The organism is Adlercreutzia caecimuris B7 (assembly GCF_000403355.2).
Classification (GTDB): domain Bacteria; phylum Actinomycetota; class Coriobacteriia; order Coriobacteriales; family Eggerthellaceae; genus Adlercreutzia; species Adlercreutzia caecimuris.
Map to the genome: position 1 here is coordinate 2,255,158 of NZ_KE159646.1, position 115,343 is coordinate 2,370,500.

Sequence of the window (115,343 nt, forward strand, 5' to 3'; positions counted from 1 at the left end):
GGTATTCTGGGAAATAGTCAGCTTGTCCTTAATGCCGATTGCGGTGTATCCGAGTGCGAGGTACTCGAGTATTTCCTGTTCGCGTGGCGTAAGGGAATGTTTTTCCGCACAAAGCTGGCATCGGCGTTCGATATCCAGACTCGCGTCTCGCGCCATAGCCGGGCTGAGACCGGGTAGTCTTAGGATGGAGCGGGAAAGATCGGAGCGCTTTGCAACGACAACGATGTAGCTCGCAAAAAGAAGAATGATTGCGGAAACGACGAGGAATGCAAGGGAGTCGTCAGGCCCCTCCTGCAAGAGCGAGAACAGGGAATGCCTCAGAGAGGCCCCGATGGCCGTGCCGATATCGACGAGGCAGTAGTATGCGAGCCCGGCTCGCAACGAATCCAGCGGATTCTTGGAGCCTATGGCTGCGATGAAGACGAAGGCTGTCAGGACGAACAGGTCGTAGCCGGCTGCGAAGAAAATATCCGACAGGTTCGCGACAATGCCAGTTGAACTTGCGAGCGAAGAGGGGAAGAAGAACGCGAAGCCTCCGAGGATGAGCAATGCCGAGATCAAATAGAGCGTATCGACCTTCCTGTCTCTTCTCATGAGGACGACACCGAGTACCGCAGCAGCTAAAGGGACAACAGCCAGAAGATTCTCCTGAGGTGCACCCCCTCCGTTGCGGGCCGCGGCACCGAACCCGAAGGCGATACCGGAAACGAGGAACGCGAGCAACGCCGGGTGGATGGCGGAGAAGAAAGCTGAAGGTTTCTCGGCGTTCACGGAGGTGAAGTGGTAGGACGTGCGCGGGGGAAGTTGCCCAAACGCTCTGCGATACGAAAGAAGAACAGCTCCTGCGGAAGCGAGGAATATAAACCCGAGAGCAATTGCGTTCCCGATGGGAAGAGCGGCGCTGAAGAACTGGACGATCGATCGGATGAGGATTGCCACGAAAACGCAAGCGACAACCTCACCTTCTCGCCGGCCGCTCAGCGCGAGGGCCGGCAGGGCGAAGGTCCAGAAGTCGGCGGTTCCGTACAGGGCGCAGCCGAGCACGGTCAGGAGGTAGTTATGTTCCTGCATGCCTCCGTAGAGGACCAATGTGGCGCAGGCGAGGGGAAAAAGAGAGCAGAGAAGGACTGCTGCCGGCCGTAAGACAGTTCGAGAAAACCAGAGAAGGGCGAGGATTGCCAGGCAGCATGCTGCCGAGGTAGTAACAAGGGCAACAGGTCCAGCCGTGAATTCGCTTGCAAATTGTGCGAAGACCCAGGTATTGAGGATCCAATAGGAAAGCTGGTGAAGCGAAATGGCGACGCATGTGAATACGAAGCCGCGATCAATGTTCACGGACGTTCCCATAAGCTCCTCTCTCCATCACCTATAAATATAGCATTCGAACAGCTCCCTCTTCTACAAAAACGGCAGTCTCACCCTCGGAGGGTGGGGCAAATACCCCTCGGTATGGCATGGACGGCGGTCTGCGAGATCGGAAGAATAAAGCTGCCGGCGCCGCTCGAGCACCTCCTGAAGACAGGGTTCTCGTCTGTTTCGGCGCGGCATCCGCTTCTCGCAAAAGAGCGGATAGTTCCTACGAGAAAAGGGGATGGAATGGAGACTCAACAGCAAAGGCCTCTCATGATGGGCCGCCGCCGCTTCGTTGCGCTCGCCGGTGGAGCGATTTCGCTGCTTGCTTTCGGAGGGGTGGGATGTGCGCCCTCCTCGCCCAAGACAGCCGACATGGGTTTGGCGCCGTCGTATACGGCGGGAACCTACCGCGCCACAGCTCTGGGGAAGAAGGGCGACGTGGTGGTGGAAGCCGACTTTTCCGATAGCCGTATCGAGGCGGTTCGCGTAACGCCCGAGCTTGAGACCAAGCGTATTGCCGATGCGGCTATCAACCAGCTGACTGCGCAGATTGTGGATTGCCAAACGCTGCAGCTCGATACCGTCTCGGGCGCGACGCTCACGAGTATGGCTATTCTCGGCGCCATGGAAGATTGCGTGGCTCAGGCCGGCGGGGATGTCAAAGCGCTGAAAGACGCTCCCGGACCAGAGGCTTCGGCGGCAACCGAGAAGCTGGAGGCCGACTTGGTAGTGGTAGGCGCCGGCGCATCGGGTATGGCAGCCGCAGTCCGCGCCGCCCAGCTGGGGGCGAATGTCGTCGTCTTCGAAAAGAACGGCAACTTCGGTGGCAATATGCTCGTGTCGGGCGGTGTGCTCACCTATATCAACGCGCCTGAAGAGTTGCGGCAGCAGAACAACGACGGCTACCAGAACTACCTTGAGACAACGCTGGCTACGGTCTCGGACAACTACGATGTGTCCCCGGAGACGGTCGATCTCATTCGCAAGCAGGCGAAGGAGTGGTACGACGCCGGGCACACCACCACGTTCAACTCGCTGGAGTGGAACACCATCAGCAACATGATCGGCCAGGGCGGCGGGACGTGGGAGGGCACCCTTGCCTATTCCGCCGGAAGCATTCCCCTGGTCGAGTGGCTTACAGAGCTAGGCATTCAGTGGAGCCCCCTCTTTCCCATCGGCGGGTATCCGTGGCCCGAGTATGCAGCCCCCACTTCGGCTTCAAACGGCGAAGGCTACTGCATCGCGTTTGATGAAGAAATGGAGCGTGTTCCTGGAACTATCGACATCCTCTTCCAGACGCCTGCGGGCGAGATAATCATGGAGAACGGCAAAGTGATGGGCATCAAGGGCTCGTGCGTCGATGGCACGACCTACGAGGTGCTCGGCAGCCATGGTGTCGTCTTTGCCACAGGCGGCTATTCCGGTGGTCCGGAACTTCTGATTGAAAGAGATCAGGAGTGGGGATTCAAAGACATGCCTCGCATCCCCACAACGAATGCGAGCGGGCATGAGGGCGACGGTCACCGACTTATCATGGGCATCGGGGGCACTATGTTCGATTTCACCCCGAATTGCATGCTCTGCATTATGAACGCTCAGGATAGTTCTATCGAGGGGCTTATCGGGGGCAATGGCCCGCTGGTAAACCTGCAGGGCCAGCGCGTGGTGAATGAGACGGGCTCGCGCAATGACATCTGCCGCGCCATTATGGATGCGGATGGCGCTGTGCTCTACCGCATTTCCGACAAGAACGGGTCGGGCTATGCTAGAGAGGATTATATGGGAGAACCGGAAGAATCGATGGTGAAGTACCAGCGAGTTTATCGAGGGAATACCTTAGAGGAACTCGCGGAGGCTATCGGGGCCGACAAGGCGGCGCTGGTGGCCACTATCGAGGACTTCAACCGCCACGCCGAGTCTTCCGAAACCGACGATCTGGGACGAAGCCTCTATTCCGCCTCAGATGTCATCAAAGAGCCGCCTTTCTATGCGTGCCCTAATACGTGGGGTACTCATATCTCGCTTGACGGTATCAGCACCAATCCTGAGACCTATGCGGTCATCAGCACGACTGGCGAAGAGATTCCGGGGCTGTATGCTATCGGTGAGCTGGCGGGACTGAATGGCGTGAATTGCATGTACTACGGTCTGGATCTCGCCAATCAGATGTTCGAGGCTTAATCTCTGACGCCTTTAAGGGCGCATCCATCTACCCTCCCTGTTGAGCGGGGGCGCCGGTTATCCGACGCCCCCGCTCGATGTTTGTTCGGCTGTTGGAGATGTTCTAGCTCAGCGTGTAGAAGGCGTATTCGGCTTCGCCTTGGGGGAAGGTGGCTTTCACCTCGTAGAGGTAGTTCGGCTCGATGGACAGGGCGATGGCGCCGTCCTCGCCGAGGGTACAGGGCACGTTCGCATCCTCGGCGGCCGGATCGATCTTCGGCTGGGAGCCCTTGGCCAGCGGCGTGCGCTCGATTTCAACGGAGGTGGGGTTCACCGAGAAGGCGATGAAGGCGTCGGTGGCTCCTCCCACGCGGGCGTCGGCGACGTTTTCGGCGAACTCGCCCATGCCGTCGGCGGCAAAGCCGTCCACTTCGCTCGTGGAAGTTTGGCCGTCCTCAGTCTTCCAGTGCCACTCGAACTCGTAGGGGTTCAGCACGACGGATACCTGGGCATCGGAGGTTTTATAGTCCAAAGATCCGGAAGGCACCTGGCTCTGGTCGGGTGCGGCGAAGACGGTGTCCACGATGTCGGCGTACTGCTCGGCATCGGCGGGGCTGCCCTGCTCGATTACTTCGACCTGATAGATGCCGGGGTATTGCCCCGGATAGCTCTCGGCCATGACTCCGTTGCCCGTCACTTTCACGATGTTTCCGGCAACCAGGTCGTCCTCGTCGATCTCCTGGCCGTTATAGATGATCTTCGCATCGTCGATGTTGGTGGGAATATAAGGCGTTTGGGTCTCTTGGTCGACGAAGAGCACCTGGTCGCCGTTCACGTAGGCCACCATCGCGGTGTTTTCCACGGCATCGGCGGGCAGGTTGCCGCCCTTGTTCGCGTTGTCGTTTTGCTGAGGGCCGCCCGTCTTATCGTTCTGCTGAGGGGATTCGGGCGCCTGATCACCCGACTGGGCGGAGGGGCTGGGGGAGTTGGCGCCCTGGTCGTTCGTGCCGCCCTTAATCGAGCAGCCTGCGAGAGCGATCAGGCCGGTGGCCAGTACGCCGACGAGGGCGATGCGAGTGAGATGAGAAAGCTTCATGGCACTGCCTTTCCGCGGGGAGTAAAGTAGCGCCATCATACCGCACCCTTGTCGCTTCCGAGCCACATCGTGGGAGAACCGTAGCCGCAAAGCGCACAAGTTGAACAAACTCTCGTGATAAAAGAGCGCTTTCCTACAGCGCCTTCGCCTTGGCGACGCAGGCTCCCACGGCCTCCATGGCCGCCGCCCGGAAGCCCCGCTGCTCCAGAGCTTTCACGCCTTCAATGGTGGTACCACCTGGCGAGCACACCATATCCTTCAGATCGCCGGGATGCCGCCCCGTCTCCAGCACGAGCTGCGCCGATCCCGCTACAGCCGCCGCCGCGAACTCGTAGGCCTGGGCCCGAGGCATGCCGGCTTCCACGGCCCCATCGGCCAGGGCCTCGATGAACATGAACACGAAGGCCGGCGAGCTGCCCGCCACCGCGCTCGCGGCATCCATCAGGCGCTCGGGGATAACGATGGCGTGTCCGAAGCTTTCCATGAGCGCGAGGCAGAGGGCCTCGTCGTCCTCGGTGGCTCCGGTGCCGGGGCACACGGCGGTGCAGCCGGCATTCACGAGGGCCGGGGTGTTCGGCATGCAGCGGATGAGACGCATGGTGTTCTCGTCGCGGCCGAACAGCGCGGCGATGCGTTCAAGTGTGAGCCCTGCCGCAATGGAGATAACGAGCGTGTTCTCGTTCACCGCACCGCGGATCTCGGTGGTTACCTCGGGAAAGAACTGCGGCTTTACGGCCAACACGAGCACATCGGCCACTGCGGCCACCTCGCGGTTGTCGGCGGTCACGGCAATGCCGAACTGCGTTGCCTTCGCTTGGCGTGTGGCCTCGGTCTTGGCCGAGCCGATAAGATCGGCAGCCGTTACCGCTGTCCCGTCGGCGAGTACCGTGCCCTCGCGCAGCAGGCCGCCGATGATGGCTGTGGCCATATTCCCCAGCCCTATAAATCCAATCTTCACAGAGAGCCTCCCTTTTCGCGTTGAACGGCGCCAAACCTCGCTCAAACGCAAATTTTCGCATCAGCGATGTTAAGGCTCTGAACAGGGAAAACAAAGCAAATAGCCTGGTCAAGCCAAGGAGAAGAAAAGTGCGTTTGCGCGACATGCGCCCAGTGCACAGTATACAAGAAGAGCCCCCGACGCAGGCCGGGGGCTCTGGGACGCAGGGGGGAAGTAAGCGGTTGCGCGCTTACACGTCCAGGTTCTTAAAGGCGTCGGGCACTTCCTTGAAGCCCTTCGACTTCACTGCGCAAATGATGAAGCCAATGATGAACCAGGTCACGCCGAGAGCGTAGGTCATCACGTCGAAGCCGGTGAACACGTAGCCCAGAATGAGGATACCGAGCCAGGGGCAGATGAGGTACTTCACGATGTTGCCGAAGGAGTAGCGCTTCTTCTCCTTAATGAAGAAGTACCAGAACACGGCGAAGTTCAGCATGATGAAGGAGGCCAGGGCACCGAAGTTCACCAGGGTGGCCAGGTCGGCCATGGTGAGGACAAGCGACAGCACGAGCGCCACCGCGCCGATGAACAGCGCGCCCACCCAGGGGGTCTGGTACTTGGGGTGCACCTTGCCGAAGATGCTGGGAATAACCTTGTCGCGACCCATGGAGTACAGCAGGCGCGAGGCGGCCAGCTGCGCGTTCATGATGTTGGCGATGCCGATGGCCACGATGTTGATGATGAGCATGATGTTGCGGAACAGCTCGCCGCCGATCATCTCGCAGCCGTAGAACCAGGCGTTCTCGGCGTGCTCGGGGCTCCAGCTCTGCCAATCGGGCTGCACCAGCGAGGCGATGTAGGTCTGCGCCACGAAGCACACGATGATGAGGCCGAGCGCGATGAGGATGCCGCGGCCGATGTTCTTCTGGGGCTCGTTGGTCTCCTCGGCGAGGGTGGAGATGCCGTCGAAGCCGAGGAAGTTCAGGGCTGCAATGGAAATGCCAGCGGCCAGGAAGTGCGCATCAACCTTGCCGGGCTGCCACAGCGGATCGGCGTTGAACTCGCCGGCTCCGCCGCCGCCCATGATGAAGTTGCAGCCGAGGGCGATGAACGCGATGACGGCCAGAATCTCAACGGCGAAGATGACGAAGTCGATGCCGCGGGTCATGGAGATGCCGCGGATGTTCACGAAGGTGTTGAAGGCCACGAACACGATGACCCACAGATACCACGGGCTGTTCGGCACGAGCATGGTGCCCCAGTTGGCCACCATGACGTACAGCAGGGCCGGCGTGATGCAGTAGTCCAGCAGGATGAGCCAGCCGGAAATGAAGCCCACGTGGGGGTTGATGCCGCGCTGCACATAAGAGTACACCGAACCGGCAATGGGGAACTTGTTGCTCATGCGCACGTAGCTCAGCGCCGTGAAGAAGATGGCGATAAAGCCCACGATGTACACGAGGGTGGACATGCCCAGGGCGTCCTGCTGGACGAGGCCCCAGATGGAATGCGGGGCGATGATGACCATGAACAGCACGCCGTACAGCACGACGTCCCACAGGCCCATGCCGCGGCGCAGCTCCTGCTTGTAGCCGAACTGCTCGAGGGATGCGTTATCCCCGGCGCCCGACGTTTGGATGGGTTTCGACATAGAGTCTCCTTCCTTTCCCTTCCAGATCCTTCTCTTCTATCCTCAAAACTCGCATAAGGCGCATGACGTTCCCCGACGTCGTGCTGCCCTTGGCGAGGGTTGAGCAGCGCGGGCCAGCATCCTCTGCGCGCAGCTGGCCGACAGAGGGGCGCTCCTCTGTCCCGCGGAGCGCCCCGGTCGTGTTTTAGCCCACCAGCGGCGGGAACTGCGGCAGCTTCGGTGTGCCGATGCGCAGGGACAGCTGCACCTCGCAGGGCTTGCAACCCTGGCTGATCTCCACGTCGGATTGCACCGACATGTACATATAGGTGTTGATGGCGTCCCAGCCGGTAATGGCCATGAGCAGCCGTTGCATTTCCTTGGAGGCGCACACGAGGGCCTCGTTGTACTCCTGGGCGCTCGCGTTCACGTACCAGCGGCCGGCCGGCCCGAAGGTCTCCAGCACGGGCCAGTGAAGCTCGAAGTTCTTCAGCACGGACACGCGCACGGTGATTTCGGCGGCAATCTCGATGCCGGTGCCGCACAGCTCGGCGTCGCCCATGGTGGCGTGCACGTCGCCCATCTGCAGCAGGGCGCCCGGCACGCGCACGGGGAAGTACAGGCGGGTGCCCTTGGTGATGAGCTTGTTGTCCATGTTGCCGCCGTAGTTGCCCACGAAGCCGTCGGCTGGCGCCCCCTCGGCCGGAGCGGTGCCGATCACGCCGATCATGGGGTTGATGGGGAAGCGCACGCCGTTGAAATCGGCCATGCCGTCTTCGATCTTGATTTTCTTCGTGCGGTACTCGGTGCCTTCGAACAGCGGGCCGCAGTGGTCGTCGGTGGCAATGGTGCCCTCGTCGGCCACCTGGATGTCGTAAATATCCACCACGAGCACGTCGCCCACCTCGGCACCTTCCACGTACACGGGGCCGGCAGCGGGGTTGGTGATGTTGTAGGAGAAGTCCATGTCGCGCATGGTGACAGTCTCGTCGGTGAGGCGGCCCGAGAAGCAGTCGAGGCTCTTAAACACCATGACTTCGCCGGGACGCGCGGTATAGCACGGTGGGTTGTCCTTGGAAAATGCATACACCTTGTCTTCGATAATCTGCATAGCAACCCCCTTGAGATAGAGCGCGAACATGCCCTCGCGCATAAAAAACTGATGAAAACCATGATACTCGCTCTCAGCTTTTAGCGGTATCAGGAAGGGGAGTTTTTTGCTCTAATGCAAAAAAGCAGGGGGAAAGGGCGGAGCGCATAGGTGGCGTTGCGAATTATAACCGGGAAACTTTCCTTTATTCACCTGGTGAAATGAATATGTACGGGCCGTGGGTTTTGGGCATGGGAAGAGTGCTTTTGCCAGGTACCGTCATGGGCAATGGAGAGATTTGGTACAACGTGTTACCTCATTTTTCTAGTTAGTAACTAGACATAGTTTGTTCGAGTGGGCACGTGGCGCCGAGGTACGGGCGGTGGGCGCTCGCCGAAGAAGGGGAGTAATCTGTGAAACATGCATCTGCCAACTACCGAAACCGTTCCGGCGCATGGAAAGGAAAGGCCCTGGCAACCCTGCTGGCCGTGAGCCTGGCCGCCACTCCCATGGCAGCCTTTGCCACTGATGGCGAGAACGCCGCCGCGCCCGCCATCGCTGAGACGGAGGCCGCGGCCCCGAGCGCACCCGAGAAGCAGCCTGAGACTGCCGGCGAGGACATCTCCGAGGCGGAGGCCGCGGCCCCGAGCGCGCCCGAGAAGCAGCCTGAGGCCGCCGTCGCTGAGACGGAGGTCGTGGCCCCGAGCGCGCCCGAGAAGCGGCCTGAGGCCGCCGGCGAGAATGAGACCTTGACGACCTCGGTGACGGTGTACTACTGCGAGATGGTGTACTACGACGACCCCTCGTTCAACGATCCTACTGGGTTTCGACTGCTGGGTTCCCATACCTTCGACGGTGTGAAGGTGGGAGAGGAGATCAATCTGTGGGAGTACGCGAAGGACATTCCCGATTTTGTGCATTTCGATGGCTGGGCAGTGAATCCCATCGCCAGTGCGAACCCCGAGGAGAATCTCGTGCAGATGAACTATTTCCGCACGAAGAGCCCCAGCTCGGTGAACTACTATCTGGTGACTGACGGTGCCGAGACGCCGGAAGACGCCCCCATCGATCCGTCGATGGGCGAAGTGGATGGCGAGTCGGTGGCGTTTTGGAAGATGGGATCCTACGAGGTGGATAGCCTTCGCCTGGGTACGGAGATCAGCAGCGACGCCTGCGCCGTACCGCTCGAGGGGCTTACGTACCTGGATGCCGACAAGGCCGCTATTGCGGTTGACGCCGTGCCCTCGCACAACGAGATCAACTTATTCTATGCGGCCGATCCGGCTGATCAGCCCGACAACGCGCCCGCGCCTGCGCCCGACGCGGAGCCCTCTCCGCAGCCCGATGGCGACAAGCCGGGCGAGGACACCGACGGCGCCACACCGACTCCGGGGGATGTCTCGGGGAATACTTCCGGAAACGAGCGCCCGTCTGTTCCCGAGGTCGATGGGCCAGCCGCATCCGACTCCGGCAACGAGGATGCTGCCGATGTTGAAGCGACCGAGGATGAGACCGGATCCGAACAGGATGAGGCCACGGTGGTGACCGACGAGAATGCCTCCGATGCAAGTGATTCCGGTGAGAGCGACTCCGATGCCGCGCTCCAGGAGGCCGCCGAGCGGGGCGTGCTGACGCTTCCCCAAACAAGCGACGGCACCGTGGCCTTTGCGGGCATCGCCTCGGTGGTTGCGGTGGCCGCCGCGGTCACTCTGGCTGCATCCCGTCGCCGCCGGAACGAGTAGCCTGCGACTTTATAAAATCTTGCAAAGAAGCGGGGCGTCCGAGGACGCTCCGCTTGTCGTTTCGGCCCATGGGGTATTATGGGAGAGAATGGCAATTCGGGGCGAAGGAAGGCGGCCAGTGAGAGAGCGTGAGAGCGAGCAGGCCCGTATGCGGGATTCCTATGCCGCCCGCTACGAGCGCTGGACGGCCCCCTTGCGTGCCCGTCCCGGCGCCGTGCAATGGTTGCGCCGTGCCAACGAGACGTTGAAGTGGCTGTTCTACGGAGCTTATGGGTTGCTGCTGGTGTTTGCTGCTTGGCAGAGCCCGGGGAAGGCTGCGGCGCTCCTGATCGTGACGGCTCTGGGATTTGCGGCGGCGAGCATTGCCCGAGCTCGACTGGATGCCCCCCGTCCGCGCACGGCATGCGGTCTTGATCCGCTTGTCGAGCGGGAGGGTGCGGGGCGTTCGTTTCCCTCGCGGCATGTCTTCTCGGCATTTGCCATCGCCAGCAGCTGGCTTTCCGTGAGCGGAGCGGTGGCGGCAGTCCTTGCGGTGTGCGCGGGGGTTCTCGGCTGGTGCCGCGTTCTTGGCGGGGTGCACTTTCCCCGCGATGTGATTGCCGGCGCCCTCGCGGGGATTGCCACGGGGCTTGTCGCCTGCGGCCTTGCGCTCGGGGTGTAAAAAAGCTCGGCGCCTCGCAGTGCGGGCGCCGAGCTTCTCGTCTCTTTTGCGCGAAGCTCCTTAGTGGCGGGGATTAGAACACGGCCACCACGGCTCCGCCGTAGTTGTCAGCAATAAACTGGGCCACCGTGGGGGAGAGCAGGGCACCTTCACGGCCTGGGTCTTCGGAGTGTTCTCGTTGCCGGCCTTCACGGCGAGCGTGCGGCCGTTAGCGGCCGGCCCAGGCGAAGGGGGCGGCCCCGGCGCCGATTTCGAAATGACACTGGGCGATGCCGAGATCCATCTGCGTGAAGGCGCCGCGCTTGGTGCTCGCTCACGAGTGGCGTGCCCTCGTCATCGGTGCCGCTCAGGGAGAAGGAGAACGGCTGCCGGTTCAAGGCCGTGGGCGCAAGCAGGGCCGCGTCCACCCCGCGCTGGAACCAGACCGGCGCGTCGTTGTAGCTGGGGCACACCTGATCGGGCGCCTTCGACTTGTGCGGCACTCCGGCGGTCGTGCCATAGCCCAGGGCGATAACGGCGGTGAGCTTCTGGCCCAAATCCACGTTGTAGGAGCGGTTTACCGTCTTGTAGGTGCCGCCGACCCAGCAGGAATTCAAGCCGAGCGACTGAGCCAGCAGCACGAGCTTCTCGCCGTAGTAGCCCACAATGCCGTCGAGCTCCTTGCATTCAGGTCCTACGAGCGCCAGGTAGTTGCGCGCGCCGGTGAAGTTCACGAGGCGCGCCTTGAAGCCGGAGAAGGCCCGCGGCTCGTCGAGCACCAGCTGGATGCTCAGGTTCGTCTCGTCGTTCACGATGGCGATGGCCCGACGCAGGGCGGCCTCGGCCTCGTCCGCAATCGGCTCGTCGGTATAGCTGCGCACCGCATGGCGCCCCTCGATGGCCTCCATCGGCGTGAGGTTGCCTTCCCAGAACCCGAGGAACCGGTCGATGGCAGCTGCGTTGTCGGCGGCGGAAGATACGGCCATGGGAATATCCTTCTGACGAGAAATCATGTCACTGCAGGATAGCACAGAGCATTGCCAGGGGAAGGAAGTACTCGTAGCGGAGGTTGCCCAGCTCGGCGCGGATGGCGTCCACCGTGCCCGAGGCTGTCATCTCCTCGGCGAAGCGCCGGGCGCTCCCGTCGGTGCCGCGGTAGTAGATGTTCACGGTGATGGACACGGGGGATCTCCCTTCCTTCGATCTCTCGCGGCCGGCCGAAAACACGAGCGCCGCCCACAGGGGACGGCGCTCGACTTGCTTCTCTGGAGCGGGCGACGGGACTCGAACCCGCGAATACAAGCTTGGGAATCTCTCCCCCGGCTCTTTCCGTGCGACACCAGCGTTCTTGGGTGAAACAATAGTACCAGGTGAAACGGGTATTCGCGCGAAACAGACGAAACGGGAACACTCCCGGACGGGACGGAGAAACGCCGGTTTTTCCCGTCTCCGTCCCGTGCCCATCCCGTCTTCTGGGCGTTCACGAAACCCGCGCCATCTCTTGAAACAGACGCTCTGACCTCCCGATGCGGGAAACCGCAGAACGGAGGCACCTATCATGCCATGCAGAACCATTGCCGTAGCCAACCAGAAAGGCGGTACCGGCAAGACCGCCACCACTCTGAACCTTGGGACGGCGCTCGCTCGCATGGGCAAGCGCGTCCTGCTCGTAGACGCCGACCCGCAGGGCGACCTCACCAAGTCGCTCGGTTGGAAGGACCCCGATGCCCTAGAGTCACCGACGCTCGCCGACCATCTGAACGCGATGATTGAGGGCACCGCCCTCGATCCCCGTGAGGGCACCCTCTCGCATGATGAGGGCATCGACCTCATGCCCGCCAACATCGAGCTCGCCGGAATGGAGATGCCCATCCTGATGGCTATGTCGCGCGAGCAGCTTGTGAACATGTGGATGTCCCCGCTCAAGGCGCACTACGACTTCATCATCTTCGACTGCGCACCTACGCTCGGCATCATTCCCGTGAACGCATTCGTGGCATCCGACAGCGTGCTCGTGCCTGTGTCGGCCGAATATCTTCCCGCCTCCGCAATGACAGGGCTTTTGAAGACCGTCGGGCGCGTGCGCCGCCAGATCAACCCTTCTCTCGAAGTGGAGGGCATCCTCGTGACGCTCTCAGACAGCCGCAACAACCTCTCACACGATATCGAGCAGACCATACGTGAGAGGTACGGGAGCACCTACAGGGTGTTCGATACGGTCATCCCCCGCGCGGTCTCGGCGGCGGAAGCACCTGCAGCCGGCATGAGCGTCTTCTCCTACGACGGGGATGGGAAGGTGGCTCACGCCTTCGAGAGGTTTGCAGAGGAGGTACTTGACCGTGGCTAGGAAGAGAGCACCCATAGAGCTACCCACAGTAGACGAGCTGTTCACGTCCCAAAGTGAGCGCGACAACGCGACCCTTGAGGGCGTTACGGAGATTCAGCTCGCGCTCATAGACCCCTTTCCCGGACATCCCTTCCATGTGAAAGACGACGAGGAGATGGAACGGCTGGCGGAGAGCATCGCCGAGAACGGCGTGCTCGTGCCGCTGACGGTGCGCGCGTCGGGCACTGAGCGCTACGAGCTGGTGAGCGGGCACCGCAGGAAGAGGGCTGCCGAGCTAGCGGGGATTGCGAGCGCTCCCTGCATCGTGAGGTCGATGGATGACGACGAGGCCGTCATCGCCATGGTGGACAGCAACCTCCAAAGGGAGGCCATCCTGCCGAGCGAGCGGGCGTTCGCTTATTCGATGCGGCTTGAGGCGATGAAGCACCAGGGGCTGCGCACCGATCTCACTTCTGCGCAAGTTGCGCAGAAGTCGAGCGGCAGGTGGTCACGCGACATTCTTGCCGAAGAGCTGGGAGTGAGCAAGGACAAGGTGCAGCGCTTCATACGCTTGACCCACCTCATCCCCGAACTGCTCGCACTCGTGGACGAGGGGCGCATGAAGATGCTCCCGGCCGTCGAGGTGAGCTACCTCTCGCAGGAGGAGCAGACGTGGCTCTTCGATGCCATGGGAGCGCAGGCCTGCACGCCCTCCCACGCCCAGGCCGTCAAGATGAAGCGCTACTCCAAGGAGGGCTCGCTCACATCCGCCCTCGTGCGCTCCATCATGGAGGAGGAAAAGCCCAACCAGGTCGAGCAGTTCAAGATTCCGAGGAAGAGCATCGCTCGGTTCTTCAGGCCGAGCGCCACGAGAGACGAGATAGAGAGCCGCATCGTGCGCGCCCTGGAGCTGCTTGAGCAGGCCGAGGCGAGGCGCGGCAGGCAGGGCGGTGCATGATGGGCAACGTGATGCATCGCGGCAAGGGGTCCTTCACCTTCGTGGAGAACACGATCTTCTTCGACCACGGTCTCTCGGCGAAGGCCAAGGGGATCTACTGCCAGATACGCTCGCTTGAGAACAACCCGGAGTGGGTGTTCACCATCAAGGGCTTCGCCTCGCTCGTGCGCGACGGGGTGGATGCAGTGACGGCGGGCATCAGGGAGCTTGAGGCCTCCGGCTACATCATCCGCGCCCGCAAGCGGAGCGTGAACGGGCGCTTCCTCAAGGCCGAGGAGGCCACCTGGATAACGCTCGACGACCCCGCCATGCACGGCGAGGTGTCCGCGGAGCTCAAGGCCGACGGCTTCGCCATCCTCTCCGAGTTCACCCGCGAACCCGCCGCCAACGTGGAGGTGGAGCTCGCATCTCCGAGCATCGGCGAAACAGGCGAAACCGACGAGAGTTCCCAGGTCGAGACCAGAACGGGAAAACCCGTATCTGGGAAAGCCACATCTGGGGAATCGGCCCCTATAAATCACTCATCCGATAAAGGGCTTGATTCCGATAAACGACCCCTCTCTTGTCCCCCCGACGACTCGGGCGGGAACGAGAAGGGCCGAGATGATTTCGTGGCGTATCGGAAGGGCGAGTTCCCGGAGGCCTTCGAGCGGCTGTGCGCCATGTCCATCAAGCCGGTCGCGTCGCTGCGCTTCAAGCGCGACTGCCTGGCGGCTTGGGAGCGAAGGGTGGCGCAGGGCTTCGTACCGGAGCACATCATCGAGGCCTATGCCGCCTACGCCAAGAGCTATTGGCTGCGGAACGGCGACGACGTGACGCTCGCCAAGAACCTCGCGCGGTGGCTCGAAGGGGAGGGAGGGCTCTCGGCCTACGCCGACGAGCCGATACCGCCCGACCTGCTCGATGCGGACGGTGAGCCATTGGATATGCCTGGGCTTGCGCAGGCCGACCCCGACTTCGCGAAGCTCTGGCGGCGCGTGGAGACGCAGCGCTGCGTGATTCGCTCGACCATGGCCATGGGAGGCGATCTGCCGCCGGAGGAGGATGTGCTCGCCGCCTGCGAGGCCGACGAGCGCTACCAGCGCTACCTCTCCGTCTGCAAGGAGCGGCACGGGCGCTATCTCAAGGTGATCGAGCTGTTCGGGAGCCCCAGCGCCAGCCTTGTGCGGGCGAGGGAGGAGGCTGTGGCTCTCGGCGCCATGCCGTTCGGAGGGAGGCTTTCATGAGGACGTTGTGGAAGTTCGCGAAGTGGCTCTTCCGCGCTGTGTTCCGCTTCATGTGAGGCCGCAGATGCGGCACCGTGACCACTTGCGATCGAAGGCGTTCTGCTCAAAGGATGCAGTTTGCGGAAGAGGTCTGCGGGCAGTTTATAATGGATTGCGTCACCCTAATCGAATAAGTACGTCAATTACCAGGCCGAGGGGCATCTGCCGTTTGGGTAATTGACGTACATTTCCCAACAGGGTGACAACTGAGGTGGATGCCTCTCATCTGAAACTCGTGGGGCTACCATCTTCCTTATCCCGAATACGGAAAGGTGGCCCCATGGCAGCAAGCGCAGAATACGCCCCGCCGAAAGAGCTCGTCAATGTTATGGTGCAATCCTCCGAGAAACTGGAGGGCGCAGCCTCGCTTCTGACGATGCTCGAAGACAAGGCCGACAACCGGAGGATAACCGCCTCCGAGCTGGCAGCGGTGCGCTGCATCGTGGAAACCTGCGCGGCGAACCTCGGCGGAATCCTGGAACATGCCTAGATAAAACTAGAGCCAGTCCCAGCAGGACCGGCCCTTACAAAACCTTGCGGTTTTTGAATCTGCAATTATGATGGCATCCTCAGGCTGTCTTGTCAATGAGGTCGGCGAGAAACCGCAGATACGATACGAATCCGTTTTGATTCCCGTATCTTTCACAGGTATCAAGGAGCGCAACCCGGAGCTCTGACAGCGCATCTGCCGTTGAGGTAGATAGAGCCGCACCGTCCAAACGACCGAACATGACGAGGGTTTCGAGCAGCTGCTGGATGCGCCTGTTCTTGAGCTTGGCACGTCTCGTTTTACTGTTGGGAACACCGTTGTCGTTTAGCCAGGCGTAGACGAGGCTGGACAGCGTGTAATCAGACTCGTAGCTCTTTTCCATCCCGTTCAGTATGCAGCTCCCATGCGAGCAGCAGTTGCGCACGGATTTGACGCCCTTGAGGATGTAATGCTCCTCCCGCATTGCGGCATCTTCCCATCGTTCCGAACAGAATAGGTAGAAGGCGAGCAACGTTCCGAACGTGACCACCTCCAAAAACGCCCATACAGGCATTGCACCACTATAGTGCGCGATGATCCTTCCGGAGTAGACGTCGCCCTCGATCTCTGCACCCATTCGCAAAGACAGGTCTCGCTTGATATAGCCCTGATAGCGGCCCTGCTGCGATTCCATGAAGTCGGCCACTATACCGTAGCCATCCTCTCTGGGGTCTTCCGATATGCGAGTTATGATAGCCGTCTTTGCGAGCCGTTCCACGTCTTGGGCCGCGAGCAGGAACGTGCAGCGAATCTCGTCATCGAGTTCGTTCAGGGCGGACAGATCGGCGAAGTCCAGTGCCACATATCTGCCCTTGTCTTGGCCCTCTGCGTGCTTCTGGAACAGTCGGCGACATGAGGCAAGGTGCATGAACGTACCGCATCTCGACAGCGCCTCGATGGCCTGCTTCTCGCTGCAGCGCTCGAACGTGACGCCCTTTGTCTTCAGCAACTCGACCTGCTCTTCCGGCGTCAGCATGGGCTTGAGGTTTCGCGCCTCGTGCACGCCCTCGCCTATTCCCCACGCGGTGTATGTCTTCTCCTTTTCTTTCATGCCTCTATTCTAGGCGAGCCGTCCTCGCCCAGAAACCATGCGTTCCCGAAAGCGGAACATCGACGCAACGGGGCGGCTTCCCTCAGTCGCCACCCGACCCCCGCAGCCAGGGCCCCGAGCCCCCGGCGGCCTTGATGCCCGGATGCTCGGCCGGGAACCGGGCGGCGCGCAAGGGCCGCGAAAACTTTTCCGCGCGGGACGCTTCCTTCCAGGTCCTCCGGAAAACTCAAGCCCTTGCGGGTTTCGCATTCCCCCCTTGCGCGTCTCCCGAACCCCGTCCGGTGCACGGGCCACAAGGCCCGCCCAGAGGGGGCGGGCCGAACCGACAAGGAGGTCGAAATCATGGAAACGACAAGAATCCCGCTCTCCCAGTGCGTCGAGAGCAGCTACCAGAACCGAAAGGAGCTGGGAGACGTTTCCGGGCTCGCTCGCAGCATCGAGGTGAACGGGCAGATCACGCCGCTCATCGTGGTGGCTGACGGCGAGGCCTACCAGCTCGTCGCGGGACACCGGCGCACCGCCGCCATGAGGACGCTCGGACTCGAAGAGGCCGACGCCTACGTGATGGACGGCTGGGACGACGCCAGGATCGCGCAGATCCTCAACGCCGAGAACAACCACCGCAAGGAGCTCACCGAGGCGGAGCGCGGGCGCGGCATCCAGACGATGCTCTCGCTGGGAGTGCCGGTCACGGACGCGGCGGTGAGCGCTGACATCCCCGAGGACAAGGCCGAGTCCTACGTGCGGGGCACGAAGGTCGTGCCCGTGGACGCCGTGAACTTGGACTTCGAAGCCGTGGCCCTCATGGGCGACTACGACGACGTGCTCACCGAGGACGACGTGGTGGCTGTGCTCTCCAAGAAGAGCTTCTGGGACCGCCAGGCGATCTGCCGCAAGGCACGGGCCCGCGCGGCCGCCGAGGAGGAGACGGCACGGCTGGAATCGCTCGGCGTCAAGGTGGTCGACAAGGACTCCCTCGGCGAGGGCTACCACGGATGCAACGGCGAGTGCGGGCATCCCGGCCTCGTGGCCGTCGTGAAGCCCCAGGCCTGGGGTGAGGGCGCCGATACCACCTTCTACTGCGACGACGAGGCCCACGACTGCCAGCCCACTCCCGAAGAGATTGCGGAGACGGAGGCCTACCTCGGGCGCAAGGCGACGCTTGAGGCCATGGACGGGCGAATCGCGGAGTTCGCCAAGTCCGCCTACCCGAAGTTCCCGGCCAAGGGCCAGTCGAAGCTGCGCCAGTGGGCGCACGAGGCGTTCGAGGCCTACTACAAGTGCGAGCCCAGCGACGCCTGGGAGGGCTTCAAAGAGTCGCGGGCCAAGGCGCTCGACCAGTTCATCCTGATGCGTACCGTCCCCGCCTGCGTGCCCAGTCTTCCCGACCGCACCCTAAAGTGCGACTACGAGCCCTGGTCCTACGACGTGGACGACCTGCTCGGGTTCGTCTCCTTCGTGGACGACGTGCTCATGCCCGCAGGATATGAGCTCTCCGAGGAAGAGCGCGACCTGATGGACCACCTCCACGGAATCTTCGCCGCCGAGGACGAGGACGAGATCTTCGGCGAAGGCGACGCCGAAGCCGATGCGCCCGATGCCGACGACGAGCCTCCCTTCGACGTTGACGAGCAGCCCCTTGATGGGCCGCCGTTCGACGTGGAAGAGGAAGGCGATGCCGTCCTGGCGATGGCGGCCTGACGCTCCTTCCAGCCGCCCGGCCAGACAACGGGTCGGGCGGCCCCTTCTCTTCTCATCCTCACCGACAAGGAGGTACCGACATGAAACGCACGCTCGATGTGATGGTCGTGCCCGTGGGCCGCGAACCCGAGCTCAAGACCCTCGAATCCGACGAGAACGGCAGCTTCCTCAAGGCGCTCCAGGGCTGCGTTGGCGGCTTGATCGAGCCGCTTCCCTGGCTCTTCGGCGACGCGCCCGCGGGCTACTGCAACGAGGAGGGGGCGCTCGGCGCGACCTTCCTCGACGCCAACCGTGCCGTCTATGCAGACAAGGCCATGGAGGACGCCGGGTTCCTGAGCCAGCTTGACTTCAGGACCCCCGTGCGCGAGGGCGACCTCTACGCCATCGTGTTCGGCGACATGGTGTTTACCGGGTTCGACCCCGATACGGGAGGAAGCCGCGACATCTCACCCGAGGAGTGCGAGCGCGTCCGCGAGCGCTTCGGGGGCGCGGAGTCCATCGACTCTGGCGCGAGCGAGCTTCTGTTCCTCGCCCGGTCCGGCAGGCCCCGCCGATGAAGCGCTCCGAATGGATGACGCCTTTCCCGAGGCCTCCTCCCGGCATCTGCCCCTCCCCACGTGGCGTCCACCTTGGGCGCAGGCTGCCCGGGACGGCGCCCGGGCGCAAGGGCCGCGAAAAACCTTCCGCTGAAAGAACACGCTCGTGACCGGAAGCTCAGGCCTGCGGTTTTCGCTTCCCCCCTTGCACCCGAACGCCCTCCCGAGCGGTCGCCGACCCAAGGAGGCGCCCCGAAAGGAGGGGCGCCGCGAACATCAGGAGGTCATCATGGGAAATCGAGCCGTCATCACCACGCCCGAGCGCAAGGTCGGCATCTACCTGCACTGGAACGGAGGGCGCGACACCATCGAGCCGCTGCTCAAGTACTGCGAACTGCAGGGCTATAGGCCGCCGAGCTCGGACGAGTACGGCCTCGCCCGCATCTGCCAGGTGATGGGCAACTTCTTCGGAGGCTCCCTCTCGCTCGGCGTCGGCGCCTACACCACCGATCGGCAGATGGATCCCGGCGACAACGGCATCTACATCGTTGAGGGGTGGCGCATCGCAGAGCACCTGCGGACGGAGTACGATGCGGATTGGAACCCCATCGGGATGCGCTCGTTCGGGCCATCCGAGGAGGAGGACTGGCACCAGTTCGACGACATGCTCCGCAGCTTCGACGCTTCCATGCCCGAAGAGCTTCGCCTCGGCGAGTTCCTGGACTCGGTGGAGGTTCCGGCAAGCGAGCTTCAGGTCGGCGACGAGGTGTGGATGTTCGACAGCGTGTACGGCAGGTGGGAATCCTTCCCGGTCATCGGCTTCGGGCAGCCCGAGTTCAACCGCATCGCGGTGGAGGTCGAGGCTGCGAATGGCAGGAAAAAGATCACCTACCCCGACCTGCCATACGTGGCCATGTGCGACCACGACGGTGACTTCTCGTGGAACTGCAACAACTACGTCCACGGCGGCATGGCCCGCATCCGCCCGAGAAATGAGCAAGTCGCAGCCTAAGCGCTCGCAACTCCATCGAAGCCCGTCGGCCATCCGGTCGGCGGGCTTTCCCTTTGCCTCTCTTGCTCTAGCTTGCGTGAAGCCTCTCTCCTTCACTGCCCTTCATCTCGTATGGCCAACAACCTCCGCATCCGGTCGGCCCCTCCCGCCTCTGATCCCGCATGCTCGCCGAGAACCGCGCGCCCGCGCAAGGGCCGCGAAAACTTTTCCGCAGGGAGCGCTCCTTCCAAGGCCTCCGGAAAACTCAAGCCCTTCGGGGTTTCGCTCCCTCCCTTGCGCGGCTGCCCGAACCTCGGACGGCAGACGGGCCACGAGGCGGGGCAGAGGGCCCGGCCGGCAAGACTTAGGAGGTCTACCATGAGCAATCTGAACGACAAGGCGACGAAAGCAGCGAGCCGCTACCTGGAGCACCGTGGGTACACCGTGCTGGAAACTGCCTGGAAGTGTCCGGCCGGGACGTGTGACGTGATCGCCGAGGACGGAGACGCCATCGTGTTCGTGGACGTGAGCGCGCGCCGCGACGCCGACAAAGGGTTCCCGACCGAGCGATGCAGCGCAGGTGTGCGGGAGCGCCGCGAGATGGTCGCGCTTGCATGGTTCGCCGAGCACGAGGACGCCGTGGACATGGCGGTGCGCTTCGACAACATTGCGATGCTCGTCATGGGCGATAGCCGAGCGATGATACGCCACCACCTGAACGCCCTAGGCGGAGCCATCGAGCAGCTGCAGCCGCGCGCGGCAGCGGGCATCCCGACCGGCACCGACCTTCAGACCCTCCCGGAGGCCGCTTAGACCTCCTGGCCTCCATCGCGAGGGGCGAGCCCTCCGATCTTCGGGTCGGAGGGCTTTTCTATGTTCCTTCGATGGGGACGTTGCGCCGCTTTGCCAGCACGTTCAGCGCGTCCACTATCCTTTCGGCCTCGTCGATTCCCACGGGAACGAAGGCGCTGACGCACTTGTCTTCGATGGGCTCCTCGGCGGAGTTATCGCATTTGCGAGAAGGCTTGGCGACCTCTTCGAGAGACACCACGCCGTCATGGATTATCCTCTCGACGTACCACCCCGTATCGTCGTGCCAGATGAACCGCTCGCGTCCTCCCATCATTACGGTGTAGCGCAGTCCGTGCCCGCCCACTTTCATGCTGGCAGCGTAGCGCTGCTCCACCACGCGGTCGATGCCGAACACACGCCCGTCCTCCCAGACGACTGCCAAAGGCTCCACGCGTCCGTCAACGTCGTGGTCGGCTATGACCTCGACGTAGCACTTCTCCCTGCGCTCTATCCCTCTCACGATGATCTTTCGCCTACCTGTGGAAGAAGCTCACCGGGTGAACCGTGTTGTCGCGTTTCGCATCCATGGCGAGTGTGTCGGGGCACCATGCCTTCGGTCCCCACACCACGGCGTTGTTGCCGAAGCGGCGCCGCAGGTCGTCCACGGCGGCGTCAAGTGCCTCCATTTCGGTGCGGCGCGGAAGCGGGTCGAACAACGAGAGCTGGATGTCCTCGTTTGTCGGTACGAGGTTGGAGGCTCGCACGTGCAGCCCCCGCACCGGCGCATCGGGCGAGAAGGTGCGTACCTGCTCCATGAGATTCCATGCCATGCCTGCCACCTCGGAGGTTATGTTCGTGGGCGTGCGCAGTGTCGACTGGCGTCCTGACGACGCGAGGGTCCCAGCGTCACGCACGGCCACGGCGATCGTCCTCGCTCTAGCCCCGCCCTCTCGCATCCTCTGGGCCACAGCTTCCGAGAGCATCCACGTAACCGCCTTCGCGGTGGAGACGTCCACTATGTCCCTCGGGAAGGTGATGCCGTTGCCATAGCTCTTCACCTCGCGGCACACGTCGTTGCGGCCGGGGTCGAGCCTCTTCACCTCGCTTGAGTCCTCGCCTCTCGCGAACATTTTGAGCACGAGCCCCATCTTCCCGAGCCTGCGCTTGAGGAGCGTATCGGAGGCGCAGGCGAGGTCGCCGATGGTGAGGATGCCGGAGGATCGCAGCTTGCGCTCGGTGGCCTCTCCCACGTAAAGGAGCTCTCGCACGGGGGCGGTCAGAAGGTGTTCCCTCGCGAACTCCTCGTCAACCAGCGTCACCGCGTCGGGCTTCTTCCAGTCGCTTCCGAACTTCGCGTATATCTTGTTGTCGGAGACGCCCACGCTGATAGTGAGGCCCAGCTCCGCCTTCATCCTCTCGGAGATTTCCTCGGCCATCTGCAGCGGCGTGAGTCCGAGGCAGCCGCAGGAGCCGCCCACGTCGAGCCAAGCCTCGTCTGGCCCAAAGGGTTCCACGCGGTCGCTGTAGTCGTAATAGATGGCCCGGGCGAGCCCCGACGCCCTCATGTACATTCGGTAGTCCGGCCGCACGACAACGAGCCCGGGGCACTTGCGCCGCGCTTCCACCAATGTGTCCGCCGTCTTGATCCCGGCTGCCTTGGCGAGGAGGTTCCGCGCCAGGACGATGCCGTGGCGGGCCTCCTCGTCGCCGCCCACAACCAGGGGTACCCCTCGCAGCTCCGGATGCGCCTGGCATTCGATCTGGGCGTAGCAGCAGTTGATGTCGCAGTGCAGGATGGCACGGCCAGTCATAGCGACCTTCTTTCGCCATTGGTTTCCTATGCGCTGCGAGACTGTCATTATATGCGAACATAAGTTCGATTGATAGCGAACGAATTATGGATTTTCGGCACACGCGATTCGGAATTGCGCTTCTTCATGTCGGCGAGTGTTCAAGATTCTCGCAGCAAAGCAAGAGGCCTATTCCGTGTACACAGTCCACGGAATAGCTCTTGGCCGCCGAGCGCCATCGTTCGCAAACGATGACCTTTGGCATCGTCTCGGGCGGTCTCGCCATGAGGACGAACCTTCCCGAAACGATACGGCGGCATCGCTCGCCTCGCCGCGCTCGGCTACGCTCTTCGCGGGGGATTCCCCGCGCCCCTCCTAGAAGCGTCGGCACGAGCCTCCTTGGAAACCCAACTCGGAAGGAGGCCCGAGCCGACGCGATGGAGCGCCATCCCAAGCAGATCCACGTGCGCATGTCGGAAGCCGAGGTCGAGCGGGCCAAGCGCCTCGCGGGAGACACCGGCATGACGCTCTCCGACCTCATCCGCGTCCTCCTGCAGATGCCCGCATCCTCCGTCGGCGAGGGCGGCCGCCTTATCGTCATCGACAGGACAACCGCCGCGAAGCTCGCCCGCGAGATGCGGAGGTGGGGCCATCACTACAACCAGGCCGTGCACGCCCTCAACGCGATCGCCTACTACCTCCGCGCGAACGACATGGACGCCCCCGACGTGTTGGAAGAACTTGATCGCGCCTCGGGCAAGCTCGCGGCCATGCAGCCGGGCGTCGAGGCTCTGCGCCGAAACGTCGAGGACGTGGCGGGAAGCGTCGTCGCGTCACTTGGAAGGTGACACCATGCCGATGCTCAAGACCATCGCGGGGCACACCTCGGCGAGAGGCATCTGCCGATATCTCACGCGCAAGAACCGCGCGCTCGCCAGCGACTACATCAACATCGACGTTCCCGAGGGCATCCGCGAGTTCGACTGGGCGAAGGCGATGGACGCCACGCGCCGCTCCTTCGGAAACGACCTTCCCTGGCGAGGGAAGCGGGTGCGCACCTACAAGCACTACGTCGTATCGCCCGACCCCAAGGACGGCATCGCGCTCGAAGCCCTGCGCGATCTCGCGACCTCGTGGGCACAGGAGCACTTCTCCGAATACGAGGTGGCCATCGTCTACCACGACGACAACGAGCACGGCATCCCCCATGCGCACGTGGTCGTGAACAACACGAATATAGAGACAGGGCGGCGGCTCCAAGACCCCGACCCCAAGGCCCTGGCCGCCTCGCTCCAAGAGCTCGCCGAGGCGCGAGGACTCACCGCCTTGAGGCCGCCGCAGGCGACGGGCGTGGCGGCGCGTGCCCAGAGGCGCACTCCGAAGAGGACGCCCGAGACCTTTCGGAGCGAGTACGTGCGCCGAGCGGAGCAGGAGCTCACCGAGCGCGGCGAGTACTCCTGGACGGCGGACATCCGTGCCCGCGTCCGCATAGCCCGCACGGTGTCGAGGAGCGAGGCGGAGTTCCGCAGCATCCTCGGCACCATGGGCGTGACCGTGGCCGACAACTCATCCAAAGCAGAGCGGCGGGACTGGATATACGCGCTCGCGAGCCATCCTTCGAGAAGGATCTCCGGGGAGCGCATGGGGCTCGCCTACGGGCGCGAGCGACTTGAGCCGCTGCTGCGCTCAGGAGGTGCGAGGAGGTTCGAAGACGCCGGGGAGCGCGCCATAGCTGCCATAGCGAAGCGGGCCGTCATGGTCGGTGACCTCGCGGAGCTGCGAAACCTTTCCGGGGCGGTCGCGCTCATTGAGGCCTCTCATGCCAGATGTCTTGACGACTTGGATGCGCTTCTGGAGAAGGGCGGGGGCGAGGCGACGCCGCAGCTCGTCGGCTACGTCAAGGATAAGAGGCTTCTGCCCAAGGAACGGCCCGCGCCCGTCACCAGGAAGCCCACGGCAAGGGCAGGCATCCGTCCCGCCGTAAGTCGGCCGAAGAACGATGCGGCGCAACCCACCCATCAGAGTATGCAGGACAAGCGAAGAGAGAGGTCCGAGAGGTGATAATCAAAGCCTACTACTCCGGTGGGCGCATCGACGTGTTCGACACGGACCGCATGACCGACGGTGTGCCGCAGCCGGGAAACCTGCTCACCAACTACACCCTCGACCTCTCCGACGTGAACGGCGAGAGCCTGTGGCTCTGCTCCTACTACTACGAGGCAGCCCCGGCGTATAAGGATGAGAAGGGGCCGAAGGACCTTCCCGTGGCCCGCAGGCGCGACGGCTGGAGCTTCCTTCTCGCCGATGCCGAGGACATGCAGAGGCTCAATCGCGTCACGTTGGACGGGGAGACCGTGCTCGCGCAGATGGCCGGCGAGCTCGTGGACGTGTCGGCGCTGTCGTGGGCGTCCGAGGTGGCCGACGTGCTCGCTCCGCAGGTCGCGCAATTCCATCATCTTTTGGAGTCAACTGGGGCAGAGCGAGTCGAAGACCTTGGCATACCCGCAACCATCTTGCAGGGAATCGCATCGTCTTGCGAACGGGAAGAAAGTAGAGAGCCGCGTTTTTAACGACCGCGATACCAGCCAAAGAGGACGGCAGCGGTATAATGTAATTGCAATAGTCACGGAAGCAAGGAGGTCTTCCGGATACGTCAGGTGACGCGGAATCGGCGTTGCGGGCGTAACTGGAAAGGGCAGATAAGTCATAACTCAATGAACGTCACCGCTGTCGAGCGGTTCGTTTGTTGGTTGACTCTGCCCTAAGTCCTTTTCCTGTTCCGAGAAGCATTTGGCCGCAGAGTCTCCCCTGCGGCTTTGTTGTTTCAGGAAGGGAAAGGATTGACCCATGTTTGACCGGCTGCTTGAAGAGGCGCTTCGCAAGCCAGCTCCATATGAGCGCACCGACGATCTATTCTGGAGCGATCCCCACATCTCGACTCAACTCCTGAAAGCGCACCTTGACGAGCGCAACCCCTTGGCCAGTCGAAGCCCCGAGTTCATCGAGCAGTCTGTGGCATGGATCGAGAGCTGTGCGCCTCAAGTCACGCACCCCCGTATTCTCGATCTGGGATGCGGGCCCGGACTTTATGCCGCTCGCCTCGCGCGACGCGGCTATTCCGTTACGGGCATAGACGTTTCCCCCGCCTCTCTGGCGTATGCGAAATCGTGTTCGGAGGCCGAGGGCTTGGATGTCGAATACATCGAAGGCGACTACCTCGACGCGGAGCTTGGAGGCCCCTACGACGTGGCCCTCATGGCGTATTGCGATTACGGCGCGCTGTCGCCAGACGAAAGGCTCGGCCTTCTCGACACGCTGCACAGGGCCTTGAGGCCAGAAGGCGTATTGATCCTCGACGTATTCGCCGATGCGCATTACGAAAACGCCTTCAATCGCTCTAGGTGGGAAGCATCATCGAATGGCGCGTTTTGGCGGCCCGATGCCTACATCTGCTTAGAGCAGCAAACCCTCTACCCGCCGAACGTCATTCTCGACAGGTATCTCGTTCTTTCAACGGCGGGGACCAAGAGCTACAACGTGTGGACGACTTGCTTCGACACCGCATCGCTTCAAGACGAAGCTGTCGCCGCCGGCTTCGACGCAGTGAGTTTTGCGGCCGACCTGACTGGCGCTCCGCCAGCCGAAGCGAGCAAGACTTTAGCAGCCGTTCTGCGAAAACAAGAGACGCGATAGCGACCCGCGCTTTGCCTTTTGCGAGAAGGTGGCCAATCGAGAAAAAGATCACTTTTGCCCAGACGGGGCGCATTCTATCCTTGTGATATCGAGGCTAAATCGCGTGCGCCTCGAACATGGCATGAGCGTTTCGGAGCTTGCCCGTCGGACGGACATCGACAAGAAACGGCTCTGGTACATCCTCGATGGGCAGCGCGAGATGCGCGTCGAGGAGTTTCTAAGGCTATGTGTCGTCTTGAAGATGGATCCTCGCAGCTTTGTGACCCGCGAAATGATCGAGGAAGTGGCCGAGGCGACGAGGCAGAGTATCGGTCGCAGCGATAATCCGAACACATAGAGCGAAGAGCGCCCCGCGGGGCGCTCTTCTGCGATTATCCATCCCTTTCCGCCAGCGCAGGCTATTCTTCCTGCGGCTCTTCCTCTTCTTCCGATCCCCCTCTCCCGGAGGGGTTCCCTGGCAAGAAAAGCCTTCCGGAAATCGCCTAGCTCACCCTTGCCATTGATTTCGTACAATGATATCTTCTCTTTGTGAACATATTTACACGAATGTTCGTAAACAATATTCTAAAAGGAGATGAGCCGCCATGCCGTCGAAGCCGATGCTCACCGAAGCCGACAGGGAAGCCCTCCGGGAGAGGCTTTCCGGGCTCTGCGAGGAGCGCTGGATAGAGCGCGGGTACAAGAAGACTTCCATCAAGGAGCTGTGCGAGGGCGCGGGGATGTCCGTCGGCACCTTCTATACGCTCTATCCCACCAAAGAGGATTTGTTCTGCGAGACCATAGCGGGCATCCAGGAAGAGCTGGAGGCGAGGTTTCTCGACACCATCGCGAAGAACCCCACCAAGGAGGGCTTCGCTCAAGCGATGAAGGATATCTTCCGCGAGTACGCGAGCAAGCCGTTCCTCTACAACGTCGGCACCGCCGACTTCCAGTCCTTCGCGTCGAAGCTGCCCGCCGACACCCTGGAGAAGATCAGCTTCGATAGCTTCGAGTTTTTCGGCCGTGCGGTCGACGTCGCCGGACTCGCCCTAAAGGTCGCTCCCGAGCAGGCCTACGGGACCTTGAGCGCGCTGCTCTCGATCATCAGCGCTAAAAACACGCTTAGCCTCACATGCAACTACCTTGCCGTGTTCGACTACATGACCGACGTGCTCGTAAGCGGAATCTTCGAGTAGGAGGGGCCATGGAGCTATACGAATACGAGGTCGTTGCTGCGGAGGCCGGGAGCGAGACCGGTCTAGAAGGCGGCCTGAAGGCCGAGCTGAACCGGCTGGGAGCGCAAGGCTGGGAGCTCGCCACCTCCTTCGCGCTCCCGCACCTCGGTCGCTCGAAGCACGCCCTTCTCGGCATCGCGACACCGACGGTTCTCATACTCAAGCGTCCTCTCGGAGCTACCAGAGAGGTGCCGAAATGAGCTGGGCCATCGAGACCTGCGGCCTCACGAAGAGGTTCGAGGGCGTCACCGTCCTAGATGACGTGACCTTGCGCGTGAGAAAAGGCGACGTATACGGTTTCCTGGGGCCGAATGGCGCGGGCAAGACCACGCTCATGCGGTCGCTCTTCCGCCTCGTGACCCCCGATGCCGGGACAGTCTCCCTGCTCGAACAGCCCGTACGGAAGGGCTCTAATCCCGTTTTCGCCCGCGTGGGCAGCATGCTCGGCAGCCCGGCCTTCTTCGAGGGGTTGAGCGCGCGGGAGAACCTCACGCTGCACTGCGCATATATGGGAGCTGATGCGGGACGCGTCGACGAGGCCCTGGCGCTTTTCGGCCTGTCGGGGGCGGAAGACAAGGCTGCAGGCAAGCTCTCCCTCGGCATGAGGCAGCGCCTCGGGCTCGCCCGCGCCATCGTGACCGACCCCGAACTGCTCGTGCTGGACGAACCCATGAACGGCCTCGACCCCGAGGGCATAATAGAGGTGCGCAACATCTTGCGCGCCGTAAATGAGGAGCTGGGCGTGACCATATTCGTGTCGAGTCACCTCTTGGACGAGCTCTCGAAGATCGCGTGTACGGTCGGGCTGATAGATCGCGGGCGCATGCTCGACGAGGCGACCGTGGGCGACCTGCATGATAGCGACTGTACCCTTGAATCCTGGTACCTTGAGAAGACGGGAGCCCGCCATGGTAAAGCTGATTAGCTTGGAGTTGAGAAGGGTGCCGCTTCTGGGCCATCTCGTGGGCATCGTGGTGGCGAACCTCCTCATCGCCCTCGTGAGCATCATCGCGTCCGCCCTCCTGTCCGGGAACGCATCCACCTCGGCCGCAGTCGGCTTGCCTGCCACTCCGCCGGACACACTCACCTTGGCCACCATGCTCGTACGGGCAACCCTCATCGTCTGGGAGGCGGTGCTCGCATCCCAGGTCGTCATCGAGGAGTACCGCGCCGGCACGCTGGCTCTGCTCTTCGCGAGCCCTGTACCGCGAGGAAGGATCCTCGCGGCGAAGGTCCTCCTCGTGTGCGGCATAACGCTCGCGCTCTACGCGCTATCCTACTGGTTTCAGAGCGCCTGCGTAGCCGTTGCGGGAAACTATCTGCCCTACGTGAGCGGTCACAACGTTGACCCCGTCAGGGATACCACCGCCATCGTCTCCGCAATCGCCGTAGGTCTCGCTCCCCTTCTCGTGGGAGCCTTAAGCAGATCCGTCATCGCTACGGTGGTCTCGTCCTTCGCGCTAGTGGCCGTCGCATCGAACGCCCAAGGGGCGGGAGCGAGCCTTCTGTCGGTCCCCTTCGCCGCGCTCTTCATAGGCATGGCCGGTACGGTCTGCACAGCAGCGGCCGTCCACAGAATAGTATCGGCCGATTCGGCAAAATAGCAGAAAGGGAGAACGCATGCTCAATTTCCTCATCCCCAGCTCCATCCCCGTGCCCGACGCCAACACCCTCCAGCTCATATCCATCGCATCGCTCATAGTGGGTATCTGTCTCGTGCTTGCAGGCGGCGCCTTCCTCCTCTGGGGAAAGAAGGCGGGCGGCGGATGGAAGGTCGTACTCGGATGGGTTCTCGCCGCCATCGGCGCGACACTCGCGCTTAGCCACGCCGTGCAGCTGATGCTCTACTAGGAAGGAAGACCGATGATAGACGAAGTAAATGATGCATGCAAAAAGCTCAACAAGGGGCTCGGCGTCCCGGTATCGCCCCCGAACCCCGGAGAGAAAGCGCTCGGCAGGGCTTCGGCAGTAAACGTGGTTTTGGGAATCGGCCTCGTGGCCGTAGGAGCCCTCACATCCTTAAAATGGTGCGCCGTCCTCGGGATTGCGGCCATAGGCAGCAGTGCGGTGATGGCGTGGGAGAGCAAGAGGCGAAGGGACGACTGACTCCCTCCGAGGCTCGGATCCTCGACAAAATGAGGCAGATGCGGGGAATTTGTGTTGCTGAGCTGGCCCGACGCATCGGCGTTGACAAGAAACGGCTGTGGTATGTGCTCAACGGGCAACGTGAGATGAGGGTCGATGAGTTCTTGAAGCTCTGCGTCGCCTTGAGGCTCGACCCTCGCAGTTTCGTGACTCGTGAAATGATGGACTGTGTTGCCGAGGCGACGAGGCGAAGCATCGAACGATACGATGATATAGGCATATGAAGCGAAGAGCGCCCCGCGAGGGCGCTCTTCTTGCTGTTTTCAGCTCCTTTCCGTCAGCGCAGACTATTCTTCCTGCGGCTCCTCCTCTTCTTCTGAATCCTCCTCTCCCGTCTCTTCGCCTTCCGAGGAGCCCTTGTGCTTGGCACGGCGTTCGTGCAGGGCGACAAGTGCGGCGATGAGGGCGGCCACTACCGCAAGGCACACGAGCGGGAGAATCTTGTTCGTGTCGCCCGTCTGCGCGAGGCCGGTCTTGGGGTTTCCGGGGCCGGGCTTCTCCACGAGATCGACGCTCTGGCCCTCGTCCTCGATGTCCTCGTGCGTGGCCACCACATCCCCGTCGAGCGCAAGGCTCTCGAAGGCCACCATGCGGTGCCCAGCGAGCTCGCTGCCGTCGAAGGAGAACGAGACCTCCACCGAGCCGTTCGGCTCCTCGGGCGTGAACGCTACCATGCTCGTCAGGGGCAGCCCATCCGTCTCGATGGGAGCGGCGGTCGTCCTGTCGATGAGCGTGCCGGTCAGCACGTACTCGCGGCCAGGCTCAAGGTTCTCATAGCGAACCTCGTCGATGATGGTCACGTCGTCGTCTGCCACGGCCTCGTGGTCACCGTCGTCCGCGTCGGTCGCGGTCGTGCCGATCTCAGGCGCGGGCTCGGTCATGCGCACCGTCTGATTCGCGTTGTCGAGGTCACTGTGCTCGAAGACCGTTTCGCCGTTGCGGTACAGCGCCTCGAAGACAACGATGTCGGTCCCTTCGAAGCCGGTGCCGTCGAACTCGAAGGTCACAGTCGCAAAGCCGCTCTTCTTCTCGGGAGTGAACTGCACCTCGCCTTCGACCGGGTTCCCGTCGATCAATACGGGCTCGCCTGTGGCCTTGTCCATCAGGACGCCGCGCAAGGCGTAGCCCTCGCCGGGGACGAGCCCCGCGTAGAACACCTGGTCCTCGATGCACACCGTCGAGTCGGCCGAAACCTCGTGGTCGCCGTCTGCCGCATCGGTCGCGATGGTGCCGATCTCGGGGGCGGACTCCACCTTCACGGTCTGCCCCTCGTCGTAGATGTCCGCATGCGTCGCCACCTCGATGCCCTCGTGCTCAAGGCTCTCGAAGGCGACGATCTCCTTGCCCGCGAGCGCGGATGCGTCGAAGGTGAACTCCACCTTCACGTGCCCGAAGGGCGCGATGGGGGCGAACTCCTTCTCGGACGTGACCTCGGAGCCGTTAACGATGAGCGCCTGGCCCGTCGCCTTGTCCATGAGGGTGCCCTTGACCGTGTAGGTCTTGCCCGGCGCGAGGTTTGCGTAGGCTATTTCGTCGATGACGGTGACGGTGCCCTCGGGCGAGAGTGCATGGTCTCCGTCGGCCGCATCGGTCGCCTCGGTGGCGAGCAGCGGGATGGGCTGGTCGTCCACGGTGCCCAGGTCGATGTCGAAGCCGGTGGCGGTGGTGTCGCGGCTCACGTTGAAGGTGTCCTCCCAGAGAGCGTAGCCCTCGTTCGCCTCGCAGCGGAGCTCTTGGATGCGGTACTCGCCGAAGGGAAGGGCGCCCAGCTTGTCATCGGGCTCCGCCATGGAGCCGTCCTCGCCTTGGCCGAACCAGATGCCGGAGCCCTCCACTACGTCGGCGGTGTCGATATAGTCCTCGCTGAGCAGCTTGTCGTTCGCGTTCACCGCATCCTGGCGGCTCCTCCATTCGGAGGAGGTGTTCAGCATGCCGTTGCGGTCCGTCACGGCCACATGCACCTCTCCCGTGGTCACGTTGGTGATGAGGAAGGGGACGTGCGCGAGCTTGCCGCCCGTGATGGAGCCCTTCTTCTGCAGGTGGGCGTCATGGCGCACTACCTGGTCGCGCCAGAGCAGAGCGTCGCCCTCGCGGTCGCACGTGACGGTCTTGCCGTCCTCGCGTACCTCGAAGGTGCGGGGCTCTCCGTCGGTGAGCAGGTAGCTGTCGTTGGTCGCCGTCTCCGCGATGGTGTAGGTCCCGTAGGGCAGCGTGTCGGATGCGGTCTGGGCCGTGTAGGCTCCCTTCTCGGGGTTCCAGGCCGTCTCGATCACGGCCACGACGGCGCCCTTGGGCCGATAGGTGTCGCCCACCATGACGCCGTGCTCCGATGCGTTCACGACCGTGAACTGGATGCCCTCAAGGGAGCTGCCGAGATACCCCTCCGCATCGGGAGCGGAGTGGTCGGCTCCTCCCAGGGCCTCGCTCTTGCCGAGCTCAAGGTCGTCCTTCTGCACCTGGACGCCTCCGCGAACCACCTCGTTCAGCATGCCGTCGTCCTCGACGAGCTGGTCGAACTGGCCGTCCTCGCGGATCTCGACGATGTGGCTCAAGATGCCCTCGCGCACATATCCGGCGGGGGCCTTCGTCTCCACGACCTCGTAGGTGCCGAAGGGGAGCGCACGCGCGCCGGTTGTCGCCGTCCAGGCGTCGAGCGATTCGTTGTAGCTGGTGGCGATGGTCATGACGGCATCGCCGGAAGCGAACTCCTCGGCCGCCTGGAACCTCCCATCATGGTTCGCGTCGTACCAGATGGGATTGGCGGAGCGGTTGTACACCGTGAACTCCGCGCCCTCGAAGGTCGCATCGCCCTGGGCGTAGTTCCAGAACTCCCCGTCCTCGTGCTCGTAGCGCTCCGCGTCGCCCTTGCCGACGATGAAGCCGCCGCGCTGCGGGTTCTCGCCGAACTCGCGTGCAGGCTGCACCTCGATGACGGCGGAGCCGCCCTGGGCATCGGCCGCGGTGACGCGCAGGCGGTGGACGCCGCGGTCGAGCAGATATCCGCCGGACGGATCGAGCTCGCGCACCTCGATGTCGCCGAGCGGGATGCCCTCGAACACCACGGTGGCGCCGTTCGTCTCGCCCCTGACCGTCTCGGTGGCGCCGCCTCGCTTGTAGCTCGCCTGGTAGAGCGCCCCGTCGAGGGTGGCGTCGCCCTGCGGGCTTCCGTGCCCCGTCTCAGCGTCGAACTTCTTCAGCACGAGGCGCACGGTGATAGGAGGCTCGGCCGAGGAGAACGCGTAGTCGTTGCCGGGGCCGACCTCGTAGACGTTCTCGTCGAGCACGTAACCGGACGAGGCCCGCACCTCCTTGGCGTAGAAGGTATCTCGGGTGGCGCCGAGGCTGCCCGACTCGCCCGCGCCGCTCGCGTCGGTGGTTATCGTCGTCAGCCGGTTGCGATCGGCCTGGGCGTCCGCCCGCGTCCGGTAGATGCCGTAGACCGCTCCCGCGAGCGTGTAGTCGGGGTCGTCGGCCGCCCAGGACCGGGCCGCCGACTTCGACACCTTCACGGTGGTGTGGTAGGTGAACGAGAGGATCACCTGGGTGGAGGAGCCCGTGTAGAGCATGAAGGGCTCGAAGTTCGAGGGCACCTCGCCCGCGCGGCGCAGGATCTTGCGGCCCGTGGCGTCGTCGTTGATGAGGCTCCCGTCGTCGCCGAAGCCGATGACGTTCCAGCGCACCCAGTCGCGGAACCCCTCGGTGCAGCCGAACATGGCGTAGTTGCCGTCCGAGGAGTAGGTGTCGGCCATGAGGATGTGGGCGAGCGCCATGTATCGGTCGGCCGTCATCGGGCCGCCGCCGTACCATTGGCTCGGCCAAAGCGAGGCGTCGAAGCCGGGCGAGCCGTAGGAGAACCAGATGTCGGCTGCCAGCTCCTCGGTGCGCCCGCTGACGGTCGAGAGGGGCGACTTCTCGTAGGTGCCCGCATCCGGCGTGAGCTTGGAGGGGTTTCCGCACCAGGCGGGCTGGCCGTCCACCTCGAACCAGGTGGTGGTGTAGGCGTCGTAGTGGATCTTGTCGCCGACGGTGAGGGTCGCGCCCTGGGCCGCATGCGCCTCGCCCGGCGCGAGGCCGAGCGCGGGCGCGATCATGCCGAGGGCGAGCGCCGCCGCCAGCAGCAGGCGCAGCGCCCTGGCGGGCGTGCTGTTCCGGGTTATCTCCATCACATCGCCCCCTCTAGCGGCCATCGCGGTCCAAAGGGCGGTCTGCGCCCTTCTCCATCGACTCGGATGCCTCCTTGGCCCCCTCGGCGCGCTCGGCGAGTCCCCGGTCGTCCTTTGCGTGCTCCGCTGCGTAGCGCTTGCGCGCCTCGGAGAGCGCCGTCTTGATCTGGTCGGGCGTGACCTTGATGACCTCTTTCTCGCGCTTCCCGTCGTCGCCGACGATGGGGTTGCCCTCGATGTCGCGCACGTCGCGGCGCAGCTGCACCTCGCGGTCGGCCAGAAGCGGGATGTCGCGCCAGTGCTCGCCGCGGAACTTCGAGGGGTTCACGTAGAGGGGGCTGAACTCGCAGCCGCCCACGTCCTTGCCGTCGATGATGGTGTCCTTGGGCAGGCGCACGACGTTGAAGGTCTTCTCCTGCCCGGTCTTCTTGTCGGTGTACTTGATGCCCTCGTGGACGAAGGACTCGTGGAGCGAGATGTAGACGTTCTTCTTGGGGGTGGCGGTCTCTTCTGCCATGGGTTGTCTCCTTTGCATCGTCGAGCGCGGCGGCCGCCGGTAACGGGGGAAGGGCCGCATGCGCTCCTTTGTCGGTCGGTCTTGCGGTTGCTCTTGCGCGCTAGGGGCCGCGCGCGCTGGCGCCCATGCGGGTCAACCTCCCATGATGTCGCGCGCCCATGACCCGCTCTTCACGAGCGAGAGGATGAGCAGCACGCACATGGCGAGGTATTGGAGCGCGTAGGAGAGGCCTCCCACGATGGAGTCCACCACCGGCACGCCCGCGCCTGCGGCGTTGAGGCCGCCCAGCACGATCGGGAAGGACACGAGCAGCACCAGGATGATGACGCCCGCGAGGCACACGGCCACGAAGTTCTTCAGGTAGCCCACGCCCATCTGGCGCGTCTCGTCGAGGGAGGTGAGCGCGAGGGGGATGGGGCTGAAGGCGGCCATGACGTAGATCTGGATGGCGCGCGCCCAGCTCACGACGAGGGCGACCACGTAGGCCACGATGACGACGAGCCACGACACGAGCGCCACCACGAGCATCGCGATGAGGGCGGCCACGTCGTCGTCGGTCGTGGTGATGGAGACCGCCGACAGGTCGAGCGGCATGCCCTGGCCGAACAGGCCGACCACGCGGTCGATGGCGAGCCTCACCACCTCGTAGACGGCGGCCATCAGGTCGAAGCTGTTCTGTATGAGAAAGAGGAACACCGCGAAGAACACCAGCATGAAGACGACCTCCTTCACGCCGGGCATCGTGGCGTTGCCGTCCATCCTCTGCGACACCTTGATGAGCTGCACGGTGAACACGAACGAGAGCATCCCGCACCCGATGGGCAGGATCGCGTGCTGCCACACGCCGCGCACGACGTCGTACATCGTGACGGTGCCTGCCTGCCCGAGCATCTGGTCGAAGCCGGAGGAGAGGACGCCTCCCGCTCCGATGGACTTCAGCATGTCGGCCTGGCTTGAGAATATCCAGTTGCAGGTGTCGCGGAGAATCCCGCAGAGCCAAGCGTTGATGTCGCCCGCTATGTCGGCGAAGGCGGGGCTCGGGCACGCGAGCAGGAGCGCGCACAGAAGCGCCGCCGCCGAGAACGCCACGGCGAACCCGCGGCCCGCTGCCGCCTGCTTGAGGAACGCTGCCATGGGGCGCCGCCTACCCGGCCACGGCGAACGAGCCGTCCTCGTACGCCGCCGTGACGATGGTGGAGGCCGCGTCGTCCAGATGGAACGTCGCGCTCACGCGCCCGCCGCGCACGTCCAGGTACACCTCGCCGTCGAAGGAGGCCGTGGTGGCGGAGGGGGCGTGCGCTGCGCACCACGAGCCGACGGCCGAGGCGAGCTCGGCCGCCTTGCCGTCGATGAGGCCCGTGTAGGGCTCGGCGAGCCCGGACACGCTCACGGCCGTGCCGGCGGCCTTGCCCTGCACGTAGCGCGGCTCCACCGCGAAGGCGTCGCTCGCGACGGTGAGAGCGCCGTCTTTCTCCTCCACGATGATCGAGGCGGAGGTGGCGTAGGGGTCGCCCTCGCGCATGAAGTCGATGTCGAGGTGCTTCTGGCCGTTGCCCTCGCCGGCCTCCTTGGCGTCGAACACGGTCAGCCTCACCGACGTCCCGTCGCTCTCCACGAAGGAGCCCTCCCGGAACTCGATGGTCTTCTCGGGCGCGCCCTCAGCCTGCCACACGTTGCCCTGGAGCAGCTTCGCGATCTCCTGGGATGCGTCCGCGGCCGATGCCGTGCCGCCGGCATCCTGCGCGATGCTCTCGACGGGCGCCTGCGCTTCGCTCTGCGCGCTCTCCTCGACCGTGTGCGCGATCGAGCAGCGGACCGCCGTGCTGCCGATGACGATGGCCACCATGCCAACGGCCGCTGCGAGCATTACCTTGTTCTTCTTCTGCATTCTCTCTCCTTGTCTATCGGAATCGGATGGCGCACGTGAAGTAGGCGATGCCGCTCGCGCGCCTGCAAACGTCCCCGGTGTGGGGCTCGTGGATGTACTCGTCGCCGCCTGCGTAGATGGCGACGTGGCCCGGACGCCAGAGGATGTCCCCGGGCTTCGCTTCGGAGAGCGGCACGCGCCGCCCTGCGGAGGCCTGGTCCTCGGAGTTCCTGGGGATGGAGATGCCCGCTTGCGCGTAGCAGTACTGGGTAAGCCCCGAGCAATCGAGACCGACGCCGGGCGTCGTGCCTCCCCATACGTAGGGAACGCCGAGCTGGCTCACAGCGGCAGCCACGATGGCGTCGCCGTTGGCCGCGCCGGATCGGAAGTCCTCAAGGCTCATGCCGTCGAAGCGGCGCAGCCCGTAGGCGTCCATGGCCGATTTGAGGGATGCCACGTAATCCGAGGAGGTGGCGTAGCCCGCGTCCTTCAAGCCCTCCGCCATCTTGTCGGAGCTCTTCTCGGCGATAGCCTGCTGGATGAGGGCGTTTCCCGAATATCGGGAGTTGGCGAGGAGCACGCGGCTCCTGAACACGATGCACTCCCTGTGCCCCTTGAACACGGTGAAGTCGGCCATGATGCCGACCACTTGGCCCCCATACTCCTCGTTGGTGGCCCACGATCTCTTGCCCGCGACCTCCGGGCAGCCGAGGAAGGACGAGGCCCACTTGATGCCGAAGAGGTTCTTGTCGCGCTCCGCAAGGAGCGAGAGGTGGTCGCCCGCGCCGCTCTCGCAGATGATCTGGGCGAGCGTACATCCGGCGGGGTGCCCGTACTTCTCCTGGCACTCAAGGGCCGCCTCAACCATCTCCACCGTGATGTAGGGAGGCAGGCCGTCGAGCGACGCCTTGGCCGCCTCGCTCTTCCAGAAGCCGAAGATGGCGCTCATGAGCTGCGAGACGACCAGGACCGCGAGCACGAAGCACAGGACGCCCGAGAGCGCCCCTGCCACGGGACCTGCTGCGGAGGCGGCCGCTCCTGCGAGGGTCTTGGCCGCGCCTTTCCTGGTAGCCTCCCCAGCGGCCTTTGCAGCCGTTGCGGACTCGGAGGCGCGAGCCGTCCTGGCTCGCAGCCATGTCCGGCGGGACTGCGCGCGCCGCATCTCCGCCGTCCTCTTCGCGGATGCCTCGGCTTCCGTGCCCTTGCCGATGCGCCTTATCGCCTTGGCCTCCGTCGCTGCCTCTTTCGCAGGCGTGGCCTTCTCGGGGTTGGCGACGGATGCCTTCTCGCGCCTGGCGGCGTGGATAGCGGCCCTCGACGCCCGGTAAGCGTCTCCCGTCCCCTCAAGCTCGTCGGAATCGTCCGCCTCGTCGGCAGCTGCATCGGCAGCGAGCGCGGCGAGGTGCCTGCGCGCTTGGAGGGCCGACTTCGCCTCTTGTGAAGCGGGTTCGTCGGCAGCCTTGGCATCTGCTTTCCCTTCGCCTTTGGAACGGCTCTGCTTCACGGAGGGCTTCGAGCCTTTGGGCTTGCGCCCCTCGGCCCTGCGGTCGCCCGACTTTCGGACGAGCCCGGAGGAGACGGCATCTGTGCGCGTCGCGCGGGCGACCTCGGCCGCATCGACCGCGCCCTCCGTGGCGGACACGGCGGCTTCCGTGGCCGTGGCGGACGCCTGCGCACCCTTGGCTAGTTGCGTCACTGGTCAGCGCCCTTTCGGCGACGGGCCCTCTTGGCGAAGTCGCTCTCGCGCTTCTTGGCGGCTATCTCCTCGGGCTTGGTGTTGAACAGCTCGTAGAGCTTGCCCTTCGGGAAGTCGTCCTTCAAGGGGACGCGAGCGCCGCCCGCGATGAGCAGCCCTTCTCCCGCGCGCACGGACTCGTCGATGTAGGAGGCCTCCTGGGCGCTCATGTCGAGGAGCTCTGCCCAGGCGCGACGGTCGAGCGGCGACTGCTTGTGCAGGAGCACGAAGTCGGAGTTCAGCACCATGTTCCGGGCTTCCTCGTGGTCGAGCATGTAGACGCTGTTCTGCGTGATGCCCGTGGCGATGAGGTTGAACTTGCGGCCCTCCGCCCAGTACTTCGAGAAGTAGCTGATGATGGCGGGGTGCCCGAACAGCGACTGCACCTCGTCGATGTAGAGCCAGGTCGTGATGCCGCGCTCGTAGTTGTAGTACATGCGGTTTCGGACGCTCTCAAGGACGGCGATGATGCCGAAGGCGCGCATGTTCTCGGAGAGGTCCTTGAAGTCGATGTTGGTGATGCGCCTCTCGAAGCCCACGTTGGAGGGATGGTTGAAGAACGACAGCGCGCCTTCGACGTAGCGCTCGTAGCGAAGCGCGATGTCCCGGGCCTCCGGCTCGGGCTGCTCCTTCAAGATGCGGTGGAAGTCGCCCAGCAGCGGATCGCGCCCCGTCTCGGCCGCCTCGCGGTAGGCCGCCTCCACGCACCGGCTGATGATGGACTTGTCGGCCTCGGGAAGGCCCTCGGCCCCTTCCGCCATGGTCGCGGAGGACAGCGCCAGGAAGGCGTCGATCTTGAAGGCCATCTGCGCCGAGGGCGACTGGTGCGCCACGTCGGCCAGGTCGAACGGGTTGAGGTGGGTGTCCGAATCGGGCGCGAACCTGATGGACTCGCCCCCGTTGGCGACGACCACCGGCGAGTACTCGCCAGCGGGGTCGAGAATGATGATCTCGTCATCGGGGTAAGCGAGGATGGTGTTCTCTATCTCGCGCTTGACGGAGAACGACTTGCCGGAACCGGGCTTGCCCGCGACGAAGCCCATGGGGCTCGCCAGGCGCTTGCGGTTGCAGAGCACGAGGTTGGAGGACTGCTTGTTCTGGCCGTAGTAGCCGCCGCCCGTCTGCGCGAGCTCCTGGGTCGCGAAGGGCATCTGTATGGCGACCTGCGCGGTCGTCATCATGCGGGACACCTCCACGTGGTTGTGCCCGAGCGGCAGCACCGAGTTCAGGCCCTCGCGCTGCCGGAAGTCGAGCGCGTCGGCCTCGATGGAGTTTCGGCGCGCGGTCGATACGATCTGCATCACCTGGTCGTCCAGCTGCTCGCGCGTAGGCGCGTAGGTGTAGACGAGGCCCGTGTAGACGTAGAGGCGCTGGTTGCGGTTCTGCAGGTGGTCGAGGAGGTCTTCCGCCTCCTCCTTGGAGTATTTGAGCTCGGAGGGGAGGATCTGGAAGTCGTAGCCCTTCTTCACCGCGCTCATCTGCTCGTCGATTATCTCCTTGTCCATCCACGCGATGCGCTTCTTCACGAAGGCGACGGCCTTTGACTTATCCATGGCCTGCACGTGGATGGAGATGGCGAGCGGGATGGGAAGGTCGATGATGTCGGCCAGGCAGCGGTCGGACAGCTCGCTTCCGAAGCGGTTGATCGAGAGCACCTGCCCCCACGTGTCCTCGGTCTTGAAGCAGGTGCCCGAGCCCTCCGGCTTGAAGTCGAGGGACGTCGGGCAGATGAGGTCCTTGCTCGTGAGGCCGCCAGCTGCACCCACCGCCTCCCAAGAGAACAGGTTGGGCTTGCCGGGACGGAGGAGGCCGTGGATGGCGTCGAGCCGTTCCTCGCCGGAAAGCGGTCTGCTCGCGCTGCGCATCTTGGCGAGCGTCTGCTCCGCGTCGGTTCTCATGCGGGCGAGCTTGGGGATGGCCTCCTCGATGCTCGCGGCACCGACGGAGAACGTGAGGTAGCGCTCGCGCACGAGGTTCGACACGCCCTCGCGCATCTTGTCGTTGAGGATGCGGTTGTACTCCTCCGCATAGGCCGCTGTCGCGGGGTCGCTCGCGTCGAAGAAGCGCTTGCGGCCGATGAGGTCGGCGGGGATGGGGCGGTTCACGACGGCGAGCTGCACGCAGCTTTCCGCGCCGAAGTAGTCGAACAGCTGGCACCACCCGCTGAATATGGCCTGCTGCGTCTCCTCGCGCGCAGACTGGTAGCTGATGTCGTCGAAGGCGAGGGTCTGGCTGAAAAGCCCTTCCTCTACCTGCGCGATGCCGTTCTCGTACATGAGGTCGAAGCCCACGGCCCCGTAGACGTCTCGGGCCGCACGGCGGCGCTTGCGCTTCTCCGCCATCTGGTCGGTGAGCTCGCGCTCCTGCTCCGCCATGCGGCGTCCCAAGGACTTTGATCGCTTGGGACCGGATCCGGGCCTCACGAGGGCCTTCTGCTCGTTCTGGTTGCTAGAGTTCCTTGACACGGCGCTCCGCCCCCTTTCGCTTGGAGGCGCGGCGCGCGCGACGGTCGATCTTCGCGCAGCCGATGGGACCGGCGATGGATGCCGGGCGCGAGCCCGTGGCGTAGACGAGCTTCCCGTCGCCGAGGACGTGCTCTGCGAAGAGCGGCACGAACTTCTCGGGAACGAGGCCCTTCGGCCGCCAGAAGCCGAGCAGCCAGAACGGCATGGAGGCCGCCATGACGGGAAGCGTCACGGCGTCCACGGGAACGCCGAGGCCGACGTTCGCCACTGCGGCGACGGCCACGGCCGCGCCTAGCCCTCCTGCGGTGCAGGCGAGCGTGCGGGCGGAGAGCTTGCCCACCACCTTCTCGGTGTACTCGCCGATGTCCTTGTGCACGGATACGCTCAACATGGCCGCCCCCTATGCCGGGAGCCAGCTCGTGTCGAGCATTCCGAAGTACACGGCGGCCGCGATGATGATGCCGCCGCCCGCGATGGTCGAGATGGCGCTCGCGATCTGCGCGCCGCCCTGCTGCTCGCGGATGGCGAGGCCCAGCGACACCGCGCCCCAGACGACGAGGAAGCCGCCCAGGAACGTCACGCATCCCGAGACGAGGTTGATGATGTTTGCCAACATGGGGTCTTTTTCTCCTTTGCATCTTGCCGCGCGGCCGGGCGCGAGGCCCGGGTGTGGCCGCGCTATCGTTTAGAATCTTTGCCGGGGACGGGTCGCACCCCGTCTCCTTTGCATCGCGGCGGCCATCGCGCTTCGGGTTGGGAAGCCCGGAGGGCGAACCTCGGCACCGTAGGGTGCGGCCGCCGCACCATCACCTCTCCTGCATCCTCCTTTCTGCGTACTCTGCGAAGTCGAAGGAACGGTCGAACGCCGCGCCCTCGTGCCCCGGGTAGACCGAGTGCCACCTGGGGTGGGCGGTGATGTCGTACTTCTTGTCCTTGAGGGGGTCTGTGCCCGCTATGAGCACGATGGCCTCGTCGCGCGGCAGCTTCGCCACCTCGGCGGGCTGCATGAGGTCGCGCTCGATGGTGTTCCAGTTGCGCGTCGATGAGGCGGACTGCCCACGGCTCTCGTTCCAGGTGATCGTGGCGACGGTCTCCTTGCCGATCGACTCGGCTATCTCCTTCACCGTGTCGGTGGACTTGCCGCCCAGAAACAGCGTTGTGTCGCAGCAGTCGATGATCGTGGCCGCGTCGTCCTTGTAGGCGCTCTTGAGCTGGGAGAGGGATTGGAGCCCGAAGGCCATCGAGATGTTTCGGCTTCGCACCACGGCCACCATCTTCTCCACGTCGGGAAGGCGGCCGATGTTGGCGAACTCGTCCATGAGCATCACCACGGGCGTGGGCAGCGCCCCGCCGTAGCGCTTGATGGCGCGCTTGCAGAGGATGTTCATGGTCTGCCACATCATGATGGCGAAGAGGAACGAGTAGAGCGATGAGGTGTCCGACATGACGGCGAAGATGGCGCGGCGCTCGCCCTCGTCGCCGAGGCGGTCCAGCTCCATCTCGTCGTAGCTCACAAGCTCGCGCACCTGCGGTATGGCGAAGGGCTCCATGCGCGTGTTGCAGGACACCAGGATTGATTTCAGGGTCTTGCCCGCAGCGTCCTTGAACATCTTGTAGTGCAGAAGGCAGAAGTCGGCGTCCACGGGGGTCGGCTCGGACACGCGCACCCACCTGTGCGCCCCCGCATCGGGTCGGTACGACACGCGGCGCGTGGGGTCGAAGGGCTCCTCTTGCGCGTCGCCCGCCTTTACGTAGCGCATGCCCGTCTCCGCTTCCTCGAAGAGGAGGTCGAGCGGGCTTCTGTAGTCCTCGTCGGACTCCTTGGCCTTCGCGAGAGAGAGCAGCGTCACGAGCCCCGACAGGGACCGGTCCTCGGGCGGGCAGTGGTAGACGAGGTATCCGATGAGCGCCACGTAGAGCAGCCGCTCGGCGTTCTCCCAGAAGGGGTCGCCCGCGTGCTCCTTGTCGCCCGTGGTGTTGTCGATGAGGCAGGTGACGAACTCAAGGATGTCCGCCTCGTCCTGGATGTACGCGATGGGGTTGTAGTGGAGGGACTTCGAGAAGTCCACGGTGTTGAAGGAGAGCACCTTGTAGCCCTCCGCGTCGAGCATGTGGCCCAGGCGCGGAAGCGACTCTCCCTTGGGGTCGGTGATGAGGTAGTTCGCTGACATCTGCATGACGTTGGGCTCGAAGAACCCGCGCGTCTTGCCGGAGCCGGAACCTCCCACGACGAGCACGTTTCGGTTGCGCTCGTACCTGCGGTCGTGATCGGGTCGGCTCATGGCCATCCCGAAGTGCTCCGTGAGGATGATGTTGTCGAAGGCATCCTCGGTGTTCATGAATCTACGGCCGCCCCGCACGGTGCCCCAGCGGGCGGATCCGTGCTCTTCGCCTTGGCGCTGGGCGGTCCCGTGGGTGAGGGACCACGCCCAAGCGCACCAGACAGAACAGGCGGCCACAAGCCCCGTCGCGAGCGCGGCAGCCTCGAGCGAGAGGGGGCCGTGGCCTATGAGATAGAAGGGAAGATGGGAAAACGCTGCAGTGAGGTTGGAGATGGGGTTGCCGGGAAGCGACAGCAGGCAGGCGGTGTATGCGTTCGCAGCGAGAAAGGATATGACCGAGAGGGCCGCCGCCCAGATGATGCCTACCGCTGTCACTTCGCCCGCATCTCCTGGAAGCGGGGTTCTTTCGAGAGAGCCTTGGTGGTGGACCTCTCGGCCTCAAGGGCCGCCGATGCCTCTCGCGCGTCCTCGGCTCGCTCGTCGAGCGTGCGGTCGTCGCGGTCGCGGGAAGGCTCCTTCTCGTGCTGCTCTCTGATCTTCTCGGCAGCCTTGGCGCAGGCGTCGTCTGTCTCGCGCGCGAGCTCGGCGAACGACTGCCATACTTCCTTCGCGTCCGCGATGCGGAACAGGAGGTATTCCTTGCCGGTCTCCGGGTCAGGGAACCAGGCCGAGCTGACGCCGTGCGCAGCGAGCCTGTCCTCGATGATCCCCTTGATTCCGTCGTAGTCTCCTATTCCCTGGAACTCCTGCATGTCGAGCTTCGCCCACTCGGGCTGCTCGTGCTCGTCAGAGCCGACACCGGCGATCTCCTGCGCAGAGCGGGTGGCGTTCTGGAACGCCTTCTGCATCTGGGCCGCGCGGGTGTACATCGCACGTTCCCCCATGCGCTCCGCGAAGCGCATGAAGTCGTCTATCATCTTGCTTCCGGCTTCGTCGCCGTAATCGCTCGCCATGTATAAGGCTCCTTCCCAAAGGCGGGAAGAGGCCTCCCCGCGCAGCTATCGAATCAAGTGGTTGCTTCCGATTGGCTGTGGGAATGGCGATGGCGCGATGTAGGGGTTGAGGGCAGCGCGCAGCAAGGCCGTACCCGTAGGTACGGCCTTGAAAATGCTCTTCTCGCTGTATGTGCTTAGTGAGCGCAGCGCTCTACTCCTCTCGTTCGTTGGGAAACGAGGCCGCAGAGGCCCGTCCCGTAGTTCTCGATGACCCTCTGGCGGCGATATGCGAGTTCTTCCTTCATGTCGTTGGTGAGGAAGAGGCCCATGTCCAGCCCCATGACGGCGCAGAGCCTGATGAACTCGTCCGCCCTCATCTGGCGCTGGCCGTCGAGGATGTACCACAGGCGCTTGCGGTCGATGGATGCGCGGCGCGCGAGCTCCGCGACACTGATGCCGCGCGCGTCCCGCGCCTCCTCCATCCTTATGACGACCAGCTTTGCGTGATCCATCCTCTTATTCGCCTGCCATCGGTTCGTCTTGCTTCATGTTCGGATTGAACATGAAGCAAGACTAGGAAAAGAAAATACCCTTGCGCTCATATCTGCCCAAATGAGGAAGATCTATTCCCAAATTGGGAATGAGCGCAGCTATGCATTGGGCCAAAAATCGCATTTTGCTCTAGCGCCCTCCTCCGAAGTCTTCAAAGAAGCGATGCCTCGCAGTCTCGAAATCGGCACGAAGCTCCGACGGAAGAAGATGGCGCATATCCAAACTCATCACCGCACATAGACGCACTAGCTCATCAGCATGTAAAGTTCGGTGATTGTTCAAGATTCTCCACAGGCGCTTTTTGTCGATACCCGACCTGCGCGCCAGCTCGGCAACGCTGATGCCACGCTCTTCTCGAACGGCCTCGATTAGCTTGACTATGTAATCTGAGAGTTCCATCTGCAAGCCGAGTCGTTGCTCTATAAACCTTGTTGTCTGAGAACGACAAGCTCGATAGAGGCCCCGACCTTCGCCTTGGTTAGGTCAATCCCGTCACGACACGAGACGACCTTCCTCTCCACCAAGTTTAGAAAATGCCTCTTGCTGCACCCGAGCCCTTTTCGGATTACAGACTCTATGCGCAGGGGCAGATTCAAAGGGTTTTCGATTAGCAACAGAACGTTTTCTCCAGGAGGCAGAGCCTCGCCGTCGATCACGTAGGGCGGAAGGTTCACCTCGGCTCCCAGCCTTTTGAGCAGCTGAAAGTCAAATGCGTGATTAGCGACCAAATCGGGGCTATTCTCCGTATAACCCGCCAAATCGTCATCTTGCGCGGCCGATACCCTGACCCGGGAAAGAATCGGGGCGTTCCAGGTGCAGCCGCACTCAATGCACTTATAGATGAGCCATACGTCCAGCATTTTCCGCTGGGCATTGACTCTGAACATCTCCGAGCACTCGAACTCGGCGACTTGTTTGCACTTCTTGCAATATCTGTTGAGGGTGGGCAGCCCGATAGAGCGCACCCTCCAGGTAGCTTGTTCCACGGTCTTTCGCTTTCTGTCTTGTCGGATTGGCAGAAGCCGTTGAAGGTTCCGGCAAGATGGAGGCGAAGATTACGCGAGCAGGCTACACGCCTGTAGCGCTTCTCAGTCGGAATGCCCTATAGCGTGCCGACTTTGGGTCTTGGCTTCTCCTGGAACGGAGGCCGCGACAGATGGTGTTCGACTACCCGAACTTATGCGATTTAGCTTGAATGATTTTAGGTATAACAAACTAACGGCATAACACCCGTATAACGCGGCCGTCAATCAACGGCTATATGGGTGCCCGAACGGGCGTCGCTAGTAATCCAAACCTGTTCCGATCTCGAAGCGCCGCTTGCCAAAGGCCGCGCTGACTTGCGTTTAATTTTACCAACTCGATGAGTAAATGCGAGGCGCGCATTATAGAACGAGCATTTTGCCTACACGCTTGGTACCTAAAGCGATGACATTCTTCCTCTCTTTGGGAACAACTCCAGCCATTTCGACTTTTTAGTCATACGGTGCGATGCGTCTTTGTAACGAATTGAGAAACCTGCAAAACAGCAATTTGTCATTCGCATAGACGCGCACCCTGACAACCGCATCGAACACTCAGTTGCGCCACAACTGCGCGCTCTGCGCAAGCATGCGCTTGGGGCTTTCGCATCGTTGTGGCGCTTATCCAAACACCCCATCATCGCGGTCAGCGACGCTGGCCGCCTCACTTTCGAGAGGAGGCGACTATGAAGGAAACCTATGGCGAGATGGAGATAGACGAGGCGCGCCTTGCGGCGGCCGATCCGGACGGACTCTACCTGTTCATGCTTGAGCAGTACCCCTACATGATGACCCCCGACAACGTGGCGGCTTTCACCGGCACGACGGGCCAGGAGATTCGCAAGCTGTTGAACAAGGGCGAGATGCAGGGGTGCCGCATCGGCATCCGTTGGCTCATTCCGAAGCTGGGGTTGCTCAACTATCTCTACAAAGATCGCCGCGAGAAGAAAGGCGACACCTATGCAGCTACTGAGATGCGACAAGCCATACAACCTTGATGAGGTTCGCAAAGCGAAGGGTAAGCCCCGCATCGCAAGGGAAGATTCCCGCACGACGCTCTACGAGCTCACAATTCGCGTCCCAAAGGACTACCGGGTCTACCTCGAAGGAAAGACGAAGTTCACGCGGAGGGTCTTCGCCCTCAACCGCCGCGAGCTTCAAAGCGAGGTCAGGGCTTTCGAGGACGAGAAGAACGACGAGCTGGAAAAAGCCATTGCCGAATACAAGCTGGCGCTCGAATCTTCCGAGCGGAAGGCATTGTCGCTCCCCGTAGGCGAAGACGGCTATTGCACCTCGACGCTTACGGAGTACGCAGAGCGCTATGTCGAGGTGAGGAGCCACGGTTCGGTGTCTCCGGAAACCATCAAGAACGAGCTCAACTACCTTCGCTACATCAACGCGACCATCGGCGACAAGATGGTATGCAAGGTCACCTCCGATGACGTGGAGGGATGCCTGATTGCGATACCCCGCCTCTCGCGCCAATGGGGGCAGGATCGCATCAGGCAGCTCGAAGAGAACCGCAAGACCGCTGCCTGGGTCAAAAAGAAGAAGACCCTCGTCACCCCGCTCAAAGAGCCCCCGATTGCCGGTTCGGACACGCAGGCGAAAGTACTCAAGTTCCTGCGGGAGATGTACAACTACGCCTTCGAGAAGGAGCAGGTGCCCAAGAACCCGGCCCATGCACGCTTCCTCAGCCGGGTTTTCAAGCAGAGCAAGCCGCTCATCGACCCGCTGATGGCCGATGAGGCCATGCGGTTCTTGGAGGCCGTCTTGAAGTTGCCGCTTGGCTGGGTCAAGCTGAGCTTCCTTGCGCTTTTCTGCACCGGGATAAGGCCGGAGGAGATGCAGGCACTGATGCCGGGCAGCTTCTTGTTCACCGGCCCGGAGCCCGCGACCCGCATCACCAGCGCGGTGAAGCGTGGCGGTGTGAAGATAGAGGACTACCCGAAGACCGATGCCGGGCGGCGGACCATCCCCAGCGACTCAATCCTGGCCGACACGGCCAAGGAATGGATCGCGGTCAAGTCGCAGATGATAGAGGACATGGGCTTGATGCCCACCATGAGGATGCCGCTCATGTCCGAAGGGCCCAGGCCCTATGCCTACAACACCTGGCGGAAGCACTGGGTGAAGTTCATCGAGGAGAATGGCTTCGAGGGCATCCGCCCCTATTCCCTGCGGCACACCTTCGCAACGCTGAACCTCGCAAACGGCGAGAACATCAAGACCGTGTCGGTGCTCATGGGCCATGAGAGTCCGTCCTATACACTCGACCTCTACGCTGGCTATGTTCCGAATACGGCCATGGGAATAGGAAGCAGATACATTGACTACATCCGTTCCTCCGGCCAGGATTGTGGTTTTATCTATTAGTCGGAGCCATCGAAGAGCAATGGCGTATAATTTGACGGAACGCGGGCGTCGCCAAGTGGTAAGGCACTGGCTTCCCAAGCCAGGATTTCGCGGGTTCGAGTCCCGTCGCCCGCTCCATATGACAAAATCGAACGCCGTCTCGAAGACGGCGTTCTTGCATTCCTATGAGCATTTTGAACTGAAATGAAAACGTGTCGATTTTTCCCGTCTTTTATCCCGTGCGCTTGTTACAATGAAAGACGGTTTACAAATCTTACGAGGTCAGAAAGGCTTTTCAAGAGAAATTGCACCGGGTAGTGCAACAGCTTGGGAAGCTTGGGCCTTACCACTTGGCGACGCCCGCAATGGGAAAACATTATACTCTAACCTCCTTAAAACCCTCGATCATTTCAGCAAATCATCACGAGCGACGCCTAGGTGGCGGCTCGAAGGAAGCTCATGGAGGGCTTCAGGCCCTGGTCCCTCGCCGCCTCCGACTTGAGCTCGATCCACGCCCGCGCGGTGTCGGCTGTGTAGTCGTCCACGGGAACCGACCGGCGACCGGCATCCGACTTGGGGTAGTCCTTGATGGTCTTCCCGTCACGGTCGAGCGCGCCCGTGATGCTGATGATGGTCTCGTTGCCGTCGAAGACGATGCTCCCCGCGCGGACGGCAAGCATCTCCTCCGGTCTCATGCCGGTGTTGAGGAGGAGCAGGCGTGGGATCCGGTTGCGGACTGCGGGGCCTCGGCTGAGCTTCTAGTGGCCGCGGTGCTTCTGCTTGCGCTTCTCCGTCCGCTTGGCAAACTGCTCGCGCCTGCGTTCTTCCTTCTGCTGCCGGGAAAGCGCCTCGCCGGATTCTATCGCCATGGCGCGCTGCTCTGAGAGAGTCTGCTGCGCCTTGGTCCCGCGCCAGGCGTCCGATCGCATCTCCTTCTCGATCATGCGGCGGAGCCTCTTGGGGCTGATGCGCTTGGACTCCTTGGCCTCGACCTGGACCTCGTGCGTGAAGCGAAGGTCGTTCCAGTGGTCGCGGATGAAGTCGGACACCTCGGGCGTGGTGGGCTCTGCCCCGAAGACGTGCTTCGCCACGCTGTAGCCGTCGCCGTCCTCGCGCTCGACGAGGCCGACCCAGAACGGCTCCTCGAAGCGCACGGTGAGTTTGCACAGGCTCATCGCTGTCCCTCCTTTATGTAGATGACGAACCTGAAGGAGGGACAACCAAGGAGGCAGGTTACTGACGGCACGACGCAGGAGGGCGGCCGCACCCCGACTACCCGACGGGGCCGTGTTTTTACCTTCGGGGGAAGTATACCGCAGGAGAAACGGAAAAGCCCTCCGCCTGAAGACAGAGGGTTTCGGCGAGCATGTTTCTGACTGCCCGTCATGAGCACGGGGCGAGACGATTGCTACCTTGACAGGTTCCTTCGCTCCCACAGCTGGAGGTAGACGAAGCCGACGACCGCGGGAAGAACCGGTGCCGCCGCCTGCGCTGCGTAGATTCCAATGAAGCCGCAACCCAGGGGGACGGACAGGAGCCAGGCCAGCCCTGCCCTCATGGCGAAAGCGTCGATAAGGGAGTTCGCCAGGGCCAGCTTCGGCGCGCCCGAGGCCAGGGCGAATGAGTCGAGGGCGTACATTGCCGCGTAGAAGATCCCGTTCACGCTGCAGGTGATGCGAAGGTAGAGGACTGCTGCGTTGATGAGCTCCCGGCTCGAATCCCCGAAGAGCGAGACGAGCCATCCCGCGCCCAGCTGCACGACGATCTGGATGCCCACAGTGGCGGCAATGGCCACGAGGCAGCCCGACTTGGCGAATGCGATCGCCCGCTCGGGCATCCCGGCTCCGATGCTCTGCGAGACCGCGGCGGAGACGGCCTGGCCGACGCCCCAGCAGGGAAGCCCCGCGATGGTGCTTATCTTGAGGCCGACTCCGGAGGCGGCGGCGATGGTCGGGCCGTAGGAGTTGAGCCATGCGGTCACGAGGACGTAGGAGAGGTTGATGACGGCCTGCTGCACGGCCATGGGGGCGCCCACGCGGAGGACATCCCGTGCGGCCGCGATCGCTTTCCCCCGCTCCCGGGCTTCGCGCATGGAGCGGAGCACGCTCCGGGCGGAGGCGTACCTGTGTCGCGCGAGCCACAGGGCGAAGACCGCCCCCGCTCCCTGGGCGGCCACGGTGGCGATGGCGGCGCCGACCACGCCGAGGCCGGCGCCCGCGATGAGGATGAGGTCGAGGGCCACGTTCGCCGCGGCAGAGAAGGCCATGATGGCGAGCGGGCCGGCGGAGTCCCCCTGCGCCCGCAGGAACGCGCACGCGGCGTTGAGCAGGAAGAGGCCGGCTGTGCCCAGAGAGACGATCTCGAGGTACGCGGCCGTTTGGGCGAGCGAGGCGTCGGGAACGCCCATGAGGGTGAAAATGGGCTTCGCGAACGCGCAGCCTGCCAGCGTGATCGCCGCAGCCCCCAGCAGGGCAACTCCAAGAGATGCGATGAATGCGCGGCGCTGGCCCTGCTCGTCGCGAGCACCCACGCGGTTGCCCACCGCGACGGTGCAGCCCGACATGAACCCTATGGCTATCGAGCTGATGATGAAGACGATGGCGGAGGCGTTGCTGATTGCGACAAGCCCCGTCTCGCCGACGACGTTGCCGACGACGCCCATATCGACGAACTGGTAGACGTATTGGAGGAGGTTCGCCGCGACGAGCGGGGCGGAGAACGCCGCCAGGCGCTTCGGGGCGCTTCCCTCCAGAAGGGATGACGTGTGATCTGCAGATGCTGACATGGAAAGCCTTTCGATGGGGTGAGAACAAAAAGGAACGGACGCATGCCCGTTCCCGTGCCCATCGTTCGTCTGCGCAAGCCGAAGCAACCCGTAGCGGGTTGCGGGGGCCGACGATTTATCAGGCTTCGCTCCGGTCAGCGTCTCGTCTGTGCGCTTCCGGAGCCGCCCCAATGCAGAGCTTCATGGCTGTTCCTGTCGATGCGATTACTCAAGCACATGGATTATCTCACCGGGCGCATGGGCTGGCAAGGGGAGCTCGCACGCTAACGCTAGCGGCTCATCAGTTTCACGCCGAGCCTGACCAGGGCCGGGAGGCCGGGAATCTGAAGGCGCCGCTTCACCGACGTCAGCTCGCTCGGGATCTGGACATGCTGAGGGCACTTCTCAAGGCAGGCTCCGCACTTGACGCAATCGCTCGCGAAACGTGCCTCACCCACCATGGCCCCCGATGCCGTGATGTACTGGTGCATGCCCTGGTACCAGCCGTGAGCGAAAGACGTGTTGTAGGCCGCGAAGCACATGGGGATGTTCACCCCTTTGGGACAAGGCATGCAGTACCCGCATCCCGTGCAAGGAATCCGGTAGCTTCGCGCGATGTGCTCACGGGTCTTTGGACGCATCTTCCCTCGAAGGCCTTAAGGCTGCTTCGGCCGTTCTGGCGGCAATGCTCGCCTCGCACAGGGACTTCGGAAGGCTCGGGGCGCTTTTGGCGAGCATCATAGAGACCAACGTGCGCCTGGAATGCCTCGTCGAATGCAAGCGCGAGATTATCGCCATGATGACCGAGGGGTCGAGCCTGCTTATCGCATGGGGCCTCATCGATGATTCTGCCGACTCCGCCAGGTTCCTCATGGATTTGTCGGATTACGCTTCCGGGCTCTACCCCGCGACCCATCCGCTTCCCATTCAGCGAGCCGCCTGCGAGGAAACGGGATACCCCATCCTGTCTTATGAGGAATCGCTGCGTGACTTTCTAACCGTTCAGCTCGTCGGCTATAAGGCGCTGAGGGAGAAGCGGCGCGACTCGTGACCTTGCAAAAACGTTAGGCACGCGTAAGGCGAATCGATGGCGGGAGGAAGCCCCCTCCCTTAGGCTGGTTCCAACCTTGGATTGGAGCCGCCCATGATCTTGAAGCTTGCCATGCGCAATGTGCTGCGCTCGGCGCACGACTACTCGGTATACTTCGCCACGCTGGCCTTTGCGGCCTGCCTGCTGTACTCCTTCACGGCCTCGGGCGACTACCTCCTGTCCCTCGACCTTACCGCCGACCAGCGCGACATCTACGGGTCCGCCTCCATGGTCACCCAGGCGTTCTCGGTGTTCTCGGCGCTTGTTTTCGCCTTTTTGGTAACCTACGCCAACCGCTTCATCCTGCGGCGGCGTTCCCGAGAGTTCGCTACCTACGGGATCATGGGAATGGAGCCGGCGACCATGGCCCGCATCCTGGTCTACGAGGGATGCGTCGCCGCTGTGGTCGCGCTTGGGGTCGGCGTGCTTGCCGGAGTGCTCGCCTCGCCCCTCTTCGGCGCCATTGCCGCATTCGTCTTCGATGCTCCCTGGCAGCCCCTGCTCGTCTTCTCGGCCGATGCCGCCCTCTGGACTGCGGCATGCTTCGCCGGCATTATGGCGCTCGCCCTTGCCTTGGAGGTTCGGAGTCTGCGCAAGCATTCGCTGGTCGAGCTGCTGGATGCCGACGGCGCGCCCGAGCAGCCGAAGGGGGCCGCTCGGCTCTCCGTGGGCCTCCAGACATCGCTGGCGGCAGTCCTGCTTGCTGTTGTCTGGGGCTCTTGCCTGTTCCAGCCGACGCAGTTCATCGTGTGGATTCTGCCCATGGGGGTCGCCGCCGTGCTGGCCACCGGCATGCTCTTCCGGGTGTGGGCCATCAGGCGGCCGGCCCGCGCGTACCGTCGGCCCGAGCGGCTTCTGGCGGGCCTGCGCCTCTTCGACCTGCGTCAGCTGCAGGCCCGCATGTCCCTCAACGCGAACGCGATGGCATGTACCTGCGCACTCATGGCCGTGGCGGTCTGCATGATGGTCGCCGGGCTCGCGTTCAGCGTCGGCATGCGGGACGGATCCGGGCGGCTGAGCGATCTGACGCTGGCCCCCATCGGCTACGTCGGCATCTTCTACGGGATCACGTTCCTGATCGCGGCCGCCGCCGTGTTGGCCCTGCAGCAGCTTGCCGGCGCCGCCGACGACCGGAAGGCCTACCGGCTGCTCGGGAATCTGGGCTGCGATGCCTCCATGATGCGGAAGAGCATCCGGTCCCAGGTCGGCACCTGCTTCGCGGCGCCGCTGGTCTTCGCGCTCGTCCACGACGTCTTCGGCCTGGCCCTGGTGGCGTTTGTGGCCTCCGTGCTGGGCAGCGCGCAGTTTCCCCTCATTGTGGCGGGAGTCGTGGGGGTCACCGCCGCGCTTTTGGGCGCGTACTATCTCATCACCTGCAGGGAGTGCGGCCGCATGCTTTTGCGGGAAGAGGGCCGGTGAGCCGAGGCAGGCGAGACCTTTGCCGCTCTGCCGCCGAATCCGGGGGTACTTTCGGTTGACCGGCGGCATGGCGGGCGGGGCTGCCTCACACGAGCGAAAAAGCCGGCCTCTGCCTCTTCGTGCTCGGACGGCTCTGCCGCGCGCTCGCCTCCGCTTTCTCAGGGGACAGCGGAAAGGGCGCCTGTTCCCGCCTCACTTTTGCACGTTGGCAAAAAACTGGCGCGCCATGGGGTCGCGTAGTGGAACAATGAAACGGAGAGTTCCCAGCGAGCGGAGGCAACCTATGACCACGACTGAAACTGCAACGGAGTTCGCCATCGACGAGCTGCTGTCCGACGGCATCACCAACACCCCGCCGTCGTTCGTGCGCGCCATTCTGAAGGCGGCGTCCGATCCGGCTATCACGTCCTTTGCGGGCGGCCTGCCCAATCCTATTTCCTTTCCCCAGGAAAAGCTCATGGAGTCGATGCAGCGCGTGGTGGCCGAGCGTGGGCCTGAGGCCTTCCAGTACTCGATGACCGCGGGCATTCCCGAGCTGCGGGAATGGATCGCCGAGCGCTACAACCACCGCTTCGGCACCGACTACACCGCCGATGACGTGCTGGTGACCACCGGCTCGCAGCAGGTGCTCGATTTGCTGGGCAAGGTGCTGCTGGACAAGGGCGACGGTGTCATCGTGGAAAAGCCCACCTACCTCGCCGCTATCCAGGCCTTCGCGCTACAGCAGCCGGTGTTCCGCGAGGTGGAGCTCACCGAGGAGGGCCTGAACACCGACGAGCTGACGGTGGCCCTCGAAGCCGGCGCGAAGATGATCTACCTCATTCCCAACTTCCAGAATCCCACGGGCCTGACCTATACGGCCGAGAACCGCGCGAAGGTGCGGGAGATCCTGGCTGGTCGCAACATCGTGGTGGTGGAAGACGATCCCTACGGTGAGCTTCGCTTCGAGGGAGAATCGCTGCCCTATATCGGGGCCACGGCGCTGCCCCACGGGGTGGTCATGGGCTCGTTCTCGAAGACGGTGACGCCGGGCTTCCGCATGGGCTACCTGCTGACGAAGGACCATGAGCTGCTGCGCCGCCTGAACACGGCCAAGGAGGCCGCCGATTTGCATACCAACGTGTTCTCCCAGTTCGTGGTGCTGGACTATCTGCGTCACAACGACTTGGACGAGCACCTGGTGAAGATTCGCGACCTGTACCGCGACCAGGCGCAGGCTATGACCGATGCCATGGCGGAGTTCTTCCCGGCCGAGGTGTCCTTCACCAAGCCCCAGGGCGGTATGTTCCTGTGGGCGACGCTTCCGGCGGGCATCAACACCATGGATCTGTTCCCGAAGGCGCTCGCGCGCTGCGTGGCCTTCGTGCCCGGCGAGCCCTTCTACGCCGAGCCGGGGAGCTATTCCACTATGCGTCTGAACTTCACCAACGCCGATGCCGACACCATTCGCGATGGCATCCGTCGCTTGGGCGAGGTAATTGCCGAGGCGTTATAGGGCTCTGGGGTCTTTCGGGTCTATCGACGAGGAGCAGCCCGCTCACGCGCTTCGGCGCGGGGCGGGCTGCTTTGGTTTCGGGGTGCTGCGGACGCGCACGATGACGAGTTCCCGGGGTGACGTGCTCGGCCCGAGCCAGCCCATGCTTGCGCAGAGCGCGCAGTTGTGACGCAGCTCGAAATGAGTATTCGATGCGGTTATCAAGGTGCCTGCATTCCGTATATATCACCGATAGTTCCGGAGATGCACATTTCACGAGCAAGGCTAAAACTCTGCGATTCATCCGAGAAAAAGATGTTCCAAATTGAGAAGAAGGTGTCCCGTTTCGATTTGCTCTGCCGTGAAACTTTGCAAAGACTTTACGGGCCTCTGACAAGGCGCACTTACAGCTTGGTCATACTTGAGCAGAGCCTCCTCTTAGGCTCCCTCCTGTGAGAGGAGGCGTCTTTCAGAGAAAGGAATCGACATGACCAAAAACATGACAAGGAAAGTGCTCACTATCGCTGCTGCGGCGATTCTCACGCTCGGAATGATGAGCGCCTTCGGCTGTTCTTCACCCGAAACCCAATCGGGGAGTCCCAGCGCATCCGAGGCGCAGACGAGTAACCAGATATCGGTTTACTCGCGTGAAGATGGCTCAGGCACGCGCGGTGCGTTCATAGAGCTTTTCGGACTTGAGGAGAAGGATGCGGCTGGCAACAAAGTCGACATGACCACGGCCGCCGCTGCCATCACTAATTCCACTTCGGTGATGATGACCTCTGTCGCCAGCGACCCGGACGCCATCGGCTACATCTCCTTGGGCTCGCTCAACGATACTGTCAAGGCCGTCAAGATCGACGGCATCGAGGCAGCGGCGCAGAACGTGAAGAGCGGCGACTACAAGGTGTCCAGGCCATTCAACATCGTGTTCGCCGAGAACCTCAGCGCACCGGCACAGGACTTCGTGGACTTCATCATGAGCTCCGATGGTCAGGCGATCATCGAGGATAACGGCTACATAGGCGTTGACGAGAATGCGGCTCCCTTTACCGCTACTGGCGCAAGTGGCAAAGTCGTGATCGCGGGATCCTCCTCGGTCACCCCCATCATGGAGAAGCTCGCCGAAGCGTATAAGGCCGTGAATCCTGACGTAACCATCGAGGTTCAGCAATCCGACTCCACCACCGGCGTCAACATGGCCATCGAGGGCACGTGCGACATCGGTATGGCATCGCGCGACCTGAAGGATTCGGAGGCTTCGTCCGGGGTCAGCGCCACGGCTATCGCCAAGGACGGAATCGCCGTGATCGTCGCCCCCGCATCCATCGCCGACAGTCTCACCAGCGACCAAGTGAAGGCGATCTTTTCCGGTGAAGCGCTCACGTGGGCAGAAGTGATCGGCTAGCTATATGTCGAAGTCTGCAAGGAAAGAAGGCCTTGCGAGGGCGCTGTTCACCCTCGCTGCCGCGATTTCGATCTTGGCAGTTGCCCTGATATGCGTGTTCCTCTTCGCCAACGGGCTTCCGGCGATGTTCCAGATCGGCATCCCCGAGTTCCTGCTGGGCACCACCTGGAAGCCGGGAAGCGACATGTACGGCATCTTTCCCATGATCGTGGGGAGCATCTACGTGACCGCCGGTGCCATCCTCGTCGGTGTTCCGGCAGGCATCCTGACGGCGATATACCTGTCGCGCTTTGCGGGCAGCAGGGTCGCATCCGTTCTGCGGCCGGGCATCGAGCTGCTCGCCGGCATCCCCTCTGTCGTGTATGGCTTCTTCGGGTTGATGGTGCTCGTCCCCTTCATCAGGATGACGATGCCTGGCAGGGGCCTTTCGCTTCTGGCAGCATCCCTGCTGCTGGGGATCATGATCCTTCCCACCATCATCACCGTGGCGAAGAACGCCCTCGATGCCGTTCCGAGAAGCTACTACGAGGGGGCCCTTGCCCTGGGCGCAACTCATGAGTGGGCCGTGTTCCGCATCCTCGTGCCTGCTGCATTCTCGGGAATCATGGCGGCTGTCGTGCTGGGAGTCGGGCGTGCGATCGGCGAGACCGTGGCGGTCGTTATGGTCGCGGGAAACCAGCCCGTCATACCGAACTCCATCTTCGACGGCGTTCGCACGATGACCGCGAATATTGTTCTGGAGATGGGCTATGCCGCCGACCTCCACAGGGGCGCTCTCATAGCAACCGGCGTCGTGCTGTTCGTCTTCATCATGCTCATCAGCCTCCTGTTCAGCGCCATCAAGAAGCGGGGTGAGGAGCGATGACATCGAAGATTCTGCGCGCTCTCGTGTACGTGGGAGCCATCCTCACGGCTCTGGTCCTGGCAGGGATCGTGGGATACATCCTTATAAACGGCATCCCTCATCTCAAGCCCTCCCTGTTCGAGTGGACCTACACTTCCGAGAACGTCTCGCTCATGCCCGCTCTCATCGATACCATCCTGATGGCTCTGCTTGCTTTGGTGCTATCTGTGCCGACGGGCGTTGGCGCGGCAATCTATCTGGTGGAGTACGCGCGCTCATCGAGCCGCTTCGTGAGGGCAGTCCGCATGACAGCAGAGACGCTCCAGGGCATCCCCTCAATCATCTACGGTCTGTTCGGCTTGCTCTTCTTCACGACCATGCTCGGATGGGGGCTTTCCCTCATTTCCGGCGCATGCACGCTCGCCATCATGGTGCTCCCCGTTGTGATGCGCACTACCGAAGAGGCGCTTCTCGCTGTCCCCGAATCCTACAAGCAGGGCGGCTTCGCATTGGGGGCGGGCCATGTCAGGACGATCTTTCGCTGTGTGCTGCCAAGTGCGCTTCCTGGCATCGTGGGCGGCGTGCTGCTTGCCCTTGGCCGCTGCGTTGGAGAGGTGGCCGCGCTCCTCTTCACCGCTGGCACCGTGGCGCAGATCCCCGATTTCGGCGGACAGGGCATCTTCGCAATCTTCGATTCGTGCAGGACGCTTGCCGTCCACATGTACGTGCTCGCAAGCGAGGGCCTTCACATGGACGAGACCTATGCAACAGCCGTCGTGCTCCTGATCCTCATTGTGATTCTGAACATGGGGGCGAACTTCGCGGCAAAGAGACTTAAGAGAGGAATGTAGATGATGGACGCAGTCACAGCACCCGAAAAGAGAATCATGGAACCTGAGAAGGAGCAAAGCATGCAGAGCGCACGGGCGGAAGCCGCCGCCTCTGAAGCGAAGATGGGCGTTGAGGGACTCGACCTTTACTACGGAGAGTTCCGCGCTCTCAAAGACGTCACGCTCGATTTTCCGAAGAACGAGGTTACAGCGCTCATCGGGCCTTCTGGCTGTGGAAAGTCGACGTTGCTCAAGACCTTGAACCGGATGAATGACCTGGTGGACGGCTGCCGCGTGGACGGGTGCGTCTCCTTGGATGGCGACGACATCTATGGTGGCCTGCCGGTCAATGACCTCCGCCGCCGCGTGGGCATGGTGTTCCAGCAGCCCAATCCCTTCCCCATGAGTATCTACGACAACATCGCCTTCGGCCCGCGTACTCACGGGATCAAGGGCAAAGAAGAGCTCGACGTGATTGTGGAACAGTCGCTCCGTGACGCCGCCATCTGGGATGAGGTCAAGGATCGCCTGAAGAAGAGCGCCCTTGGGCTCTCGGGTGGCCAGCAGCAGCGCCTGTGTATCGCACGTGCGCTTGCCGTTCAGCCTGAAGTGTTGCTGCTTGACGAGTCCACGAGCGCACTCGACCCGATATCCACGGCGAAGATCGAGGATCTGGTCACCGAGCTCGCATCGAAATACACCGTGATCATGGTCACGCACAATATGCTGCAAGCCATTCGCGTATCTACCAAGACCGCGTTCTTTCTCCTAGGGGAGATGGTTGAGGCAGGTGACACGGATGCGTTGTTCACGCATCCGAAAGACAGCCGAACAGCCGACTATGTGTCAGGTCGCTTCGGCTAAGCAGAGCGAAATAGCGGCACTCCAGGCGCGGACGCTTGCGATGATGCCAGATTGCAGATTCGGAGCGTATCACATGAAGAACCTTAGATCGAGAATTGCCATCATCGTCACGTGAATCGCGGCTTTAGGAATCGTCTGCGCCATGCTCTTCGTCTACTCGCAGTTCGTCAACGAGAAGTTCTATGAGGAGGCGAAGCGCAACTTCTCGGAGGTCTATGAGCTGCATCATCAACGGACTGAAGGACGAAGCGAGGGCATCGACGGGTGTCTCCAGCACCGTCTACGGATGGCTTGACGAGATTGGCATACCTAAGGGGAGGGGCCGTAAATCGAAGTTAAGGAACGGGCGCATCCAGCAGTTGACGGAGACGCTTGCCATGTTAACACCTGGAAAGCTGTACTTCGGTTTTGAAGCCGCCTTCGACGGGAGCCGTAAAGGAGAGATTTCCCTGGTGCGCCCTTATCACGCGGGACGCGATTTGCAGTCCGAGCCCGTGGCGAAGGTCGAGGTTTTCGTCGGTGCTGCTCGCGTGTTCCTGAGATTTAAGAAGGGCGAGCAGGCCTTCTCCGGCCGCTCCCGCCCCGTCATCTTCAATGGTGATGAGCACATGCTCATCGGTCGCATCCAGCCCTATGCGTATGCGGCAGCCTTGCGGGTTGTGCGTGACGCTGTTCTGCAGGATATTCCCTATCGCCCGCCCGAGCAGGCGCTCATCGCACTCAACGGCCGCCTTTTCGGCCTCCTGTTCGATTTCCATCTCATAAGAATACCTCGTTTCCGGGCATGCGTTGATCGCATCTGCCACCGCCTTGCGGACGATTTTCGAGGGCTTCGCTTTCGCCTTATGCAAGGGCTGCATGTCGTACTCCAGCTGGGAGGCAAGATTCAGGTCGTTGATCAGGTTGCTGATCTTGGCGCTCTGCGCGCTGATAAGGGCAGCGCGGCCAGACGCATCCGATGGGACAGAGGGGTCGCTGGCGATGCGCTCCGCATTTCCCATGATGAGGGTGAGCGGGGTGCGGATGTCATGGGATATGCCGGCGATCCAGTTCGCGCGCGCCTCATTCTGCTTGGCGATGAGGTCGGACGCGCGAGTCACGCTCTCCGAAAGGTTCGCAAGCGTCCCCTTCGGCAGGGAATCCGTCGCCTTGCCCGTTCCCAGTGCCTCGATGGCATCCTCGATGGGCTCCAATCCAGACAGAGTGCGCCTCTTTGAGAGCCAATAGGCTAGAAAGAGGCAGCCGACATCGAGGAACGCCATCACCACGAGGAAAGACGGGAGAGCTTGCACCGCCCGCATGGGGATATAGTTGCCCGTGATCTTCATGTAGCTGTCCTTGGGATAGCCCAAGACCAGCAGGCCGGCGTCAGTGACGCGCGTGAAAACAGGATAGTCGGAGATATATCCCTTCGAGAAGCGCGCGACGTCCTGCAGAGTGTAGTGGAGGGGAACGCCCTCGGGAGCGTCGACCGACCACGAGCAGTCCCCATCCGGCTTTATGAACAGCGCCCATAGGCCGTTTTCCCGTAGCTTGCTCTTCGCCTCCGGAGACGCCTCCGATGCGCTTGTTGTGTCCTCAATGGCATGAAGCATGGCCGCGGGCGAGGCATCTCCGGCCTCATGGGCGACTGCTCCGGAGAAGAAGATGCCGAACGCCGCCGCATTGAACGCCAGCAAAGCGACCATCAGGGCGGCGAAGAACGCGAGGTTTCTCGCGATATAGGGGCGCAGGGACTTCACGGCATCACCTGCAAACCATCAGCTTGTACCCGAGTCCCTTGCAGGTGATGAGCGACACAGGATGCGAGGGATCGCGCTCGATCTTCTCCCGCACGCGCCTGATGTGGGCATTGAGGGGGTTCTCGTACCCGAATGCGTCCCCGCCCCACAAGGCATTGCAAATGGCGTCGGTTGTGACCACCTTGCCCTGATTGCGGGAAAGGATCTCCAGCAGCGCGAACTCTTTTGCCGTGAGCGAGACCGGGCCGTCTTCGCGCACGGCTTCGGCCCTGTCGAAATCGATCACGCAATAATCAAGTTGGACCTTTGGCTCAACCGCGGGGTATGACCTCCTGAGTACTGCATAGACGCGCAGCAAGAGCTCCTGGGGAAGGAATGGCTTGGGAATGTAGTCGTCAGCCCCCAGGCCCAGGCCCGATATCCTGTCGATGGGCTCGTCTTTCGCCGTGAGGAATATCACGGGGATGTCGGACGACTTGCGCACCTGCCGCATGAGCGAGAACCCGTCGCCATCGGGAAGCATCACGTCTAAGATTGCCAGCTCCGGATTAACTTCATCGAAGCGCTCAAGCGCGTCCTTTGCATTTGCTGCGGTGAATATCTCCCCGAACCCCGCGTCGGTCAGGATATCTGACACGAGGGCAAGAAGCTCTGGCTCGTCGTCCACGAGCAAGAGCCTTTTGCTGTGCAAGAGAGCGTAATCCACGAGGTGCCTTTCTCAAACCTATCCACTGTACAGAATACAGTCCCGCGCCTGGGCCGTACGCGAAAGTAAGGAAAAAGTCAGGTGCGCAATCGAGGAATGTCAGGCGGGGCGAATACCTTGATCTCCGTCGAAAGGAGCAACGATGAAACATGCGCAACCAGGGCGTTCGGGGCGCCATCCTCTCATCATCGAGACCCGTAATCTGACGAAGCGCTACAAGAATTTCGTCGCCGTCAACGATGTCTCAATGCATGTGCGGAAGGGGAGCATCTACGGGTTCCTCGGGCCCAACGGAGCGGGAAAGTCAACGACCATGAAGATGCTGCTCGGCCTCACGGCGCCCACATCGGGCGCCTTCGAGATCGATGGCATGCGCTTTCCGGACAGCCGGGTGGCGATCCTCAAGGAGGTCGGCTCCTTCATCGAGTCCCCCTCTTACTACGCCAATCTCACCGGAAGGGAGAACCTCGATATCATCCGGAGGATACTGGGCCTGCCTGCGAGCTCCGTGGACGAGGCCCTGGAACTCGTGGGCCTGTCGGAGTTCGGCGGCCGCCTCGCGAAGAAGTACTCGCTTGGCATGAAGCAGCGGCTGGGGCTTGCCGAGGCCCTTCTTGGAAGGCCTCCGATCCTCATCCTCGACGTGCCGACGAACGGCCTTGACCCTGCCGGAATACACGAGATCAGAAACCTCGTCAGATCGCTGCCGAAGGCCTTCGACTGCACGGTGCTCGTCTCTTCCCACATGCTGTCGGAGATCGAGCTTGTGGCTGACGATATCGGCATCTTGAACCATGGGACGATGCTCTACGAGGGAAGCCTCGACAACCTGCGCGCCCAGGCGCTTGCCTCGGGCTACGCCGCCGAGAACCTGGAAGAGCTGTTCTTGGCGATGATAGAGCAGGACAACCTCTTGCGGAAGCAGAGGGCCGTCCTATGAGCGCGCTGTCGATCGAGCTGCGCAAAGAGCGCAGGACGGGCATCGTTTTCGTGCTCTTGGCGATCGGCGTCTTGGGAGCCCTTTACGCATGCGCGAACTTCCTCGTCCGCGGAGAGACGCTGCTCGGCATGCCGCTCGACCCGATGGACATCCTGCTCACGCAGCTCTACGGGATGATCGTCGTCATCAACATGTTCGGGATCATCGTGGCAGCGTGCATGATCTACGGCATGGAGTTCAGGGGCGATGCCATCAAGAAAATGCTCGTGATGCCCATGAAGATGCCTTCGATGTACGGGAGCAAGTTCCTCGTCATCACTGTTGGGCTGCTCATCGCCGTCGCGATGCAGAACGGAGTGCTCGCCCTGATTGGAGCGAGCAGTCTGCCCGAAGGGGCGTACGATCCCGGCGCTGTGATCGCCTTCGCCGGCTACTCGCTCATCACCAGCATGCCCGTTCTCACCCTCATGCTGCTCGTGTCGTCGCGCATCGAGAACATGTGGATACCCCTCGGCATAGGCGTGGCGGGCTTCTTGAGCGCCATGGCGCTCGCCAGCGTCGACTCGCCCCTCGTCCTAGCCCACCCCTTCGTCCTGATGCTGAAGCCGGCGATCGCCATGAGCGCCCAGCCGGACTTCCTGGCCATCGCGGTTTCGGCGGCGCAGACGGTCATCTTCCTTGCGGCCGGGCTCTGGCTTTCCGGCCGCGAGCGCTACGAGTAGGAGGCAGTTATGGGATTTACAAGCCTTATCGGAATCGAGTTCATGAAGGTGCGCAGGTCGAAGATCGTCCCGCTCATCTTCATCGCGCCCGTCCTCGTGGTCATATCGGGGGTGGCGAACTTGAGCCGCTACTTCACCCCCGAGTACACAAACGCATGGCCCGCGATGTTCGTTCAGAGCGCGCTCGTGTACGCGTATTACCTGCTCCCGCTCAGCATGATCGTCGTGTGCGTGATGATTGCGGGCAGGGAGACGTCGCACAACGGCATCCTGAAGATGCTCGCGCTCCCCGTCAGCCGCTACAAGCTCTCCCTGGCGAAGTTCGTGGTCGTCGCGTTCTTCCTTCTCATGGAGATCGCCGTGTTCTTCGCGGTCTTCGTGATCGCCGGGCTCATCGCCACCCAGATGATGGGGGTGCGGGAGGCATTGCCCATCGGCTACCTGCTGAAATCCTGCGTGGGCCTTTTCCTGACCATGCTGCCCGCCGTTGCCGCCATGTGGGCGATAACGGTGGTCTTCGAGAAGCCCCTCATCACCGTCGGGCTCAACCTGCTTCTCGTCATCCCGAGCGTTCTCGTCGCGAACACCCCCGCCTGGATAGCTTATCCGTACTGCTATAGCGGCTACCTCGTCTCGTGCTCGCTCCATGACTTCACGACCGGAATGGCATCGACCGCGTTCCAGCCGTTCCCGTTCGTCCTCTTCGCGGCGCTGCTCTTCGCGGCGTTCCTCTCATTGTCGGTGCTTCGATTCGGAAAAAAGGAAATGAGGTAAGAAATGAACACGAAGATCGTCTCACCCTTGGGCATTGTCGCTTTGGTGCTGGGATTTGTCGTTTCCTTCCAATCTGGGCAGCTGCTCCTGCTCTGACGGAGGCGCCTTGTCCTCCCTATGGCCCTTACCGAACCTCAACCCATTCTTTTAGCAGGTAAGCATAGCGCAGGGGGGCAGGCGAACCTTCGTACCCGAGACAATTCAATCGGCGGGATGGTCTTCGAGCGTGTAGTCCGGCAGCACCTTGAACCCTCCCATAGAGGTCTTCGGGTCGCTGTCGGCGGCGATTATCTTCACCACATACCCGGCATCCGACAACTCGGATCGCATTTTAAGGCGTGAAAGGTGACACCACTGCGTCACTGTTCGTAAAGAGACGATGCATTCTCCAGTCGCGCTCGCACTGTCTCGCGCAGCTCTTCTGGGGCGATGACGCGAACCTTGCCCAGCACGCCGAAGAAGGCATCGGCTGCGAAGCGCAGGTCGGACGTGTAGAAGCTGATCCGCCCAGTCGTTGAGCCAGCGCCCCGATCATGGGAGAACGATGCATCGAAGCGTTCGATGCGGCGATGCCATGCAAACGGGAAAGCATGGTATCGAGGTGAAGTGCTGGGCTGTAAAATAAGAGAAACTAGAAAGGTCGCTACATGGATCTAGCCAAGCTCGAAACCTACAAGGAGAATAACCGCCTCGAAGCCAAGGCAGCCCAAGGAGGCTTGCCGAAGAGCATCTGGGAGACGATCTCCGCCTTCGCCAACACGGAGGGCGGCATCATCGTGCTCGGAGCCAAGGAACGCAGGGACGGCACCTTGGAGGTAGTTGGGCTGGGGGATGCCGACAAGATGCTCGACGATTTCTGGAACGCCGCACATAGTCCGGACAAGCTGTCCTGCTGCGTAATGTCCGACAGGGATGCCAACATCGAGAGCGTCGATGACAAAGAGCTGATCGTCGTAGAGGTGCCGCGCGCCGACAGGCGCCTGAGGCCGATCTACGTGAACGGCAATCCCGTCACGGGCACGTATAGGCGCGACCATAAGGGCGACTACCGCTGTGCATCGAACGAGATACAGGCGATGTACCGCGATGCCTCGGACGAACCCGTGGACACCCGCATACACGAGAACCTGACTGTAGACGACCTATTTGCGGAGACGATCGGCTCCTACCGCAGAAGCTACGAGCTGCATCACAGCGCCCACGCATGGACGGGCTTGCCCGACGAGGAGTTTCTCTGCAGAATCGGAGCAGCGAAAGTCGGCAGCGACGGGATGGTTCACCCGACGAGCGCGGGCCTGCTCATGTTCGGAGAAGAGTGGCGCATCATGGCGGAGTTCCCGCACTATTTCCTGGATTACCGTCAGGAGCTCGGAGCAGACGAGAGATGGCAGGGCAGGATCACCTCGCAGGATGACAGCTGGTCGGGTAATGTCTTCGACTTCTACCGGCGCGTCTTCAACAACATGAAACAGGCTATCAACGTGCCCTTCAGGCTCGATGAGAACAGCGAGCGCATCGACGAGACGGAGGCGCATGACGCTCTGCGCGAGGCTCTTGCGAACTGCCTCACGAACGCGGATTACAATGAGCGACGTGGCGTGGTCTTCCTTTGGAAGGAAGATGGTTTATGCCTCTCGAATCCCGGCGGCTTCCGTGTCGGCATCGAAGACGCCTACGTCGGCGGCAATTCCGACCCGCGCAACGAGACGATGATGAAGATGTTCACGCTCATCAACATCGGAGAGCGCGCCGGAGGCGGCATTCCCGACATGGTGAAGAAGTGGACATCTTCAGGCTATGGAGTCCCCGTGCTCAGCGAGCAAGTGAACCCGGAGCGATCTACGATTCTTTTGCCCCTGGTCAAAGAGTCAGTTGGTAACGATGTCGGTAATGTCGGTAATGATGTCGGTAATGCCAACAGCGAGGCCGTGACGACCGCAGAGCGAGTACTGCGCCTCGTCGCAGGCAATCCGAAAATTAGTGCACAGAGTATCGCGGCTGGCTTAGGAATGAGCAAGCGACATATCGAAAGAGTGATGGCGGGTCTTCGTGATGAAGGCATCCTGATTCGCGAGGGGGGTACCCGCGGCAGTTGGGTAATAGCTAAGAACCGATAGGGTGCTACTGCGAAAATGTTTTCGGAGTAATTTCGGAGTAGGCTATGGATTGCCGCGTGTCATGTGCGCAGAAAGCCGATTGACTCGATGAGCGTGCGTTTCGCGAAAATACTGGAAGCGCACTGGAAATATCGGGGTTTCTCGAAGAGCCAAGAAGGGAGAAGGATTTCCCAAGTTTCAGAAATCACGGTTCTGAACTGGGCATTTCTCGACCACGCATTTCGCGTGTTTCGCGGGCGCTTGCCTCGCTAGCAGCTTGGGAAGCTCGGGCCTTACCATTTGGCGACGCCCGCGTGCTGTTGAATTACACGCTATTGGCTCCCATTCGTTCCGCCCAAAAGGTAAATCCACAATCTCGGAACGTCACGCCCGCCCGCAACGGTGCGCGCCCACGACCGCCCCGATGGCCGCAGGCTACGGAACCCCTGTGCTCAGCGAGCAGGTGAACCCGGAGCGATCGACCACCCTCCCTCTTAAGAAGGAGGGTGGATCAAATATCTCGTCATTTATTCCGTCAAAGTCTGAAGGAATAAACGAAGGAGTAAATAAGGGTCAGACGGGCTATTTTGGCAGCAGAGGATCCATTCCTGCTCCCCGATGGATTAAAGGAGCAGGCAGCGCGCGTTGGGCCAGTTGCGCATAGGCGAAAAACCGCTCGTCATAACTCAACTGGAACCGTTCGGCCATCCGATTTCAGAGTGGCGGAGAGCTCACCGCCTTCATAATCGACCGACAGGGCAGGCCCTTCCAACACCACCACAGCATCGGAGCCGTCTTTGGCGCAGGTGCAGACTGCATCGCCGTCCAGACGGTTGACGAAGCAAAGGCCGTCCTCGGTGAGACAGAAGCTGCGGGCGACGATGTCTCCCACGGGAGCAACTTCCCGGGTTTGGGTGTCGTAGGCCTGAAGGCGAGAATCCTCGTCTACAAAGTAAATGGCGCGACCGTCGAAGGCTATGTTGCCGCTGGCGGGGATGGCGAGCGTCTGCACCGACCGCGTGCCCCGATCCACCTCGACGATCTTGTCGTTCACCACGAAAAAGAAACTGCGGTCGTTCAGGAAAAAACTGCGGCAATCCGGAAGAAACGCCCAGGTATCGCCGGCTGTGTAGTCGATTCCCAGCAGGGAGCGATTGCTGTCGGCGATCTGCTCGAAAATCACGTGGCGCTCCAGCGTGTCCGCATTAAGGCGCACGATGCTGAACTGGGTGAACGTGCTGTTGTAATTGCCAACCCGGTCGATGTATTGTTGGGTGCGCGAAGTAAGGTAGTAAATGCAAGAGCCGGCCACATAGGCGCCCGTCACGGACTCACCGTCCGAAAAGGCGCCGAAAAGCGGCGATGTTTCCACGGCCATCGCTGCGCCGCCTTCGCGTTCTAAGGTGTAGGTTCGGGTCTCGTCGTCGAGCGCCACGGCAAAGCCGTCGCCTGCCACGCTTTGGGCGGCAGAGTTGTAGACCACGGTCTCGGCGGCCTCGGAAGAGCATCCGGTTACGGGCAGCAGAAGGGCGACGGCAAGCAGAAGGGCGGCCGCGGGCTTTGCCTTGCTGCCGAAACGGGGCCTTCTCTCCAAGAGCCAGCAGTTCGTGCTGCGCCGCACCGTTCCGTACAGCGCAAGCATCGTAAGCGCCGCCGAAATTCCCGCCACCAGCGCAAATTCCCACGGGGACACTTCGGCAAACACGGCGATTGCCTCCCCTCCGTCGCCCTGAGCAAAGCGGCCGCCCTCCAAGAATCCCGTGGCCAGCAAGAACGGCAGGGGAAGGGGCAGACGGAAGATGAATTGCTCCGGTAGCCCGATGAGGGGGATGAGGGTGGCAGCGGCGCCGATAAGAGCCGTCAGTGCGTACTTCCTCACTATAACCGAGGCGAAGAGGAGCAAGGCCGCGAGCATCACCGCGCCGAAGCAACGGAGGGCGGCGGCCGCTATGAACGCCTCTGCAAGGGAGAGGCTCTTCTCGCTGGTGCCGAAAAGCGGAACGCTCTGGAGGGGATAGTCCCCGTGGGGCAGCCCGTATTTCACCGTGAAGAACGTGAGCTGGAGAAGGGAGAGCGCGACACAAAGGGCAACGGCGGAACCGATGACGATGAGCACCTTGCACCGGGCGCTTGCGCGGCCCTCGGGGGTCGTGCGCAAAAGCGCGTCCATCTGGCAGGCGTATTCCGAGCAGAAAGCCGCGGTGGCCAGATACAAGACGGCCAGCAGCACCGCGAAATCCAGCGTCTGGACAGAGAGAAGCCCGGCCCAGCCGTTCGTCTCAAGGAAGTATCGGTTGGTCGGGTTCTCCGATACATAGAGGTACTGCTCGAAGGCGGCGTCGAAGCCCCGCTCGTGGGCCAGCACCTCCCCGGCCTGGGCCGCCGCACTTTCGTAATCCTCAGCCGAGGTGAGGCCGCTGTAGTAGCTTTCCTGCGCCTCGGCACGGGCGGCTTTCGCTTCCGTGATGGCCTCGCTCTCGTCTTGAAGCCAGGCCTCCTTCTGGTCGTTCAACGCCCCGTCCAGCCTTTCCAGGCACCAGGCGTAATCGGATCGGTGCTCTTGCATGGCGATGTTCTGGGGCTGTTCGGTCGCCGCCAGCCAGACCCCGCTGACCACCAGGGCCGCCAGCAGACAGGCCAACCCTCGCTGCCCGATCATGAGCTTCTTCCATTCATAGGCGAGCACCATCATCGCAGCCTCCTTATGGGACAGTAGGTGTTTCGGGGCGAAAGCAGATAGATGGCTGCGGCAATGACGAGCCCCGCAACCAGGGAGATTGCGAGCGCTGCCTGCCAGGACAGGACGGGGAAGCCGCCGATGTCCAGAAACTCCGTTTGGGCCAGGAGGGGGCGGCCCGCCAGCAGCGAATAGGGATCGAGCGCTTTCGCCCAGACAAAGTGGGAATAGGCCGCGCTCGCGCCGCCGATGACGAGCACGGCGGTGAGCGCGAAGTTGGCGACAAGGGGAACGAGGGCGTTTCTGCCTCGCAGCGACACCGCAAGCCAGACCATGCCCAAAGCCCAGAGCCCGACGCTTCGCAGCGCCGCCGCCAGCACCGCGAATTGGAGGACGCTGAGGTCGACCGGTGCCTCGGCGAAGCTGGGGATGGCGTACACCGGCAAATCCAAGCCCTCTAAGGTGCCGAAGGCGGCCCCGAAGCCCGCCAGGTCAAGCAGCGAGAACCACATGGTCACCAGCAGCAAAAACCCGCTGGCTGCCATCAGCTTCGCGAGAACGGTGCGGCTGCCGCCATTGGGATTCGTGAGCAGCAACCGGTCCATCTGCGTTTCGCGCTCCTCCACGAAGGTGCCGGCCACGCCGTAGAGTCCCAGAAGCAGCACGAGAACGAGGGAGAAGTCGTAGTTCAGGTAGTAGTTGGCCATCTCCGTGTAGGCGAAGTCGGGCACGGTACGACCGGCGTAGATCTGGTACAGGGCGGCGCTTTCCCGCTGTTGGTACAAGGCTCCGGCCTGAGCCGCGGCCTCGGCGTTCTGGCGCGCCTTTTCCGCCACCGATGCAGCACGGTCACCATATTCGTAGCAATACTGCATGGGATCGACGAAGTACTTCTCCAGTAGATTCCGATCGCTGTAGAGGTTTCCCGTCAGGGAGTTGGCGTCGTCAGTGGCGGTGCTGGCGGTCATGTCCGCCGTGGCCTGGGCCAAAGGCTGCCACGTTGCCAGCAGCTGCTGCACCTTTTCGGGCGTAATGGGGCCTTGGTACTGGTCGTAGAGCTGCCAGTAGACGGTGTGCCAGCTGCGCTCGGCGCTTCCGTCGGCCAGAAACGAATAGGCATCCCACTCGCTGTAGATCTTGGCCAGGTTTATAACGCTGAACAGGACGAAGAGCACGAGAACCGATCGCCGACAGAAAAGCTTGGCGAATTCGTACCAGACTAGGCGCATGGTGCATCGCCGTCCTGGCAGAAATACAGGAACACGTCTTCCAGGTTCGGTCGCGCTGGCCGAGCCCCCGCACAGGGGCACTCGTCGCTGACGATACGAAGCGAGAAGAGGGCACCGTCCTGTTTCATGTTGCCGATGCAGCAGCGTTCGGCCAGCCGCCGGGATTGTTCCAGGTCCGCCGTTACCTCCCACACTTTGCCCGCGATGCTCTGCTCCAGTGCACTCGGGGCTCCCTGCATGAGCAGCTTGCCGCGGCGCAGCAGCAGGATTTCCGTGGCAATGCACTCAACGTCGGGCACGATGTGGGTGGCTAGAAGGATGGTGCGCCCAGGGGCGAAGCGGGAGATAAGGTTGCGAAAGCGGATGCGCTCGCCCGGGTCTAGGCCGGCGGTGGGCTCGTCCAGCACCAGGACCTTCGGGTCGGATAGCATGGCCTGGGCAATGCCGAGCCTTTGGCGCATGCCCCCCGAAAGGGCGCCGATCTTCTTGTCCCGCGCGTCGGACAGATTCACGGTGTCCAGCAATTCCGCCGCGCGGCTTCGCGCCAAAGCCGGGGACAGGCTCTTCAGCGCTCCCATGTAGAGGAGGAAATCCCCCACGGTGAAGTCGCGGTAGAAGACCGGGTACTGCGGCATATAGCCCAAATCGGTCAGAAATGCGCGGCCCTGCGCTCCAACGTCGCGCCCATCGGCTCTCACTGTCCCGCCGTCGGCGCGCAAGATGCCCACGAGGATGCTGATGAGCGTCGTCTTCCCGGCGCCGTTTTCGCCCAGTAGCCCGAAGACGCCTTCGCCCAGCGTGGCACTGAAGTCTTTGAGGGCGTACTTGCCCTTGTAGCATTTCGCTACGTTATCGAACTGAATCTCCATGCTAGGCTCCAAAGCTGAACGTGGCGACTGCCGTGTCGATTTCCTCTATGCCGCAGCCCAGAAGCACGATGGCGGCCTGCGCATCATCTAGAAGGATCACCTGGGGAACCCGCCCCACATAGCGGGAGTCGTCCACCTCGATGGTCTCGGTGGCCAGAAGCTCGCCGGAGTCAACGGCATAGACCCGCACGGTGAGCACGTCGCCCAGTTCGGCGGTGGCGACGTATTTGCCCTGTTCGGACACGTAGATACCGTCCCCTCCCTCGTCGCTCGCGGAAAAGGCGAGCCGATGCGCGGCGCCGCTTGCCGCATCGACCCAGGGAAGGCTCCCGTCGACATGGGAAATCGCAGGGGGAAAGAACAGCCGGCCGTCGGCTCGCAGCATCTCCTCCACGCCCTCCGATTCCAGCCAGTCAAGCTCAAGCTCGCTGCCGTCGATGCCTATGGTTCCCCATACCGGCGCGCTGTCCTCGCCATCTCCGCTTTCGGCGGAAAAGCCGTCGCCGAAAAAGGCCACGCGGTCGTCGTCGGGGGTGAATGCGGCGCCGTTCAGCGAGGTCGCCATGCAGCTGGAGCCGCCGATGCCTTGGGCAGTGTCGAGCAGGGTAGTCAGCTGGCCGGCCGGGCGGTCGTAAAGGTAGAGGGCGCTAAGGCCTGCGATGGCCAGCCGATTCCCGTCGCTCGACGCCGCCACACAGCCGGGATCGAGCACCGGATCGCCGGACAGAAGCTCTTCCAGCGCCAGAGTTTCTTCCAGCTTCAACTCGCTGTCGTAGATGTACGCGACCGCCCCCGCATCGCCCATAACCGTGAGGACGATGCCGTCTTTGAACGGTGCTGCGCCGAAGTCTCGCATCGGTGCCGGAGCCGGGCAGTGGGCCAGCACCGTGCCGGAAGCGGTATCGTAGAGGTACAGCTCATCAGCGCAGACGAGCAACGTGCCCGCCTGGGCATAGGAACAGCCCGTCAGCTTTCCCTGGAAAGGCGCGCTGTCGAAAGCGAAGGAACCTGACGTTTGGGCGGGGTCGTCGTCCTTCATGACATCGGAAGCTGGCAGCGGGGCGGCCGGTGTTTCCGGCGTCGCCTTTTCGGAGTTGTCCGTTGGTGCAGGCGCGCTGCAGGCTCCCAGGACAAGCAGCGACAGGGCCAGTGCGGCGCAAAGTACTTTTCTCATGATCTAGGCCTCCTGGAAGAGCAGTATCGAGTTGGTTTTAAAGAAGGGCGCACCCGCGTTGTCGGCAGGCACCGCCACGCAGTAGAACGTGCTGAGCTTCCCTAACAGGGATGGGTCGATGACGCCCTCCACCACGGCCACGCCCCCTTTGCTCAGCTCTACGGCGCTCGATGCCTCTCCGTTCACCGCCATCGGCTGGTGATCGAGGAAAAAGGAGATGTTGTAACGCGCGCCGGGAGTGCCGCACAGGGTGAAGCGCACGGCTACCGGCTCGGTAAGGGGAAGGTTGTCGAACACCGTGTCGCCATCGAGGGTGAGCGTGTAATAGATCCCGTCGTCCAGCGTGTCCATGGTTATATCCGGCCATCCCGCCTGGGCCAGGTCGTTCTCCAGGTACCGGGACGTGACCTTTTCCTCGTGCACGCTGCAGGAGGAAAAAGCCTCCACTGGGTTCGGCGCCGTGGCGGCGGACGAAGGGGGGTCGGCGTTGAAGCGCATCTCCACACTGGCGGAAAGTGCATTGTGATACCACCCGTAGCTGGACGTGCTTTCCATGTCCGGCTGGAAGTCGGGGTTCGTGATGCTGACGATAGTCAGGTTCAGCGTGTCGCCGCTGTGCCCGGCCACCGGCTCGAAGAGGAAGGCAATGTCTTGATCCTCTGCCGCATCGAATGTATGGCAAAAGGCATAATCGGACGATTGGCCGTCGATACGGTAGGGCTGGGGTTTCCCGTCCAAGAACAGGAGAAACCCTACACTGTCCAGGTCTCCGCTGACAGAAAAGCGATAGTCCAGGCGAAACTCTCCGCCATCGTAGGGAAACGGCTCCCTCTCACCGCTGTCGGACAGGGGCGGATTGGCGGCCTCGTGGCTGAGCATGGCCATAAGGCTCGCGTCGTCCTGGGCTTCCTCGAAGGGGTTCGACGCATCGCTTTGCGCAGGTGCGGGAACTTCTTCCGGAATGTCGTAACCGCTGCAGGCGGAGATAGGCAGAAGAGCCGCCCCCAGCAGCATGGCCAAAATAGGTTTCATTCGCATACAGGACCTCCTTTGCGTCTTCTGCTCCAGCCTAGGGCGCAAAAGTCAAAAACCGGTCAAGCGGCGAAAAAAAATTTCGGAGATGCTGAAGGAGCGCCGGTGAAGATCGACGGCAGCGGTTTTGCGTTAGCTTTTCTCGACGCCTCCTTGGGGGCGGTTGACGGCAATCAGCGCCTTTACGCAGGCGCCCGTATCGCCGTTCGACAGCTCCAAGGATCCTCCCAGCTTCCTGCAGAATATCCGGCTCATGGCAAGCCCCAGCCCCAAATGGCCGCCGGAGGCATCTTCGGTGAAGAACAAGGCGTCCCTCTTTCGGAGCGCTGTCTCTGAGAAGCCGGGGCCGTCATCGGTTACCGTGGCCGCTAGCAGTTCTCCTTCCAGGTGGAACTCAAGGACGATCTCGCGGCGGGCGAAGCGCTGGGCATTGCCCACGAGGTTTTCGAGAATGCGGTACAGAAGTTCGCCGTCGAAGACAGCTGTGCGCTCCGGCACGGAGATGCGATAGGTCAGCTGCGCGGAACTGCCGCGGCACAGCACGGCCAAAGAATCGCCCAGCCCCTCCAGAAACCCCGGAAGGCTTACCTCTTCGAGGCGAACCTCCACCTCCTCGATGGCTCCCACCTCGCGCATGGCTTCGGTGTAGCGCCCCATGCGGTCGGCGGCGGATTCCAGGTTGGCAAGCGCCCGATCGAGCTCCTCATCGGTCAGAAGACCCGCCTTGCGGCTTTCTTGCAAGTGCTCCACATAGCCTCCCATGATGGCGATGGGGTTGCGCAGATCGTGGGCCACGGATGCCTGGAGGGCTCGGCGCTCTTCCAGCATGTCCCACAGAAGGCGGTTGTTGTCGACGAGGGCCTGACGCATGCTCTCGAAGGCAACGCAGAGCTGGCCCAACTCATCGGTGGAAGCGCAGCGCACCCGAAAGTCGAGGTCTTGGCGGCGGACGTGGGCGGTCGCGTCGGCGAGCGCGCGGATGGGAGGCTCCAGCTTCTTCCGGTAGAGCCATTGCCCCGCCAGGGCGATGCCGAGGATGGCGAAGAGAAGCGGCAGCCCGACCATGGCCACCTGCGAGGCGCGGTAGGCGGCTTTCGCCTTATCCGTGAGCATCGAGAAGCTCGAGTCTATGCGGTCGATGGTGTAACTTGCCGTTTGGTCGGGATCGCCTTCCGCGCCGTCCTGGACAAGACGGCCGAGCGACTGCGCCTGTCCGCCGATCTCAACTCGGGTGGTCGCTTCCGAGACCGTGCCGTCGGCCGCGGTGATCCTTTGGGTGAGCCAGGCCTCGTTGGAATCTGGCAGGATGGATTTCTGCAGCTGGCTGCAGCCGAAGATCGCGAGGCCGCTGGCCAGAGCAACGGCGAGCATGGTCACCGCCACGGTTCGGGCGAACTCGCCTTTGAGGGACTTCTTCTTCATGCCTTCCACCGGTACCCCATTCCCCAAACCGTCTCAATGGGCTCGCTGCCGCAGGCCTCCGAGAGCTTCTGGCGTATTTTGCGCACGTGCTCTTTGACGACGCTGGCATCCCCTTGGCCGTCGATACCCCATACCGCCGCGTAAATGCGCTCGCGGTCGAAAACCTGGTTGGGGTGAGATGCCAGGAAATCCAAGATGTCGAACTCGCGCTTCGAGAAGGTTATTTCCCGATCCCCGGCGAACACCTTCCGCTGGGACCGATTGATGAGAAGGCCCTGCCCGGCCACCACTTCCGATGTCTGGCGCCCCCGGGCCTCCCGGCGCAGATGCGCCTCGATGCGCGCCGTCAGCTCTCGCAGGCTGAAGGGCTTCGTGATGTAGTCGTCCCCGCCGACTGCAAGGCCGTCAATCTTGTCCTGCTCGGCGATACGCGCTGTAAGAAACAAAATAGGGCAGCCTATGTGGTTCCTGATGGTCTGGCACAGTTGCAGCCCGTCTGTCCCCGGCATGCCGATGTCCAGCAAGATAAGGTCGGGCTTCAAGCCCAGCTTCGCCAGGGCCTCTTCGGCGTTGTTGGCCTTGCAAACCAAATATCCGCGCTGGGTCAGGTGTGCGTCCAGCAGGTCGGTGAGCATGGGCTCGTCATCAACCACGAGAATCTTTTGGGTCATGCTGTCGCCTCCAATCTTACGAATCATAAGACGGGAAAGTCAAAAAACTGTCAAGCCCGAGCAGCCGAGGCGGCTTGGGGCCGGAGGGCTGGGGCAACCGTTACAATTATGTGGCCTCGATAACAGTTTGGAAGGCACGGTGGAGGCTTCGGCCCGTTCGTGGTTTCCTAAGGAGGACGACTGCACGATCCTACGCAAAGGAGCCCCATTCCCATGGCTGCTGAAGAAATGAAGGCCCAGGCCCTCGAGCCGCCCTTCGACACGTTTATATTCGATTTGGACGGCACCCTGCTCGATACCCTCGACGATCTCATGGTGCTTACCAACGACGTGCTGGCCGAGTTCGACATGCCCACGCATACTCGCGAGGAGATCAACTCCTACGTGGGCAACGGGGCGGCGGCGCTCATCTATCAGGCGGTGCCCGCCGACACGCCGCCGGCGGTGGCCGATGCGTGCCTCGCGCGGTGGAAAGAGGCCTACGACAGGTACCCGAACGACCTCACGAAGCCCTATCCGGGTATCGAGTCCATGCTGGCCGAACTGCGGAGGCACGGCTGCAATCTGGGTATTCTCTCGAACAAGTTCGATCGCGGCGTGACGTTCATTGTGGAGAAGTGCCTTGCCGGCCAGGTGGACGTGGCCCACGGCGAGGGCGGCGAGGGACACTTCCCACGCAAGCCGGATCCGACGGGGCTCTTGGCCACCATCGAGGAGCTGGGCAGCACGCCCGCGCGCACGGTGTACATCGGCGACTCGCCGGGAGACATCCACGCGGCCCGCAACGCCGGCTGCTATGCGGTGGGAGTCGACTGGGGCTACCACGACCCGGCCGATTTCGCCGCTGAGGGCTGGGAGCCCGATTTGCTCGCCAGCAACCCCGAGCAGATCGTGGCCCTTGCGTCCGTAGCTGTGTAGCGAGTCGAAGGAGCCCCATGCCTCATCGAGGAAAGATCATATTCTCCTGGGCGCTCGTCGCCCTGTGGGCGGCGGTCATCTTCTTCATGTCGGCCCACACGGGCAGCGACTTCGACGGGGAAGGCCCCCTGGCCGCGGTGAAGCGCTGGCTGGTGGGCCTTGTCGCGCCCGTGTTCGGTCCCGAAACCGACGTGGTGAACGTGGCGGCTCACTTTACCGAGTACCTGGTGCTCGGCGCGCTGCTGTTCGTGGCTCTGCGCTGCACCTGGCCGGAGTCCTCGTCGAGCCGCCTTGTGCTGGCCGCCATCGCCCTGGCCAGCGCCTATGCGGTAACCGACGAGTTCCACCAGTCCTTCGTCCCCGGCCGCCTCTGCGACCCTGCCGACTGGCTCACCGACACCCTCGGCGCTACGCTGGGGGCGGTCATAGTGCTTGCCCTTTCCAAAAGAGGCGGAGCAGCTGAGCACCGCTCCGCATAATTGGTTCCTGGTGGCGGATAAAACCTGCTTGTGAGAGAAGGTCTTCTCCGGCTTCCGGGCTCATGCCGTTTTCATCATCTATAATCAGCACGGCATTATTAACTCGCAGCATCGCCAAGGAGGCACCATGGCTGACATTCATTTCGGAACCGATGGCTGGCGCGCCATTATCGGGGAGGATTTCACGCCCGATAACCTGATTCGCGTCATCGATGCCGCGGCGCGTATCTTCAAGGAAGAAGCCGTGGCGGCTGGCCGCGACGTCGATGCCCCCGGCACGATCATCGTCGGCCACGACTGTCGCCAGGATGCCCACGCCTATGCCGAGCTTGCTGCTCAAGTGGCTGCGGGCCACGGCTTCAACGTGCTTCTCACGGAAGACTACTGCCCCACGCCGACGCTTTGCTGGTCGGTGGCCCACAACGACGACGCGGTGGGCGGCATCATGCTCACGAGCTCGCACAATCCCGCCGAGTATCTGGGGGTGAAGCTGCGCATGGCCGATGGCGGCGCGAGCCCCGCTGAGTTCACCGACCGGGTGGAAGCGGTGCTGCCGGCCGAGCCCGCCGACGTGCTCGGCCCCTTCCGGACCGTCGATCTGATGACCGAGTATCTGGCCGCACTGCGCGAGCTGGTGGACGTGGAGGCCATTCGCGCCGCCGGCCTGCGCGTGGTGTGCGACCCGCTTTACGGCGCCGGTCGCCATTACCTGGCCGACCTTCTGCGCGATATGGGTGTGGAAGTGGTGGAAATCCACAACGGCGAGGACCCCACGTTCGCCGGGCTGCACCCCGAGCCCATCCAGCCCTGGGTTGACGAGGGTCTGGCGAAGGTGGCCGAGCTGGGGTATGACGCGCTGTTCATCAACGACGGCGACGCCGACCGCATTGCCGCCGGCGACGCTCAGGGCAACTACGTGAACGCGCACCGCATTATCACGCTGCTCACCAAGCACATGGTCGACCGCGGTGAGACGGGCCGCGTGGTGTCCACCATCACGGCCTCGGCCATGCTCGACCGCATGTGCCGCAAGCTGGGGCTTGAGCTGGTCAGCACGCCCGTGGGCTTCAAGTGGATCTACGGTGAGATGGAGAAGGGCGGCGTCATGATCGGCGGCGAGGAGTCCGGCGGCATCGGCCTTCCCAATCACGTGAAGGAGCGCGACGGCCTGCTGATGGCGCTGCTGCTCACCGAGTGCATGGCCCAGTCCGGCAAGGACCTCGGCACGCTCATCGACGACATGCTTGCCGACATCGGACGCCTGGAATTCGCCCGCCGCGGGCTTTCCATCACCCCCGAGCAGATGGAGCGCTTCCGTGCCGAGACGGTGCCCTCTTACACGGCCGACGAGGTGGCCGGCAAGCGCGTGATCGACGTGGATCGCCGCGACGGCGTGAAGCTCTTGCTGGAAGGGGATGCCTGGGTCATGATGCGCCCCTCCGGCACCGAGCCCCTCGTGCGCATCTACGCCGAGGCCGCTACGACCGACGAGGTGAGCGAGCTCTTGGATGCCGCCGAGGCCGTGGTCGTGGGCTTGTAGCGAGCCGTCGCACATCCAATGTTTCCAATCGGGGGCGCCTCAGGCGCCCCCTTGCTTTGTCCGGCAAGCGAGCGGCCGCCTCCCAGCCGCCGCGCTTGTCGGATGAAGTCCTCGCAGCGGTTGCCCCTACCTCAGCTTCTTCAGAAGGGCCCAGGCGCGTTGCTTGCCCTCGGGGGTGTCCATCATGCCCTCGAAATCCTCGAATATGACGGCGGTGCGGCCGAGCAGGCGATTGGAGGCGTCCAGTGCTACCGGCATGCGGTAGGCGGCCGACAGCAGTTCGGCACTGAGGGCATCCGCGGCCACGAGTGCCACCGGGTCGAGCCCCTCCACGATGGTGCGCACATCCTCGGCGCCGAGCTTTCCCTCGTCGGCCTCGGCCACCACCAGGACTAGAGGCGCGTTTCCGAACTCCAGGGAAGTCGCCGACTTCTCGAGGGCTCCTTGGGCGGCGGCGCTCAGGGTCGTCGCGCTTAACACCATGAGGGTGCTTGCGGGCGTGCCCGTGACGTGGGATCCGTACAACACGAGCACTGACTCGCCCGTCACCTCGAACATGTTACTACTCACGGAAAAATTCACACTCCATCTTGCGCTGGAAGGGCGTTCGCGATAAAAAGGAACTATCGATATATAGTAGCGCAAAAGGAGGCGCGCCATGTGCACCAACGGAGTCAACACCGGCCAGCTCGAGATGATGATCGACCAGATCGACGACCATATCAAGCTGGAGCGCCGTCATGCGCACGATCTGGGACATTTGGCCTCGGACGCCGGGTTTGCCACGGTGGGGGAGAAGCTGCACGACGTCATGCATCTGCTAGACGAGGTGCGCGCAGCACTTGACGAGGCGAAGGACGCCATGGAAGACGACGCCACCGAGGCGGCCGGCTTCACCGTTTCCCGCGTGTAGCCATGAGCAACGACCTGGTTCGGTTCTCGGTGGCCATGCCGGAGGACCTGCTGATTGAGTTCGACCAGCTGGTGGCCCGACGTGGCTTGGCGAAGAATCGCAGCGAAGTGGTGCGCGATCTGGTGCGCGACGCCCTGGTGGAAGAGGAATGCGCTACGCCCGGCTCGCTCGTCATGGGCACGCTCACCATCATTTACGACCACCATTCCAACGACTTGCAGGAGAAGCTGCATACCATTCAGCACGACTATTTCGACACCATTATCTCCACGATGCACGTGCATGTGGACGAGCATATGTGTCTGGAGGTTATCGTCATGCGCGGCGAGACGGGTCTCGTGCAGAGCGTGGCGAACCTCATTCTGGGTACGAAGGGCGTGAAGAACGGCAAGCTGGTGCTCACGACCACGGGAAGGCATTTGTAATGGCAGATGAGAGGGTAATGCTCGGCCACGGCTCGGGCGGATCGATGATGAAGCGCATTATCGACGAGGTGTTCTTCGAGGCTTACGGCACCGATGAGCTGCTTGTGGGCGATGATGCTGCGGTGCTTTCGGCCCTGGGCCCCGACGAGCGCATTGCGTATTCCACCGATAGCTTCGTGGTAACGCCGCACTTCTTTCCCGGCGGCGACATCGGGCGCCTGGCCGTGTGCGGCACGGTGAACGACGTGGCTACCTCGGGCGCCCGTCCGTTGTACCTGTCCTGCGCCTTCATCTTGGAAGAGGGCTTTCCCATGGACGACCTGCGTCGCATTTGCGCCTCCATGGCCTCCTGCGCGAAGGAGGCCGGGGTGCGCATTGTGACCGGCGACACCAAGGTGGTCAACCGCGGCCACGGCGACGGCATCTACATCAACACAAGCGGCGTCGGCGCGGTGCCGGCAGGCGTGAGCCTGGGCGGCGCGCAAATTCGCCCGGGCGATGCAGTGCTTGTGAGCGGTACGCTGGGCGACCACGGCATCACCATCATGAGCTGTCGCGAAGGGTTGAATTTCTCGGCTGCCATCGAAAGCGACGCGGCTCCGCTCAACCACCTCATCGCCGAGGTGCTGGCCGCAGCGCCCCATACACGCTGCTTCCGCGATCCTACGCGCGGCGGCCTGGCTTCCACGCTCAACGAACTGGCGGCGCAGTCGAACACCGATATCACCGTGGACGAGGGCGCCGTTCCCGTGAAGGACGCGGTGCTCGGCGCCTGCGAGATGCTCGGCTACGATGTGCTGCAGGTGGCCAACGAGGGCAAGATAGTGTGCGTGGTGGCCGCCGACGAGGCCGAGGCGGCCCTGGCTGCCATGCGCGCGAACCCTTACGGAGCCGATGCTGCTATCATCGGGCAGGTGGGCGAAGCCGATCCGGCCCGCGGCCCAAAGGTGTTCCTGCGCACGTCGTTCGGCAGCACGCGCATCCTGGATATGCTCGTGGGAGAGCAGCTTCCCCGCATCTGCTAGGAGCAAGGCGCCGTCGACTCCGCACGATCTTCTACGGGCCGTTATGCGGCGGTTTGTCAACACCTAAACCGCTCCCTGAGAAGTTCCGGATTCCTACTTGCGCGTTGCTGCTTTCATGGTATCTTGCGCAATGTGGTTGGGAGCTGTGCTTCCTGCCCTCAAAGACGAGGAACAATATTTGAACGAAGGAGCTTCCCATGTCTCATCCGGTTATTGAAGCTGACGAGTGCATCGGCTGCGGCATCTGCGTCGACGCGTGCCCCCAGGAAGTGCTCGAGGTCGTCAACGGCGTTGCCGACGCCGTGAACGAGGATGCCTGCATTGCCTGCGGCGACTGCGTGGAAGAGTGCCCCATGGGCGCTATTCCTGAGATCGTCGAGGACTAGCCCTTCACGTTCCGAGCGCTCAGCGGAGCGATCGGGTCAAAGCGAACGAGCAGACCTGCTGCCCTTCCGGTGGCAGGTCTGCCTGCATTGGGGCGACCGTGCGTTGCCGCAGGTGTACACGGCATTCAACGGTGACCTTTTGTGATATAGTTCTTTCAGAGAGAAGACGGGCAACCGCCAAGGTTGCGCAAGACGAAAGCGTGAAGCGAAACCATGAGAAAGAGCAACTGGATCATAGCTGCCATTTTGCTTGTGGCCTCGCTGGTGTTCCTGTGGCTCTGGCAGGCGCTGGAGTTCAATCTGGTCGACAACCCGATTGACGTGGTGGTAACGGCTGTGTGGTGGGTGGTCATCATCGCCGGCTGTCTGGTTATCCATTGGGCGGAGAAGAAGCGGCAGGAGCGTATTCGCACGGTGTTTCTCGCGCCGGGCTTGGTGTACAACTGCGAGATAGGCGTTCTGCGCCTGGATCCCGGCTCCTCCTCGGTCGATGCCATGCGGAAGGTGCTGTCCAACCTTACCTATTCCTTCGATTTGGCTGAGCTGCCGGCGAATTCGCGCGTGCGCTTCCAAACCATTGTGCGCACAGAGCGCTTTGCCGAGAATGGGCGCATATGGGAGGGCGAGGTGGTGGAGGTTCGTCGTCCCGACACGCCCCACCCGTTCCGCAACCAGGCGGAGTTGGCGGCATTGGTCGGCGAAACCGCCGCTTAATCGGCTGCCGTTCGTGACAGCTTTTCCACCGCAGCGTAACAAATCGGCATCATTTAGACATTCATTTGCCTGTCAATAACCTAGCAACTCCCATAACAAGTCTCGTTTTCCCATTAAATGATCGGTACACTCATCATCGAATGAGAATCGGTCTCAGAGTAGTTTCCCCTGCAAGAGTGCAGGGAGGCGGCTTCTCGGTCGCGAGGATAAAGGAGTGCAGGTAGCTATGAAGGCAATCGAGCGGTTCGTTGAGGCGCGCAGCACGGTTGAGGGCAAGGCGGTTGCCGTCGCCCTCACGGCTCTGCTGGCGCTTTCGTCGTTCACCCCCGCAACTTTGGCGGTGGCCGACGAGGGCGAGGGTTCTTCCGATGAGATGTCGCTGGCCGTGAACGACGTGGCAATGCCCGAGGGGGAAGACGGCTTCTCCGCTCCCAACACCCCCGAGGAGCCCGATGGTGTCGTCGAGAATGGCGAAGATGCCGAGGAAGATTCGACGGATGATACGGATGACCTCGGCGGAACGCTGACGGCAGGCCTTGCGGAGCTGGAAGGCGAGGCCAACGACGGCGCCACCGTTCGCGTGCAAGCGCCGGTGGGCACGACGTTTCCCGCAGATGCCGAGGTGCGGGTGGAAAACGCCCTGACCGACATCGTTGAGTCTGCTCTGGCTCAGGCCATTGGCGAAGACCAGCGCCTTGGCACGGTGCGCGCCTACAAGGTTGAAATCGTCGACAGCGAGGGGAACGAGCTCGCCGATGTTCGGGGAGCCGTGGCCTTCCTGACAAGCGAGGGCATTCCTGCCTTCGACGCAACGGCGTTCCGCATGATCGGCGAGGGTGAGGCTCAGAAGCTCAATGCTCCCGCCGGGCTCGTTCCGGAGCTGACGGCCGTGGCCTTCCCGCTCGAGACCGCATCCGGTGTCTATGCGTTCGCCCTGATCGAGTCTGCAAACGACAAGGGTGCGGGTCAAGAGGAGACCGAGGGCGAAGCTGCGGAGAACGCCGAGGGCTCTTCTCCCGAGCCGGAGGCTCCTGCTGCTCCTGAGCAGCCTGCGACTCCCGAGCCCGAGCCGGGCAATGCCGCCGTTCCCGAGCAGCCCGCCACCGATCCCGAAAGCGACGAAGAGGCCGTTCCCGAGCCAGCGCCTGCGCCTGAGAACGAGTCTGAGCCCGCGCCTGAGGCCCAGAGCATTGTGCTCTATGTGGGCGAATCCCGAGCCCTTTCCTGTTCTGGCCTGCACGTCAACCATCAGTGGGAAACAAGCGATACGGCAGTGGCGGCGGTTCGGAACACGAACGCTCAGCGCGTGACAGTTGACGCCGTTGCGCCGGGCACCGCGACGGTGCGCTGCGACACCGACGCAGTCTACGAGATCACGGTGAAAGCCGCCCCCGCAACGAGCGAGATCGCGCACTTCTACTTCCTGCCGCCCACGGCGGATGGCGCAGCTGCAGATCTGGGCCAGGCCCAGTACATGGGCTCCGGCGTGGTAAACGTTCCCGCTGGCTACGATAAGGTCTCCCAGCTTGTGAATGGCAGCGTGGTGGGCGATCGCGTTATTCGCCTGAGCGACCTTATCGCGGAGGCGCCGTCCGACACCGAGGTGCGTACGGGCCTGGCTGCGTACTTCAACGGCTCTATTGACGGCGCCCAGAACGGCACCGCCTCAAAGATGAAATACGATGCCTCGTGGAACTACACTTACGAGCCGGTGGTGTTTACGGGCAAGATTAACTCGACCGGCTATAACGGCACGGCGGTAAGCCCGACGGCGGCCCATCATATATATGTGCAGATGAACATCGAGGTGCCCGAGAAGCATTACACGCTGTCCTATGCGGTGCAGACTCCCTCGGGCAGCGAGGTGCGCTCGATTCTGCACAGCAACGGCGATGCTGCCGTGGAGCTGAACGGCTACAACGATTCGGCTACCTCGCTGACGGTGGATGGCGTGACTTATCCGGCGGTGAAGACCGTGGGCGATACGGTGAAGTACCACTTCGACGGCTGGTACACCGACACGACATTCCGCACCAAGGCACCGCGTACCTATGCTGAGGGGGTTTCGGCAACGTTCTATGCCCGCTACCTCACGGTGGGCGCGAGGACGGTGTCCTTCGACCCGATGGGCGGCACGTTCGATGACGGCACGACCGAGGTGAAGGCGGTGCGCGCTGACGTGGGCGGTGCCTACTGGTTGCTCGATGCACCGAAGCGCTTCGGCTACACGTTCGAGGGATGGCGTGCTAAGGGCGGCGTGTCTCTTAATGAAGCAGGCCTGAGCCGCATCATGAGAAATGATGCTGACATTGAGTACGAGGCTCAGTGGAAGGCCGCCACGGCTACCATTACCTTCGATGCGCGCGAGGGGTCGCTGGGCGACGCCGCTTCCGTTCTCGAAGGCAAGACGGGCTCTGCGCTGGAAAACGGCGAGCTGCCGACGCCGACGCGGGTGGGCTATCGCTTTGTTGGTTGGTACGACAACGACAAGTTCGCCGGTGCGCCTCTCAACGAGCTTCCGAGTGCTTTCCCGGCAGGCAACACGAAGTACTATGCGAAGTACGAGGAAGATCCCGCGCAACGCTATTCAGTTACCTATCAAGTGCAGCGTAACGAAGGCGGCTACCTTAAGCGCGACGTCGTCTACAACTATGGCGAGGTGATCGTCGACGGAGATATGATCGTCGACACGGCGGAGGGCGTGCGCGGTGCAACGGCGGAGGCTTTGCTCGGCTGGCAGTTCAGCGGGTGGTACAAGATGACTCCCGAGGGCCCGATCGCCATTGACACGAGCGCCGGCAGCGATGTTGCCGGAGCCGAGCTGACGGCTGAGCTGGCCCGGCAGAACCTAAACCGCGAGAGCAACGGCGCCTACGCGGATACAACCTATGTCGCCCGCTTCACCGCTGTGAACCTGAACTTCGGCGATCTTCGCCCCTATACGGTTGAATATTACCTTATGGGCGATGACGGGCTCTACCCCGATGTGCCGAACTGCTCTACGAGTCGCACTGGCGTCGTCAATACCGCCGCCGTGGTACAGGATGACGACAAGTACCGCGACCTGCGCGGTGCGGCCGTCACTCATTCCGACAACTGGCCCGCCGACTACGATCCTGCTTTCTATGCGGTTGACGAGAATGCCGTGGGCCGTGTGTACGAGGGCTGGATCAGCGAGAGCGGCGAGACGCCGGTGCTGAAGATCTACCTGCAGAAGCGCCTCGCCGTTTCCTTCGGCGCCGGCGAGCTTGGTACGTTGGATGCCTCCAGCTTCGGCGAGGGCGCCGTGCAGGAGGGCTCGGTCGTGACCTACCGCTGCCTGCGGGGCGATATGATTCCGGCGGTACCGTCGGTCATTCCCGCAGCCGGCTATGTGTTCGCCGGCTGGGCCGAGCGGGGCTCCGATGCGGCGGCCGATCTCGCTGCTCCTGTGAGCCGCGCGACGGCCTTCGAGGCCCGCTATACCGCCGAGGATGCGGCTCTGCGCTTCGATGCCAACGGCGGCAGCGCGGTTTCCGACATCGAGGGCAAGACGGGCGAGAGCCTGGCCGGCGTTGCGCTGCCGGCGACGGAGCGCGCGGGCTACACGTTCCTCGGCTGGTTCGATGCCGAGGGTAACGAGCTGGCCGCCCTTCCCGAGACGCTGCCCGCAGGTGAGACCGTTTACACGGCTCGCTGGGAGGCTGACGCGGCCACCATCGTCTTCGACAAGAACGCCTCCGACGCCACCGGCTCGGTGCCCGGTCGTCAGGGCACGACCGATGCTCCGGTGAATGCCGACTTCCCCGAGCCTGGCGCGCTGTCTCGCCCCGGCTACCTCTTCGCCGGCTGGAATACCCAGGCCGACGGCAAGGGTCTGACGGTGAGCGAGTTCCCCGAGACCTTCCCGGCGGGCAAAACGGTGTACTACGCCCAGTGGAAGCTGGACGTGTCGGGGTTGACTGGCAAGAGCTTCTCCTATCAGGGGGTCTATGACGGCCGCGCCCATCGCATTGCCGTGCCGACGGGCCTGGCGCTGAAGGAGGGTGAGAAGCTGGCCATGAAGGTGAACGGCGCGTGGACCACCAACGCGAACCTGTTCCCCACCTACAAGGACGTGGCCGATAGCGCCTCCGGTATCGAAGTGGCTATTCTCGATCGCGATGGCAACCAGATCTTTATGACCGATACGGTGTCGGTGGCTCTGGCTCCTGCCGAGCTGACGGTGGCCACGGGCTCTATCATTCACCCCTTCGATGGCTCGGTGGCCACGAGCGAGCAAATCGTCGTTAGCGGCCTTCAGGCTGGTGAGACAATCGGTGCCCGTACAACCGGCTTTGCCTCTCAGGTGGGCGAGGAAGTGGAGAACGGCTTCGAATTGACCTGGGCTGCCGAGGGGAACAGCTACACGGCCAAGCAGGGCAACTACGTCGTGACCGCGAAACTGGGCACTGTGAAGGTTGTCACCACCACCTGCCCGGTGACCATTGAGGGCTACGTGGGCGTCTACGACGGCCAGGAGCATGCGCTGGCCTATTCGTCGCCCGAGGCCGAGATCGTCTTCGACGCCGATACCGCTTACACAGATGCCGGCGATCACGAGGTGGGCTACACGGTGACGTGCCCCGACCATGGAACGTTTACCGGTACTGTGAGCGTGAACATCATTCCGCGGGCTATCACCATCGCAGTGGAAGACTCCTACAAGATTGCCACAGCCCGCGACCCCCTCTTCAAGGGCGCCATCGTGGAAGGCGAGCTGGTGGCCAGCGACGATCTGGGCACGATCGACTTCGTCCGCACCTTCGAGGGCGACGAGGTGGGCGTGTACGAGGGCGGTCTGACGGCTCGGTATCGCCAGAATGACAACTACGCTGTCACGGTTATTCCGGGCACGTTCACTATCGGTCCGGCGCAGGCCGGTGGAGCGGGGTCGGTCAACCAGTATCCCCTCCAGACTCCGGGCGATGGCAACGGAAGCGGTGTGACAGACGCGACGGTTGCGGGAACGGCCGTTGCGGGCACGCCGCTCGCACGCACCTCCACGCGCACCACCTCGGCTGCGGTGACCACCTTGTCGGCGGCTCGCGAGCTGCTGGAGGCGGCGCGACCGGCGAGCATGGCCGACCTGGCCGCGCCGGTGTACGCCGATGTGATCGGCGATGACGCCACGCCGATGGTGACGCGCCGCGGCGGCGAGACCATCGAGGACGACCCTAACGCCCTCGGTGCCTTCGATGAGCCCCACTGCTGGGTGCACTGGGTGATGGCTCTCGGCGTCCTGCTCACCATCGCCTACGCGGCGGCGGTTGCGCTTCGTCGTCTGGGTTGCGCACGGCGGGCCGGTCGTCTTGACGATGATCTGACGGGCGGCGCTGTGGCCGAGGAAGCCTCAACTGAGCGTGCTGCGCGGCGTCTGGGCGCCTAACGGCCCCCTTCGATAGCCTTCCCCCTCCCAAAAGAAGGGCGACCTGCGGGTCGCCCTTCTTGCTGTTAGGGTAGTTCGAGGGATGCGGCTTGCTGTTACAGGACGCGCCAGAACCCCGCCTTGTCGGAGCCGACGCGATCGATGATGCCCAGGTCGCGCAGCCGGCGGAACGAGCGGCGCACCGTGCTTTCGCTCACGCCGAGGCTCTTGGCAATGCGCGGTGCCGTAAGGCGTCCGTCGATGTCGATCATCGAGAGCACCTTCTCGTCGTTGGCGGTCAGGCCGATGTCGTGCTGTAGGGCGGCCTCGCGGGCCATTGCGTGGGCGTCGGAGAGCGCCGAGCGCGTCAGCGAGGCGTGGGTCGCGGGGTCGTTGCCTGAAAGAGAGGTGCGCATGACGCTGTCCTCGTCCATCTGGAAGCACACCATGGTCTCGTCGTCGCGCAGTTCGAAGATGGGCTCGGGCAGCCCCGCCTCGATGCATTCCATGCGCATGGCCCCCACCCCGTTGCCCCAGCCGTCGATGATGCCGAGCGAACGCAAGGCGCTGACCAGGTTCGGGTTGTTCGGTCGCGAGGTGTGTCGACCCAGAAGCGCGGTTACCGTCCAGGTGCGCGGAGGGCGTCCGACGTTGTCGATGCAGAGGCGATCGGCGAAAACGCTGACCTGGATGGGGGTGCCGCTCTCGTAGTTCTTATGGGCCACCGCGTTCAAGACGGCTTCGTGCACCGCATCGCGGGGAAGCGGGGGAGAGCCGTGCGTCCCCCGAGGCTGCACGGGGCCGGTGTCGGCGAGGTACTTGTCGAAAATCAGCTCGACCGTACGGTGCACCTGCTCGATGAGCGAGCCGGTCACCTCGTCTTCGAAGATAGGGCTTCCCGCCCGTCCTCCGAAAAAGCCGATGCGCACCGTGGCTCCGGCAATGTAGCGCTGCGGCTGATCGTGAAGCAGGAGAATGCCTGCGTTGGTAGGCGTTCCTACGCCGGTCATGAGGCCCGCGCGACGAAGTTTTTCCTCGATAGCGGCCACTTCGTCAAGATCAGTGGTGATGTCGGTGTCGCGAAGCGCACCCGTGTAACGTGTGACGAGGCCCATGTTGAGGTCGTCAAGGCTCGCCTGGATGACCGGTCGCGTCTCCCATTTCATATCGGTTTCCGCCGCCGGCTGAAGGAGGCGATCCAGGGCCTCGTTGTCGAGAACGGTATTGAAGCTGTTCTGGTACAGGTAGAACGTGCCATGGTAGCTGATGGGCTCAGGCGCAGGGGGGACGACCACCTCCAGGCACATGCGGCCCTCCTCGAGCACGAGCTCCATGGCACAGGTGAGGCCGAGAGCCGCCGCAACCGCACTGGGGATCGTCTTCATAAGACGGTTCGTCTTGCGCTTGACCACACCGCGGCCGTCAACGTCGGCATCGAGCACGAGCCGGCCGCCTCCGGCGTTGGCGATTCCGCAGACGACTTCCATACAGTCGTCACGCCAGGCAGAACGGCGGGCAATGGGCAGGGATGAGTCCGTCGCAGCCATGAAAAATACCTCTCTTTACCCAGGCAATAGCAGTTCATGCCATTATAGGAAACGAAGATACGGCTGTCATGGGTAAGATTTAATGAAAAACGACTCAGATTTCTTACTCGCATTCACATAATGATCATTCATGAGAAGTAGCCTCAGAGAATTGGCTTCTTGGCATGTAATTCAGCTATTCTCCCTGATGACGGCAATATCTTCGTTTGGTAACAAACCCCTGCCGTCCTCGCTTGGCCCATGCAGAAGGGCGTATTGTGCAGAGAAGTGAGCTTTGCTTACTGGATGACGTTAAGGAAACTTGACAGCAGTAGACTAAGGTTTTATACTGCGCCTCAACATCATTCATCTGTACCAGAACTGTGAAAGCGAGGCAGTACACAATGGCTAAGATTCTTGGCATCGACTTGGGCACGACGAACTCCGCCATGGCCGTCATGGAGGGCTCCGAGCCCGAAATCCTGGTGAACGCCGAGGGCGACCGCACCACCCCGTCCGTCGAGGGCTTCCGCAAGGACGGCGAGCGCGTGGTGGGCAAGGCCGCGAAGAACCAGGCCGTCACCAACCCGGAGAACACCGTTTCCTCCGTGAAGCGCTTCATCGGCCGCTCCTTCGACGAGACCCCCGAGGAGCAGAAGACCGTTTCCTACAAGGTTCAGAAGGGCAAGGACGGCCGCGCCGTCATCGATATCGACGGAAAGGACTACACTCCCGAGGAGATTTCCGCCATGGTGCTTCAGAAGCTGAAGACCGACGCGGAGAAGCAGGTGGGCCAGCCCATCACCCAGGCTGTCATCACCGTGCCGGCCTACTTCAACGACGCGCAGCGCCAGGCCACCAAGGACGCCGGCAAGATCGCCGGTCTCGAGGTCCTGCGCATCATCAACGAGCCCACCGCGGCGGCGCTCGCCTACGGCCTTGACAAGGTCGACCATGATGAGAAGATCCTCGTGTTCGACCTGGGCGGCGGCACCTTCGATGTGTCGGTGCTGGAGCTGGGCGACGGCGTGTTCGAGGTAGCCTCCACCGCCGGCGACAACCACCTGGGCGGCGATGATTGGGATCAGCGCATCATCGACTGGATGGCCGACAAGTTCCAGGCTGAGAACAGCATCGACCTGCGTAAGGACCCCATGGCCCTGCAGCGCCTGAAGGAAGCCGCCGAGAAGGCGAAGATGGAGCTGTCCTCCACCACCCAGACCAACATCAACCTGCCCTTCATTACGGCCGACGCCTCCGGCCCGAAGCACCTGGGCCTGACGCTTACCCGCGCCGAGTTCGAGCGCATCACCAAGGACCTGCTGGATCGCTGCAAGAAGCCCGTTGAGCAGGCGCTGAAGGATGCCGGCCTGAAGATGGGCGAGGTGGACGAGGTCATCCTCGTCGGCGGCTCCACCCGTATGCCCGCCGTGCAGGAGCTGGTGAAGACCCTCACCGGCAAGGCCCCGAACATGTCCGTGAACCCGGACGAGGTGGTGGCCATGGGCGCTGCCGTGCAGGGCGGTGTCTTGGCCGGCGACGTGCAGGGCATCCTGCTTTTGGACGTTACCCCGCTGTCCCTGGGCGTTGAGACCATGGGCGGCGTGATGACCAAGATGATCGAGCGCAACACCACCATCCCGACCCGCAAGACCGAGATCTACTCCACCGCCGCCGACAACCAGACCTCCGTCGAGGTGCACGTCCTGCAGGGCGAGCGCGAGATGGCCGCGGGCAACAAGACCCTGGGCCGCTTCCAGCTGACCGGCATTCCGGCCGCCCGCCGCGGCGTGCCGCAGATCGAGGTGACCTTCGACATCGACGCCAACGGCATCGTGAACGTGTCCGCTAAGGATCTGGGCACCGGCAAGCAGCAGCAGATCACCATCTCCGGCTCCACCGCCCTGTCCGATGACGAAGTGGACCGCATGGTGAAGGATGCCGAGCAGCACGCCGAAGAGGATGCCGCTCGCAAGGAAGAGGCCGAGGTGCGCAACAACGCCGACGCGCTCGTGAACGCCACCCAGCAGACCCTCGACGAGCTGGGCGACAAGGTGCCGGCTGACACCAAGACCCAGGCCGAGGAGGCCATCGCCGAGACCAAGACCGCCCTTGAGGGCACCGACATCGACGCCATCAAGGCCGCCACGGAGAAGATCCAGCAGGCGGGCTACAAGCTGGCCGAGGTCGTGTACTCCACCGAGGGCGCGGCCGCCGGCGCCCAGGCCGCTGCTGCTGAGACCGCTCCGGCCGATGACACCATCGAGGCCGACTACGAGGTCGTGGACGACGAGAAGGAAGGGAAGTAAGACCGATGACGACGCCCGATAAGGACCAAGTCACCTCTTCTACCCCTGAACCCGAGGAAGCCGCCCCCGCGGCGGCTTCCCCCGCCGATGGCACCGCGCCGGCGGAGGTTATCGCCGATGCCGAGGTGATCGAGGCCAATGAGGACGGCCAGCTGGACGAAGAACTCGAGAAGGCCGCCGCGGAAGCCGTGGCCGGCGTGATCGAGGAGTCCGAGGCCGTGGCCGCCGCCAAGGCCGAAGCGGCCGACTGGCAGGACAAGTACGTGCGCCTGCACGCCGAGTGGGACACCTACCGCCGCCGCATGGCCGAGCAGCGCGAGGCCGAGAAGGCCCGGGCCACGGAGAAGCTCATGGAGAGCCTCCTGCCGGTGCTGGACGATTTCGTGCGCACGGTGGACTACGCCGAGACCAACGGCGAGGCCGGGCTGCTCGGCGGCGTGAAAGCCGTGCAGGCCAAGTTGACCGACACGCTCGCCAAGGGCGGCTTGGAGGTCATCAACCCCGAGGGGGAGGCCTTCGACGCTCTAGCCTGCCAGGCCGTGGGCACGGTGGACGACCCCAGCGTTCCCGACGAGACCGTCGCCCAGGTATACCAACTCGGATACCGCATGGGCGACAAGGTGCTCAGGCCCGCCATGGTGACCATCACCACAGGAGGCCCCAAGCGGGAGAAGCCGGAAGAAGAGTAAGACTGATCGGGGGCGGACTTGCGGGTCCGCTCTCGCGTTCAAGAGACAAAAGTAACGGAGGTGGAACGAATGGCGTCCACGCCTGATTATTACAAAACGCTAGGCGTTCCGCGCACTGCCACGGCCGACGAGATCAAGAAGGCGTTCCGCAAGCTCGCCCGCAAGCATCATCCCGATGCCGGCGGCGACGAGGCCAAGTTCAAGGAGTTGAACGAGGCCTACGAGGTGCTGAGCGACGAGAAGAAGCGCAATCTCTACGACCAGTACGGAACCGCGAACGAGAACCAGATTCCCCACGGATGGGGCGGCGGCCAGGGATTCAATGTCGAGGACATCTTCGGCGGCGGGGGCGGCTATACCGCCGGAGGAGGCTTCGGCGGCAGCTGGGCCGACATTCTGGAGAGCATTCGCAGCGGTGAAGGTGCGTTTGGGAGCAACTGGGACTTCGGTGGCGGCTTCGGTGGGCAGCCCCAGCCCCGCCGCGGCCAGGATATGAACGTCACGTTGAATGTGACGTTCGACGAGGCCATGCAGGGCACCGAGAAGCGCATCACCGTGCGCATTCCCGGCAAGAGCGAATCCGACACCCACACGGTGAAGGTGCCCGCCGGCGCCGTGGACGGCGGTCGCGTGCGATTGCGCGGCCAGGGTGCCCTGGGCGAGAACGGCGGCCCGGCCGGCGACTTGCTCATCACCACGAAGATCGACGAGCACCCCTACTTCGGTCGCGACAAGGCCGACGTGACGGTGACCCTGCCGGTCACGGTGGCCGAGGCGGCCCTGGGTGCCTCCATCGTGGTGCCCACGCCCGACGGCAAGAAGATCAAGGTGAAGGTGCCCGCTGGCACTCAAGACGGCAAGGTGCTCACCATCAAGGGCAAGGGCGCGCCCGATGTGAAGAACAAGGGGCAGTTCGGCAACTTGAAGATTCGCGTGGCGGTGGAAGTGCCCACCGAGATGAACGAGGCCCAAACCAAGGCCATGGAAGATTTCCAAGCAGCAACGGATAAGGAGATCAGACCATGGGATTAGACGATAGGAACCGGCCGCTGTACATGATCAGCATTGCCGCCGAGCTGGCGGGGGTGCATCCCCAGACCCTGCGCTCCTACGAGCAGAAGGGCCTGGTGACGCCCTGTCGCACCAGCGGCAACACGCGCATGTACTCCCAGGCCGACATCGACCGGCTCAACCTCATCAACGAGCTGACGAGCGAGGGCATCAACCTCGCCGGCGTCACGCGCATCCTTGATCTGCAGAGCCGGCTCGACGAGCGCGAAGGCGAGGTGGAGGACTTGCACGGCCGCGTGCGACGCCTCGCTGATCGCGTGCGAGAACTGGAGAACCGCGCAACCGTCGGCGCCATCGTCCGCGTGACGCCCCGACGACTTCCGTAGCTGCTCCCCACCTGCTCAACCAAGGTTGAGCGTAGAGGAAACGGCGGGTGTTCCAACCGAGCGAGTTCCGCAGCGACTGAAACAGGACTTAACGTCCTGTTTCACAAAGCGAGGACTGTCTGAGCGAATTGGAATACCCGGCGGTTCCGACCGATAGAGAGACACAAACAAGGAGAACCTATGAGACTAGACAAACTGGCGGTGACGGCGCAGGAGGCCTTCCAGAACGCCATGGGCGTGGCTGGCGAGGCCGATGCGGCCGTCATCGAGCCCATTCATTTGCTGAAGGCGCTGCTCGATTCCGACGAGAACAACCTCGCCGCCATCGTGAAGCGCATCGGCGCCGACCCGGTCTGGCTGTCCCAGAACGTGGCCGACGAGATTGCCAAGATGCCCAAGCAGACCGGCGCCGCCCCCATGGCCATTCCCGGTCAGGACCTCATCAAGGTCATCGACAATTCCGTGAAGATCGCCGAGAAGTTGGGCGACAGCTACGCTACGAGTGAGCACTTGCTCATCGCCCTGTCCGAGGACAAGGGCGCGGCTGGCCGTATCCTTACCACGGCGGGCATCACCCGCAAGAACATCGAGGCGGCCTACGAGAGCCTGCGCGGCGACACCCGCGTGACTTCCCAGACCGACAAGACCCAGTTCGAGGCCTTGGAGCAGTTTGGCCAGAACCTCACCCAGCAAGCTCGCGAGGGCAAGCTGGACCCGGTCATCGGCCGCAACGAGGAAATTCGCCGCACCATCCAGGTGCTCTCGCGCCGCACGAAGAACAACCCGGTGCTTATCGGCGAGCCGGGCACCGGCAAGACCGCCATCGTGGAGGGTCTGGCCCAGCGCATCGTGGCCGGCGATGTGCCCTCTTCCCTGAAGGACCGCGAGATCGTGTCGCTCGACCTGGGCGCCATGATGGCCGGTGCGAAGTACCGCGGCGAGTTCGAGGACCGCTTGAAGAATGTGCTGCGCGAGGTGAAGGAAGCCGACGGCAACATCATCCTGTTCATCGATGAGCTGCACACCATTGTCGGAGCCGGTGCCGGCGGCGATTCCTCCCTGGACGCGGGCAACATGCTGAAGCCGGCGCTCGCCCGCGGCGAGCTGCGTGCCATCGGCGCCACCACGCTCGACGAGTACCGCAAGTACATCGAGAAGGACGCCGCCCTGGAGCGTCGTTTCCAAACGGTGCTCGTAAGCGAGCCCACGGTGGAGGATACCATCGCCATTTTGCGCGGCCTGAAGGAGAAGTACGAGATTCACCACGGCGTGCGCATCACCGACGGCGCCATCGTGAGCGCGGCGGAGCTGTCCGACCGCTACATCACCGACCGCTTCCTGCCCGACAAGGCCATCGATCTTATGGATGAGGCGGCCAGCCGCCTGCGCATCGAGATCGACTCCATGCCCGAGGAGGTGGACGCCGCCGAGCGCAAGCTCATTCAGATGCAGATCGAGGAGCAGGCCCTCATGAAGGAGACCGACAGGGCCTCCCAGGAGCGCCTGGAGAAGCTGCGCCACGATATCGCCGCCGCCCGCGAGGCGCTGGATGCCCAAAAGGCCGAGTGGCAGAACGAGAAGGACGCCATCGTGGGCGTGCAGAACCTCAAGGCCGAGTTGGAAAGCGCCCAGCTTGATGAGGAACGTGCCACTCGCGAGGGCAACCTGCAGCTGGCCTCCGAGATTCGCTACTCGCGCATTCCCCAGCTGCAGCAACAATTGCACGTGGCCGAGGAAGCCGTGAAAACGAAGCAGCAGGACGGCGCCATTTTGAAGGAGGAGGTCTCCGAGGAGGAGATCGCCTCGGTGGTGGCCGCCTGGACGGGCATTCCCGTGGCCAAGATGATGCAGGGCGAGATGGAGAAGCTCGTTGACCTGGAGGAAGTGCTGAAGGGCCGCGTCATCGGCCAGGACGAGGCCGTGGGCGTGGTGGCCGGCGCCATCCGCCGCAACCGCGCGGGGCTATCCGACCCGAACCGCCCCATCGGCAGCTTTTTGTTCCTCGGCCCCACCGGCGTGGGCAAGACCGAGCTAGCCAAGACGCTCGCCGAGTACCTGTTCGATTCCGAGAAGGCCATGGTGCGCATCGACATGTCCGAGTACATGGAGAAGTTCTCCGTGCAGCGCCTGATCGGAGCGCCTCCGGGATACGTGGGCTACGACGAGGGCGGCCAGCTGACCGAGGCCGTGCGCCGCAACCCCTACTGCGTGGTGCTGCTCGACGAGATGGAGAAGGCCCATCCCGATGTGTTCAACATCCTGTTGCAGGTGCTCGATGACGGCCGCCTCACCGACGGTCAGGGTCGGGTCGTGAACTTCAAGAACTGCATCATCATCATGACCTCCAACGTGGGAAGCCAGATCATCCGCGAGCACGCTGCCGAGGGCCGTGCCTTCGACGAGGCCCAGGCCACGGGCGGCGAGACCATGGGCGAGATGGCCGAGAAGATGATGTCCATGACGCCCGAGCAGGCCGCCAAGCGCATGCAGGAGTTCGCGAACAAGATTCAGGACGCCCTGTCTTCCACGTTCCGCCCCGAGTTTTTGAACCGCATCGACGACGTCATCACCTTCAACGAGCTGTCCATCTCGGCCATCGAGCCTATCGTGGATTTGCAGTTGGAAGAGGTGCGCGACCGCTTGCAGGCACGCCACATCACGCTGGACGTCACGCCGGCGGCCATGGAGCACTTGGCCATCGACGGCTACGACCCGGTGTACGGCGCCCGCCCGCTGAAGCGCCTCATCCAGCGCGAGGTGGTGGACCGCATCGCCGAGAAGGTCATCTCGGGCGAGCTGCGCGACCGCAGCCACGTGCTCATCGACCTGGACGCCGAGGGCAACTACGCCTGCCGCATCGAGGGGCCGATGGACTTGGACGGCCTGAACCTGGACGACCCGAGCTTCCTCACCGCCGGTGCCGACCCGAAGGAGGCCCTGCAGGATCTGGATACTCTGAGCAACGGCGACCTCGGCGAGGATCCCATCGCCTAGTAAAAGGAGGGGCGACCTCGCCCCTCCGCGCACCGGTTTCCGGCATTATCGCCCGAACCCCCGCTCCGCTGTTCTCCTTCGGCTCAGGCGCTTCGCTCCTTCATGCTTTCATGGAGCGACTTGGGGTCGCGGACGGACAGCGTTCAGAGGTCTCGGTCAGCGACACCGGAAGCTGGCGCGCTACTCAACCGCATACCCCTTTCACAGCAAGCGCCCCGGGCAGCCAAGACCCGGGGCGCTTTTTGGTCACGAAGGTCCTTCCGTCCGTGTGGATAGCGACATCGTGACCGCGGTGACGATGAAAGCCTCCGTGCTGCGAAGCTGGGGGTTGGCGCTTACGACAGCGATTCGAGCATATCCAGGAGCTCCTCGCGTGAATGGACGCCCAGCTTCAGGTAGATGCTGCGCACTTGGGAGCGCACGGTGTGGAAGGAGACGGTGAATTGCTCGGCGATGGACTTTACCGTGTGCCCCTTGGCCAGGGGAACGAGAACGGCCGCTTCCCGCTCGGTGAGGTCGTGCTCCTTTGCGAGGCGAGCGCATTTGTCCTCGAGCGGCGAGGCGCTGGCGGCAGGCGCTCGATGGGGAAGGCCAATGTAGAAGAACCCGAATATCAGCACGAGCAGGGAGATCACAAGAAAGATCAGGGCGAGCACCAAAGACGAGGGAGGATCGAGGGCAAAGACCGTAACCAGAATCTCGCTTGCGAGGCGCGATGCGAAGAACAGAAACGCGGCCAGGCGAAAGCCGAGGCAGGCGGGTTTTCCGACGGCCCTCGCCAACATGCCCGGCAAAAAGAACATGAGTCCTCCCAGGAGGAACGCCGCTGTGTTGAGGAGAAAGGCGATGAGGTATAAGCCGCTTTCGGGAAACAAGATGACAAGCAGAGCACTCAGGCAGATAAGCAGCACGAAGCCCGAGGCAAGCCAGAGGCCCGTGCGCAGCGCAAAGGGCCTTCTCTGGAAGTAGAGCACGAAAGCCCCCGTGATCACGACGCCCGCAAACGATGTAGTGGCAATCGAAATACCTGCCGAGGGCGTGAACACGGTGCGGAAGGCAAAGCTGAGCAAACTGTAGGCGCAGATAGCCAGGGGCACGAGCGCCGAGAACTCGGGTCGATCTTCCGGCGCCGCCGGAGGCTCCTTTTCCGGGGGCAGCGGGGCAAGGAGAACGTCAAGGGCGACGGCGACGAGCATCAGCACGAGAAGCCCGAAGCGTGCGGGGACGGCCAGCGCCATGTAGACGGTGAGCGCAAGCACGGCCACTATCCCTGCGCAAAGCATCTGGAGGGATCCTCGCCGGGCCGAAAGGGGTCGGGCCGTGCGTGACCAGAGGCAGAGGAGCGCGGCGCAGGTCGCGCCCATGAGCACCTGGCGAAGAACGAGGTATTGGGGGAGCTCGCCGGAAGGAACGAGGGGCTGGGCAACCAAGAGCGTCGCAGTTGCAAGGCCGAACGCGAGGGATGCGAACAGCGAGGGCGCGGGTCGGCCTTTTTTGGTGAGAGGGAGAGAGATGGCGAGCAGGGCGATAAAAGCTATCTGCCACGAGAAGGAAAGCATTGCCGGCGAAGCGTCCGAGCCGGCCCCCGCGATCGCCGTCTGCCCCATGGATATGAGCAGCCAGCCCCAAATGAGGCCGGGCAGCAAGGCGAGCCGAACCGTAGCGGGCAAGATCGATTCCTTCGGAGAATCCTGTTCGCGCAAGTAGCCTTTTTCGCGTCGCGTCATCAAATAACCTGTCCCCACCTGCCATTTAGCACAAAATGAACGTGTGAATCGCGGGCATTTAGCTCATCGGGGGCGATGAACTGCCACCCCTTTTCCCCGATTCTCTTCGCGGCGGAATTATACCGCTGCGTAAAGGAAAAGGAAGTATGGATCGAGGAGGGTAAGAATGAAGGAAATTAACACTGCCGAGGTTTTCCCCACGCTGCGCAACATCTCACTTTCACGTAGGACGTTTGTCGCCTGCGCGGCCATTGCCGCCGCCCAGGCTGCTCTCGTGTCTGCGGGGTGCGCTCCCGAGGTGCAATCGTCGGGAGAGGGACTTGCCTCGACCGCGGCGTTTGCCCCGGGGACGTATACGGCGTCCGCGCCCGGCAAGAAGGGCCCGGTGACTGTCGAGGTGCGCATGTCCGAAAATGCCATCGAGAGCGTCGAGGTCGTGGAGTTCGAAGACACCGAGCGCATCAGTGCTCCGGCTCGCGAGCGGGTGCCGCAGCAGATCGTGGAGCTGCAGAGCCTGAACGTAGACGCCGTGACGGGCGCCACGCTGACGAGCATGGCCATCATCGAGAGCGTGGCTGATTGCGTCAACCAGGCGAACGGAGACGCTTCGGCGCTGAAGAAGGCCGCATCGCCGGAGAAGTCGGATGAGACCAAGGAGATCCAGGCAGATCTCGTGGTGTGCGGCGCCGGCGGCGCCGGCATGGCCGCCGCCGTCGCCGCGGCCCAGCAGGGCTTGGATGTGGTAGTGTTCGAGAAAACCGCCTATGCTGGCGGCAACGCGCTGGTCAGCGGTGGCTGGCTCGAGGTGTTCGAAGGCGTCGACGACATGAAGCCCGATATGACGGACGGCAACCGCGACATGTTCCACGCGACGCTCCAGAAGAGCCTGGACAATGGCGTTCCCAAGGACTTCGTCGATGCCGTGCAGGCCGACTTCGATGCGTATTTCGCCGCGGGCAACACGAAGGTGTACGACTCCATGGAGTACTACGCCCTGGACTACGCCTCGCGCAATGGCGGCCCGGCGAAGGAGTACTGGCTCCCCTATGCCCACAAGGTGAACGATCTGAACAACTGGCTCTTCGATCAGGGCTACACCGTGAGTGGCACGCTGGTCGGCATCGTCGGGTTCCCGTGGCCGCGCAAGGCCCATGCGGTGGACAAGGAGAACGGCGAGGGCTTCTTCAGCGTGTTCGACAACACGGTGGAGACCCAGAGTCTCCCGATCACCTTCCTCTTCGAGACGCCCGTTTCCGAGCTGATCGTGGATGGCAAGGCCGTGGTGGGGGCCTCTGGCCAGTGCGCCGACGGCACCACCTACCGTGTCATGGCGGACCGTGGCGTCATTCTGGCTACTGGCGGTTATTCCGGCAATCCCGATCTGCTGAAGAAGTACAACGAGATGTGGCCCTGGGATGAGTCCACGGTTATCCCGACGACCAATAGCTACGGCCACACGGGCGATGGACACGTGCTTGCCGAGGGCCTGGGAGCCGAGCTGAAGAACATGGGGCGCCAGATGGTGTTCCCCATTGCCGACTCCATCGATTACTCGACGGAGACCATCGTCGGCAATGCCGGCCTGGGGCTCTTCGTCAACGTGAACGGCGAGCGCTTCATCAACGAGTCGCTGGATCGCTTCGCCCTGTCCGCCGCTGTGATGAAGCAGCCCGAGGAGAAGCTGTTCATCATCAGCGACGCGCTCAACTCCGGTCTTGTGAACGGCTACAACGAGCAGGGCTACAGCGCGGACAAGCTCATCGAGGAGAGCAAGCTCTTCCGGGCGGACAGCCTTGAGGAGCTGGCCCAGATGATCGGCGCCGACCCCTCGGTGTTTGCGAAGGCAGTTGACGATTACAACGCCATTGCGCGTGGAGACGTGGCGGACACGGTGTTCGGCCGCGAGAACATGAGCGAGAAAGACGCCATCATCGAGGCTCCCTTCTACGCCTCCCCGCGTACCTGGGCCGCCCATGTGACCATCGGCGGCGTTGCCATCGGTCCCGATTACCAGGCCCTCACGGCCGACGGTGCGGGCATTGAGGGCCTCTATGTCGTGGGCGAATGCTCCGACGGCAACAGCGGTGTCTCCAGCATGAGCACAGGCCTTTCCTGCGTCAACCAGATGCTCGCCTAATCAGCCCCTCCCCATGGACGAGGCCCTCGCCGAACGGTCGGGGGCCTCGTTTGTGCTTGGTGGCCCTATGCCGGTTACGAAGCCACCTTCTCGGCGTTGCGACCTTGATCCAGTCCGCCGAAACGACATTGGAGCTGTGCCGGCTATGCCGCGGCCTTCTCGGCTTTGCGGGCCTTGCGGGCAGCAGCGCTCGTAGAACAGGTTGTTAGCGCGGGTTCTTTCGCGGCCCATCGCGTTAGACCCCCTCGCAATGGACGAAGTTGAGGCGCTTGAGCGCGTTGTCTGAGCAGTAAAAGCCGAGGCCAAAATCCTTGGTGTAGCAGCCAGCCTTTCGCTGACGGGCTCTCTTTAGGGCGCCTGGTCTGCCCTCTTAATCTCCGGTTAACCAAAAGCTTAGGGAAAAATTAGGGAGTTCGGTTGGCCTTGCGGGGTCTGAACACGGTACTATGTATGCGACGAAGGGGGTATCGTGAGGGCCATGAAGATGCGCAACGTAAGTCTGCGGGTGATTACGCTGGCAACGTTGTCTGCTGTTTTCATCGTTGCCGTGGCCACCTTCAGCATCTTCGACATTCGCGTGCAAACCGAGCAGATGGAATCCTCTCTTGCCGAAGAGGCGCGCACGTTCGCGCGGGAGATGGACGCCGTTTGGCGCTTCATGGACAATTCCCAATACACCATTAACAACGATTCGGCGGGCAACTACGAGTTCAAGGGGCTGCACTGCGCCATCGTGGGTAAGAGCGTCGGTGCCATTTTCTCGGCGAACAACGACTACTCCATTCGCTACACGAACTTCAATCCGAGACGTGCCCAGGACAAGCCCGATGAATTCGAGGCCGCCGCGCTGACGGCTTTCAACGAGAGCACCGCCGTGCGCGAGTACTACGATGTGGTGGAAGACGGAGCTGACGAATCGGGGAGCCCCGCGCGGCGCTTCCGTTTCGTGCAGGCGCTTGAGGTGGACGAGAGTTGCCTGGAATGCCACGGAGAGCCGGCTGGCGAGCTGGATATCACCGGTTTTCCGAAGGAAGGCTGGACGCTCGATTCGGTGGGAGGCGGCATCAGCATCGTGATTCCCCTCGAGCAGCAGTACCGTGCCGTGCAGGATAACGTGGTGCGCGATGTGGCGTTCTTCCTGCTGCTTACCACGGTTATCGGCATTGCGGTTTTCGCGCTTATGAGCCACTTTGTGCTGCGGCCGCTGGAGTCGATGAAGGCGGCTTTCGGCGAGGTAAGCGAAGGGCGCCTGCACCAGCCGATGGACAACGCCGCGACTGCTCGGGAGGTGTCCAGCCTCATCGACCGCTTCAACGCCATGGCCGCCGAGCTGCGCGTTACCTACGCGGGTCTGGAAGATCAGGTGGCCGAGCGCACGCGCGACCTGCGCCGGGCCAACGAGGAACTTGCCGCACAGCGTGACAGCTTGGAGGCACTCAGCGCTCAGCTGGCCAAGGAGTCCCAGGTGAAAAGCGACCTGCTCTCTATGGTGAACCACGAGTTGCGGACGCCGCTCACTTCCATCATTACCCTGGCGCAGATCGCCCTGGAGTCGGGCAACGCCGATGGCGATGAGCGCCGGAGTTGGGAGGAAGTGCGCAAGTCCAGCTCGGTGCTGCTCGGGATGATCAACAACATGCTCGACATGGCCCGCTTCGATGCCGGAGCCATGGCCGTAAGTCGGGAAGTGATGGATCTCGGCGATATCGTCGCCACGGTGCAGAGCACGGTCGGGCCGCTGGCGCTGAACGCCCGCGTGACGCTCACGACGAGCATCGCCCCGAACGTCCCCCTCGTCTACGGCGACTTCGAGAAAATGCTGCGCATTCTGGAGAATCTGGGCACCAACGCGGTCAAATTCACGCCTGCCGGAGGTGTTGTCGCGCTCTCGGCGTCGGTAGATGATGGGACGGGAGACGTGCTCGTGCAGGTGACCGACAACGGCATCGGCATCGCCGCGGCCGATCAGGAGCGCATCTTCGAGCGCTTCTTCCAGGTGGACAGTTCGGCCACGCGCATTTACAGTGGCAGTGGCCTGGGGCTTGCGCTGGTGCGCGAGTACGCGGCCGCCCAGGGGTTTGGCTTGTCGGTTGAGAGCGATTTGGGACAGGGCAGTGTCTTTACCGTGAGGATCCCCGCAGCGGATACCCTTGATTTCGACGAGGGCGAAGGCCTTGAAGGCGAGTTGTAGGCGGGAGTGAGAGCGAAGGCGAAGGCGAAGGGGGAGCTATGTACAAGGTGATGCTCATCGACGACGAGGAGAGCCTGCATGTATCTATCGAGAAGCTGCTGACGCACGCGGGCTACGAGTATTGCGGCGCGCGCGATGCCGAAAGCGGCATGGAGATGCTCGTGGCCGAGCGGCCCGATCTGGTGCTGCTCGATGTGATGCTGCCGGGCATGAACGGCTTCGACCTCTGCACGCGCATCCGCGGCGAAGGGCGCCGCATTCCCATTATCTTCCTGTCGGCGAAGACCGACATTGTGGACAAGTCCATCGGTTTTCGCGCCGGCGGGGACGACTACGTGACCAAGCCCTTCGACGCCACCGAGCTGCTGCTGCGTATCGAGGCCCATATCCGCCGGCACCACGACACCATGGAGTTCGCGCGGTGCACCAACCGCGACGGCTCGGTGACCATCGGGGATTTGGAGGTGCGCTTCGACGAGTATCAGGTGCTCGTGAAGGGCAAGCCCGCGAACCTGACCACCAAGGAGTTCGAAATCGTGGCGTTTCTGGCTACCCACCCCGGCAAGGTGTTCACGCGCGGCCAGATTCAGGAGTACATCTGGGGCGAGGGCGAGGCTGATGTGCGCAGCAATTCCATCACCGTGTTCGTGCGCAAGATCCGCGAGAAGATAGAGGAGAACCCGAGCGAGCCCAAGTACCTGCTCACCGTCCAGCGCGTCGGCTACAAGATGGCCGACGGGTTGGACGCTTAATATTCCGTTAATGTTGAATTAACTCAAAGCTTATCTGGGGCGTATCGCTATTAACGGGCGATTTCCTCAGAATGGGATTATCGAAAAGTCCGAAGAGGAGAGGCTTTTCATCAGGCGAGTGGCGGCGCCATTCCCTCCCTGGCGCCGGCTCTTGCCGCGATAAGAGGGAGAGAGAGGAGAACTTTATGACCGAGTTCGAAAACCCCCGCAGTTTTTCGCGTCGGAGCTTTGTGACCGGCGCCGCTGCCCTGACGGGGGCTGGGTTGCTTGCCGCCTGCTCGCCTCAGTCACAGCCCGAGCAGGGCGCTGAAGGCGAAGAGGGTCTGGCCGGCACCGGGGGCAACGAGGAGATTTACGCAGGTGCTTGCGATGGCAACTGCGCCGGCGGCTGCTACCTGAACATCCACGTGCGCGATGGCAAGATCGTTCGTACCTCTGCGCGAGAGTTGCCTGATCCGGCTTATACCCGCATCTGCTCAAAGGGTCTCTCCCAGGTGGGACGTGTGTATAGCAGCAACCGTCTTTTGTACCCCATGAAGCGCGTCGGCGAGCGTGGCTCCAACGATTTCGAGCGTATCAGCTGGGACGAGGCGCTGGACTTCATTGCCACGAAGTGGAAGGAAATCACCGACCAGTACGGCCCCGGCGCTATGGCTATTTTCAACAACTCGGGCCACTATTCCCTTTGTAGCGGGTCGTGCGGAACGTCGATTTCCGTTACCGGGCGTTTTAAGAATGTGGTGGGCGCGTCGGAGATCAGTTCGAGCTTGGACATCGGCTGCTCTCACGGCTTCTCCCATCTGACGGGAGGCATCCCCACCTACAACGAGATTACCGACCGCAAGAACGCCAACGTCAGCATTTTGTGGGGCAACAATCCGGCCATTTCGAATCCGCATACGGCCCACTTCCATAAGGAGGCCCAGGAAGATGGCAATCGCCTGATCGTTATCGACCCAATTTACAACGCCAATGCTGCCATGGCTGATTGGTGGGTTCCGGTGAAGGCCGGCACCGACGGCGCTCTGGCTGCGGGTATTCTCAATATTTACTTTACACGTGGTCTGTTAGACGAGGGATTCTTGAAATCGACTACGAACTGCCCCTACCTCATCAAGGAAGACGGCATGTTCGTGCGTATGAGCGATCTGGGTGTTGAGCCGACAGTGGAGCCCGATCCGCTCACGGGTGAGGATGTGCCCGTCGATCCCATCGTGGTGTGGGATGCAGCTCAGAATGCTCCCGTGGCCATTACCGAAGCGACCGATCCTCTGCTGGAGAGCGTGCCCGAGGTGAACGGCATGAAGGTGCAGACGGTGCTCGAAAACGCCAAGGCAGCCGTCGCCGAATACACGCCGGAGCGCGCAGCTGAGATCAGTGGCCTAAAGGTTGAGGATGTGGAAGAGCTCGCCCGCATCTACGTGGAGGATGGCCCGGTGTCCACCGAGTTCTTCCTGGGCGTGAACCATTATCTGAATGCGCCGTACACCTCTTGGCTCATCGGCCTTGTCGCCATGCTCACGGGCAATACCGGTAAGTCTGGTGCCAGCTTCGGCAACAATCAGATTTACATCCCCCAGTATACTCATACCAACTTCGCCGTTACCATGCCCACCGACAAGGCGGGCAACCCCTGCCAAGGCGGTGACCCCCATACCTATGCCACGGCATTCTTGGAGGAGCTCATTGACACGGGCAAGTACGGCCAGGAAGACTGCGTGCTCAAAGGCGTGTGGTTTACTTTCAACAACGCAGCTGCCACTATGGCCGATTCTGAGTACACGAAGCGCTGGGTGAGCAAACTCGACTTGGTTATTTGCTCTGATGTGATGATGACCGACACCTGCCGTCTGGCCGACATCATCCTGCCGGCCTCCTATTGGTTCGAACACACCGACGTGGGCTCCTACCTATTCGCCACCCATCCCTATATCACGTGGAACGAGAAGGCCATTGATCCTCTGGGCGAGTCGAAATCCGATTTCGATATCTTCAAGGCCGTTGCCGAGAGAATGGGCTACGGCGAGTTCTTCGACCTCACCGAGGAGGAGTACTGTGCCGAGGCGCTCGACAGCGAGGGCTATAAGGCTCTGGGAATTTCGTTGGAGGCTTTGAAAGAGAAGGGTGCCTTGCGCGTGTTTCCCGAAGATGTGCATATCTCCGACACATCGGTCTGGGGTACCGAGAACGGTCGACTGTGCCTGTACCAAGAGAATGTTCTGTACCAGTTCGGCGACTTGGGTCAGCCGGTCGACCGCAAAAAGGAGTGCGGTCTGTATTGGGAAGAGGGCAAGTATTGTGGCGAGCACAGCGAGGCTCGCATGGGTGAGTATCCCTTCCACTTGCTGTCTCAGAAGATGCGTACCCACACCCACACCCAGTGGTCCGAAAACGAATACACGCGCGAGATTGAGCCAGAACCGCTGGCAATGCTCAACCCCGACGATGCAGCTGAGCTCGGTATTCAGGACGGCGATACCATCAGGTTGCGCAACTATCAGGGCACGGTGGTTGTGAAGGCGGCTATCAATGCCGGTGTGCCTCCCAAGACTGTCGCTATGCCGCGTAGTTGGCAGGCTGCCGACTTCATTGAGGGCACGTACCAGAGCCTGATTTCCAAGGACTTCAACGACACCAGCAACAACCAGGCTTACAACGACGTTGCCTGCGCTGTTGAGAAGATGTAGGGGGCTTAAAACATGACACGTTACGGAATGGCCATCGACCAGAGTCGCTGCATCGGCTGCCACGCTTGCGCCATGGCTTGCAAGATCGCGAACAACATGCCGGCCGACGTGGTGTACAACCGCGTGATCACTGTGGGCAGCGATTACATAGACTGCGCGAGCGGCACCTACGAGAACCCCAGCTTGGAGTACCTGCCCATGCAGTGCCAGCACTGCGAGGAGCCTGCCTGCCTGCAGGTGTGTCCTACCGGCGCCACCCAGAAGGATCCGGACACCGGCATTGTGACCGTGGATGAGGAGCTATGCATCGGTTGCGAGTCGTGCATCAAGGCGTGTCCTTACGAGGGCGTGCGCACGCTCCTGCCGAGCGAGCCCACCTACTATTTGGATATGGAAGTGGGAGAGGCCGATGCGCCGAAGCATGCAGGCGGCACGGTAGAGAAGTGCACGTTCTGCGCGAACCTCGTGGCTCGCGGCGAGACTCCAGCCTGCATGGTGCTGTGCCCGGGTCGTGCTCGCTGGTGGGGAGATTTGGATGACCCCGAATCCGAGGTATCCAAGGCAATCGCGGGACGCGAGTACACGCTTCTGAACGAAGAGGCGGGTACAAAACCCAACGTGTACTACCTGCACTAATTGCCACGAATTGACCGCGGCGCCTTCTTCGGGGGGCGCCGCCTGTATGGGAGGTGCTATGGGCACGAAGGCTGAATCCGAACTGAAGCGGGCTGTGGGGGCCGCTGATATGCTCGAGCTGCTAGCCCGGGCCTTTTCCTACCCCGATACGGCGCTGGCACGGGCTCTATGCGACGGTAGCTTTGTGAGCGATGCGCGTTCGTGTGCCGAGGATATGGACATCGTCGAGACAACGGCCGAGGCTATCGGGAAACTCTCCTGCGTTCAGGGCGCTGATGCGGTTGAGTTGCAGGAGACGATGCGACGCGGCTTCTCCATCCTCTATCTTGCTCCGGGGGATCATGTCCCAGTCTATCCCTACGAGGGTCCGTTTCGCTTTGTCGCCGATCAACGTCCGGGCTCTCCGCTGTTGTTCCGAAATCGCTCGGCCGAAGACATCATGCGCTTGATGAAGGAGGAGGGGCTTGAGCCAGACCCCAATCGTCATGAGCCAGCTGACAGTATATGGTTTGAACTGGCGTTCTTCTCGCACCTATACGCTCTTTTAGCTCAGGCGTTAGACCGGGATGATGAGTCTGCCATTGAAGCGCGGCGGGATGCTCTGGGCCGCTATGTCGAGGAGCATGGTCGCCCTTGGATGGAGGCTTTCATGAACCAAACATGCGAAAAAGCACCGAAGTGCTCGTTTGCGGGCGTATACGGAGATTTGGCATCGCTGGGCGCGGCGGTGCTTCCTGCCGCTTTTACGGTGGGTCGATAACCGAGAGGATATCCATGGACTTTCTCATCGTATTGACTGCAGCAGCGGTAGCGTCGGTCTTGCTGCGCCGTCCGCTGCATAAGGCGCCGGTGGCGTTCTATGCACTGGCCGTGGTTTTGGACGTGGCCTATGTCGTCGGCATCGAGGGGCTTTTGCCGCGGGTTGCCATGGGGCCGCTCACGCTGCTCATGGGCAAGTGCATGCTATCGCTCGCGCTGTTCGTGGTGGTTATGTACATCGGCGTGTTCGCCAAGGGCTCGAAGGCGCATCAATGGTTGAAGCCGGTGCGTGCCGAACTGTCCATCGTCGCGTGCATTTTGGCCTGCGGGCACATGGCGGTGTACCTGGCGTCCTACGCGCCGCGTCTCGGCTCGGCCATGGGTGCCAATGTCGTGAGCGCGCTGGTCGTGGCGGTGGCGCTGCTGGTGCTTCTGCTGGTCTTGGGCGTGACGTCGTTCGGCTTCGTGAAGCGCCACATGCGCACCGAGAGCTGGAAGCGCTTGCAGCGGTGGGCCTACGCGTTCTTCGGATTGGTGTATGTGCACCTCATGCTCATGCTGGCACCGGCGGCGAGCCGCGGTGGCGAGGCGGCGGTGGCAAGCGTGGCGGTATACACCGCGGTGTTCGGTGCCTACGCTGTGCTGCGCGTGCGACGAGCGTGGTGCGACCAGCAGGCGGACACCGATGCTGCGGCGACGGCCGCGGCCGCGGCAGAACTTTCCGCTTCGGACGAAGGGCGTCTCGCCAGTGCCTAAGCCGCCCACTTCTGGTCAGCTGCTTGGTGCCATAATGTTGTTTACATGCGGGAGATGGCAAATAGGGAGACCTTCGTCAAGCTGCGGGTTGCCGAGATTCATAGCAGAGGGGGCCTCCCTCCTATGTCGCGCATCGTCGGCGTAAACAACCTATTGGCACGCAACATCTAGTGAATCCCTTCAAGCCGACTGTCGGCGCGGAGCCGCCCGTTCTGGCGGGGCGCGACAAGGTGCTGGAGGATTTCGCCGACGGCCTGTCGGAAGGCCCCGGTGCTCGAGTCCGGGTGTAATGGCGCGAAATGACGGTTTTGGTGCAGAGCGTCGTATTGGATGCTCCTGCAAGGGGGTCGTTACCCTGAGAATATGCGATATTCGATACATTTTCAGGGAAAGAGACCTCGTGGATCCGCCCTGTTGCACCAAAAACGACGTTTCGCACCACTTTTCCGCCGCTTTTCCTGCGGGAGGCGTTCTCGATCGCGTCTCGTACGTATGGGAGACGCGCTCGTACCGTCGCGCCGCCTTTGCCAACCGCAACGACAGCCTACGACTGGTCATCATAAAGGTAGAGGCTGCCGATATTCCCGCCGAGCTCAGTTGCGAGCCAGTGGAGCGATAAAGGGGCCGTGCCCAAAACGCAGAGCGTCGCACCGAGGCCTCGCTCGTTTGTCAGTCCCACTCTCCCGTGAGGTAGGCGTGCAAAATGGCACCGGGGGATTCGTAGAAGAAGCTGCCGTTGTAGTCGTCTATGAGGGGACTTAGGGGGGAGTGATAGGCGCGGAAGAGTGCCTCGACGTCCGATACCGCCTGATTCTCGGCGATGCCCATCACGAGGCGCTTGTACACCTTCCCGATATCCCAATGGCTGGGGACGGCGTACTTCGCCGCCGAGACGTTGTCGAAGGTGCCGTCGGCAAGTCCGGCTTCCTCTAGAAATGAGTCGGAGACGGCATCGATGTTGTCGCTGTGGTACACATCGGCGAGTTCGATGATTCTTGCGATGCGATCTCTACCGAGAGCGTCCACGACGTCGCTGCGCCGGTTTTTCGTTTTGCGCCCGATGTAGTCTATAAGACTGCACGTGTAGAACAGGTTGTTGGCGCGGGTGCTTTCGCGGCCGACCACGTTAGACCTCCTCGCAATGGACGAAGTTGAGGCACTTGAGCGCTCTGTCTGAGCAGAGGCATATCTGATGGGTGGGGTATTTGAATTTCGCGAGGGCCCAGAATTGCTCCCGAGTGATGGCTCCGTCCATGTAGTCGGAGACGAAGTTGTAGATCTGGTCGTTGGCCATAGCGCCGATGACAACATCGTGGTTGTGGGGCTCCCCGTGACGGCAGGCGATGATGAAGTCGAGCCACTCTTCGGTCATATCGGGAAACTCGAGGATATCCAAGCCATCAAGGAGACGAACCGTATAGGTGTTCACGCGCGGGGTGTCGAACCGGCGCGCCCAGCGTTCGGCCTGCTCGCGCAGTATCGTGCAGTAAAAGCCCGGGCCAAAATCCTTGGTGTAGCGGCCAATGCGAATCTCGGGCCGCTCGACCTGGCTACCGCTGCCATGAAAGACTGTCATCAGGGCCATGCCACTCCCTTCCATTGCCTGGCGACGATTATAGCGGGTTTCCCCTTTCCCGCCGGGTTCATTCTTGTGGCGTGCTCCAAAGGCGTCGTCGATTCGAGCCGCCGCACCCCCCTTTTTTCACGGCAAGTGCCCGGGCGCTTTTTGTCTCGTCCAGATGAAGTGGGGCTCTCTACTATAGTTGCTATTTTTTCGGGAGCGGTCTCTTTGCGGTTCGGGGACGGTTGCGCGACGGAGCATTTCGGGACAACCTGGAGACAGTTTGACGGTTTTGCGGCAGTAAGCTCTCCTCCTCAAAGAAGGAGGGCGCCATGCTTCAACGCAAGCTCAGGTTTTCAAATCGGTGGATGTTCAACAAAGTGATGATGGAGGAGCCGATCTGCAAGCACGTGATCCAGGCAATATTGGAGGTTGAGGTTGAGCGTATCGACTACCTGAACTCCGAGCAGACGATCGAGCCCGATCCGGGGAGCCGCGGTGTGAGGATGGATGTATACGTGCGAGAGCAGGACGGCGGCCGCGTTTACGATCTCGAGATGCAGGCGTGCGCCGAGCCGCTCTTAGGTAAGCGATTCCGCTACTATCAGGCAGCCCTGGATGCAAAGGAGCTGCCAAAAGGGGTCGACTATGATCAGCTTCCCGAGAGCTTCATCGTCTTTCTGTGCGATATGGATCCTTTCGGCTACAACCTTCCCATCTATCATATGGAGCGCAGCTGCATGGAGGTTCCCGAGCTGTCGCTCGCCGATCAATCTCACTGGCTCGTTCTCAATGCGCGGGGATGGGAAGCGCTCGATGATGGTGATTTGCTCGATCTGCTAAGATACGTGCAAACAGGCAAGGCCGTGGGCCCTCTTTCTCAAGAGATCGACCAGGTGGTTGCCCGGGCCAACAAGGACAGGAAGTGGGTGGACAGGGTGTTCTCCATTAGCACTATCGAGGAAAACGACGCCCGCCGCCGGCGCATCGAGCTGCGCCAAGCCCGCGCGGAAGGTATCGAGCAGGGTGTCGAACAGGGTATCGAGCAGGGGGAGCAGCGTTTCGCCGCGCTTGCCTCTACGTTGATCGGGCTTGGGCGCATCGACGACCTTCAGCGGGCGACGAACGACTACGGGGCTCGGGAAGAGCTCTTCCAGGAGTTCTCCCTGTAGGTTCGCTCTGCACATCAACGCGGACGGCTCCCGCGCCACCATGTGCTCGGGCACCGCCCACGAGGCCGCTGAGCGCCTGGAGGCGCCGGGGGCCGGCGCCGTGGTCGGCTGGCCGCTGTTTGCGCGCTGCTTGCCAAGGCGCCGGGGGCTTGGGCCTTACGCAGCCGCCTTCTTGGCCTTGCGGGCGGCGGCGCGCTTCTGCATGGCGTCCACGCAGGTGGCCACGGCCGCATCGCCCGTGACGTTCACGGTAGTGCGCATCATATCCAGGATGCGGTCCACGCCGGCCACGAGCGCCACGCCCTCCACGGGCAGACCGACTGATTGCAGCACCATGGCCAGCATGATCATGCCGGAACCCGGTACGCCGGCCGTGCCGATAGATGCCAGCACGGCGGTCATCACGATAGTCAGCTGCTGTCCCACGGTAAGATCGATACCGAACACCTGGGCGATAAAGATAGCGCAGACACCCTGGTAGATAGCGGTGCCGTCCATATTGATGGTGGCGCCGAGCGGCAGCACGAACGAGGTGACCTCCTTAGACACGCCCATCTTCTCGGTGCACTCCATGTTGATGGGCAGCGTGCCCACCGACGAGGCCGACGCAAAGGCGAAGCCCATCACGGGCATCTCACCCTTCAGGAACTTGAGTGGGCTCATGCGCGCGAACACTTTGATGATGCCCGAGTACACCAGTGCGATCTGACAGATCATGGCCACGTAGGCCACCACAATGAGCCACAGCAGCGGCCGCAGCACGTCGATGCCGTTGTTGGCGATGACCGGGCAGATGAGTCCGAACACGCCGAAGGGCGCCACGAGGATGATGCCCCGCATAATGGCGATGCACACGTCCGACAGCGCATTGCAGATGTCGATGACCGGTTTGGCCTTCTTGCCGGCGGCGATCATGCCGAAGCCGAACACCACGGCGATGACGATCACCTGCAGCATGGTGGCATCGGCCATGGGCTGGAAGAAGTTGCTCGGGAAGATGTTCACGATGGTATCGATGAACGACGGCGGATCGGTGGGCTCGTAGGACAGATCGCTCGTGGGCATGGTGTAGTTGGCACCCACGTTCATCACGTTGGCGAACACAAGGCCGAGCGTAACGGCAAAGGCAGTGGTAACCAGGTAGAACAGGATGGTTTTGCCGCCGATGGCGCCCACCTTCTTCACGTCGTCGAGCGACACGACGCCGGCGATGATGGAGAACAGCACCAAAGGCACGACGATCATCTTGATGAGGTTCAGGAAGATGGTGCCGAAGGGCTTGATGTAGGTGTCGGCGATATCCGGTGCGCCCTGGAGGGCGACACCGGCGATCACGCCGAGAACGAGCGCGATGAAAATCCAGGTGGTCAGTGACAGGCGCTTGAACCAGGGCTTATCCCCCTTGTTGCCGGCGTCTGCGGAAGCGGGCGAGCCGGTCTCCTCGGCATCGCGTGCCGCGGCTGTGGCCTTCTCGTCGGTCGTTTCCATGGGTCTACTCCTCTTCCATCATGTCGTGCAGCACGGCCTCCACCAACTCGGCCTGCTCCTCGTTTTCAAGGGCGTACAGCGTGACGAGCGGCATGCCGGCATTGCCCTCAACCACTTCGGCGGGATTGTACAGAGCCACCATGACCTCCAGCTCCTCGCCCTCCTGGGCACCCTCTTCCGCGAAAATGATGAAGTCCTCGTCGGTTTCCTCGACGTGGAAGGTGGCCACGGTCTCGTAGGTGGAAACCGAGCCGTCGTCTTCCACGGCCATGAAGAACTCGAGGTCAACCTCGCCAACATTTTCCAGCATGGGATCTCCTTTACCTGTGTAAGCGCACGATGGAACCGTGCGGCCCGCGCCCGCGTGCGCAACTCCTCATGCCCTGCATTATAGGCGATTATCAGGCCCGACGTGAACCCCCGAAGCCACCCGTGATCCCGCGAATCCAGACGAATGCCGACCGAGATGTTCTGCGCGGAGTATCCCTAATGAAGCGATCGTTGTCGAGCATCTGGTGCAAAATGACGATGTGCCCGGGCGGATCGTCATTTCGGGACAGTTTTTGTGGCTCTCGGGGCCTTTTGGGAGGAAATTTTGCCCCAAAATGCCGATAAGGCCGTGCAGACCGTCATTTTGAGCCGCACCGCCGCACCCGTTCGCGAAAAATTCGTCTATAGAAGAACAATCGAACCCTTGTCAACAGATGGTAGGGGTCGATAGAATCATTTTCAGAGAGAGATTGCGAACATAGGACTCGGCCCGCGGTGGCACGAGCCTTCGCGCCCAGGAGAGAAGGAGCGGCCATGATTTCATTCGGTCGTCGTGTTGTGAGCACAGTCTGTGCAGTTACCCTAGCTGCCTCCATGGTGCCCGCCATCGCCTACGCAGAAAGTCCCACGGGGGGGGTCTTGCTAAGGGCGAAGAGGTAATTACCCCTGTCGAATTTAATGGCGCGGCAGCCAGGGAGATAATCTACGACGTTGTTGATTGCCTTGACAGATATGACGTAGAAGATGCTGTTATCAATGGTGACCAGGACTTCATCGTTCCTTACGCTAATGACGGTGACGAGGTGTCTTCGAAAGTGCGTGCCGCCTATGATCTTATTTGCGCTGGTATGGAAAAGTTCGAGGCTGAAATCTCTCTAGAGGAATGCTCGATTACAGTGGCCGAGCTAAAGGACGCCATGGACCTTGTTATGTGCAACCCTGAGCTTTGGTGGTTGGGTGCTCGGTACGCGTATGGTAGCTATTCGACTTCCAGCAATATTGACGAACGCCAAGCAGCCTCTGTCAGCCCAGAATATGCGTATACTGCAAATGAAGCAAGTGCTTTAAAACCCGAAATAGAATCTTCAATCGAAGAGGCGCTGTCTTGGATTGGACCCAAGATGACTGAGTTTGAAAAGGCCCAAGTTCTGCATGATTACCTTGTGCGTACATGTCAGTACTCTGTGAGAGTTGCAGAGGGTGGTGAATCTCAGACTTCATATCACCGTGCGGTAAGTGCGCTGTCTGGGGAAAAGGTTACCGTATGCCAAGGGTATGCCCTTGCCTACAAATGGCTTCTCAGGAGAGCAGGCATAGATGCCGTGTATGTTTCCAGCGAAGCCATGAACCACGGGTGGAATTTGGTGAGAATTGGCGATTCTTGGCATCATGTCGACGTAACTTGGGATGACCCGCTTTATAGGAATCCGGCGACTGGGGAAGTATTCGACGGAGGCTTCGACGCCAAAGTTTCCCATACTTATTTTCTGAAGAGCGATAACTCTTTTAGGACGATGGAGGACCCCCATACAGGATGGACTACCTCCTTGCAGGCTTTGAACGACTATCCTTTGGCGGCGGGGTTCGTATACCCAGAATACAAGGGTGCGTACAAAGAGGATTGCTCAACTGCTGGTCATAAGGAGACGGTGATTTATAGGGAGAACGAGAAACCTGCTACATGCACTACCAAAGGTTCCTATGAGGCGGTTCCCCGCTGCCCTGCATGCAAGGAAGAGATGACGGGCAGAAAATCGGTCGAAATTCCTGCATTGGGGCATCAGCAAGGCAAGATGACGAAGGAAAACGTGGTAAATGCAACTTGCACTGTTCAAGGATCGTACGACGAAGTGACTCGGTGCCTTAGGTGCAGCGAGGAGGTTTCTCGGCACAAGGTGAAGACGCCGGTCTCGTCAAATCATTCCTACGGCGCATGGGCCACTACGAAGGCGGCTACGTGCACGGCGGCGGGGACCCAGAAGCGCACGTGCTCGCGCAGCGGCGCTCACGTGGAGACGCGGGCGGTGGCGGCGCTTGGGCACAACTTTGGGGCGTGGCGCTCCAACGGTGATGCGCAGGTGAACGTCAATGGTACGGAGACCACTCGGTGCTCTCGCTGCACGGCGTCGAAGACGCGCGAGGCGGCGGGGAGTGCTTTGGCTCCGAAGGCGGGTCAAACGGTGGCCATCGGCGCGGCGTCCTACAAGGCGACGGGGGCGGCCACGGTGACCTATGCCGGGCCTGCCAATAAGAAAGCCGCTTCGGCGACAGTTCCCGCCACGGTTACCATCTCGGGTCGCGCGTACAAGGTGACCGCCATTGCCCCCAAGGCCTTCGCGGGCAACAAGTACCTCAAGTCGGTGAAAATCGGCGCGAACGTAAAGACCGTCCCCGCCTCCGCCTTCAAGGGCTGCACGAAGCTGACCTCGGTAAGCTTCGGTAACGGTATCGCCTCTCTCGGCAAGAATGCGTTCTATGGCTGCAAAGCGCTGAAGTCCGTCACGTTGGGCACGAAAGTCACCGCCATCGGCGACGGCGCATTCCAGAACTGCGCCAAGCTTACGAAGGTCACGGTGAAATCCACCAAGCTGTCCAAGGTCGGCAAAAACGCCTTCGCCGGCTGCAAGAAGCTCGGTACCATCACCCTTAAGACCACGAAGCTCAAGTCCGTTGGCAAGAACGCCTTCAAGGGCACCAAGTCGAAGATGACCGTGAAGGTGCCGAAGAAGAAGCTGAAGGCCTATCAGAAGCTCTGCAAGAACAAGGGATCGAAGACCGTGCGCGTGAAGAAGTAGTGGCTCGTCCCGCGCCCGCCGCGCCCGCGAGCGGTGTCAACAGGCGGGATCTTGCCGCCCGCGTGGATAGCGTCAGCGGGCGAACGCCTTCCGCGCCAATGATCCGCTTGCCATACCATGCGCAGGGGCCCGATGGAATGATCGGGCCCCTGTCGTTGGGGAGGGTATCCGGGGAACGCTCAGGTTGGCCTAGGCGCCGTAGTACTTCATGGCCTCCTGGGCGGCGATGCGGCCGGTCACGGTGCCCATGCACATGGAGGCACCGCTGACGGCATAGCGCATGTAGAACAGCTCGGCATTCGCAATGGTGCCGCCGGCGTAGAGGCCGGGGACGGGCTGACGGCCCTCGTCGAGCACCTCGGCCTTGGTGCTGATGGCCAGCTGGCCGAAGGAGTCGTTGGTGTTCGGCGTGATCTGAATCGCGTAGAACGGGGCCTGGGTCAGGGCCTGCAGGTCCTCGGGCTTCTTGTGGAAATCGGGATCCTCGCCCGCGGCGCACAGCTCATTGTAGTGCTCGATGGTCTTCACGAGGGGATACTGCGGCAGTTCGGCGGCTACGGCCAGCTCCTCAATGGTGTCGGCCGTGCTGGCCACGCCCTTCTCAACGGCCTTCTTGATGAGGTCCATCCGCTCGGCCGGCTGCTGGGAGTCGCAGATGATGGTGAACTCCTTGCGGCCGCTCTGCACGAAGGGCACGAAATAGTCGAACTGGCTTGTCATGGACTCGTTGGCGCAGCGGTAGCCCAGATCAGTCACGAAGACGCCGGTGTTCACCATGCGCAGCTGCGAGAGCTCGTCGTTCAGGGGCAGCGGATCGCGGCCCACCAGGTGGATCTGGGACAGGCCGCCCTTTAGCAGCGTGAGGGCCCCGGCCTCGCGGGCCATCTCGATGCCGTCGCCGGTGTTAGTGGGGGTGGAGAAGGTGTGCCAGCCCACGGTGCCTGGGGCGTACAGCTGCTTGGACCAATCCTCGCCGTCGAAGCCGCCGCAGGCCAGCATGACGGCCTTGGCAGAGATGGTATAGTCGGTGTCGCCCGAGCGCGCGATGACGCCGGCGGCCTTGCCGCCTTCCATGATGATCTGCAGGGCGCGAGTGTCCATCATCAGCTCGGCGCCGTTGGACTCGGCCACGCCGATCAGCGTGTCGATAATGCCCTTGCCGCCGTTGGTGGACACCATGGAGCGATCGGATACGCCATCGCCAGGCTTCTTGTCGAAGTCGCAGCCGAAGCCCACGAGCCAGTCCATGGCCGCGCCGCCGTTCTCGGCGACCATGCGGCAGATGTCCATATTGGCGTCGCCGTCGGACTGATCGAAGAGGAACTGGGCGATCTCCTCGGCCGTGCCGTACTCGGTGTAGCCCATGCTGTTCTGCTTCTCCGATCCGCAGCAGTAGAAGTTGCCCGTGCAGATGGATGAGTCGCCGCCG

Annotated in this window: 104 protein-coding genes, 1 tRNA gene and 1 pseudogene (2 of these 106 only partly in view); 60 read left to right on the forward strand and 46 right to left on the reverse strand. The window is 62.4% G+C overall.

Translation table 11 applies throughout. The annotated features are described in order from the left end of the window. Window positions 1-1,335: the 5' portion of a helix-turn-helix transcriptional regulator gene (locus C811_RS13075; RefSeq protein WP_198010040.1), read on the reverse strand. Its footprint begins 81 nt before the window's first position; only the first 1,335 of its 1,416 coding nucleotides appear in the window; its start codon is at window positions 1,333-1,335; its stop codon lies off the left edge, out of view. 261 nt (window positions 1,336-1,596) lie between these two features. Here C811_RS13075 and C811_RS13080 point away from each other — a divergent pair, with 261 nt between their 5' ends. Next, window positions 1,597-3,534: an FAD-dependent oxidoreductase gene (locus C811_RS13080; RefSeq protein ID WP_198010041.1), complete on the forward strand. Its 1,938-nt coding sequence runs from the start codon at window positions 1,597-1,599 to the stop codon at window positions 3,532-3,534. 103 nt (window positions 3,535-3,637) lie between these two features. Here the strand turns inward: C811_RS13080 and C811_RS13085 are convergent, their stop codons facing one another. The 4 genes from C811_RS13085 to C811_RS13100 all read right to left on the reverse strand — a co-directional run bounded on the left by C811_RS13085 (window position 3,638) and on the right by C811_RS13100 (window position 8,290). Beyond that, window positions 3,638-4,609, reverse strand: coding sequence for a hypothetical protein (locus tag C811_RS13085; protein ID WP_016310142.1), 972 nt, complete (start codon window positions 4,607-4,609; stop codon window positions 3,638-3,640). 133 nt (window positions 4,610-4,742) lie between these two features. After that, entirely contained in the window at window positions 4,743-5,567 is an 825-nt protein-coding gene (proC, locus tag C811_RS13090) for a pyrroline-5-carboxylate reductase (RefSeq protein ID WP_016310143.1), read from the reverse strand. 229 nt (window positions 5,568-5,796) lie between these two features. Beyond that, complete coding sequence (locus C811_RS13095; RefSeq protein ID WP_016310144.1) at window positions 5,797-7,200, reverse strand: APC family permease; 1,404 nt, start codon at window positions 7,198-7,200, stop codon at window positions 5,797-5,799. Window positions 7,201-7,384: 184 nt separating this feature from the next. Further along, window positions 7,385-8,290, reverse strand: a complete 906-nt coding sequence (locus C811_RS13100) for an acetamidase/formamidase family protein (RefSeq protein ID WP_016310145.1) — start codon at window positions 8,288-8,290, stop codon at window positions 7,385-7,387. A 392-nt stretch (window positions 8,291-8,682) separates the two neighbouring features. Between C811_RS13100 and C811_RS13105 the strand changes: the two genes are divergently transcribed. Both C811_RS13105 and C811_RS13110 read left to right on the forward strand, forming a co-directional pair. Further along, window positions 8,683-10,011: a hypothetical protein gene (locus tag C811_RS13105; protein ID WP_016310146.1), complete on the forward strand. Its 1,329-nt coding sequence runs from the start codon at window positions 8,683-8,685 to the stop codon at window positions 10,009-10,011. A gap of 118 nt (window positions 10,012-10,129) precedes the next feature. Then, window positions 10,130-10,672 (forward strand): phosphatase PAP2 family protein, encoded by a 543-nt coding sequence (locus tag C811_RS13110; RefSeq protein ID WP_016310147.1) that lies wholly within the window; start codon window positions 10,130-10,132, stop codon window positions 10,670-10,672. 188 nt (window positions 10,673-10,860) lie between these two features. Here C811_RS13110 and C811_RS13115 read toward each other — a convergent pair whose 3' ends face one another. Further along, window positions 10,861-11,637 (reverse strand): nitroreductase family protein, encoded by a 777-nt coding sequence (locus C811_RS13115; protein ID WP_016310148.1) that lies wholly within the window; start codon window positions 11,635-11,637, stop codon window positions 10,861-10,863. A 28-nt stretch (window positions 11,638-11,665) separates the two neighbouring features. Next, complete coding sequence (locus C811_RS13120) at window positions 11,666-11,833, reverse strand: hypothetical protein (protein WP_016310149.1); 168 nt, start codon at window positions 11,831-11,833, stop codon at window positions 11,666-11,668. A gap of 376 nt (window positions 11,834-12,209) precedes the next feature. Here C811_RS13120 and C811_RS13125 point away from each other — a divergent pair, with 376 nt between their 5' ends. The 4 genes from C811_RS13125 (at window position 12,210) to C811_RS13140 (ending at window position 15,690) form a co-directional block, all read left to right on the forward strand. Beyond that, entirely contained in the window at window positions 12,210-12,998 is a 789-nt protein-coding gene (locus C811_RS13125) for a ParA family protein (RefSeq protein WP_016310150.1), read from the forward strand. Then, entirely contained in the window at window positions 12,991-13,935 is a 945-nt protein-coding gene (locus tag C811_RS13130; RefSeq protein WP_016310151.1) for a ParB/RepB/Spo0J family partition protein, read from the forward strand. The genes C811_RS13125 and C811_RS13130 overlap by 8 nt, the downstream gene beginning before the upstream one ends. Then, window positions 13,932-15,161 carry a helix-turn-helix domain-containing protein gene (locus C811_RS13135; RefSeq protein ID WP_016310152.1) on the forward strand — a complete coding sequence of 410 codons (1,230 nt, stop codon included), beginning with the start codon at window positions 13,932-13,934 and terminating at the stop codon, window positions 15,159-15,161. Before C811_RS13130 ends, C811_RS13135 begins: the two co-directional genes overlap by 4 nt. A 319-nt stretch (window positions 15,162-15,480) precedes the next feature. Then, the gene (locus C811_RS13140; RefSeq protein WP_016310153.1) at window positions 15,481-15,690 is read left to right on the forward strand and encodes a hypothetical protein; all 210 of its coding nucleotides are present in this window, start codon (window positions 15,481-15,483) and stop codon (window positions 15,688-15,690) included. Between the two features lie 79 nt (window positions 15,691-15,769). On the opposite strand, the gene C811_RS13145 is transcribed toward C811_RS13140, so the two are convergent. Then, window positions 15,770-16,780, reverse strand: a complete 1,011-nt coding sequence (locus C811_RS13145) for an Abi family protein (protein WP_016310154.1) — start codon at window positions 16,778-16,780, stop codon at window positions 15,770-15,772. 342 nt (window positions 16,781-17,122) lie between these two features. On the opposite strand from C811_RS13145, the gene C811_RS13150 reads away from it, so the two are divergent. From C811_RS13150 to C811_RS13165, 4 genes are all read left to right on the forward strand, one after another. After that, on the forward strand, window positions 17,123-18,481 hold the full coding sequence (locus tag C811_RS13150) for a ParB/RepB/Spo0J family partition protein (RefSeq protein ID WP_016310155.1): 1,359 nt from the start codon (window positions 17,123-17,125) through the stop codon (window positions 18,479-18,481). Between the two features lie 80 nt (window positions 18,482-18,561). Continuing rightward, entirely contained in the window at window positions 18,562-19,038 is a 477-nt protein-coding gene (locus tag C811_RS13155) for a DUF3846 domain-containing protein (RefSeq protein ID WP_016310156.1), read from the forward strand. A gap of 268 nt (window positions 19,039-19,306) precedes the next feature. Further along, entirely contained in the window at window positions 19,307-20,029 is a 723-nt protein-coding gene (locus C811_RS13160) for a hypothetical protein (protein WP_016310157.1), read from the forward strand. 357 nt (window positions 20,030-20,386) lie between these two features. Next, window positions 20,387-20,821 carry a YraN family protein gene (locus C811_RS13165; protein WP_016310158.1) on the forward strand — a complete coding sequence of 145 codons (435 nt, stop codon included), beginning with the start codon at window positions 20,387-20,389 and terminating at the stop codon, window positions 20,819-20,821. 58 nt (window positions 20,822-20,879) lie between these two features. Here C811_RS13165 and C811_RS17115 read toward each other — a convergent pair whose 3' ends face one another. Next, a complete protein-coding gene (locus C811_RS17115) occupies window positions 20,880-21,320 on the reverse strand; it encodes a hypothetical protein (RefSeq protein ID WP_016310159.1) in 441 nt (146 codons plus the stop codon). Window positions 21,321-21,333: 13 nt separating this feature from the next. Then, window positions 21,334-22,611 (reverse strand): DNA polymerase Y family protein, encoded by a 1,278-nt coding sequence (locus tag C811_RS13170; protein ID WP_016310160.1) that lies wholly within the window; start codon window positions 22,609-22,611, stop codon window positions 21,334-21,336. Window positions 22,612-23,027: 416 nt separating this feature from the next. Between C811_RS13170 and C811_RS13175 the strand changes: the two genes are divergently transcribed. From C811_RS13175 to C811_RS13225, 11 genes are all read left to right on the forward strand, one after another. Then, complete coding sequence (locus tag C811_RS13175; protein ID WP_016310161.1) at window positions 23,028-23,438, forward strand: hypothetical protein; 411 nt, start codon at window positions 23,028-23,030, stop codon at window positions 23,436-23,438. Between the two features lie 4 nt (window positions 23,439-23,442). Further along, complete coding sequence (locus C811_RS13180) at window positions 23,443-24,651, forward strand: relaxase/mobilization nuclease domain-containing protein (protein ID WP_016310162.1); 1,209 nt, start codon at window positions 23,443-23,445, stop codon at window positions 24,649-24,651. Beyond that, window positions 24,648-25,160 (forward strand): hypothetical protein, encoded by a 513-nt coding sequence (locus C811_RS13185; RefSeq protein ID WP_016310163.1) that lies wholly within the window; start codon window positions 24,648-24,650, stop codon window positions 25,158-25,160. Before C811_RS13180 ends, C811_RS13185 begins: the two co-directional genes overlap by 4 nt. 277 nt (window positions 25,161-25,437) lie before the next feature. After that, window positions 25,438-26,283 (forward strand): class I SAM-dependent methyltransferase, encoded by an 846-nt coding sequence (locus tag C811_RS13190; protein ID WP_016310164.1) that lies wholly within the window; start codon window positions 25,438-25,440, stop codon window positions 26,281-26,283. A gap of 103 nt (window positions 26,284-26,386) precedes the next feature. Continuing rightward, window positions 26,387-26,620 (forward strand): helix-turn-helix domain-containing protein, encoded by a 234-nt coding sequence (locus C811_RS13195; RefSeq protein ID WP_016310165.1) that lies wholly within the window; start codon window positions 26,387-26,389, stop codon window positions 26,618-26,620. 247 nt (window positions 26,621-26,867) lie between these two features. After that, window positions 26,868-27,458 carry a TetR/AcrR family transcriptional regulator gene (locus tag C811_RS13200; protein ID WP_016310166.1) on the forward strand — a complete coding sequence of 197 codons (591 nt, stop codon included), beginning with the start codon at window positions 26,868-26,870 and terminating at the stop codon, window positions 27,456-27,458. A gap of 8 nt (window positions 27,459-27,466) precedes the next feature. Then, a complete protein-coding gene (locus C811_RS13205; RefSeq protein ID WP_016310167.1) occupies window positions 27,467-27,697 on the forward strand; it encodes a DUF4177 domain-containing protein in 231 nt (76 codons plus the stop codon). Further along, window positions 27,694-28,422 (forward strand): ABC transporter ATP-binding protein, encoded by a 729-nt coding sequence (locus tag C811_RS13210; protein ID WP_016310168.1) that lies wholly within the window; start codon window positions 27,694-27,696, stop codon window positions 28,420-28,422. Before C811_RS13205 ends, C811_RS13210 begins: the two co-directional genes overlap by 4 nt. Continuing rightward, window positions 28,406-29,101, forward strand: coding sequence for an ABC transporter permease (locus tag C811_RS13215; protein WP_016310169.1), 696 nt, complete (start codon window positions 28,406-28,408; stop codon window positions 29,099-29,101). The genes C811_RS13210 and C811_RS13215 overlap by 17 nt, the downstream gene beginning before the upstream one ends. A 16-nt stretch (window positions 29,102-29,117) precedes the next feature. Beyond that, window positions 29,118-29,348, forward strand: coding sequence for a hypothetical protein (locus C811_RS13220; RefSeq protein ID WP_016310170.1), 231 nt, complete (start codon window positions 29,118-29,120; stop codon window positions 29,346-29,348). Window positions 29,349-29,360: 12 nt separating this feature from the next. Further along, window positions 29,361-29,603 (forward strand): hypothetical protein, encoded by a 243-nt coding sequence (locus tag C811_RS13225; RefSeq protein WP_016310171.1) that lies wholly within the window; start codon window positions 29,361-29,363, stop codon window positions 29,601-29,603. Window positions 29,604-29,929: 326 nt separating this feature from the next. Here the strand turns inward: C811_RS13225 and C811_RS13230 are convergent, their stop codons facing one another. The 13 genes from C811_RS13230 to C811_RS13285 form a co-directional block, all read right to left on the reverse strand. After that, window positions 29,930-33,805 (reverse strand): VaFE repeat-containing surface-anchored protein, encoded by a 3,876-nt coding sequence (locus C811_RS13230; protein ID WP_016310172.1) that lies wholly within the window; start codon window positions 33,803-33,805, stop codon window positions 29,930-29,932. A 13-nt stretch (window positions 33,806-33,818) separates the two neighbouring features. After that, complete coding sequence (locus C811_RS13235) at window positions 33,819-34,322, reverse strand: hypothetical protein (protein WP_016310173.1); 504 nt, start codon at window positions 34,320-34,322, stop codon at window positions 33,819-33,821. 132 nt (window positions 34,323-34,454) lie between these two features. After that, window positions 34,455-35,456 carry a VirB6/TrbL-like conjugal transfer protein, CD1112 family gene (locus tag C811_RS13240; RefSeq protein WP_016310174.1) on the reverse strand — a complete coding sequence of 334 codons (1,002 nt, stop codon included), beginning with the start codon at window positions 35,454-35,456 and terminating at the stop codon, window positions 34,455-34,457. 10 nt (window positions 35,457-35,466) lie between these two features. Then, window positions 35,467-36,210: a hypothetical protein gene (locus tag C811_RS13245; protein WP_016310175.1), complete on the reverse strand. Its 744-nt coding sequence runs from the start codon at window positions 36,208-36,210 to the stop codon at window positions 35,467-35,469. 13 nt (window positions 36,211-36,223) lie between these two features. Further along, a complete protein-coding gene (locus C811_RS13250; protein ID WP_016310176.1) occupies window positions 36,224-37,885 on the reverse strand; it encodes an NlpC/P60 family protein in 1,662 nt (553 codons plus the stop codon). Beyond that, window positions 37,882-40,347: a VirB4-like conjugal transfer ATPase, CD1110 family gene (locus C811_RS13255; RefSeq protein WP_035009621.1), complete on the reverse strand. Its 2,466-nt coding sequence runs from the start codon at window positions 40,345-40,347 to the stop codon at window positions 37,882-37,884. Before C811_RS13255 ends, C811_RS13250 begins: the two co-directional genes overlap by 4 nt. A gap of 25 nt (window positions 40,348-40,372) precedes the next feature. Next, complete coding sequence (locus C811_RS13260) at window positions 40,373-40,780, reverse strand: PrgI family mobile element protein (RefSeq protein WP_016310178.1); 408 nt, start codon at window positions 40,778-40,780, stop codon at window positions 40,373-40,375. A gap of 9 nt (window positions 40,781-40,789) precedes the next feature. Continuing rightward, the gene (locus C811_RS13265; RefSeq protein WP_016310179.1) at window positions 40,790-41,005 is read right to left on the reverse strand and encodes a hypothetical protein; all 216 of its coding nucleotides are present in this window, start codon (window positions 41,003-41,005) and stop codon (window positions 40,790-40,792) included. Between the two features lie 190 nt (window positions 41,006-41,195). Next, window positions 41,196-43,046 (reverse strand): VirD4-like conjugal transfer protein, CD1115 family, encoded by a 1,851-nt coding sequence (locus C811_RS13270; protein ID WP_016310180.1) that lies wholly within the window; start codon window positions 43,044-43,046, stop codon window positions 41,196-41,198. Next, window positions 43,043-43,624, reverse strand: coding sequence for a hypothetical protein (locus C811_RS13275; protein ID WP_016310181.1), 582 nt, complete (start codon window positions 43,622-43,624; stop codon window positions 43,043-43,045). The genes C811_RS13270 and C811_RS13275 overlap by 4 nt, the downstream gene beginning before the upstream one ends. 176 nt (window positions 43,625-43,800) lie before the next feature. Then, window positions 43,801-44,118 (reverse strand): helix-turn-helix domain-containing protein, encoded by a 318-nt coding sequence (locus tag C811_RS13280; RefSeq protein WP_016310182.1) that lies wholly within the window; start codon window positions 44,116-44,118, stop codon window positions 43,801-43,803. Window positions 44,119-44,287: 169 nt separating this feature from the next. Beyond that, a complete protein-coding gene (locus tag C811_RS0103985) occupies window positions 44,288-44,557 on the reverse strand; it encodes a helix-turn-helix domain-containing protein (protein ID WP_022926632.1) in 270 nt (89 codons plus the stop codon). 20 nt (window positions 44,558-44,577) lie between these two features. Continuing rightward, window positions 44,578-45,144 carry a DUF1062 domain-containing protein gene (locus C811_RS13285; protein ID WP_016310183.1) on the reverse strand — a complete coding sequence of 189 codons (567 nt, stop codon included), beginning with the start codon at window positions 45,142-45,144 and terminating at the stop codon, window positions 44,578-44,580. A 722-nt stretch (window positions 45,145-45,866) separates the two neighbouring features. Between C811_RS13285 and C811_RS13290 the strand changes: the two genes are divergently transcribed. The 3 genes from C811_RS13290 (at window position 45,867) to C811_RS13300 (ending at window position 47,673) form a co-directional block, all read left to right on the forward strand. Next, a complete protein-coding gene (locus C811_RS13290; protein ID WP_016310184.1) occupies window positions 45,867-46,178 on the forward strand; it encodes a helix-turn-helix domain-containing protein in 312 nt (103 codons plus the stop codon). Next, window positions 46,141-47,556, forward strand: a complete 1,416-nt coding sequence (locus C811_RS13295) for a site-specific integrase (protein ID WP_016310185.1) — start codon at window positions 46,141-46,143, stop codon at window positions 47,554-47,556. The genes C811_RS13290 and C811_RS13295 overlap by 38 nt, the downstream gene beginning before the upstream one ends. Window positions 47,557-47,597: 41 nt before the next feature. Then, window positions 47,598-47,673, forward strand: a tRNA-Gly gene (locus C811_RS13300). Between the two features lie 296 nt (window positions 47,674-47,969). Here C811_RS13300 and C811_RS13305 read toward each other — a convergent pair. The 4 genes from C811_RS13305 to C811_RS13320 all read right to left on the reverse strand — a co-directional run bounded on the left by C811_RS13305 (window position 47,970) and on the right by C811_RS13320 (window position 50,940). Further along, window positions 47,970-48,215 carry a hypothetical protein gene (locus tag C811_RS13305; RefSeq protein WP_016310187.1) on the reverse strand — a complete coding sequence of 82 codons (246 nt, stop codon included), beginning with the start codon at window positions 48,213-48,215 and terminating at the stop codon, window positions 47,970-47,972. A gap of 78 nt (window positions 48,216-48,293) precedes the next feature. Continuing rightward, on the reverse strand, window positions 48,294-48,710 hold the full coding sequence (locus C811_RS13310) for a YjdF family protein (protein ID WP_016310188.1): 417 nt from the start codon (window positions 48,708-48,710) through the stop codon (window positions 48,294-48,296). 233 nt (window positions 48,711-48,943) lie between these two features. Further along, a complete protein-coding gene (locus tag C811_RS13315) occupies window positions 48,944-50,320 on the reverse strand; it encodes an MATE family efflux transporter (protein ID WP_016310189.1) in 1,377 nt (458 codons plus the stop codon). A 269-nt stretch (window positions 50,321-50,589) separates the two neighbouring features. Then, window positions 50,590-50,940, reverse strand: a complete 351-nt coding sequence (locus C811_RS13320; RefSeq protein ID WP_084811526.1) for a 4Fe-4S dicluster domain-containing protein — start codon at window positions 50,938-50,940, stop codon at window positions 50,590-50,592. Here C811_RS13320 and C811_RS13325 point away from each other — a divergent pair. From C811_RS13325 to pstB, 7 genes are all read left to right on the forward strand, one after another. Beyond that, window positions 50,931-51,350 (forward strand): hypothetical protein, encoded by a 420-nt coding sequence (locus C811_RS13325; protein ID WP_022926635.1) that lies wholly within the window; start codon window positions 50,931-50,933, stop codon window positions 51,348-51,350. The genes C811_RS13320 and C811_RS13325 overlap by 10 nt on opposite strands. A gap of 93 nt (window positions 51,351-51,443) precedes the next feature. Beyond that, entirely contained in the window at window positions 51,444-52,808 is a 1,365-nt protein-coding gene (locus C811_RS13330) for an FtsX-like permease family protein (RefSeq protein WP_016310192.1), read from the forward strand. Window positions 52,809-53,091: 283 nt separating this feature from the next. Beyond that, entirely contained in the window at window positions 53,092-54,303 is a 1,212-nt protein-coding gene (locus C811_RS13335) for an aminotransferase-like domain-containing protein (RefSeq protein WP_016310193.1), read from the forward strand. Window positions 54,304-54,769: 466 nt separating this feature from the next. After that, on the forward strand, window positions 54,770-55,690 hold the full coding sequence (locus tag C811_RS13340) for a substrate-binding domain-containing protein (RefSeq protein WP_016310194.1): 921 nt from the start codon (window positions 54,770-54,772) through the stop codon (window positions 55,688-55,690). A gap of 4 nt (window positions 55,691-55,694) precedes the next feature. Then, a complete protein-coding gene (pstC, locus tag C811_RS13345) occupies window positions 55,695-56,555 on the forward strand; it encodes a phosphate ABC transporter permease subunit PstC (protein ID WP_016310195.1) in 861 nt (286 codons plus the stop codon). After that, window positions 56,552-57,385 carry a phosphate ABC transporter permease PstA gene (gene pstA, locus C811_RS13350; RefSeq protein ID WP_016310196.1) on the forward strand — a complete coding sequence of 278 codons (834 nt, stop codon included), beginning with the start codon at window positions 56,552-56,554 and terminating at the stop codon, window positions 57,383-57,385. Before pstC ends, pstA begins: the two co-directional genes overlap by 4 nt. Beyond that, on the forward strand, window positions 57,386-58,228 hold the full coding sequence (pstB, locus tag C811_RS13355) for a phosphate ABC transporter ATP-binding protein PstB (RefSeq protein ID WP_022926638.1): 843 nt from the start codon (window positions 57,386-57,388) through the stop codon (window positions 58,226-58,228). 380 nt (window positions 58,229-58,608) lie between these two features. On the opposite strand, the gene C811_RS13360 is transcribed toward pstB, so the two are convergent. Together C811_RS13360 and C811_RS13365 are read right to left on the reverse strand one after the other, a co-directional pair. Beyond that, on the reverse strand, window positions 58,609-59,970 hold the full coding sequence (locus C811_RS13360) for a sensor histidine kinase (protein ID WP_016310199.1): 1,362 nt from the start codon (window positions 59,968-59,970) through the stop codon (window positions 58,609-58,611). Between the two features lie 4 nt (window positions 59,971-59,974). Then, the gene (locus tag C811_RS13365; protein WP_016310200.1) at window positions 59,975-60,676 is read right to left on the reverse strand and encodes a response regulator transcription factor; all 702 of its coding nucleotides are present in this window, start codon (window positions 60,674-60,676) and stop codon (window positions 59,975-59,977) included. A 142-nt stretch (window positions 60,677-60,818) separates the two neighbouring features. On the opposite strand from C811_RS13365, the gene C811_RS13370 reads away from it, so the two are divergent. The 3 genes from C811_RS13370 to C811_RS13380 are packed head-to-tail and all read left to right on the forward strand — an operon-like array spanning window position 60,819 to window position 63,112. Then, on the forward strand, window positions 60,819-61,616 hold the full coding sequence (locus tag C811_RS13370) for an ABC transporter ATP-binding protein (protein ID WP_016310201.1): 798 nt from the start codon (window positions 60,819-60,821) through the stop codon (window positions 61,614-61,616). Next, window positions 61,613-62,338: an ABC transporter permease gene (locus C811_RS13375; protein WP_016310202.1), complete on the forward strand. Its 726-nt coding sequence runs from the start codon at window positions 61,613-61,615 to the stop codon at window positions 62,336-62,338. The genes C811_RS13370 and C811_RS13375 overlap by 4 nt, the downstream gene beginning before the upstream one ends. Window positions 62,339-62,347: 9 nt before the next feature. After that, window positions 62,348-63,112: an ABC transporter permease gene (locus C811_RS13380; protein WP_016310203.1), complete on the forward strand. Its 765-nt coding sequence runs from the start codon at window positions 62,348-62,350 to the stop codon at window positions 63,110-63,112. 201 nt (window positions 63,113-63,313) lie between these two features. Here C811_RS13380 and C811_RS17200 read toward each other — a convergent pair whose 3' ends face one another. Both C811_RS17200 and C811_RS17320 read right to left on the reverse strand, forming a co-directional pair. Then, complete coding sequence (locus tag C811_RS17200) at window positions 63,314-63,442, reverse strand: type 1 glutamine amidotransferase family protein (protein ID WP_280500961.1); 129 nt, start codon at window positions 63,440-63,442, stop codon at window positions 63,314-63,316. A 29-nt stretch (window positions 63,443-63,471) separates the two neighbouring features. After that, complete coding sequence (locus tag C811_RS17320; protein ID WP_483294761.1) at window positions 63,472-63,765, reverse strand: WCX domain-containing protein; 294 nt, start codon at window positions 63,763-63,765, stop codon at window positions 63,472-63,474. On the opposite strand from C811_RS17320, the gene C811_RS13385 reads away from it, so the two are divergent. Further along, complete coding sequence (locus C811_RS13385; RefSeq protein ID WP_016310205.1) at window positions 63,760-65,229, forward strand: RNA-binding domain-containing protein; 1,470 nt, start codon at window positions 63,760-63,762, stop codon at window positions 65,227-65,229. The two genes, C811_RS17320 and C811_RS13385, sit on opposite strands and share 6 nt — an antisense overlap. A 658-nt stretch (window positions 65,230-65,887) precedes the next feature. Here C811_RS13385 and C811_RS13390 read toward each other — a convergent pair. From C811_RS13390 to C811_RS13420, 7 genes are all read right to left on the reverse strand, one after another. Beyond that, the gene (locus C811_RS13390; RefSeq protein ID WP_016310206.1) at window positions 65,888-67,900 is read right to left on the reverse strand and encodes an ABC transporter permease; all 2,013 of its coding nucleotides are present in this window, start codon (window positions 67,898-67,900) and stop codon (window positions 65,888-65,890) included. Beyond that, window positions 67,897-69,114: a hypothetical protein gene (locus C811_RS13395; RefSeq protein ID WP_016310207.1), complete on the reverse strand. Its 1,218-nt coding sequence runs from the start codon at window positions 69,112-69,114 to the stop codon at window positions 67,897-67,899. Before C811_RS13395 ends, C811_RS13390 begins: the two co-directional genes overlap by 4 nt. After that, on the reverse strand, window positions 69,105-69,983 hold the full coding sequence (locus C811_RS13400; protein WP_016310208.1) for an ATP-binding cassette domain-containing protein: 879 nt from the start codon (window positions 69,981-69,983) through the stop codon (window positions 69,105-69,107). The genes C811_RS13395 and C811_RS13400 overlap by 10 nt, the downstream gene beginning before the upstream one ends. 1 nt (window position 69,984) lies before the next feature. Continuing rightward, a complete protein-coding gene (locus C811_RS13405; RefSeq protein WP_016310209.1) occupies window positions 69,985-71,157 on the reverse strand; it encodes a WD40 repeat domain-containing protein in 1,173 nt (390 codons plus the stop codon). A gap of 3 nt (window positions 71,158-71,160) precedes the next feature. Then, entirely contained in the window at window positions 71,161-72,195 is a 1,035-nt protein-coding gene (locus C811_RS13410) for a hypothetical protein (RefSeq protein WP_016310210.1), read from the reverse strand. A 126-nt stretch (window positions 72,196-72,321) separates the two neighbouring features. Then, on the reverse strand, window positions 72,322-73,611 hold the full coding sequence (locus C811_RS13415; RefSeq protein ID WP_016310211.1) for a sensor histidine kinase: 1,290 nt from the start codon (window positions 73,609-73,611) through the stop codon (window positions 72,322-72,324). After that, window positions 73,608-74,282, reverse strand: coding sequence for a response regulator transcription factor (locus C811_RS13420; RefSeq protein ID WP_016310212.1), 675 nt, complete (start codon window positions 74,280-74,282; stop codon window positions 73,608-73,610). Before C811_RS13420 ends, C811_RS13415 begins: the two co-directional genes overlap by 4 nt. Before the next feature lie 213 nt (window positions 74,283-74,495). Here C811_RS13420 and C811_RS13425 point away from each other — a divergent pair, with 213 nt between their 5' ends. The 3 genes from C811_RS13425 (at window position 74,496) to C811_RS13435 (ending at window position 77,219) form a co-directional block, all read left to right on the forward strand. Further along, the gene (locus C811_RS13425) at window positions 74,496-75,200 is read left to right on the forward strand and encodes an HAD family hydrolase (RefSeq protein WP_016310213.1); all 705 of its coding nucleotides are present in this window, start codon (window positions 74,496-74,498) and stop codon (window positions 75,198-75,200) included. 17 nt (window positions 75,201-75,217) lie between these two features. Next, a complete protein-coding gene (locus C811_RS13430; RefSeq protein ID WP_016310214.1) occupies window positions 75,218-75,679 on the forward strand; it encodes a VanZ family protein in 462 nt (153 codons plus the stop codon). Window positions 75,680-75,806: 127 nt separating this feature from the next. Then, window positions 75,807-77,219 carry a phosphohexomutase domain-containing protein gene (locus tag C811_RS13435; protein ID WP_016310215.1) on the forward strand — a complete coding sequence of 471 codons (1,413 nt, stop codon included), beginning with the start codon at window positions 75,807-75,809 and terminating at the stop codon, window positions 77,217-77,219. 126 nt (window positions 77,220-77,345) lie between these two features. Here the strand turns inward: C811_RS13435 and C811_RS13440 are convergent, their stop codons facing one another. Then, on the reverse strand, window positions 77,346-77,789 hold the full coding sequence (locus tag C811_RS13440; RefSeq protein ID WP_136433721.1) for a hypothetical protein: 444 nt from the start codon (window positions 77,787-77,789) through the stop codon (window positions 77,346-77,348). Between the two features lie 88 nt (window positions 77,790-77,877). Here C811_RS13440 and C811_RS13445 point away from each other — a divergent pair, with 88 nt between their 5' ends. The 6 genes from C811_RS13445 (at window position 77,878) to C811_RS13470 (ending at window position 86,089) form a co-directional block, all read left to right on the forward strand. Continuing rightward, complete coding sequence (locus C811_RS13445) at window positions 77,878-78,132, forward strand: hypothetical protein (RefSeq protein ID WP_016310217.1); 255 nt, start codon at window positions 77,878-77,880, stop codon at window positions 78,130-78,132. A 2-nt stretch (window positions 78,133-78,134) separates the two neighbouring features. Beyond that, window positions 78,135-78,557 carry a nickel-responsive transcriptional regulator NikR gene (gene nikR, locus C811_RS13450; RefSeq protein ID WP_016310218.1) on the forward strand — a complete coding sequence of 141 codons (423 nt, stop codon included), beginning with the start codon at window positions 78,135-78,137 and terminating at the stop codon, window positions 78,555-78,557. Continuing rightward, window positions 78,557-79,582 carry a hydrogenase expression/formation protein HypE gene (hypE, locus tag C811_RS13455; protein ID WP_031325410.1) on the forward strand — a complete coding sequence of 342 codons (1,026 nt, stop codon included), beginning with the start codon at window positions 78,557-78,559 and terminating at the stop codon, window positions 79,580-79,582. The genes nikR and hypE overlap by 1 nt, the downstream gene beginning before the upstream one ends. 197 nt (window positions 79,583-79,779) lie before the next feature. Then, window positions 79,780-79,968, forward strand: coding sequence for a 4Fe-4S binding protein (locus C811_RS13460; RefSeq protein ID WP_016310220.1), 189 nt, complete (start codon window positions 79,780-79,782; stop codon window positions 79,966-79,968). A 213-nt stretch (window positions 79,969-80,181) separates the two neighbouring features. Further along, window positions 80,182-80,682: a hypothetical protein gene (locus tag C811_RS13465; protein ID WP_016310221.1), complete on the forward strand. Its 501-nt coding sequence runs from the start codon at window positions 80,182-80,184 to the stop codon at window positions 80,680-80,682. A gap of 226 nt (window positions 80,683-80,908) precedes the next feature. Beyond that, window positions 80,909-86,089, forward strand: a complete 5,181-nt coding sequence (locus C811_RS13470) for an InlB B-repeat-containing protein (RefSeq protein ID WP_016310222.1) — start codon at window positions 80,909-80,911, stop codon at window positions 86,087-86,089. 95 nt (window positions 86,090-86,184) lie between these two features. Here C811_RS13470 and C811_RS13475 read toward each other — a convergent pair whose 3' ends face one another. Then, window positions 86,185-87,615, reverse strand: a complete 1,431-nt coding sequence (locus C811_RS13475) for an ATP-binding protein (RefSeq protein WP_016310223.1) — start codon at window positions 87,613-87,615, stop codon at window positions 86,185-86,187. Between the two features lie 383 nt (window positions 87,616-87,998). Here C811_RS13475 and dnaK point away from each other — a divergent pair, with 383 nt between their 5' ends. From dnaK to C811_RS13500, 5 genes are all read left to right on the forward strand, one after another. Beyond that, window positions 87,999-89,903: a molecular chaperone DnaK gene (dnaK, locus tag C811_RS13480; RefSeq protein ID WP_016310224.1), complete on the forward strand. Its 1,905-nt coding sequence runs from the start codon at window positions 87,999-88,001 to the stop codon at window positions 89,901-89,903. Window positions 89,904-89,908: 5 nt separating this feature from the next. After that, window positions 89,909-90,592 carry a nucleotide exchange factor GrpE gene (locus C811_RS13485; protein ID WP_016310225.1) on the forward strand — a complete coding sequence of 228 codons (684 nt, stop codon included), beginning with the start codon at window positions 89,909-89,911 and terminating at the stop codon, window positions 90,590-90,592. Window positions 90,593-90,661: 69 nt separating this feature from the next. Then, a complete protein-coding gene (locus C811_RS13490; RefSeq protein ID WP_016310226.1) occupies window positions 90,662-91,624 on the forward strand; it encodes a DnaJ C-terminal domain-containing protein in 963 nt (320 codons plus the stop codon). After that, on the forward strand, window positions 91,615-91,989 hold the full coding sequence (locus C811_RS13495) for a heat shock protein transcriptional repressor HspR (RefSeq protein ID WP_016310227.1): 375 nt from the start codon (window positions 91,615-91,617) through the stop codon (window positions 91,987-91,989). The genes C811_RS13490 and C811_RS13495 overlap by 10 nt, the downstream gene beginning before the upstream one ends. Before the next feature lie 180 nt (window positions 91,990-92,169). Further along, window positions 92,170-94,983, forward strand: a complete 2,814-nt coding sequence (locus C811_RS13500; RefSeq protein ID WP_016310228.1) for an ATP-dependent Clp protease ATP-binding subunit — start codon at window positions 92,170-92,172, stop codon at window positions 94,981-94,983. 335 nt (window positions 94,984-95,318) lie between these two features. Here the strand turns inward: C811_RS13500 and C811_RS13505 are convergent, their stop codons facing one another. Next, window positions 95,319-96,266, reverse strand: a complete 948-nt coding sequence (locus C811_RS13505; protein WP_198010042.1) for a helix-turn-helix transcriptional regulator — start codon at window positions 96,264-96,266, stop codon at window positions 95,319-95,321. A gap of 610 nt (window positions 96,267-96,876) precedes the next feature. Between C811_RS13505 and C811_RS13510 the strand changes: the two genes are divergently transcribed. The 7 genes from C811_RS13510 (at window position 96,877) to C811_RS13540 (ending at window position 106,628) form a co-directional block, all read left to right on the forward strand. Further along, window positions 96,877-98,847, forward strand: a complete 1,971-nt coding sequence (locus C811_RS13510; RefSeq protein WP_016310230.1) for an FAD-dependent oxidoreductase — start codon at window positions 96,877-96,879, stop codon at window positions 98,845-98,847. A gap of 478 nt (window positions 98,848-99,325) precedes the next feature. Beyond that, window positions 99,326-101,038 (forward strand): ATP-binding protein, encoded by a 1,713-nt coding sequence (locus C811_RS13515; RefSeq protein ID WP_022926645.1) that lies wholly within the window; start codon window positions 99,326-99,328, stop codon window positions 101,036-101,038. Window positions 101,039-101,076: 38 nt separating this feature from the next. Continuing rightward, on the forward strand, window positions 101,077-101,790 hold the full coding sequence (locus tag C811_RS13520; protein WP_016310232.1) for a response regulator transcription factor: 714 nt from the start codon (window positions 101,077-101,079) through the stop codon (window positions 101,788-101,790). 185 nt (window positions 101,791-101,975) lie between these two features. Then, window positions 101,976-104,477, forward strand: a complete 2,502-nt coding sequence (locus C811_RS13525; RefSeq protein WP_016310233.1) for a molybdopterin-dependent oxidoreductase — start codon at window positions 101,976-101,978, stop codon at window positions 104,475-104,477. A 12-nt stretch (window positions 104,478-104,489) separates the two neighbouring features. Beyond that, window positions 104,490-105,113 (forward strand): 4Fe-4S dicluster domain-containing protein, encoded by a 624-nt coding sequence (locus C811_RS13530; protein ID WP_016310234.1) that lies wholly within the window; start codon window positions 104,490-104,492, stop codon window positions 105,111-105,113. Between the two features lie 58 nt (window positions 105,114-105,171). Then, a complete protein-coding gene (locus tag C811_RS13535; RefSeq protein WP_016310235.1) occupies window positions 105,172-105,873 on the forward strand; it encodes a TorD/DmsD family molecular chaperone in 702 nt (233 codons plus the stop codon). A 14-nt stretch (window positions 105,874-105,887) separates the two neighbouring features. Next, entirely contained in the window at window positions 105,888-106,628 is a 741-nt protein-coding gene (locus C811_RS13540; RefSeq protein ID WP_016310236.1) for a ferric reductase-like transmembrane domain-containing protein, read from the forward strand. Window positions 106,629-107,297: 669 nt separating this feature from the next. Here the strand turns inward: C811_RS13540 and C811_RS13545 are convergent. Continuing rightward, complete coding sequence (locus C811_RS13545; RefSeq protein ID WP_016310238.1) at window positions 107,298-107,753, reverse strand: hypothetical protein; 456 nt, start codon at window positions 107,751-107,753, stop codon at window positions 107,298-107,300. A 1-nt stretch (window position 107,754) separates the two neighbouring features. Further along, window positions 107,755-108,213, reverse strand: coding sequence for a DUF3990 domain-containing protein (locus tag C811_RS13550; protein WP_016310239.1), 459 nt, complete (start codon window positions 108,211-108,213; stop codon window positions 107,755-107,757). Between the two features lie 308 nt (window positions 108,214-108,521). Here C811_RS13550 and C811_RS13555 point away from each other — a divergent pair, with 308 nt between their 5' ends. Next, window positions 108,522-109,361: an Rpn family recombination-promoting nuclease/putative transposase gene (locus C811_RS13555; RefSeq protein WP_016310240.1), complete on the forward strand. Its 840-nt coding sequence runs from the start codon at window positions 108,522-108,524 to the stop codon at window positions 109,359-109,361. 156 nt (window positions 109,362-109,517) lie between these two features. Here C811_RS13555 and C811_RS13560 read toward each other — a convergent pair whose 3' ends face one another. Then, the gene (locus C811_RS13560) at window positions 109,518-110,849 is read right to left on the reverse strand and encodes a dicarboxylate/amino acid:cation symporter (protein ID WP_016310241.1); all 1,332 of its coding nucleotides are present in this window, start codon (window positions 110,847-110,849) and stop codon (window positions 109,518-109,520) included. Window positions 110,850-110,853: 4 nt separating this feature from the next. Beyond that, window positions 110,854-111,159: a hypothetical protein gene (locus C811_RS13565; RefSeq protein WP_016310242.1), complete on the reverse strand. Its 306-nt coding sequence runs from the start codon at window positions 111,157-111,159 to the stop codon at window positions 110,854-110,856. Window positions 111,160-112,240: 1,081 nt separating this feature from the next. On the opposite strand from C811_RS13565, the pseudogene C811_RS17325 reads away from it, so the two are divergent. Together C811_RS17325 and C811_RS17120 are read left to right on the forward strand one after the other, a co-directional pair. Next, a pseudogene (locus C811_RS17325) lies at window positions 112,241-112,504 on the forward strand (transglutaminase domain-containing protein); the annotation flags it as partial. A gap of 465 nt (window positions 112,505-112,969) precedes the next feature. After that, window positions 112,970-113,914 (forward strand): leucine-rich repeat domain-containing protein, encoded by a 945-nt coding sequence (locus tag C811_RS17120; protein WP_244874327.1) that lies wholly within the window; start codon window positions 112,970-112,972, stop codon window positions 113,912-113,914. Window positions 113,915-114,103: 189 nt separating this feature from the next. On the opposite strand, the gene C811_RS13575 is transcribed toward C811_RS17120, so the two are convergent. Beyond that, window positions 114,104-115,343, reverse strand: partial view of an FAD-dependent oxidoreductase gene (locus C811_RS13575; RefSeq protein ID WP_016310244.1) — the 3' portion only. 380 nt of this gene lie beyond the right edge of the window; the window shows 1,240 of its 1,620 coding nt (coding positions 381-1,620); its start codon lies off the right edge, out of view; its stop codon occupies window positions 114,104-114,106.

Coding starts and splice junctions, on each gene's coding strand:
- C811_RS13370 (WP_016310201.1), top strand. CDS start 60,819: ATGAAACATGCGCAACCAGGGCGTTCGGGGCGCCATCCTCTCATCATC.
- C811_RS13245 (WP_016310175.1), bottom strand. CDS start 36,210: ATGCAGAAGAAGAACAAGGTAATGCTCGCAGCGGCCGTTGGCATGGTG.
- pstC (WP_016310195.1), top strand. CDS start 55,695: ATGTCGAAGTCTGCAAGGAAAGAAGGCCTTGCGAGGGCGCTGTTCACC.
- C811_RS13180 (WP_016310162.1), top strand. CDS start 23,443: ATGCCGATGCTCAAGACCATCGCGGGGCACACCTCGGCGAGAGGCATC.
- C811_RS13080 (WP_198010041.1), top strand. CDS start 1,597: ATGGAGACTCAACAGCAAAGGCCTCTCATGATGGGCCGCCGCCGCTTC.
- C811_RS13190 (WP_016310164.1), top strand. CDS start 25,438: ATGTTTGACCGGCTGCTTGAAGAGGCGCTTCGCAAGCCAGCTCCATAT.
- C811_RS13340 (WP_016310194.1), top strand. CDS start 54,770: ATGACCAAAAACATGACAAGGAAAGTGCTCACTATCGCTGCTGCGGCG.
- C811_RS13310 (WP_016310188.1), bottom strand. CDS start 48,710: ATGAGCCTGTGCAAACTCACCGTGCGCTTCGAGGAGCCGTTCTGGGTC.
- C811_RS13510 (WP_016310230.1), top strand. CDS start 96,877: ATGAAGGAAATTAACACTGCCGAGGTTTTCCCCACGCTGCGCAACATC.
- C811_RS13505 (WP_198010042.1), bottom strand. CDS start 96,266: ATGCTTTGCGCAGGGATAGTGGCCGTGCTTGCGCTCACCGTCTACATG.
- C811_RS13490 (WP_016310226.1), top strand. CDS start 90,662: ATGGCGTCCACGCCTGATTATTACAAAACGCTAGGCGTTCCGCGCACT.
- C811_RS13315 (WP_016310189.1), bottom strand. CDS start 50,320: ATGTCAGCATCTGCAGATCACACGTCATCCCTTCTGGAGGGAAGCGCC.
- C811_RS13200 (WP_016310166.1), top strand. CDS start 26,868: ATGCCGTCGAAGCCGATGCTCACCGAAGCCGACAGGGAAGCCCTCCGG.
- C811_RS17200 (WP_280500961.1), bottom strand. CDS start 63,442: ATGCGATCCGAGTTGTCGGATGCCGGGTATGTGGTGAAGATAATCGCC.
- C811_RS13330 (WP_016310192.1), top strand. CDS start 51,444: ATGATCTTGAAGCTTGCCATGCGCAATGTGCTGCGCTCGGCGCACGAC.
- C811_RS13135 (WP_016310152.1), top strand. CDS start 13,932: ATGATGGGCAACGTGATGCATCGCGGCAAGGGGTCCTTCACCTTCGTG.
- nikR (WP_016310218.1), top strand. CDS start 78,135: ATGAGCAACGACCTGGTTCGGTTCTCGGTGGCCATGCCGGAGGACCTG.
- C811_RS13375 (WP_016310202.1), top strand. CDS start 61,613: ATGAGCGCGCTGTCGATCGAGCTGCGCAAAGAGCGCAGGACGGGCATC.
- C811_RS13400 (WP_016310208.1), bottom strand. CDS start 69,983: ATGGAGATTCAGTTCGATAACGTAGCGAAATGCTACAAGGGCAAGTAC.
- C811_RS13390 (WP_016310206.1), bottom strand. CDS start 67,900: ATGATGGTGCTCGCCTATGAATGGAAGAAGCTCATGATCGGGCAGCGA.
- C811_RS0103985 (WP_022926632.1), bottom strand. CDS start 44,557: ATGGAACTCTCAGATTACATAGTCAAGCTAATCGAGGCCGTTCGAGAA.
- C811_RS13475 (WP_016310223.1), bottom strand. CDS start 87,615: ATGGCTGCGACGGACTCATCCCTGCCCATTGCCCGCCGTTCTGCCTGG.
- C811_RS13565 (WP_016310242.1), bottom strand. CDS start 111,159: ATGCTGGAAAATGTTGGCGAGGTTGACCTCGAGTTCTTCATGGCCGTG.
- C811_RS13540 (WP_016310236.1), top strand. CDS start 105,888: ATGGACTTTCTCATCGTATTGACTGCAGCAGCGGTAGCGTCGGTCTTG.
- C811_RS13550 (WP_016310239.1), bottom strand. CDS start 108,213: ATGGCCCTGATGACAGTCTTTCATGGCAGCGGTAGCCAGGTCGAGCGG.
- C811_RS13520 (WP_016310232.1), top strand. CDS start 101,077: ATGTACAAGGTGATGCTCATCGACGACGAGGAGAGCCTGCATGTATCT.
- C811_RS13265 (WP_016310179.1), bottom strand. CDS start 41,005: ATGTTGGCAAACATCATCAACCTCGTCTCGGGATGCGTGACGTTCCTG.
- C811_RS13415 (WP_016310211.1), bottom strand. CDS start 73,611: ATGAAGAAGAAGTCCCTCAAAGGCGAGTTCGCCCGAACCGTGGCGGTG.
- C811_RS13100 (WP_016310145.1), bottom strand. CDS start 8,290: ATGCAGATTATCGAAGACAAGGTGTATGCATTTTCCAAGGACAACCCA.
- C811_RS13430 (WP_016310214.1), top strand. CDS start 75,218: ATGCCTCATCGAGGAAAGATCATATTCTCCTGGGCGCTCGTCGCCCTG.
- C811_RS13115 (WP_016310148.1), bottom strand. CDS start 11,637: ATGGCCGTATCTTCCGCCGCCGACAACGCAGCTGCCATCGACCGGTTC.
- C811_RS13530 (WP_016310234.1), top strand. CDS start 104,490: ATGACACGTTACGGAATGGCCATCGACCAGAGTCGCTGCATCGGCTGC.
- C811_RS13410 (WP_016310210.1), bottom strand. CDS start 72,195: ATGCGAATGAAACCTATTTTGGCCATGCTGCTGGGGGCGGCTCTTCTG.
- C811_RS13170 (WP_016310160.1), bottom strand. CDS start 22,611: ATGACTGGCCGTGCCATCCTGCACTGCGACATCAACTGCTGCTACGCC.
- C811_RS13210 (WP_016310168.1), top strand. CDS start 27,694: ATGAGCTGGGCCATCGAGACCTGCGGCCTCACGAAGAGGTTCGAGGGC.
- C811_RS13305 (WP_016310187.1), bottom strand. CDS start 48,215: ATGCTTGCCGTCCGCGCGGGGAGCATCGTCTTCGACGGCAACGAGACC.
- C811_RS13395 (WP_016310207.1), bottom strand. CDS start 69,114: ATGCGCCTAGTCTGGTACGAATTCGCCAAGCTTTTCTGTCGGCGATCG.
- C811_RS13160 (WP_016310157.1), top strand. CDS start 19,307: ATGGGAAATCGAGCCGTCATCACCACGCCCGAGCGCAAGGTCGGCATC.
- C811_RS13515 (WP_022926645.1), top strand. CDS start 99,326: ATGAAGATGCGCAACGTAAGTCTGCGGGTGATTACGCTGGCAACGTTG.
- C811_RS13385 (WP_016310205.1), top strand. CDS start 63,760: ATGGATCTAGCCAAGCTCGAAACCTACAAGGAGAATAACCGCCTCGAA.
- C811_RS13500 (WP_016310228.1), top strand. CDS start 92,170: ATGAGACTAGACAAACTGGCGGTGACGGCGCAGGAGGCCTTCCAGAAC.
- C811_RS13275 (WP_016310181.1), bottom strand. CDS start 43,624: ATGGCGAGCGATTACGGCGACGAAGCCGGAAGCAAGATGATAGACGAC.
- pstA (WP_016310196.1), top strand. CDS start 56,552: ATGACATCGAAGATTCTGCGCGCTCTCGTGTACGTGGGAGCCATCCTC.
- C811_RS13320 (WP_084811526.1), bottom strand. CDS start 50,940: ATGCGTCCAAAGACCCGTGAGCACATCGCGCGAAGCTACCGGATTCCT.
- C811_RS13555 (WP_016310240.1), top strand. CDS start 108,522: ATGCTTCAACGCAAGCTCAGGTTTTCAAATCGGTGGATGTTCAACAAA.
- C811_RS13420 (WP_016310212.1), bottom strand. CDS start 74,282: ATGACCCAAAAGATTCTCGTGGTTGATGACGAGCCCATGCTCACCGAC.
- C811_RS13230 (WP_016310172.1), bottom strand. CDS start 33,805: ATGGAGATAACCCGGAACAGCACGCCCGCCAGGGCGCTGCGCCTGCTG.
- C811_RS13290 (WP_016310184.1), top strand. CDS start 45,867: ATGAAGGAAACCTATGGCGAGATGGAGATAGACGAGGCGCGCCTTGCG.
- C811_RS13150 (WP_016310155.1), top strand. CDS start 17,123: ATGGAAACGACAAGAATCCCGCTCTCCCAGTGCGTCGAGAGCAGCTAC.
- C811_RS13260 (WP_016310178.1), bottom strand. CDS start 40,780: ATGTTGAGCGTATCCGTGCACAAGGACATCGGCGAGTACACCGAGAAG.
- C811_RS13335 (WP_016310193.1), top strand. CDS start 53,092: ATGACCACGACTGAAACTGCAACGGAGTTCGCCATCGACGAGCTGCTG.
- C811_RS13175 (WP_016310161.1), top strand. CDS start 23,028: ATGGAGCGCCATCCCAAGCAGATCCACGTGCGCATGTCGGAAGCCGAG.
- C811_RS13220 (WP_016310170.1), top strand. CDS start 29,118: ATGCTCAATTTCCTCATCCCCAGCTCCATCCCCGTGCCCGACGCCAAC.
- C811_RS13125 (WP_016310150.1), top strand. CDS start 12,210: ATGCCATGCAGAACCATTGCCGTAGCCAACCAGAAAGGCGGTACCGGC.
- C811_RS13095 (WP_016310144.1), bottom strand. CDS start 7,200: ATGTCGAAACCCATCCAAACGTCGGGCGCCGGGGATAACGCATCCCTC.
- C811_RS13205 (WP_016310167.1), top strand. CDS start 27,467: ATGGAGCTATACGAATACGAGGTCGTTGCTGCGGAGGCCGGGAGCGAG.
- C811_RS13085 (WP_016310142.1), bottom strand. CDS start 4,609: ATGAAGCTTTCTCATCTCACTCGCATCGCCCTCGTCGGCGTACTGGCC.
- C811_RS13165 (WP_016310158.1), top strand. CDS start 20,387: ATGAGCAATCTGAACGACAAGGCGACGAAAGCAGCGAGCCGCTACCTG.
- C811_RS13495 (WP_016310227.1), top strand. CDS start 91,615: ATGGGATTAGACGATAGGAACCGGCCGCTGTACATGATCAGCATTGCC.
- dnaK (WP_016310224.1), top strand. CDS start 87,999: ATGGCTAAGATTCTTGGCATCGACTTGGGCACGACGAACTCCGCCATG.
- C811_RS13485 (WP_016310225.1), top strand. CDS start 89,909: ATGACGACGCCCGATAAGGACCAAGTCACCTCTTCTACCCCTGAACCC.
- C811_RS13535 (WP_016310235.1), top strand. CDS start 105,172: ATGGGCACGAAGGCTGAATCCGAACTGAAGCGGGCTGTGGGGGCCGCT.
- C811_RS13145 (WP_016310154.1), bottom strand. CDS start 16,780: ATGAAAGAAAAGGAGAAGACATACACCGCGTGGGGAATAGGCGAGGGC.
- C811_RS13295 (WP_016310185.1), top strand. CDS start 46,141: ATGCAGCTACTGAGATGCGACAAGCCATACAACCTTGATGAGGTTCGC.
- C811_RS13235 (WP_016310173.1), bottom strand. CDS start 34,322: ATGGCAGAAGAGACCGCCACCCCCAAGAAGAACGTCTACATCTCGCTC.
- C811_RS13380 (WP_016310203.1), top strand. CDS start 62,348: ATGGGATTTACAAGCCTTATCGGAATCGAGTTCATGAAGGTGCGCAGG.
- C811_RS13435 (WP_016310215.1), top strand. CDS start 75,807: ATGGCTGACATTCATTTCGGAACCGATGGCTGGCGCGCCATTATCGGG.
- C811_RS13240 (WP_016310174.1), bottom strand. CDS start 35,456: ATGGCAGCGTTCCTCAAGCAGGCGGCAGCGGGCCGCGGGTTCGCCGTG.
- C811_RS13155 (WP_016310156.1), top strand. CDS start 18,562: ATGAAACGCACGCTCGATGTGATGGTCGTGCCCGTGGGCCGCGAACCC.
- pstB (WP_022926638.1), top strand. CDS start 57,386: ATGATGGACGCAGTCACAGCACCCGAAAAGAGAATCATGGAACCTGAG.
- C811_RS13425 (WP_016310213.1), top strand. CDS start 74,496: ATGGCTGCTGAAGAAATGAAGGCCCAGGCCCTCGAGCCGCCCTTCGAC.
- C811_RS13140 (WP_016310153.1), top strand. CDS start 15,481: ATGGCAGCAAGCGCAGAATACGCCCCGCCGAAAGAGCTCGTCAATGTT.
- C811_RS13405 (WP_016310209.1), bottom strand. CDS start 71,157: ATGAGAAAAGTACTTTGCGCCGCACTGGCCCTGTCGCTGCTTGTCCTG.
- C811_RS13460 (WP_016310220.1), top strand. CDS start 79,780: ATGTCTCATCCGGTTATTGAAGCTGACGAGTGCATCGGCTGCGGCATC.
- C811_RS13560 (WP_016310241.1), bottom strand. CDS start 110,849: ATGGAAACGACCGACGAGAAGGCCACAGCCGCGGCACGCGATGCCGAG.
- C811_RS13465 (WP_016310221.1), top strand. CDS start 80,182: ATGAGAAAGAGCAACTGGATCATAGCTGCCATTTTGCTTGTGGCCTCG.
- C811_RS13280 (WP_016310182.1), bottom strand. CDS start 44,118: ATGGATCACGCAAAGCTGGTCGTCATAAGGATGGAGGAGGCGCGGGAC.
- C811_RS13525 (WP_016310233.1), top strand. CDS start 101,976: ATGACCGAGTTCGAAAACCCCCGCAGTTTTTCGCGTCGGAGCTTTGTG.
- C811_RS13445 (WP_016310217.1), top strand. CDS start 77,878: ATGTGCACCAACGGAGTCAACACCGGCCAGCTCGAGATGATGATCGAC.
- hypE (WP_031325410.1), top strand. CDS start 78,557: ATGGCAGATGAGAGGGTAATGCTCGGCCACGGCTCGGGCGGATCGATG.
- C811_RS13225 (WP_016310171.1), top strand. CDS start 29,361: ATGATAGACGAAGTAAATGATGCATGCAAAAAGCTCAACAAGGGGCTC.
- C811_RS13470 (WP_016310222.1), top strand. CDS start 80,909: ATGAAGGCAATCGAGCGGTTCGTTGAGGCGCGCAGCACGGTTGAGGGC.
- C811_RS13215 (WP_016310169.1), top strand. CDS start 28,406: ATGGTAAAGCTGATTAGCTTGGAGTTGAGAAGGGTGCCGCTTCTGGGC.